The organism is Enterobacter sp. HG048, assembly GCF_024702055.1.
GTDB classification, from domain to species: domain Bacteria; phylum Pseudomonadota; class Gammaproteobacteria; order Enterobacterales; family Enterobacteriaceae; genus Enterobacter; species Enterobacter dykesii.
On record NZ_JANLIZ010000011.1, the window covers coordinates 56,590 to 167,824 of the forward strand.

General features: G+C 57.4%; 97 protein-coding genes and 1 rRNA gene (1 of these 98 cut by a window edge). 50 read left to right on the plus strand and 48 right to left on the minus strand.

Features of this window, described 5'->3' with window-relative positions; genetic code table 11:
* Both feoB and feoC read left to right on the plus strand, forming a co-directional pair.
* Nucleotides 1-519, plus strand: partial view of a Fe(2+) transporter permease subunit FeoB gene (feoB, locus tag NUX24_RS13990; RefSeq protein ID WP_257832258.1) — the 3' end only. The gene continues 1,800 nt to the left of window position 1, outside the view; only the last 519 of its 2,319 coding nucleotides appear in the window; its start codon lies off the left edge, out of view; its stop codon occupies nucleotides 517-519.
* A gap of 10 nt (nucleotides 520-529) precedes the next feature.
* Complete coding sequence (feoC, locus tag NUX24_RS13995) at nucleotides 530-766, plus strand: [Fe-S]-dependent transcriptional repressor FeoC (protein WP_214577436.1); 237 nt, start codon at nucleotides 530-532, stop codon at nucleotides 764-766.
* 33 nt (nucleotides 767-799) lie between these two features.
* Here the strand turns inward: feoC and NUX24_RS14000 are convergent, their stop codons facing one another.
* Both NUX24_RS14000 and bioH read right to left on the minus strand, forming a co-directional pair.
* Nucleotides 800-1,069 (minus strand): YdgH/BhsA/McbA-like domain containing protein, encoded by a 270-nt coding sequence (locus NUX24_RS14000; protein ID WP_023309499.1) that lies wholly within the window; start codon nucleotides 1,067-1,069, stop codon nucleotides 800-802.
* A 111-nt stretch (nucleotides 1,070-1,180) separates the two neighbouring features.
* Nucleotides 1,181-1,954, minus strand: a complete 774-nt coding sequence (gene bioH, locus NUX24_RS14005) for a pimeloyl-ACP methyl ester esterase BioH (RefSeq protein WP_193805237.1) — start codon at nucleotides 1,952-1,954, stop codon at nucleotides 1,181-1,183.
* A 36-nt stretch (nucleotides 1,955-1,990) separates the two neighbouring features.
* Between bioH and gntX the strand changes: the two genes are divergently transcribed.
* From gntX to gntT, 3 genes are all read left to right on the plus strand, one after another.
* On the plus strand, nucleotides 1,991-2,674 hold the full coding sequence (gntX, locus tag NUX24_RS14010) for a DNA utilization protein GntX (protein WP_257832262.1): 684 nt from the start codon (nucleotides 1,991-1,993) through the stop codon (nucleotides 2,672-2,674).
* A gap of 61 nt (nucleotides 2,675-2,735) precedes the next feature.
* A complete protein-coding gene (gene nfuA / locus NUX24_RS14015) occupies nucleotides 2,736-3,311 on the plus strand; it encodes a Fe-S biogenesis protein NfuA (RefSeq protein WP_008503055.1) in 576 nt (191 codons plus the stop codon).
* Nucleotides 3,312-3,638: 327 nt separating this feature from the next.
* The gene (gene gntT, locus NUX24_RS14020) at nucleotides 3,639-4,955 is read left to right on the plus strand and encodes a gluconate transporter (protein WP_024907902.1); all 1,317 of its coding nucleotides are present in this window, start codon (nucleotides 3,639-3,641) and stop codon (nucleotides 4,953-4,955) included.
* 48 nt (nucleotides 4,956-5,003) lie between these two features.
* On the opposite strand, the gene malQ is transcribed toward gntT, so the two are convergent.
* Nucleotides 5,004-7,079, minus strand: a complete 2,076-nt coding sequence (gene malQ / locus NUX24_RS14025) for a 4-alpha-glucanotransferase (RefSeq protein WP_257832264.1) — start codon at nucleotides 7,077-7,079, stop codon at nucleotides 5,004-5,006.
* A 9-nt stretch (nucleotides 7,080-7,088) separates the two neighbouring features.
* Nucleotides 7,089-9,482, minus strand: a complete 2,394-nt coding sequence (gene malP / locus NUX24_RS14030; RefSeq protein ID WP_257832267.1) for a maltodextrin phosphorylase — start codon at nucleotides 9,480-9,482, stop codon at nucleotides 7,089-7,091.
* Nucleotides 9,483-10,068: 586 nt separating this feature from the next.
* On the opposite strand from malP, the gene malT reads away from it, so the two are divergent.
* Nucleotides 10,069-12,774: an HTH-type transcriptional regulator MalT gene (gene malT, locus NUX24_RS14035; protein WP_047652895.1), complete on the plus strand. Its 2,706-nt coding sequence runs from the start codon at nucleotides 10,069-10,071 to the stop codon at nucleotides 12,772-12,774.
* A gap of 50 nt (nucleotides 12,775-12,824) precedes the next feature.
* Here the strand turns inward: malT and NUX24_RS14040 are convergent, their stop codons facing one another.
* From NUX24_RS14040 to glpE, 3 genes are read right to left on the minus strand one after another with little or no spacing between them, the layout of a single operon-like run.
* Nucleotides 12,825-13,583, minus strand: coding sequence for a DeoR/GlpR family transcriptional regulator (locus NUX24_RS14040; RefSeq protein WP_214577441.1), 759 nt, complete (start codon nucleotides 13,581-13,583; stop codon nucleotides 12,825-12,827).
* Nucleotides 13,584-13,599: 16 nt separating this feature from the next.
* Nucleotides 13,600-14,430 (minus strand): rhomboid family intramembrane serine protease GlpG, encoded by an 831-nt coding sequence (gene glpG / locus NUX24_RS14045; protein WP_257832270.1) that lies wholly within the window; start codon nucleotides 14,428-14,430, stop codon nucleotides 13,600-13,602.
* Between the two features lie 47 nt (nucleotides 14,431-14,477).
* The gene (gene glpE, locus NUX24_RS14050; RefSeq protein ID WP_257832272.1) at nucleotides 14,478-14,810 is read right to left on the minus strand and encodes a thiosulfate sulfurtransferase GlpE; all 333 of its coding nucleotides are present in this window, start codon (nucleotides 14,808-14,810) and stop codon (nucleotides 14,478-14,480) included.
* 188 nt (nucleotides 14,811-14,998) lie between these two features.
* Here glpE and glpD point away from each other — a divergent pair, with 188 nt between their 5' ends.
* Nucleotides 14,999-16,507: a glycerol-3-phosphate dehydrogenase gene (gene glpD, locus NUX24_RS14055; RefSeq protein WP_257832274.1), complete on the plus strand. Its 1,509-nt coding sequence runs from the start codon at nucleotides 14,999-15,001 to the stop codon at nucleotides 16,505-16,507.
* A 95-nt stretch (nucleotides 16,508-16,602) separates the two neighbouring features.
* Here glpD and glgP read toward each other — a convergent pair whose 3' ends face one another.
* The 6 genes from glgP to asd all read right to left on the minus strand — a co-directional run bounded on the left by glgP (nucleotide 16,603) and on the right by asd (nucleotide 27,325).
* Nucleotides 16,603-19,050, minus strand: coding sequence for a glycogen phosphorylase (gene glgP, locus NUX24_RS14060; RefSeq protein WP_047652897.1), 2,448 nt, complete (start codon nucleotides 19,048-19,050; stop codon nucleotides 16,603-16,605).
* Nucleotides 19,051-19,068: 18 nt separating this feature from the next.
* Complete coding sequence (gene glgA, locus NUX24_RS14065) at nucleotides 19,069-20,502, minus strand: glycogen synthase GlgA (RefSeq protein ID WP_023309509.1); 1,434 nt, start codon at nucleotides 20,500-20,502, stop codon at nucleotides 19,069-19,071.
* Nucleotides 20,502-21,797 carry a glucose-1-phosphate adenylyltransferase gene (gene glgC / locus NUX24_RS14070; protein WP_023333724.1) on the minus strand — a complete coding sequence of 432 codons (1,296 nt, stop codon included), beginning with the start codon at nucleotides 21,795-21,797 and terminating at the stop codon, nucleotides 20,502-20,504. The genes glgA and glgC overlap by 1 nt, the downstream gene beginning before the upstream one ends.
* Nucleotides 21,798-21,814: 17 nt before the next feature.
* Nucleotides 21,815-23,788 (minus strand): glycogen debranching protein GlgX, encoded by a 1,974-nt coding sequence (gene glgX, locus NUX24_RS14075; RefSeq protein ID WP_257832277.1) that lies wholly within the window; start codon nucleotides 23,786-23,788, stop codon nucleotides 21,815-21,817.
* On the minus strand, nucleotides 23,785-25,971 hold the full coding sequence (glgB, locus tag NUX24_RS14080; protein ID WP_257832279.1) for a 1,4-alpha-glucan branching enzyme: 2,187 nt from the start codon (nucleotides 25,969-25,971) through the stop codon (nucleotides 23,785-23,787). The genes glgX and glgB overlap by 4 nt, the downstream gene beginning before the upstream one ends.
* A gap of 250 nt (nucleotides 25,972-26,221) precedes the next feature.
* Complete coding sequence (asd, locus tag NUX24_RS14085) at nucleotides 26,222-27,325, minus strand: aspartate-semialdehyde dehydrogenase (RefSeq protein WP_023333727.1); 1,104 nt, start codon at nucleotides 27,323-27,325, stop codon at nucleotides 26,222-26,224.
* 177 nt (nucleotides 27,326-27,502) lie between these two features.
* Between asd and yhgN the strand changes: the two genes are divergently transcribed.
* Nucleotides 27,503-28,096: an NAAT family transporter YhgN gene (gene yhgN, locus NUX24_RS14090; RefSeq protein WP_003861574.1), complete on the plus strand. Its 594-nt coding sequence runs from the start codon at nucleotides 27,503-27,505 to the stop codon at nucleotides 28,094-28,096.
* A gap of 63 nt (nucleotides 28,097-28,159) precedes the next feature.
* On the opposite strand, the gene tusA is transcribed toward yhgN, so the two are convergent.
* Nucleotides 28,160-28,402, minus strand: coding sequence for a sulfurtransferase TusA (gene tusA / locus NUX24_RS14095; RefSeq protein ID WP_126330616.1), 243 nt, complete (start codon nucleotides 28,400-28,402; stop codon nucleotides 28,160-28,162).
* 167 nt (nucleotides 28,403-28,569) lie between these two features.
* Here tusA and NUX24_RS14100 point away from each other — a divergent pair, with 167 nt between their 5' ends.
* Together NUX24_RS14100 and NUX24_RS14105 are read left to right on the plus strand one after the other, a co-directional pair.
* Nucleotides 28,570-29,235, plus strand: a complete 666-nt coding sequence (locus NUX24_RS14100) for a 7-cyano-7-deazaguanine/7-aminomethyl-7-deazaguanine transporter (protein WP_023309514.1) — start codon at nucleotides 28,570-28,572, stop codon at nucleotides 29,233-29,235.
* A 72-nt stretch (nucleotides 29,236-29,307) separates the two neighbouring features.
* The gene (locus NUX24_RS14105; RefSeq protein ID WP_023309515.1) at nucleotides 29,308-29,865 is read left to right on the plus strand and encodes a DcrB family lipoprotein; all 558 of its coding nucleotides are present in this window, start codon (nucleotides 29,308-29,310) and stop codon (nucleotides 29,863-29,865) included.
* 4 nt (nucleotides 29,866-29,869) lie between these two features.
* Here NUX24_RS14105 and NUX24_RS14110 read toward each other — a convergent pair whose 3' ends face one another.
* Nucleotides 29,870-31,087, minus strand: coding sequence for an MFS transporter (locus NUX24_RS14110; protein WP_257832284.1), 1,218 nt, complete (start codon nucleotides 31,085-31,087; stop codon nucleotides 29,870-29,872).
* Nucleotides 31,088-31,232: 145 nt separating this feature from the next.
* Here NUX24_RS14110 and NUX24_RS14115 point away from each other — a divergent pair, with 145 nt between their 5' ends.
* The 20 genes from NUX24_RS14115 to acpT all read left to right on the plus strand — a co-directional run bounded on the left by NUX24_RS14115 (nucleotide 31,233) and on the right by acpT (nucleotide 48,320).
* The gene (locus tag NUX24_RS14115; RefSeq protein ID WP_045909021.1) at nucleotides 31,233-32,282 is read left to right on the plus strand and encodes an AI-2E family transporter; all 1,050 of its coding nucleotides are present in this window, start codon (nucleotides 31,233-31,235) and stop codon (nucleotides 32,280-32,282) included.
* 335 nt (nucleotides 32,283-32,617) lie between these two features.
* The gene (locus tag NUX24_RS14120; RefSeq protein WP_047652902.1) at nucleotides 32,618-33,007 is read left to right on the plus strand and encodes a lipoprotein; all 390 of its coding nucleotides are present in this window, start codon (nucleotides 32,618-32,620) and stop codon (nucleotides 33,005-33,007) included.
* A gap of 66 nt (nucleotides 33,008-33,073) precedes the next feature.
* Nucleotides 33,074-34,138, plus strand: a complete 1,065-nt coding sequence (locus NUX24_RS14125) for a methyltransferase (RefSeq protein WP_214577445.1) — start codon at nucleotides 33,074-33,076, stop codon at nucleotides 34,136-34,138.
* Between the two features lie 66 nt (nucleotides 34,139-34,204).
* Nucleotides 34,205-34,927: a beta-ketoacyl synthase chain length factor gene (locus tag NUX24_RS14130; RefSeq protein WP_214577446.1), complete on the plus strand. Its 723-nt coding sequence runs from the start codon at nucleotides 34,205-34,207 to the stop codon at nucleotides 34,925-34,927.
* The gene (locus NUX24_RS14135) at nucleotides 34,924-35,739 is read left to right on the plus strand and encodes a 1-acyl-sn-glycerol-3-phosphate acyltransferase (protein WP_047652905.1); all 816 of its coding nucleotides are present in this window, start codon (nucleotides 34,924-34,926) and stop codon (nucleotides 35,737-35,739) included. The genes NUX24_RS14130 and NUX24_RS14135 overlap by 4 nt, the downstream gene beginning before the upstream one ends.
* Nucleotides 35,720-35,977 (plus strand): phosphopantetheine-binding protein, encoded by a 258-nt coding sequence (locus NUX24_RS14140; protein ID WP_008503081.1) that lies wholly within the window; start codon nucleotides 35,720-35,722, stop codon nucleotides 35,975-35,977. The genes NUX24_RS14135 and NUX24_RS14140 overlap by 20 nt, the downstream gene beginning before the upstream one ends.
* Nucleotides 35,978-35,987: 10 nt before the next feature.
* The gene (locus tag NUX24_RS14145) at nucleotides 35,988-36,239 is read left to right on the plus strand and encodes an acyl carrier protein (RefSeq protein ID WP_008503082.1); all 252 of its coding nucleotides are present in this window, start codon (nucleotides 35,988-35,990) and stop codon (nucleotides 36,237-36,239) included.
* Nucleotides 36,240-36,245: 6 nt separating this feature from the next.
* Nucleotides 36,246-36,833, plus strand: a complete 588-nt coding sequence (locus tag NUX24_RS14150; RefSeq protein WP_257832291.1) for a hypothetical protein — start codon at nucleotides 36,246-36,248, stop codon at nucleotides 36,831-36,833.
* Nucleotides 36,826-38,187, plus strand: coding sequence for an AMP-binding protein (locus NUX24_RS14155; protein WP_257832293.1), 1,362 nt, complete (start codon nucleotides 36,826-36,828; stop codon nucleotides 38,185-38,187). Before NUX24_RS14150 ends, NUX24_RS14155 begins: the two co-directional genes overlap by 8 nt.
* Nucleotides 38,174-38,527 (plus strand): hydroxymyristoyl-ACP dehydratase, encoded by a 354-nt coding sequence (locus tag NUX24_RS14160; protein ID WP_126330604.1) that lies wholly within the window; start codon nucleotides 38,174-38,176, stop codon nucleotides 38,525-38,527. The genes NUX24_RS14155 and NUX24_RS14160 overlap by 14 nt, the downstream gene beginning before the upstream one ends.
* Nucleotides 38,518-40,209, plus strand: a complete 1,692-nt coding sequence (locus tag NUX24_RS14165) for a glycosyltransferase (protein ID WP_257832295.1) — start codon at nucleotides 38,518-38,520, stop codon at nucleotides 40,207-40,209. The genes NUX24_RS14160 and NUX24_RS14165 overlap by 10 nt, the downstream gene beginning before the upstream one ends.
* Nucleotides 40,210-40,212: 3 nt before the next feature.
* Entirely contained in the window at nucleotides 40,213-40,635 is a 423-nt protein-coding gene (locus tag NUX24_RS14170; protein ID WP_023309526.1) for a thioesterase family protein, read from the plus strand.
* The gene (locus NUX24_RS14175; protein WP_033146843.1) at nucleotides 40,632-41,237 is read left to right on the plus strand and encodes an outer membrane lipoprotein carrier protein LolA; all 606 of its coding nucleotides are present in this window, start codon (nucleotides 40,632-40,634) and stop codon (nucleotides 41,235-41,237) included. Before NUX24_RS14170 ends, NUX24_RS14175 begins: the two co-directional genes overlap by 4 nt.
* A complete protein-coding gene (locus tag NUX24_RS14180; RefSeq protein ID WP_257832299.1) occupies nucleotides 41,206-43,530 on the plus strand; it encodes an MMPL family transporter in 2,325 nt (774 codons plus the stop codon). The genes NUX24_RS14175 and NUX24_RS14180 overlap by 32 nt, the downstream gene beginning before the upstream one ends.
* Nucleotides 43,527-44,105, plus strand: coding sequence for a DUF3261 domain-containing protein (locus NUX24_RS14185; RefSeq protein ID WP_047652912.1), 579 nt, complete (start codon nucleotides 43,527-43,529; stop codon nucleotides 44,103-44,105). Before NUX24_RS14180 ends, NUX24_RS14185 begins: the two co-directional genes overlap by 4 nt.
* Nucleotide 44,106: 1 nt before the next feature.
* A complete protein-coding gene (locus NUX24_RS14190; RefSeq protein ID WP_257832301.1) occupies nucleotides 44,107-45,276 on the plus strand; it encodes a beta-ketoacyl-[acyl-carrier-protein] synthase family protein in 1,170 nt (389 codons plus the stop codon).
* Nucleotides 45,273-45,746, plus strand: coding sequence for a 3-hydroxy-fatty acyl-ACP dehydratase (locus NUX24_RS14195; RefSeq protein WP_126330596.1), 474 nt, complete (start codon nucleotides 45,273-45,275; stop codon nucleotides 45,744-45,746). Before NUX24_RS14190 ends, NUX24_RS14195 begins: the two co-directional genes overlap by 4 nt.
* Nucleotides 45,743-46,474 (plus strand): 3-ketoacyl-ACP reductase FabG2, encoded by a 732-nt coding sequence (locus NUX24_RS14200; protein ID WP_257832304.1) that lies wholly within the window; start codon nucleotides 45,743-45,745, stop codon nucleotides 46,472-46,474. Before NUX24_RS14195 ends, NUX24_RS14200 begins: the two co-directional genes overlap by 4 nt.
* The gene (locus tag NUX24_RS14205) at nucleotides 46,471-47,700 is read left to right on the plus strand and encodes a beta-ketoacyl-ACP synthase (RefSeq protein ID WP_214577454.1); all 1,230 of its coding nucleotides are present in this window, start codon (nucleotides 46,471-46,473) and stop codon (nucleotides 47,698-47,700) included. Before NUX24_RS14200 ends, NUX24_RS14205 begins: the two co-directional genes overlap by 4 nt.
* Nucleotides 47,701-47,702: 2 nt before the next feature.
* Nucleotides 47,703-48,320: a 4'-phosphopantetheinyl transferase AcpT gene (gene acpT, locus NUX24_RS14210; RefSeq protein WP_257832306.1), complete on the plus strand. Its 618-nt coding sequence runs from the start codon at nucleotides 47,703-47,705 to the stop codon at nucleotides 48,318-48,320.
* Here the strand turns inward: acpT and arnF are convergent.
* From arnF to NUX24_RS14250, 8 genes are all read right to left on the minus strand, one after another.
* Nucleotides 48,268-48,657 carry a 4-amino-4-deoxy-L-arabinose-phosphoundecaprenol flippase subunit ArnF gene (gene arnF / locus NUX24_RS14215; RefSeq protein WP_048977507.1) on the minus strand — a complete coding sequence of 130 codons (390 nt, stop codon included), beginning with the start codon at nucleotides 48,655-48,657 and terminating at the stop codon, nucleotides 48,268-48,270. The two genes, acpT and arnF, sit on opposite strands and share 53 nt — an antisense overlap.
* A complete protein-coding gene (gene arnE / locus NUX24_RS14220) occupies nucleotides 48,654-48,992 on the minus strand; it encodes a 4-amino-4-deoxy-L-arabinose-phosphoundecaprenol flippase subunit ArnE (protein ID WP_257832310.1) in 339 nt (112 codons plus the stop codon). Before arnE ends, arnF begins: the two co-directional genes overlap by 4 nt.
* Nucleotides 48,989-50,644, minus strand: coding sequence for a lipid IV(A) 4-amino-4-deoxy-L-arabinosyltransferase (arnT, locus tag NUX24_RS14225; RefSeq protein ID WP_257832312.1), 1,656 nt, complete (start codon nucleotides 50,642-50,644; stop codon nucleotides 48,989-48,991). The genes arnE and arnT overlap by 4 nt, the downstream gene beginning before the upstream one ends.
* Entirely contained in the window at nucleotides 50,641-51,543 is a 903-nt protein-coding gene (gene arnD, locus NUX24_RS14230) for a 4-deoxy-4-formamido-L-arabinose-phosphoundecaprenol deformylase (protein WP_257832314.1), read from the minus strand. The genes arnT and arnD overlap by 4 nt, the downstream gene beginning before the upstream one ends.
* Nucleotides 51,540-53,522 carry a bifunctional UDP-4-amino-4-deoxy-L-arabinose formyltransferase/UDP-glucuronic acid oxidase ArnA gene (arnA, locus tag NUX24_RS14235; protein WP_257832316.1) on the minus strand — a complete coding sequence of 661 codons (1,983 nt, stop codon included), beginning with the start codon at nucleotides 53,520-53,522 and terminating at the stop codon, nucleotides 51,540-51,542. Before arnA ends, arnD begins: the two co-directional genes overlap by 4 nt.
* Nucleotides 53,519-54,502: an undecaprenyl-phosphate 4-deoxy-4-formamido-L-arabinose transferase gene (gene arnC, locus NUX24_RS14240; RefSeq protein WP_214577481.1), complete on the minus strand. Its 984-nt coding sequence runs from the start codon at nucleotides 54,500-54,502 to the stop codon at nucleotides 53,519-53,521. Before arnC ends, arnA begins: the two co-directional genes overlap by 4 nt.
* Before the next feature lies 1 nt (nucleotide 54,503).
* Nucleotides 54,504-55,643, minus strand: a complete 1,140-nt coding sequence (gene arnB, locus NUX24_RS14245; RefSeq protein WP_257832390.1) for a UDP-4-amino-4-deoxy-L-arabinose aminotransferase — start codon at nucleotides 55,641-55,643, stop codon at nucleotides 54,504-54,506.
* A gap of 324 nt (nucleotides 55,644-55,967) precedes the next feature.
* A complete protein-coding gene (locus NUX24_RS14250) occupies nucleotides 55,968-56,474 on the minus strand; it encodes a phenolic acid decarboxylase (protein WP_126330594.1) in 507 nt (168 codons plus the stop codon).
* 99 nt (nucleotides 56,475-56,573) lie between these two features.
* Between NUX24_RS14250 and NUX24_RS14255 the strand changes: the two genes are divergently transcribed.
* Both NUX24_RS14255 and NUX24_RS14260 read left to right on the plus strand, forming a co-directional pair.
* Nucleotides 56,574-57,455 carry a LysR family transcriptional regulator gene (locus NUX24_RS14255; RefSeq protein WP_257832318.1) on the plus strand — a complete coding sequence of 294 codons (882 nt, stop codon included), beginning with the start codon at nucleotides 56,574-56,576 and terminating at the stop codon, nucleotides 57,453-57,455.
* A gap of 32 nt (nucleotides 57,456-57,487) precedes the next feature.
* Nucleotides 57,488-58,282, plus strand: coding sequence for an SDR family NAD(P)-dependent oxidoreductase (locus NUX24_RS14260; protein WP_047646797.1), 795 nt, complete (start codon nucleotides 57,488-57,490; stop codon nucleotides 58,280-58,282).
* 5 nt (nucleotides 58,283-58,287) lie between these two features.
* On the opposite strand, the gene NUX24_RS14265 is transcribed toward NUX24_RS14260, so the two are convergent.
* Nucleotides 58,288-58,815: an NlpC/P60 family protein gene (locus tag NUX24_RS14265; protein ID WP_047652927.1), complete on the minus strand. Its 528-nt coding sequence runs from the start codon at nucleotides 58,813-58,815 to the stop codon at nucleotides 58,288-58,290.
* A gap of 239 nt (nucleotides 58,816-59,054) precedes the next feature.
* Between NUX24_RS14265 and NUX24_RS14270 the strand changes: the two genes are divergently transcribed.
* Complete coding sequence (locus NUX24_RS14270; protein WP_014885577.1) at nucleotides 59,055-59,717, plus strand: HAD family hydrolase; 663 nt, start codon at nucleotides 59,055-59,057, stop codon at nucleotides 59,715-59,717.
* A gap of 60 nt (nucleotides 59,718-59,777) precedes the next feature.
* Here NUX24_RS14270 and NUX24_RS14275 read toward each other — a convergent pair whose 3' ends face one another.
* The gene (locus tag NUX24_RS14275) at nucleotides 59,778-60,803 is read right to left on the minus strand and encodes a TerC/Alx family metal homeostasis membrane protein (protein ID WP_257832322.1); all 1,026 of its coding nucleotides are present in this window, start codon (nucleotides 60,801-60,803) and stop codon (nucleotides 59,778-59,780) included.
* A 68-nt stretch (nucleotides 60,804-60,871) separates the two neighbouring features.
* Nucleotides 60,872-61,270, minus strand: coding sequence for a potassium channel family protein (locus tag NUX24_RS14280; RefSeq protein WP_047652928.1), 399 nt, complete (start codon nucleotides 61,268-61,270; stop codon nucleotides 60,872-60,874).
* 316 nt (nucleotides 61,271-61,586) lie between these two features.
* Between NUX24_RS14280 and NUX24_RS14285 the strand changes: the two genes are divergently transcribed.
* Nucleotides 61,587-62,921: an MFS transporter gene (locus NUX24_RS14285; protein ID WP_047652929.1), complete on the plus strand. Its 1,335-nt coding sequence runs from the start codon at nucleotides 61,587-61,589 to the stop codon at nucleotides 62,919-62,921.
* Nucleotides 62,922-62,958: 37 nt separating this feature from the next.
* On the opposite strand, the gene NUX24_RS14290 is transcribed toward NUX24_RS14285, so the two are convergent.
* Complete coding sequence (locus NUX24_RS14290) at nucleotides 62,959-63,696, minus strand: IclR family transcriptional regulator (protein WP_257832394.1); 738 nt, start codon at nucleotides 63,694-63,696, stop codon at nucleotides 62,959-62,961.
* Between the two features lie 169 nt (nucleotides 63,697-63,865).
* On the opposite strand from NUX24_RS14290, the gene NUX24_RS14295 reads away from it, so the two are divergent.
* Both NUX24_RS14295 and NUX24_RS14300 read left to right on the plus strand, forming a co-directional pair.
* On the plus strand, nucleotides 63,866-64,558 hold the full coding sequence (locus tag NUX24_RS14295; protein ID WP_257832326.1) for an RraA family protein: 693 nt from the start codon (nucleotides 63,866-63,868) through the stop codon (nucleotides 64,556-64,558).
* Nucleotides 64,558-65,496, plus strand: a complete 939-nt coding sequence (locus NUX24_RS14300) for an NAD(P)-dependent oxidoreductase (protein WP_047652933.1) — start codon at nucleotides 64,558-64,560, stop codon at nucleotides 65,494-65,496. Before NUX24_RS14295 ends, NUX24_RS14300 begins: the two co-directional genes overlap by 1 nt.
* A 32-nt stretch (nucleotides 65,497-65,528) precedes the next feature.
* Here NUX24_RS14300 and NUX24_RS14305 read toward each other — a convergent pair whose 3' ends face one another.
* On the minus strand, nucleotides 65,529-66,725 hold the full coding sequence (locus NUX24_RS14305) for an NAD(P)/FAD-dependent oxidoreductase (RefSeq protein ID WP_257832328.1): 1,197 nt from the start codon (nucleotides 66,723-66,725) through the stop codon (nucleotides 65,529-65,531).
* A gap of 228 nt (nucleotides 66,726-66,953) precedes the next feature.
* Here NUX24_RS14305 and pitA point away from each other — a divergent pair, with 228 nt between their 5' ends.
* Together pitA and NUX24_RS14315 are read left to right on the plus strand one after the other, a co-directional pair.
* Nucleotides 66,954-68,453 carry an inorganic phosphate transporter PitA gene (pitA, locus tag NUX24_RS14310; RefSeq protein WP_023309552.1) on the plus strand — a complete coding sequence of 500 codons (1,500 nt, stop codon included), beginning with the start codon at nucleotides 66,954-66,956 and terminating at the stop codon, nucleotides 68,451-68,453.
* 186 nt (nucleotides 68,454-68,639) lie between these two features.
* Nucleotides 68,640-69,047: a hypothetical protein gene (locus tag NUX24_RS14315; RefSeq protein WP_257832330.1), complete on the plus strand. Its 408-nt coding sequence runs from the start codon at nucleotides 68,640-68,642 to the stop codon at nucleotides 69,045-69,047.
* A gap of 43 nt (nucleotides 69,048-69,090) precedes the next feature.
* On the opposite strand, the gene uspB is transcribed toward NUX24_RS14315, so the two are convergent.
* A complete protein-coding gene (gene uspB, locus NUX24_RS14320; RefSeq protein ID WP_003861224.1) occupies nucleotides 69,091-69,426 on the minus strand; it encodes a universal stress protein UspB in 336 nt (111 codons plus the stop codon).
* 283 nt (nucleotides 69,427-69,709) lie between these two features.
* On the opposite strand from uspB, the gene uspA reads away from it, so the two are divergent.
* Nucleotides 69,710-70,147 carry a universal stress protein UspA gene (uspA, locus tag NUX24_RS14325; RefSeq protein ID WP_213388572.1) on the plus strand — a complete coding sequence of 146 codons (438 nt, stop codon included), beginning with the start codon at nucleotides 69,710-69,712 and terminating at the stop codon, nucleotides 70,145-70,147.
* A 97-nt stretch (nucleotides 70,148-70,244) separates the two neighbouring features.
* On the opposite strand, the gene rsmJ is transcribed toward uspA, so the two are convergent.
* Nucleotides 70,245-70,997, minus strand: a complete 753-nt coding sequence (gene rsmJ / locus NUX24_RS14330) for a 16S rRNA (guanine(1516)-N(2))-methyltransferase RsmJ (RefSeq protein WP_126330584.1) — start codon at nucleotides 70,995-70,997, stop codon at nucleotides 70,245-70,247.
* 7 nt (nucleotides 70,998-71,004) lie between these two features.
* On the minus strand, nucleotides 71,005-73,047 hold the full coding sequence (gene prlC / locus NUX24_RS14335; protein ID WP_064673676.1) for an oligopeptidase A: 2,043 nt from the start codon (nucleotides 73,045-73,047) through the stop codon (nucleotides 71,005-71,007).
* 214 nt (nucleotides 73,048-73,261) lie between these two features.
* Here prlC and NUX24_RS14340 point away from each other — a divergent pair, with 214 nt between their 5' ends.
* The 3 genes from NUX24_RS14340 (at nucleotide 73,262) to NUX24_RS14350 (ending at nucleotide 77,359) form a co-directional block, all read left to right on the plus strand.
* Nucleotides 73,262-74,104 carry a 23S rRNA (adenine(2030)-N(6))-methyltransferase RlmJ gene (locus NUX24_RS14340; RefSeq protein ID WP_032640380.1) on the plus strand — a complete coding sequence of 281 codons (843 nt, stop codon included), beginning with the start codon at nucleotides 73,262-73,264 and terminating at the stop codon, nucleotides 74,102-74,104.
* A gap of 71 nt (nucleotides 74,105-74,175) precedes the next feature.
* On the plus strand, nucleotides 74,176-75,528 hold the full coding sequence (gorA, locus tag NUX24_RS14345) for a glutathione-disulfide reductase (RefSeq protein ID WP_047652938.1): 1,353 nt from the start codon (nucleotides 74,176-74,178) through the stop codon (nucleotides 75,526-75,528).
* A 181-nt stretch (nucleotides 75,529-75,709) separates the two neighbouring features.
* Nucleotides 75,710-77,359: an alpha,alpha-trehalase gene (locus NUX24_RS14350; RefSeq protein WP_111963711.1), complete on the plus strand. Its 1,650-nt coding sequence runs from the start codon at nucleotides 75,710-75,712 to the stop codon at nucleotides 77,357-77,359.
* A 58-nt stretch (nucleotides 77,360-77,417) separates the two neighbouring features.
* Here the strand turns inward: NUX24_RS14350 and NUX24_RS14355 are convergent, their stop codons facing one another.
* Nucleotides 77,418-79,007 carry an STY4199 family HEPN domain-containing protein gene (locus NUX24_RS14355; RefSeq protein ID WP_257832340.1) on the minus strand — a complete coding sequence of 530 codons (1,590 nt, stop codon included), beginning with the start codon at nucleotides 79,005-79,007 and terminating at the stop codon, nucleotides 77,418-77,420.
* A gap of 148 nt (nucleotides 79,008-79,155) precedes the next feature.
* Between NUX24_RS14355 and NUX24_RS14360 the strand changes: the two genes are divergently transcribed.
* The gene (locus NUX24_RS14360; protein ID WP_257832342.1) at nucleotides 79,156-79,695 is read left to right on the plus strand and encodes a GNAT family N-acetyltransferase; all 540 of its coding nucleotides are present in this window, start codon (nucleotides 79,156-79,158) and stop codon (nucleotides 79,693-79,695) included.
* Between the two features lie 200 nt (nucleotides 79,696-79,895).
* Here NUX24_RS14360 and NUX24_RS14365 read toward each other — a convergent pair whose 3' ends face one another.
* Nucleotides 79,896-80,654 carry an SDR family NAD(P)-dependent oxidoreductase gene (locus NUX24_RS14365; RefSeq protein ID WP_047652944.1) on the minus strand — a complete coding sequence of 253 codons (759 nt, stop codon included), beginning with the start codon at nucleotides 80,652-80,654 and terminating at the stop codon, nucleotides 79,896-79,898.
* Between the two features lie 119 nt (nucleotides 80,655-80,773).
* Here NUX24_RS14365 and NUX24_RS14370 point away from each other — a divergent pair, with 119 nt between their 5' ends.
* From NUX24_RS14370 to NUX24_RS14380, 3 genes are all read left to right on the plus strand, one after another.
* Nucleotides 80,774-81,673 (plus strand): LysR family transcriptional regulator, encoded by a 900-nt coding sequence (locus tag NUX24_RS14370; protein ID WP_047652945.1) that lies wholly within the window; start codon nucleotides 80,774-80,776, stop codon nucleotides 81,671-81,673.
* Between the two features lie 50 nt (nucleotides 81,674-81,723).
* The gene (gene yhjD / locus NUX24_RS14375) at nucleotides 81,724-82,749 is read left to right on the plus strand and encodes an inner membrane protein YhjD (RefSeq protein WP_047652969.1); all 1,026 of its coding nucleotides are present in this window, start codon (nucleotides 81,724-81,726) and stop codon (nucleotides 82,747-82,749) included.
* A gap of 260 nt (nucleotides 82,750-83,009) precedes the next feature.
* On the plus strand, nucleotides 83,010-84,332 hold the full coding sequence (locus NUX24_RS14380; protein ID WP_023309582.1) for an MFS transporter: 1,323 nt from the start codon (nucleotides 83,010-83,012) through the stop codon (nucleotides 84,330-84,332).
* A gap of 41 nt (nucleotides 84,333-84,373) precedes the next feature.
* On the opposite strand, the gene NUX24_RS14385 is transcribed toward NUX24_RS14380, so the two are convergent.
* Both NUX24_RS14385 and pdeH read right to left on the minus strand, forming a co-directional pair.
* Nucleotides 84,374-86,416 carry an AsmA family protein gene (locus NUX24_RS14385; RefSeq protein ID WP_257832347.1) on the minus strand — a complete coding sequence of 681 codons (2,043 nt, stop codon included), beginning with the start codon at nucleotides 86,414-86,416 and terminating at the stop codon, nucleotides 84,374-84,376.
* 65 nt (nucleotides 86,417-86,481) lie between these two features.
* Nucleotides 86,482-87,255 (minus strand): cyclic-guanylate-specific phosphodiesterase, encoded by a 774-nt coding sequence (gene pdeH, locus NUX24_RS14390; RefSeq protein WP_257832349.1) that lies wholly within the window; start codon nucleotides 87,253-87,255, stop codon nucleotides 86,482-86,484.
* Between the two features lie 229 nt (nucleotides 87,256-87,484).
* Between pdeH and NUX24_RS14395 the strand changes: the two genes are divergently transcribed.
* Complete coding sequence (locus tag NUX24_RS14395) at nucleotides 87,485-88,414, plus strand: sugar kinase (RefSeq protein WP_257832351.1); 930 nt, start codon at nucleotides 87,485-87,487, stop codon at nucleotides 88,412-88,414.
* A gap of 63 nt (nucleotides 88,415-88,477) precedes the next feature.
* On the opposite strand, the gene NUX24_RS14400 is transcribed toward NUX24_RS14395, so the two are convergent.
* From NUX24_RS14400 to bcsR, 9 genes are all read right to left on the minus strand, one after another.
* The gene (locus NUX24_RS14400) at nucleotides 88,478-89,971 is read right to left on the minus strand and encodes a pitrilysin family protein (protein ID WP_047173984.1); all 1,494 of its coding nucleotides are present in this window, start codon (nucleotides 89,969-89,971) and stop codon (nucleotides 88,478-88,480) included.
* 226 nt (nucleotides 89,972-90,197) lie between these two features.
* A complete protein-coding gene (locus tag NUX24_RS14405; RefSeq protein WP_126330567.1) occupies nucleotides 90,198-91,484 on the minus strand; it encodes a dicarboxylate/amino acid:cation symporter in 1,287 nt (428 codons plus the stop codon).
* A 159-nt stretch (nucleotides 91,485-91,643) separates the two neighbouring features.
* On the minus strand, nucleotides 91,644-93,650 hold the full coding sequence (gene hmsP / locus NUX24_RS14410) for a biofilm formation regulator HmsP (protein ID WP_214577475.1): 2,007 nt from the start codon (nucleotides 93,648-93,650) through the stop codon (nucleotides 91,644-91,646).
* Between the two features lie 119 nt (nucleotides 93,651-93,769).
* Nucleotides 93,770-97,252, minus strand: a complete 3,483-nt coding sequence (bcsC, locus tag NUX24_RS14415; RefSeq protein ID WP_257832355.1) for a cellulose synthase complex outer membrane protein BcsC — start codon at nucleotides 97,250-97,252, stop codon at nucleotides 93,770-93,772.
* Complete coding sequence (gene bcsZ, locus NUX24_RS14420; protein WP_257832398.1) at nucleotides 97,234-98,340, minus strand: cellulose synthase complex periplasmic endoglucanase BcsZ; 1,107 nt, start codon at nucleotides 98,338-98,340, stop codon at nucleotides 97,234-97,236. Before bcsZ ends, bcsC begins: the two co-directional genes overlap by 19 nt.
* A 6-nt stretch (nucleotides 98,341-98,346) precedes the next feature.
* Nucleotides 98,347-100,767, minus strand: coding sequence for a cellulose biosynthesis cyclic di-GMP-binding regulatory protein BcsB (gene bcsB / locus NUX24_RS14425; protein WP_045143092.1), 2,421 nt, complete (start codon nucleotides 100,765-100,767; stop codon nucleotides 98,347-98,349).
* A gap of 10 nt (nucleotides 100,768-100,777) precedes the next feature.
* Entirely contained in the window at nucleotides 100,778-103,393 is a 2,616-nt protein-coding gene (gene bcsA, locus NUX24_RS14430; RefSeq protein WP_029740462.1) for a UDP-forming cellulose synthase catalytic subunit, read from the minus strand.
* The gene (bcsQ, locus tag NUX24_RS14435; RefSeq protein WP_047652955.1) at nucleotides 103,390-104,142 is read right to left on the minus strand and encodes a cellulose biosynthesis protein BcsQ; all 753 of its coding nucleotides are present in this window, start codon (nucleotides 104,140-104,142) and stop codon (nucleotides 103,390-103,392) included. Before bcsQ ends, bcsA begins: the two co-directional genes overlap by 4 nt.
* An 11-nt stretch (nucleotides 104,143-104,153) precedes the next feature.
* Complete coding sequence (gene bcsR / locus NUX24_RS14440; protein WP_008503237.1) at nucleotides 104,154-104,342, minus strand: cellulose biosynthesis protein BcsR; 189 nt, start codon at nucleotides 104,340-104,342, stop codon at nucleotides 104,154-104,156.
* 176 nt (nucleotides 104,343-104,518) lie between these two features.
* On the opposite strand from bcsR, the gene bcsE reads away from it, so the two are divergent.
* The 3 genes from bcsE to bcsG are packed head-to-tail and all read left to right on the plus strand — an operon-like array spanning nucleotide 104,519 to nucleotide 107,944.
* Entirely contained in the window at nucleotides 104,519-106,081 is a 1,563-nt protein-coding gene (gene bcsE / locus NUX24_RS14445; RefSeq protein WP_126330559.1) for a cellulose biosynthesis c-di-GMP-binding protein BcsE, read from the plus strand.
* Nucleotides 106,075-106,272 carry a cellulose biosynthesis protein BcsF gene (gene bcsF, locus NUX24_RS14450; protein WP_024908822.1) on the plus strand — a complete coding sequence of 66 codons (198 nt, stop codon included), beginning with the start codon at nucleotides 106,075-106,077 and terminating at the stop codon, nucleotides 106,270-106,272. Before bcsE ends, bcsF begins: the two co-directional genes overlap by 7 nt.
* The gene (gene bcsG / locus NUX24_RS14455) at nucleotides 106,265-107,944 is read left to right on the plus strand and encodes a cellulose biosynthesis protein BcsG (protein ID WP_257832360.1); all 1,680 of its coding nucleotides are present in this window, start codon (nucleotides 106,265-106,267) and stop codon (nucleotides 107,942-107,944) included. Before bcsF ends, bcsG begins: the two co-directional genes overlap by 8 nt.
* Nucleotides 107,945-107,992: 48 nt before the next feature.
* Here bcsG and NUX24_RS14460 read toward each other — a convergent pair whose 3' ends face one another.
* From NUX24_RS14460 to rrf, 4 genes are all read right to left on the minus strand, one after another.
* The gene (locus NUX24_RS14460) at nucleotides 107,993-108,985 is read right to left on the minus strand and encodes a glycosyl hydrolase family 8 (RefSeq protein WP_257832362.1); all 993 of its coding nucleotides are present in this window, start codon (nucleotides 108,983-108,985) and stop codon (nucleotides 107,993-107,995) included.
* 16 nt (nucleotides 108,986-109,001) lie between these two features.
* Nucleotides 109,002-109,964 carry a bifunctional biotin--[acetyl-CoA-carboxylase] ligase/biotin operon repressor BirA gene (gene birA, locus NUX24_RS14465; RefSeq protein ID WP_047652961.1) on the minus strand — a complete coding sequence of 321 codons (963 nt, stop codon included), beginning with the start codon at nucleotides 109,962-109,964 and terminating at the stop codon, nucleotides 109,002-109,004.
* Nucleotides 109,961-110,989, minus strand: a complete 1,029-nt coding sequence (gene murB, locus NUX24_RS14470) for a UDP-N-acetylmuramate dehydrogenase (RefSeq protein WP_257832364.1) — start codon at nucleotides 110,987-110,989, stop codon at nucleotides 109,961-109,963. Before murB ends, birA begins: the two co-directional genes overlap by 4 nt.
* A 124-nt stretch (nucleotides 110,990-111,113) precedes the next feature.
* A 5S ribosomal RNA gene (rrf, locus tag NUX24_RS14475) occupies nucleotides 111,114-111,229 on the minus strand.
* Between the last annotated feature and the right edge of the window lie 6 nt (nucleotides 111,230-111,235).

Consider the following 111,235-nt stretch of genomic DNA (forward strand, 5'->3'; position numbering starts at 1 on the left):
GAATTTAATCCGGCAGAGTTTCATCTCGGCCATGAGCTGCTGGGTGCCGTAGAGGAGACCTGGCAGAGCCTGAAAGATACCTTCAGCCTGAGCGTGCTGGCGAACCCGATTGAAGCGAGCAAAGGCGACGGCGAAATGGCGACGGGTGCCATGGGCGTGATGGGCGAGAAATTTGGCAGCGCGTCCGCGGCCTACAGCTACCTCATCTTTGTTCTGCTCTACATTCCGTGCATCTCCGTGATGGGGGCGATTGCCCGCGAGTCCAGCCGCGGCTGGATGGGCTTCTCTGTCCTGTGGGGGCTGAATATCGCTTACTCGCTGGCGACGCTGTTTTATCAAACCGTCAATTTCAGCCAGCACCCGCGCTACAGCCTGGTCTGTATTCTCGCGGTTGTGCTGTTTAACGCGATCGTGCTCGGTCTGCTGCGGCGGGCGCGCAGCCGCGTCGACATCGACCTGCTGGCAAACCGTAAAACCGCCGCGACCTGCTGCAACAGCCCGGCGGGCGACTGTCACTAAGGAGCAAACCATGGCATCGTTGATTCAGGTTCGTGACCTGCTGGCACTGCAAGGGCGAATGGAGGCGAAACAGCTGAGCTTCAGCCTGCATACGCCGCAGCCGATGATCGATGCCATGCTGGAAAGACTGGAAGCCATGGGGAAAGCCGTGCGGATTCAGGAAGAAGCGGAGGGTTGTCTCTCCGGCAGTTGTAAAAGCTGTCCGGAAGGAAAGGCCTGCCTCAGGGAGTGGTGGGCGCTGCGTTAACAAAGCCGGGCATCGCTGCCCGGCTTTATCGTATTACTTGTAGACGTCCGCCGTAGCGCGTACGTTTTTGGTCTGTTTTTCTGCGCTGGTGACGACGTAGTACGTTCCGCCCAGCTCATCCGCTTTCTTCGACAGCTCTTTGCGAGCGTCCATCGGCGCGGTGGTGTCAGACGTAGAAATCTCACCAATTTTCGTCAGATTCATGCCGGCAACTTTATCTTTTTCCAGCTCTTTTGCCGCAAAGACGCCAAATGACAGTGACCCAATAACCAGAGAAGTGACAATACCTGTAACAAGTTTCATAGCCTGACTCTCCATAGGATTGTTGTTTTGATTATCGTAGGCAGAACAACCGCAACGACATCAGGAGTATGGTTGCGGTGTGTTATTTTTTCCAGGCAGGATAGAAAATAATCAGTCGAAACGTTGACTTAACGCAATCAGCGCTGAACAAAATTCCGTCGGATGAGAGATAAACGGGGCATGTGCGGCTTTGGCAATGATCTGCGATTCACTCTCCGGCCAGAGTGAATCCAGCAGCGGAACCACTTTGCGCGGCACAATCCCGTCGAGGTAGCCATAGATACGCAGGTGCGGCATCGTCAGGGCGGCCAGCGGCTCGCGCAGGTCAACCGTTTTCAGGAGTTCCAGTCCGCCGTTTAGCACCTCAACCTCCGGCATCGGCAGAGAAAGCACGGTCTGCTTCAGCGTTCGGGCATCCTTACGCGCGGTGTCAGTGCCCATTGTCTGCAATGCCAGGAAACGCTCTACGGTCCGCTGGAAATCGTCGCTCAGCTGCTGCTGGAAGCCCGCCAGCACGTCAGGCTTGATCCCCGGCCACTCTTCCTGCGCGCTAAAACAGGGCGATGACGCCACCGTTACCAGCGCTTTTACGCGGTCAGGCTGCGACAGCGCAATCTGGCTCGCCACCAGCCCGCCCAGGCTCCAGCCCAGCCAGACCGCGTTTTGCGGCGCAGCGTCCAGAACCTGCTGCGCCATCTCATCAAGCGACAACGCGCCATACCCGCGGCTGCGGCCAAAGCCGGGTAAATCCACCAGATGCAGGGTGAAATGCGAGGCAAGTTCCTCACGTATGCAATGCCATATCTCCGCATTCAGGCCCCATCCGTGCAGCAGCACAAGATGGCAATTTCCTGTCCCTACGGTCTGCCACCACAGCGTCTTCATCAGTTACTGTTCTCTTTTTTCACATGGAGGTTGCACATGCTAACAGTACCCGGCTTGTGCTGGCTATGCCAAATGCCGCTGGCGCTCAGCCGGTGGGGCGTCTGCTCCGTCTGCACGCGATCGCTGCAATGGCGTATCGGGATCTGTCCACAATGTGGTTTACCGGCCACAAACCCCTCGCTGCCCTGTGGCCGCTGCCTGAAAAAATCCCCGCCGTGGAGCGCGCTGGTGGCGGTGGATGATTATGTCCCCCCGCTGAGCAGGCTGATTCACGCGCTGAAGTTTTCCGGGCAGAGTTCGCTGGCACAGCCCCTTGCCCGCCTGCTGTTGCTGGCGGTTTTGCAGGCGCGACGTCAGCGGGCACTGCCGAGAATCGATATGGTGGTGAGTGTCCCCCTATACCGACGTCGTCACTGGCGGCGCGGCTATAACCAGAGTGACCTGATCTGCCGTCCCCTCGCGCGGTGGCTCGGCTGCCGGTATGAGGCCCGCGCGCTTACACGTGTTCATGCCACCGCCATCCAGCATCAGCTCAGCGCCCGGCTTCGCAAAAGAAACCTCAAAAACGCCTTTCGCCTTGAATTGCCGGTCGACGGTCTCCATATCGCGATTGTGGATGATGTCGTCACCACGGGCAGTACCGTTGCTGAACTTTCCCGACTGCTTTTGCGAAGCGGCGCCGCGTCGGTTCAGGTATGGTGTCTGTGCCGTACCTTGTAGCCCTTCTTCAATGGGCGTATGATTATACCCAGGTAATTTAGTCAACTATTAGGCCAAAGCTATGATCCGTATTTCCGATTCTGCACAAGCGCACTTTGCCAAACTGCTGGCAAATCAGGAAGAAGGGACGCAGATCCGCGTGTTTGTGATTAATCCAGGCACTCCGAATGCAGAATGTGGTGTTTCTTATTGTCCTCCGGACGCTGTGGAAGCAACTGACACTGCCCTTAAATTTGAACAGCTCACTGCCTACGTTGATGAGCTGAGCGCACCGTATCTTGAAGATGCGGAGATCGACTTCGTCACCGACCAGCTGGGTTCTCAGCTGACCCTGAAAGCGCCGAACGCGAAAATGCGTAAAGTGTCTGACGATGCCCCGCTGATGGAGCGCGTTGAGTATCTGCTGCAATCCCAGATCAACCCACAGCTGGCGGGCCACGGCGGTCGTGTTTCCCTGATGGAAATCACCGACGAAGGTTTTGCCATTCTGCAGTTTGGCGGCGGCTGTAACGGCTGTTCAATGGTCGATGTGACGCTGAAAGAAGGGATCGAGAAGCAGCTGCTGAACGAATTCCCGGAACTGAAAGGCGTGCGTGACCTGACCGAGCACCAGCGCGGCGAGCACTCTTACTACTAATTCAGCATCCGTCGCTATGCCCTCTTCCACGGGAGAGGATGAAAACATCAAAAACGGTAACCTCATGGTTACCGTTTTGCGTTTACCTGCCATATGTTGACCTGCGTCTCATAATTCAAATTTACCCTCCCAGGGTGATTCTCAATCGCGCCATGTTACCCGTATCATTCTCGTGGGCACTCAGCACCCTTATAACAGCCGACTAAACTTAATGGTTTCGCAGGCATCAGTATGAGTGCCGTTACTTCTCTGTTCCCAGTTGGGACAACCGGAATTTGTCGTTGAAACAATGACGTTACCCATAACAATTCAAAGGCCAGGTCAATCATGCCATTAGTCATCGTTGCTATCGGTGTTGTGTTATTACTGCTCTTGATGATCCGCTTCAAAATGAACGGATTTATCGCTCTGGTTCTGGTGGCACTTGCAGTCGGTCTGATGCAGGGTATGCCGCTGGTTAAAGTTATCAGTTCCATCAAAGCCGGCGTCGGCGGCACGCTCGGCAGCCTGGCATTGATCATGGGCTTCGGCGCCATGCTCGGCAAAATGCTGGCGGACTGCGGTGGCGCCCAGCGTATTGCCACCACGCTTATCGACAAATTCGGTAAGAAGAACATTCAGTGGGCGGTGGTGTTAACCGGCTTTACCGTCGGCTTCGCGCTGTTCTATGAAGTGGGCTTCGTGCTGATGCTGCCGCTGGTGTTCACCATCGCAGCTGCGGCAAGCATCCCGCTGCTGTATGTCGGTGTGCCGATGGCTGCGGCGCTGTCCGTGACTCACGGCTTCCTGCCGCCACACCCGGGTCCAACCGCTATCGCGACCATCTTCCACGCGGATATGGGTAAAACCCTGCTGTTCGGTACGATTCTGGCGATCCCGACGGTGATTCTGGCCGGCCCGGTTTATGCCCGCTTCCTGAAAGGCATTGATAAGCCGATTCCGGAAGGTCTGTACAGCGCCAAAACCTTCACCGAAGAAGAGATGCCGGGCTTTGGCGTCAGCGTCTGGACCTCTCTGGTGCCGGTGATCCTGATGGCGATGCGCGCCGTGGCGGAGATGATCCTGCCGAAAGGTCATGCGTTCCTGTCCGTGGCGGAATTCCTGGGGGACCCGGTGATGGCAACGCTGATTGCCGTACTGATCGCGATGTTCACCTTCGGTTTGAACCGTGGCCGCTCCATGGATCAGATCAACGACACGCTGACCTCTTCCATCAAAATCATTGCCATGATGCTCCTGATCATCGGCGGTGGCGGTGCATTCAAGCAGGTTCTGGTCGACAGCGGCGTGGACAAATACATCGCTGCCATGATGCATGAAACCAACGTATCGCCGCTCCTGATGGCCTGGTCTATTGCCGCGGTTCTGCGTATTGCGCTGGGTTCTGCGACCGTTGCGGCGATCACCGCGGGCGGTATCGTTGCCCCGCTGATTGCAACCACGGGCGTAAGCCCTGAACTGATGGTTATCGCCGTCGGTTCCGGTAGCGTGATTTTCTCTCACGTTAACGACCCTGGCTTCTGGCTGTTCAAGGAGTACTTCAACCTGACTATCGGTGAAACCATCAAGTCCTGGTCCGCGCTGGAAACCATTATTTCGGTGTGTGGTCTGGTCGGGGTGCTGCTGTTGAATATGGTGGTTTGACGCCACCAGGCAATAAAAAAACCCGCCTCCTGGCGGGTTTTTTTATTACTACTTCCCGGCAGCTTTTCGCCGCTTGTCCAGATCCTTAATCAGCTTGTTCACCCCATCATCGGCAAACATCTTCTCAAGCGATGTGGATAGCTTGCGACGCCAGTTCTTGTACTGATAGCTGGTGCCCGGGATGTTCACCGGCTCCGCCATATCAATCCAGTCTTCCGGCTGCAGGCCCAGCAGAGCGCTGTTGCTGTCGGCAATATAGCGCTGCAAACCACGATTGAGGGTCGCGGTCATCGACATCAATGACGCCTTATGTCCGGCACGTTTCGGCAGACACCCCTGCTTGTGCAGTGCATCCAGCAGCCCCTGTTTGGAGAGCTCGCGATCCTGATACAGGCCGCGTAACACCTCTTCATCAGGATACAGACCCAGCGTTTTGCCGAGCGTCAGATCGCCGCTTTCCCAATAGCCACGAAGCGTAGGAAGGTCATGCGTCGTCGCGACTGCCATTGACTGTTCAGGGTACGCTTTCGGCGCGCGGAAGGTTTTCTCATGGTCGTTTTCAAAATAGAGCACTTTGTAGGAGTAGACGCCGCTGTCGCGGAGCTTGCTGACAATTTCCACCGGCACGGTACCGAGATCTTCACCGATCACCATGCACTGATGACGCTTGCTTTCCAGGGCCAGGATCGACAGCAGATCGTCAACCGGATACTGCACGTACGCCCCGCGATCGGCCGTTTCACCGTACGGGATCCACCACAGACGCAGCACGGACATCACGTGGTCGATACGCAGCGCACCGCAGTTCTGCATGTTAGCGCGCAGCAGGTCGATGAACGGCTCGTAGGCGCGCGCCGCCATGACGTGCGGATCCATCGGCGGCAGTCCCCAGTTCTGACCGAGCGGCCCAAGAATATCCGGCGGCGCGCCGACGGAGGCTTTCAGGCAGTAAAGCTCACGGTCGCACCATGTTTCCGCGCCGCCTTCCGCCACGCCGACGGCCAGATCGCGATACAGGCCGATCGGCATCTTATAGCCCTGGCTCACCTGCCAGCAGGCGGCAAACTGGCTGTACGCCAGCCACTGCAGCCACAGGTAGAAGTCCACTTCATCGGCATATTTTTTACAGAACGCTTTTACTTCAGGCGTGTCGACGGACTGATACGCTTCAGGCCAGACCGGCCAGCCCCAGCGCATTTCGTCCTCCTTCACCTGATACGCGTGCAGTGCATCAAACGCCGCCTGCCAGTACAGGCTCTCACCCTCCTGCGTAACAAACTGGCGGAACGCGGCCATCTGCTCGTCATCGCGCTGCGAAAAGCCTTTCCACGCCAGGCGCAGCGCGGCCATTTTAAGCGCCGTGACGGTGGAATAATCCACCCACTCTGCGTCGCGCGCCTGCTTCAGCGCCTGCTGCGTAGTGCTGAGTTTCCACCACGCCTGCGCCTCTGTGCTGTTTTTGAAGTCATCTAACGCGTTAACGTCGATATAAATCACGTTCAGCCACCGGCGGGACGACGGGCTGTACGGGCTGGCGCTCTCCGGGTTGGCCGGATAGAGCGCGTGGATCGGGTTGAGGCCGATAAACGCGCCGCCGCGCTCGCCCACATCCACGAGCATCTTTTTCAGATCGCCAAAATCACCGATGCCCCAGTTGCTGTCGGAACGCAGCGTGTAGAGCTGCACGCAGGCGCCCCACAGCTTTTTACCTTCGAGCAACGCCTGCGGCTCGTAGCAGCGCTTTGGCGCGACGATCAACCGGCAGTGGAAACGCCGATCGTCCTGGGTGAGCGTTAGGGTGTGATACCCCTCCGGCAGCTTCGCCGGAAGATTAAGGGTTTTGCCGCCGGTGGCGTGGCCTTTGTGCTGATGCCCCTCTTCGGTGGTAAGTAGCCAGCTAAACTCGCCGCGCCCCTCCACTGCCAGCGGCATCTTTTTGCCTGCGGTGAATACCTTCACGTTCGGCACCGGCGCAACCGACGCTTTCGCGTCGGCTTTGTGCATGGCGTCCAGCAAACGTCTTTTGGTGTCGGCGCCAATAGACTGCGGTTTGCCGTGAGCATTAATGTAACTGAGGCTGATCCCCGCCGCCTGCGCGGCGCTGTCCAGACGTTTACTCTCCATCGCGCTTCCTTAGCGTTTTGCCTGCCAGATACGGGCCTGATAATCACGGATTGAACGGTCAGAGCTGAACATACCGCAGCGGGCGGTATTCAGAATGCACGCGCGGGTCCACGCTTCCTGGTCGCGATACAGCACGTCGACCTGCTTTTGCGCTTCTACATAGGCCGTGAAGTCCGCCATCACCAGATACGGGTCACCACCGTGTTTGTCCATGCTGTGCAGCATCTGGTCAAACGCGTGCTTGTCGCCGTCGCTGTATTTACCGCTTTCCAGCTCCTTCAGCACCGCGTCGAGCACCTTGTCTTTCTTACGCCATTTCACCGGGTCATAGCCTTTGGCCTTGATGGCCTTCACCTCTTCGACGGTATGGCCGAAAATAAAGATGTTCTCTTCGCCCACCTTCTCGGCGATTTCGACGTTGGCCCCGTCGAGCGTACCGACGGTCAGCGCGCCGTTCAGCGCCAGCTTCATGTTGCCGGTACCGGACGCTTCTTTACCTGCAGTCGAGATCTGCTCGGAGATATCCGCCGCCGGGATCAGCATTTCGGCCGCCGAGACGCAGTAATCCGGCAGGAACACCACCTTCAGCTTGTCGCCCACTTTCGGATCGCTGTTGATCGCCGCCGCCACTTTATTGATGGCGAGGATAATGTTTTTCGCCAGGTAGTAGCCCGGAGCCGCTTTCGCACCAAACAGGAACACGCGCGGCACGCGGTCGGCCTGCGGGTTCTCGCGGATCTCTTTGTACAGCGCCAGAATGTGCAGCAGGTTCAGGTGCTGACGTTTGTACTCGTGCAGGCGTTTGATCTGGATATCGAAAATGGCGTTCGGGTTGATCTCAATCCCGGTACGCACTTTCACGAACTCCGCCAGACGAACCTTGTTCTCCAGCTTGATCGCGCGGTACTGCTCGCGGAATTTCGGGTCGTCAGCCTGTTTTTCCAGGTTGATGAGCTGGTCCAGATCGTTGGCCCACTCTTTCTTCAGGGTCTTGTCCAGCAGGCCCGCCAGCAGCGGGTTGCACTGCTTGATCCAGCGACGCGGCGTGATGCCGTTGGTCACGTTGTGGAATTTGGTCGGCCACAGCTGGTGGTATTCCGGGAACAGATCTTTCACCACCAGATCCGAGTGCAGCGCCGCCACGCCGTTCACCGCAAAGCCGCTGACCACGCACATGTTCGCCATGCGCACCTGCTTATCGTGAACCACCGCCAGCTTCGCCCAGACCGCTTTGTTGCCTGGCCAGGTTTTATCCACCAGGGTTTTAAACTGGTCGTTAATCTTGTTGATGATCTGCATGTGGCGCGGCAGCAGCGTTTTCACCAGCTTCTCATCCCAGCACTCGAGCGCCTCTGGCATCAGAGTGTGGTTGGTGTAGGCAAAGGTACGGCTGGTGATGGCCCAGGCGTCATCCCAGCTCAGCTGATGCTCGTCGATCAGCACGCGCAGCAGTTCCGGGATCGCAATCGTCGGGTGCGTATCGTTGAGCTGAATCACTTCGAAGTCCGGCAGCTGCGCCAGCTTGCGGCCCGCCAGGTGATGGCGGCGCAGAATGTCCGCCACGGAGCAGGCGCACTGGAAGTACTGCTGCATCAGGCGCAGCTTTTTACCGGCCAGGTGGTTGTCGTTCGGGTAGAGGACTTTGGTCAGCTTCTCGGCGTCGATGCCCTGCTGCTCGGCGCGCAGGAAATCGCCATCGTTGAATTTGGTCAGGTTAAACGGGTGGGCGTGCTTCGCCTGCCACAGACGCAGCGGCTGCGCCACGCCGTTACGATAGCCGAGCACCGGCAGATCCCAGGCTTCACCGGTAATGGTGAACGCCGGTTCCCAGAGCCCCTGCTTTGTCACTTTCCCGCCAATGCCAACCTGGACATCCAGCTGCGCGTTGTGGCGGAACCACGGATAGGTATTGCGATGCCAGTCATCCGGCGCTTCCATCTGATGGCCATCGGCAAACGACTGACGGAACAGGCCATACTGATAGTTCAGGCCATAGCCAATCGCCGACTGGCCGACAGTCGCCATGGAGTCGAGGAAACAGGCCGCCAGACGTCCCAGGCCGCCGTTGCCCAGCGCCGGGTCAATCTCTTCTTCCAGCAGGTCGGTCAGGTTAATGTCGTGTTCTTTAAGGACGTCACCAACGTCCTGATACCAGCCAAGGTTCAACAGGTTGTTGCCCGTCAGACGGCCAATCAGGAATTCCATCGAGATATAGTTCACGTGACGCTGGCCATTAACAGGCTTTGCCACCGGTTGAGCATCCAGCTGCTCTGCGAGCGCACCGCTCACGGCCTGCCACCACTGGTGAGGCGTCATTTCGTTTGCAGCATGAAGGCCAAAACGCTGCCACTGACGCGTCAGGGCAGCCTGGAATTGAGCTTTGTTGAAGGTAGGCTGTGACATAGGGGATCGGCATCCTTTAGAAAGAAAACACAAGTTGGCGCTAGTGTGCCTGGCTCATTTCACCTCTTCCTCCTCCCGTGGGGGATTAGACAGGGAGGAGTAGCGGGGATGAGCAGAAAAGTGTGATCAAGGCCACTCTCAGAGCATAGTTCGAGTGTGCCCGGAAGATAAAAAACTAACCGGGGAGAATGTCAAAAAAATGAAATGCAGTTTCGGGTGAAATTAATCCGTTCTGAAATGATTACTTACGTAGAATAATAATTTAGCCATCGGGTTACATCTCAGGAGACTATTACTCTCACTCAACTTTACCCGCACTTTATTAAATTTGACGTCACTATACCTTTATGAAACCAGTTTCAGCGCAGCGGCAATGTATACAGACAAGCCAGCAGTGACGCGGCGTTACGGCCCTTTCGAGAAAGTTCCAACATTTGCCTGAATGTTTTGTGACAGAGTGCAAATTCAGAACCACAAAACCCAGACATAACTTGCAATAGTTCTCTTTCTGTTCGACCTTATATCGTATTAATTACGAAGCCCAAAAAAAATAAAATCTCTCGTTCCCCACAGTGAAGTGAAACCTATGTTGATTCCGTCTAAATTAAGTCGCCCGGTTCGTCTTGACCATACGGTGGTCCGCGAGCGTCTGTTGGCTAAACTTTCCGGCGCGCATAATTTCCGACTGGCGCTGGTTACGAGCCCTGCAGGTTATGGAAAGACAACGCTCATTTCGCAATGGGCCGCAGGTAAGAGCGATCTTGGCTGGTACTCCCTCGACGAGGGCGATAACCAGCAAGAGCGTTTTGCCAGCTATCTGATTGCCGCCATACAGCAAGCCACCCATGGACACTGCGTCGCCAGTGAGGTGATGGTGCAAAAGCGCCAGTACGCAAGCCTGTCCTCCCTTTTCTCTCAGCTGTTTATCGAACTGGCCGAATGGCATCGCCCGCTTTACGTGGTGATTGATGATTACCATCTCATCACTAACCCGGTAATTCATGAATCGATGCGTTTCTTCCTGCGCCATCAGCCGGAAAACCTGACTTTAGTGGTGCTGTCACGCAACCTGCCGCAGCTGGGTATCGCCAACCTGCGCGTGCGCGATCAGCTCCTGGAAGTGGGCAGCCAGCAGCTGGCCTTTACCCACCAGGAAGCGAAACAGTTCTTTGACTGCCGCCTGAACTCACCGATTGAGGCCGCCGAGAGCAGCCGCCTGTGTGATGACGTCGCCGGCTGGGCCACGGCGCTGCAGCTTATCGCGCTCTCTGCCCGACAAAACAACAGTCCGGCGCATCAGTCTGCCCGGCGTCTGGCGGGCATCAACGCCAGCCACCTTTCTGACTATCTGGTGGATGAGGTGCTGGACAGCGTCGATCCCTCGACGCGTAATTTCCTGCTGAAAAGCTCTCTGCTGCGTTCCATGAACGATGCGCTCATCGTGCGCGTGACGGGCTGTGAAAACGGTCAGCTGCAGCTCGAAGAGATTGAACGTCAGGGCCTTTTCCTGACGCGCATGGACGATCCCGGCGAGTGGTTTAGCTATCACCCGCTGTTTGGCAGCTTCCTGCGCCAGCGCTGTCAGTGGGAGCTGGCGGTTGAACTGCCGGAGATCCACCGCGCCGCTGCCGAAAGCTGGATGGCACAAGGCTTCCCGAGCGAGGCCATTCACCACGCGCTGGCCGCCGGCGATGCCAGCATGCTGCGCGATATCCTCCTCAACCATGCGTGGGGCCTGTTTAACCACAGCGAACTGACGCTGCTGGAAGAGTCTCTCAAAGCCCTGCCTTGGGAAAGCCTGCTGGAGAACCCGCGTCTGGTGCTGCTGCAGGCCTGGCTGATGCAGAGCCAGCACCGCTACAGCGAAGTGAACACCCTGCTGGCGCGCGCCGAGCAGGAGATGGAAAGCGAGATGGATACCACCCTGCACGGCGAATTTAACGCGCTGCGCGCTCAGGTGGCCATTAACGACGGCGACCCGGAGGAAGCCGAACGTCTGGCGATGGTCGCGCTGGATGAACTGCCGCTGGCTAATTTCTACAGCCGCATCGTTGCGACCTCGGTGCACGGCGAAGTGCTGCACTGCAAAGGCGACCTCACGCGTTCGCTCTCACTGATGCAGCAAACCGAACAGATGGCGCGTCGTCATGATGTCTGGCATTACGCGCTGTGGAGCCTTATCCAACAGAGCGAGATTTTATTCGCACAGGGGTTCCTGCAGGCCGCCTGGGAGAACCAGGAAAAAGCGTTCCAGCTGATTCGTGAACAGCACCTGGAACAGCTGCCGATGCACGAGTTCCTGCTGCGTATTCGCGCTCAGCTGCTGTGGGCATGGTCGCGTCTGGATGAAGCAGAAAGCTGCGCCCGCCAGGGTGTGGATGTCCTTTCCAGCTTCCAGCCTCAGCAGCAGCTGCAGTGCCTGGCGCTGCTGGTGCAGTGCTCGCTGGCGCGCGGCGATCTCGATAACGCCCGCAACCATCTGAACCGCCTGGAGAACCTGCTCGGCAACGGTCAGTATCACAGCGACTGGGTTTCAAACGCCGATAAGGTCCGGGTGATTTACTGGCAGATGACCGGCGATAAAAAATCCGCCGCCAACTGGCTGCGTCAGACGCCAAAACCGGAATTTGCTAACAACCACTTCCTGCAGAGCCAGTGGCGCAACATTGCCCGCGCGCAGATCCTGCTCGGTGAAGTAGAGCCCGCAGAGATTGTGCTGGAAGAGCTGAACGAGAACGCGCGCAGCCTGCGTCTGATGAGCGACCTGAACCGCAACCTGCTGCTGCAAAACCAGCTCTACTGGCAGGCGGGTCGTAAAAACGATGCCCAGCGCGTGCTGCTGGAAGCGCTGCAGCTGGCTAACCGCACCGGGTTTATCAGCCACTTTGTGATTGAAGGTGAAGTGATGGCGCAGCAGCTGCGCCAGCTTATTCAGCTCAACACGCTGCCGGAGCTGGACCAGCATCGCGCCCAGCGCATTCTGCGCGAGATAAACCAGCATCATCGGCACAAGTTCGCGCATTTTGATGAGAACTTCGTTGAGCGTCTGCTGAACCACCCTGAAGTGCCGGAGCTTATCCGCACCAGCCCGCTCACTCAGCGCGAGTGGCAGGTTCTGGGGCTGATTTATTCAGGCTACAGCAACGAGCAGATTGCCGGCGAGCTGGCGGTGGCGGCGACCACCATCAAAACGCATATCCGCAACCTGTATCAGAAGCTGGGCGTGGCGCATCGTCAGGATGCGGTGCAGCATGCGCAGCAGCTGTTGAAGATGATGGGGTACGGGGTTTAGGTTTTATGCGGCCTGATGCCCTCTCCCACAGGGAGAGGGGGAACGGCTTTTCAACACAGCTCTAACTGCAAATTATTATCTTTAATCACCTGCATCACGCCCGCCGGCGGCATCACGTCGGTGTAGACCGCGTCCACCATGCTGATGCTGCCCATGTTCACCATCGCGTTACGACCAAACTTCGAATGGTCTACCACCAGCATCACGTGGCGTGAGTTTTCAATAATCGCGCGCTTGGTGCGCACCTCGTGATAATCAAACTCCAGCAGCGAGCCGTCGCTGTCGATACCGCTGATCCCGAGAATGCCAAAGTCGAGGCGGAACTGAGAGATAAAATCGAGGGTCGCTTCGCCGATAATCCCGCCGTCGCGGCTGCGCAGTTCGCCGCCAGCGAGGATGACGCGGAAGTCGTCTTTCTGCATCAGGGTATTGGCCACGTTCAGGTTGTTGGTGACCACGCGCAGGTTCTCGTGATCCAGCAGCGCATGAGCGACCGCTTCCGGCGTGGTGCCGATATCAATAAACAGCGTCGCCCCGTTCGGGATCTGGCTGGCGACCTTGCGGGCAATGCGCTCTTTCTCTGCCGTCTGCGTCGCCTTACGGTCATGCCAGGAGGTATTGACCGAACTGGACGGCAGCGCCGCCCCGCCGTGGTGGCGAAGAATACGGTTCTGATCGGCCAGATCGTTCAGGTCACGACGGATGGTCTGTGGGCTGACGGCAAACTGCTCCACCAGCTCTTCGGTGCTGACGTATCCCTGTTTTTTTACCAGTTCGATAATAGCGTCATGACGTTGTGTTTGTTTCATCAATTATCCCTGAGAATTATGTTCGTTTTCGCGCATGGAGCGTGTCGGCAAAGGCCATTGCCAGCCCCACGGCCAGCCCGGCGACGTGCGCACCGTTGGCGATAGACATACCAAACAGATCAAACCATCCGGCAATTAGCCATATTAACGCAAAGGTTATTAATCCGCGCTGCAGATAGATGCCGCTTTCCGGATCGCGCTCCCCGCGAAGCCAGACGTAGCCCATCAGGGCATACACGACGCCCGACAGCCCGCCGAACCACGGCCCGCTAAACTTGTGCTGCACATAGCCGCTCAGCAGGGCGCTGATAAGGGTGATAACGATCAGCTTGCCGCTGCCCAGGCGCTTTTCAACGGCGCCGCCGAGATACCACCACCAGAGCAGGTTAAAGAGAATATGCATCACCGAGAAGTGCATCAGCGCGTGGCTAAAGTAGCGCCAGACGTCAAACTCAAGAGACGGGTCATAGGGCCAGGCCAGGGCAATCATCACCCTCTGGTCGCCCACCACGTTCATAATAATGAAGACGATAATGCAGGCCGCCATCAGTAGCAGCGTAAACGGGCCGGCGCGTTCGCGGATGGTGGCGAGGAAGGGAAAACGGCTGTAATGCAATCCGCTGTCGGTCTGCCCGGACTGCCAGCTGGCCGCCAGATAGCGCGGGTCGCCAGGGTTCTCAAGAAAACGCGCCAGTTCTTCATTTACGCGCGCGGCCTGGCTCTCATCGGCCAGCCAGACGTCGGTCTGGTTATGTTGCTGAATGGTCAGAATAACGCCCTGCGTCGCCATATAGTCGACAAACGCCTGGGCGACGCGCGGGTTGGTAAAAGAGGTGATCATCAACATGGGCAGCGGTCGCTTATTTCCACACAAAAGAGGACAGTATAGCGGGATCAGCGCTCAAAAGCGTATTCCACTTCTGCCGGGAAGTGACGATGCCAGGCATCGAAGCCGCCGTCGACGCTGTATACCGCGTCGTAGCCCTGCTGAAGCAGATACTGCGCCGCGCCTTTGCTGCTGTTGCCGTGGTAGCACATGACCATGACCGGCGTCTCCAAGTCGTTATCGCGCATAAACGCGCCCAGCGTGTCGTTGGTGAGATGGAACGCGCCCGGCGTGTGGCCCATCGCAAAACTCTGCGGATCGCGGATGTCCACCAGCACCGCTTTTCCCTGGTGCATCTTCTGGTGGGCTTCTTCTACGTTAATACATTCAAACTGATCCATGGTGTTCTCTTTACAGTGGTCAACGACAAGATTTTACCCCTTAGTGTACGTCCTGGCGGCGGGTAAACGCCATTATGTTATCCATATCACTCTAAATTGTTTTTTTGATGTTACCAAAAGCGCGTTCCTTTGCTATTATGAGCGATATCGAACATTTCTGAGCTTTAACGAAAGTGCATGAGGGTGTTATGGAAACCAAAGATCTGATTGTGATAGGCGGTGGCATCAACGGTGCCGGTATTGCGGTCGACGCCGCAGGACGCGGTTTATCCGTACTGATGCTGGAAGCTAACGATCTCGCCTGCGCGACGTCGTCCGCCAGCTCCAAACTGATTCACGGTGGCCTGCGCTACCTGGAACACTACGAATTCCGCCTGGTCAGTGAAGCACTGGCCGAACGTGAAGTGCTGCTGAAAATGGCGCCGCATCTGGCTATTCCGATGCGCTTCCGCCTGCCCCATCGCCCGCATCTGCGTCCGGCGTGGATGATTCGAATCGGTCTGTTTATGTACGATCATCTGGGTAAACGCACCAGCCTCCCGGGTTCGAAAGGTTTGCGTTTTGGCTCAGAATCGGTCCTTAAGCCTGAAATCGTGCGCGGTTTCGAATATTCCGACTGCTGGGTGGACGATGCGCGTCTGGTGCTGGCGAATGCCCAGATGGTTGAGAAGAAAGGCGGCGAGGTGAAAACCCGCACCCGCGCGACCTCTGCCCGTCGTGAAAACGGCCTGTGGATTGTGGAAGCGGAAGACATCGATACCGGCGAGAAATTCAGCTGGAAAGCGCGCGGACTGGTGAACGCTACCGGTCCGTGGGTGAAGCAGTTCTTCGACGACGGCATGCATCTGCCTTCGCCGTACGGCATTCGCCTGATCAAGGGCAGCCACATTGTGGTGCCGCGCGTGCATACCCAGAAGCAGGCCTACATTCTGCAGAACGAAGACAAGCGCATCGTGTTTGTGATCCCGTGGATGGACGAATTCTCGATCATCGGCACCACCGACGTAGAGTACAAAGGCGATCCGAAGAGCGTCGAGATCGACGAGAGCGAAGTGAACTACCTGCTCAACGTGTATAACGCGCACTTTAAGAAACAGCTTTCGCGCGACGACGTTGTCTGGACCTACTCCGGCGTGCGTCCGCTGTGCGATGACGAGTCTGACTCACCGCAGGCCATCACCCGCGACTATACGCTCGATATTCACGACGTAGACGGCCAGGCGCCGCTGCTTTCCGTGTTTGGCGGCAAGCTGACCACCTACCGCAAGCTGGCCGAGCACGCGCTGGAAAAACTGGCGCCGTACTACAAAGGCATCGGCCCGGCGTGGACCAAAGGCGCGGTACTGCCCGGCGGTGATATCGGCGATAACCGCGATGATTACGCCGCGAAGCTGCGCCGTCGCTTCCCGTTCATCACCGAAGGGATGGCGCGCCACTATGCCCGCACCTACGGCAGCAATACCGAACTGTTCCTGGCCGACGCGAAGGACATTGCGGATCTGGGCGAGCATTTCGGCCACGAGCTGTACGAAGCCGAGCTGCGCTACCTGGTTGAGCACGAGTGGGTTCGTCGTCTGGATGATGCTATCTGGCGTCGTACCAAAGAAGGGATGTGGCTCAACGCCGAGCAGCAGTCTCGCGTGGCGCAGTGGTTACTGCAAAATGCGGGGAAGCGTGAGCTGTCGCTGGCGTCGTAATACGATCGGTGCGGGCTGATGCCCTCACCCTGCCCCTCTCCCACAGCAAGAGGGAACAAACGCTAAAAACGGCAACCGGGGTTGCCGTTTTGCTTTTACAACCTCACCGGATCAATATGCCAGATCGTCTCGGCATACTCCTTGATGGTCCTGTCAGACGAGAAATACCCCATATTGGCGATGTTATGCATCGCGACACTGGTCCACTTCTCCTGCTGACGATACAGTTCGTCCACCCTGTCCTGACAGTCCACGTAGCTGCGATAATCCGCCAGCACCTGGTAGTGATCGCCAAAGTTAATCAGCGAATCCACCAGATCGCGATAGCGGCTCGGTTCATCCGGGCTAAACACGCCGGTCGCGATCTGCGTCAACACCTGACGTAACTCTTCATCCTCTTCATAATATTGACGCGGCGAGTAGCCTTTCCTGCGCAGCGCCTCCACCTCTTCCGTCGTGTTACCGAAGATGAAGATATTTTCTTCGCCCACGTGCTCCAGCATCTCGACGTTCGCCCCGTCCAGCGTGCCGATGGTCAGCGCGCCGTTAAGGGCAAACTTCATGTTACTGGTGCCGGAGGCTTCCGTACCCGCCGTGGAAATCTGCTCAGAGAGATCCGCCGCCGGGATGATCATCTGCGCCAGGCTCACGCTGTAGTTCGGAATGAACACCACTTTCAGCTTGTCGCCAATGTCCGGATCCTGGTTGACTACCTTCGCCACGTCGTTGATGAGATGAATGATGTGCTTCGCCATGTAGTAGGCAGAAGCCGCCTTACCGGCGAAGATCTTCACGCGCGGCACCCATTCGGCCGTTGGATCGGCCTTAATGCGGTTGTAATGGGTGATCACGTGCAGCACGTTCATCAGCTGACGCTTGTATTCGTGGATGCGTTTGATCTGAACGTCGAACAGCGCTTTCGGGTTTGCCACCACGTTGAGGTGCATCGCCAGCCAGACCGCCAGACGCTTTTTGTTTAGCAGCTTGGCTTCACGCACGGCTTTGTTCACCGTCGGGAAATCAATATGCTGTTCCAGCTCGCTCAGCTGGCTCAAGTCGGTACGCCAGGTACGGCCGATATTCTCGTCCAGCACCTCAGAGAGCGGCTGGTTGGCCAGAGCCAGCCAGCGGCGCGGCGTGACGCCGTTGGTCACGTTGCAGAACCGCGTCGGGAAGATTTTCGCGAAGTCCGCAAAAAGCGACTGCACCATCAGGTTCGAGTGGAGCTCGGATACGCCGTTGACCTTGTGGCTGATGACGACCGCCAGCCAGGCCATGCGCACGCGGCGCCCGTTCGATTCATCAATGATGGACGCGCGGCTCAGCAGCCCGGTATCGTTCGGATACTGCTCCTGCAGGGTCTTAAGGAAGTAGTCGTTAATCTCAAAGATAATCTGCAGATGGCGCGGCAGGATTTTACCGAGCATGTCCACCGGCCACGTTTCCAGCGCTTCGCTCATCAGCGTGTGGTTGGTGTAGGAGAACACCTGACAGGTCACTTCAAACGCGTCATCCCAGCTGAACTTATGCTCGTCGATCAGCAGGCGCATTAGCTCCGGAATAGAGAGCACCGGGTGGGTGTCGTTAAGGTGGATCGCGGTTTTCTCCGCCAGGTTGGCGTAGGTTTTGTGCAGCTGATGGTGGCGGCTGAGGATATCCTGAATCGTCGAGGAGACGAGGAAATACTCCTGACGCAGGCGCAGCTCGCGGCCGGAGTAGGTCGAGTCATCCGGGTACAGCACGCGGGACACGTTCTCGGAGTGGTTTTTGTCTTCCACCGCCGCAAAGTAGTCACCCTGGTTAAATTTACCGAGGTTAATTTCGCTACTGGCCTGGGCGCTCCACAGGCGCAGCGTGTTGGTGGCATCGGTGTCATAGCCGGGGATAATCTGGTCGTAGGCCACGGCCAGGATCTCTTCCGTTTCTACCCAGCGGGATTTTTTGCCTTCCTGCTGGATACGTCCGCCAAATCGCACCTTGTAGCGCGTATTGTGGCGTTTGAACTCCCATGGGTTACCGTACTCCAGCCAGTAGTCCGGGGACTCTTTCTGACGCCCGTCGACGATGTTCTGTTTGAACATACCGTAGTCGTAGCGAATACCGTAGCCGCGGCCCGGCAGCGCCAGCGTCGCCAGCGAGTCGAGGAAGCAGGCGGCGAGACGCCCCAGACCGCCGTTGCCGAGGCCCGGGTCGTTCTCTTCGTCTATCAGCTCTTCTAAATCTAACCCCATCTCTTCCAGGGCGGTTTTGACGTCGTCATAAATACCGAGCGACAACAGCGCGTTGGACAGCGTGCGGCCAATCAAAAATTCCATCGACAGGTAGTAAACCTGACGCGTTTCCTGCGAGAGCTGGGCGCGGTTTGAGCGCAGCCAGCGTTCAACTAAGCGGTCACGCACCGCAAACAGGGTGGCGTTCAGCCACTCGTGCTTGTTGGCGATAACCGGATCTTTCCCGATGGTGAACATCAGCTTGTAGGCGATGGAGTGCTTTAACGCCTCAACGCTGAGCGTGGGTGAAGAGTAGCTAAATGGAGCGTTCATATCAGTAACTTCGCCTCGTTACATCAAGCGTTGATAGAGATCGCGGTATGACTGCGCCGCGACGTGCCAGCTAAAGTCCATGGACATCGCCTGACGCTGAACGTAACGCCAGAGTGATGGACGGGACCACAAGACGAAAGCACGCCGAATCGCCCGAAGCAGCGACCAGGCATTACTGTCCTCAAAGACAAACCCGCTGGCGATACCGTCCGCCAGGTTTTCCAGAGAGCTATCGGATACGGTATCCGCCAGTCCGCCCGTCCGGCGCACCAGCGGCAGCGTGCCGTATTTCAGGCCGTAAAGCTGCGTCAGGCCGCAGGGTTCAAAACGGCTCGGCACCAGGATGACGTCCGCGCCGCCCATGATGCGGTGCGAGAACGCTTCGTGGTAGCCAATCTGCACGCCCACCTGTCCCGGATGTTCCGCGGCGGCGGCAAGGAAACCTTCCTGCAGCACCGGGTCGCCCGCGCCGAGCAGCGCCAGCTGCCCGCCCTGCTCCAGTAAACCGGGCAGCGCCTCCAGCACCAGATCCAGCCCTTTCTGGCTGGTCAGGCGGCTGACCACCGCGAAGAGCGGCACTTTATCGTTAACCTTCAGGCCCATCGCAATCTGCAGCTGGCGTTTGTTTTCCGCTTTATCTTCCACGGAATCACGGCCGTAGCGCGCCGCCAGCAGGAGATCGGTTTCCGGGCTCCAGATCTGTTCATCCACGCCGTTCAGAATGCCCGACAGGCGACCTTCGCGGTGGCGCTGTTGCAGCAACCCTTCCATGCCGTAGCCAAACTCCGGCTGGGTGATCTCACGCGCGTAGGTTGGGCTCACGGCGGTAATATGATCGGCGTAATAGAGCCCGGCTTTCAGGAACGAGATCTGCCCGTTAAATTCCAGTCCGTGCATGTTATAGAACGATAATGGCAGATCGATTTCACTCATGTGATGGGCATAGTACATCCCCTGATACGCCAGGTTATGCACGGTAAAGACCGATTTCGCCGGGTGGCCGCGCGCGGCGAGATACGCCGGGGCAAGCCCGGCGTGCCAGTCGTGCGCATGCACCACATCCGGACGCCAGAACGGATCCAGCCCCGTCGCCATTTCTGCTCCAACCCAGCCGAGGAGCGCAAAGCGCAGCACGTTGTCGGTATAGGCGAACAGGTTCGTATCGTGATACGGGCTGCCCGGTCGATCGTATAAGTGCGGCGCGTCGATCAGGTAAATCCCTACGCCATTGTAATGTCCAAACAGCAGGGTAATGCGTCCGGCAAACGTTTCACGGCGGGTCACCACTTTTGCATCAGGTATACCGCGCCGGATATCCGGAAAGGCGGGCAGCAGGACTCGGGTATCCACGCCTCCGGCGATTTGCGCCGCCGGTAATGCGCCAAGCACATCTGCCAGACCGCCCGTTTTTAATAACGGGAACATCTCAGAACATACATGTAAAACCTGCATCATCGCTCCTGTTTGATCTGCAGCTTCCGCAACATTTCCCGTGTGACTAACACGATCCCCTCTTCCGAACGATAGAAACGACGCGCGTCTTCTTCCGCGTTTTCACCAATCACCATCCCTTCTGGAATGACGCAGGCACGATCGATAACGCAGCGGCGCAGACGGCACGAGCGCCCTACCCAGACATCAGGCAGTAAGACTGCCGAATCGATATTACAGAATGAATTTATCCGCACGCGGGGGAACAGCACCGACTGCACCACCACCGAGCCTGAAATAATGCACCCGCCGGAGACCAGCGAGTTCAGCGTCATGCCGTGGCTGCCGGAGCGGTCCTGCACGAATTTGGCCGGCGGCAGCGATTCCATATGGGTACGAATCGGCCAGTTCTGGTCGTACATATCCAGCTCAGGCGTGACCGATGCCAGGTCGAGGTTCGCTTTCCAGTACGCTTCCAGGGTTCCCACATCGCGCCAGTAGGGTTCCGCATTCGGGTCGGACTGCACGCAGGACAGCGGGAAAGGATGTGCATACGCCATGCCAGCTTTCGTGATTTTCGGAATGATGTCTTTACCGAAGTCGTGGCTGGAGTTTTCGTCTTTGTCATCTTCTTCCAGCAGCTCATAAAGATAATCTGCGTCAAAGACATAAATCCCCATGCTGGCGAGCGATTTGGTGTCATCGCCGGGCATAGTTGGCGGGTTCGCCGGTTTTTCAACAAAGTCGATAATTTTGTCGTCCGCATCCACGTGCATGACGCCAAAGGCCGTCGCTTCAGCAACGGGCACAGGCAGACACGCCACGGTGCAGCGCGCCCCTTTTTCGACGTGGTCGATGAGCATGTGGGAGTAATCTTGCTTGTAGATATGGTCCCCGGCGAGGATCACGATGTATTCGGCGCTGTAGCGACGAATGATGTCGAGGTTCTGCGTCACCGCATCCGCCGTGCCGCGGTACCAGTTCTCGCCGTGGACGCGCTGCTGAGCAGGAAGGAGATCGACAAACTCGTTCATCTCTTCGCTGAAGAATGACCAGCCGCGCTGGATATGCTGAACCAGCGTGTGCGACTGATACTGCGTGATGACGCCGATACGGCGAATGCCCGAGTTCAGGCAGTTGGAGAGCGCAAAGTCGATGATACGGAACTTACCACCAAAGTGAACAGCTGGTTTCGCGCGCTTGATGGTCAAATCTTTCAGACGGGTACCACGCCCACCCGCAAGTATCAGGGCAACCGTTTTTAATGGTAGCTGGCGTGCCAACATTAAGGGATCGTTCTTCTCTAATCTAACCATGACTAACTCCTTTTTTATCATCTTTGGAATACGCACACTCCGTGCGCAGGCCCGTGCCAGACAGCCATTACTACCGGATTATCCGCTCCGGCAAAGGGGGGAACAGCTCGCCATTCCCCTTCAGGTAAAACAATCTCTGCGACGTCATCCGTCGCGTTCAGCGTGACCAGCCATTTATCCGACAGCAGGATTTGCAGGCGTGGTACGCCGTGTTGCCACTCTTGCGCGCTTAACGGTTGCGCGTCTTTATTCAGCCAGCGAACGTTGCCGTCACCCTCTTCCCACCAGCGGCCAGCGGTCAGCGCGGGGATCTGCTGGCGAAGATGGATCAGCGCAGCGGTAAAATGAATCAGCCCGCTGTTGGCTTCACCCCAGTCGAGCCAGGTTAAGGTGTTGTCCTGGCAATACGCATTGTTGTTACCGTGCTGGCTATGGCCGTGTTCATCGCCTGCCAGCAGCATCGGCGTGCCCTGCGACAATAAAAGCGTTGTCAGCAGCGCGTGAACGCTGGCGCGTCGCCGCTCGATGACGTCCAGGCTTCCGCCTAACCCTTCTATACCATGATTAAAGCTATGGTTATTGTTAGTACCATCGCGATTCTCTTCGCCGTTTGCCTCATTGTGTTTCTGATTGAAACAAACGCAGTCCCTGAGCGTAAAACCGTCATGCGCCGTCAAAAGATTGACGGTGGCCGACGGGCGTTTGCCGTCGCGCTTAAAGAGATCGCTCGACGCGGCAAAGCGTCCGGCGAACTCCCCCAGCGACAGATTGCGTTCCAGCCAGAATCGGCGTACGGCGTCGCGGTAGTGATCGTTCCACTCGGCAAACAGCGGCGGGAAATTCCCGACCTGATAACCGCCTTCGCCGATGTCCCACGGCTCGGCAATCAGCTTCACCAGCGAGAGCACCGGACAGTTTTTTATCGCCTCAAACAGCGGAGCCTGCTGGCTGAACGCTGGCGTACGCCCCATCACGGGCGCCAGGTCGAAACGAAAACCGTCGACGTGGAACGTTTCCACCCAGTATTTCAGGCATTCATACGCAAAATGCGTGACCGCCGGATGGCTGAGGTTGAGCGTGTTACCGCAGCCGGTCCAGTTCTCATAATCGCCATCCTGCCTGATCCAATAATAGCTACGGTTATCAATTCCGCGCATGGAGAGCGTCGGACCGTCGAGATCGCTTTCGGCACTGTGGTTGAGCACCACGTCCAGAATGACCTCAATGCCCGCCGCGTGGAGCGCCTTCACCGCATCGCGGAACTCGTCCCGCGCCTTTTCCGGATGGACGGCATAGCGCGGTTCGAGCGCGAACATCGCCAGCGGGTTGTAGCCCCAATAGTTGCTCAGCCCCAGCCGCTGCAGACGCGGCTCGCTGGCGAAATGGGCGACGGGTAACAGCTCCAGAGCGGTGATGCCGAGGTGTTTCAGGTAGGCGATCATGGTGGGATGCCCGAGCGCCTTATAGGTGCCGCGCATCTCTTTGGGGATCGACGGGTGCAGGTAGGTCAGCCCTTTGACGTGGGCTTCATAAATAACGGTATTGCCCCACGGCGTCTGCGGCGGGGCATCGTCTTCCCAGTCATAAAGATCGTTTACCACCACGCTTTTTGGCGCGACGGGCGCGCTGTCGCGGTGGTCGGGCTCGCCGTAGCCCACGTGGAACAGCGGGTCGTCTTTAAATTCGCCGTCCACGCGGTGCGCGCACGGGTCAATTAACAGCTTCGCCGGGTTAAACCAGTGCCCCTGCGCGGGCTCCCACGGGCCATGAACGCGAAAGCCGTAGTGCATGCCGGGCCGTCCTCCGGCCAGGTAGCCGTGCCAGGTATCCCCCGTGCGCGCGGGTAAATCGTAACGGTGCTCGTTACCTTCCCCGTCAAACACGCACAGTTCTACCCGCTCAGCGTGAGCGGAAAAGAGGGTGAAATTGACACCCTTTCCGTCAAAACGCGCGCCGAGCGGTTCGGGTTTACCTGCCGTAAGCTGCGTCATTCGCCCTCCCGCATCAGCCAGATGGTGCCAAGCGGCGGCAGCGTCAGGCTCAGGGAATTGGGTCGCCCGTGGCTTTCGATGGCGTCGCTCTGTACCAGCCCGCCGTTACCGGCGTTGCTGCCGTGGTAGTGCATGGAGTCGGTATTCAGGATCTCGCGCCATTTGCCCGGCTGGTTAATGCCGAAGCGGTAGTGTTCGCGCGGCACCGGCGTGAAGTTGCTGGCGACGATGATTTCGTTACCCGCCTTGTCACGACGCACAAAGACAAACACCGAGCGCTCGTGGTCGTCCACCACCAGCCACTCAAAGCCGTACGGATCGAAGTCGAGCTCGTGCAGCGCTTTGTGGTGGCGGTAGGTCAGGTTCAGGTCGCGCACCAGACGCTGCACCCCGTGGTGCCAGTTGTCGCCGCCTTCCAGTAGGTGCCAGTCGAGGCTGGCGTCGTGGTTCCACTCGCGGCCCTGGGCGAACTCATTGCCCATAAACAGCAGTTTCTTGCCAGGGAAGGCAAACATCCAGCCGTAGTAGGCGCGCAGGTTGGCAAACTTCTGCCACGCGTCGCCCGGCATGCGGTCGAGAATCGATTTTTTGCCGTGCACCACTTCATCGTGCGACAGCGGCAGCATAAAGTTTTCCGTGTAGTTGTAGAGCATCCCGAACGTCAGCTTATCGTGATGATACTTGCGGTGAACCGGATCCAGCTTCATGTAGTCGAGCGTGTCGTGCATCCAGCCCAGGTTCCACTTATACCAGAACCCCAGGCCGCCTGATGACGGCGGACGGGAGACGCCCGCAAAGTCGGTCGACTCTTCCGCCATGGTCACGGCACCGTCCACCTGTTCGCCGATAATGCGGTTGGTATTGCGCAGGAATTCAATCGCTTCCAGGTTTTCACGCCCGCCAAACTCGTTCGGGATCCACTCGCCCTCTTTGCGGCTGTAGTCGCGGTAGATCATCGACGCCACCGCATCGACGCGCAGGGCATCAATGCCAAACCGCTCGATCCAGTACAGGGCATTCCCGACCAGATAGTTTGCGACCTCACGGCGACCGTAGTTGTAGATCAGCGTGTTCCAGTCCTGGTGATAGCCTTCGCGCGGGTCGCTGTGCTCGTACAGCTTCGTGCCGTCAAACTCTGCCAGCGCAAAGTCATCCGACGGGAAATGGCCCGGCACCCAGTCGAGGATCACGTTCAGCCCGGCGGCGTGCGCGGCATCAATGAAATAGCGGAAGTCATCGCGCGTGCCGAAGCGGCGCGTTGGCGCATACAGCCCGGTAGGCTGATAGCCCCAGCTGCCGTCGAACGGGTGCTCGTTGACCGGCAGCAGCTCAAGGTGGGTAAAGCCCATCCATTTGGCGTACGGCACCAGCTGGTCGGCAAGCTCCCGGTAGCTGAGCCAGAAGTTGTTATCGGTGTGGCGACGCCAGGAGCCAAGGTGTACCTCATAGACGGAGATCGGCGCATCAAAGCGGTTGGCCTGTTTACGCTCCTCCGTCTGGACGACCTTCTCCGGCAGGCCGCAAATCAGCGACGCGGTATCCGGGCGCATCTGCGCTTCGAAGGCATACGGGTCAGCTTTAATGCGCAGCTTGCCGTGGGCGTCGATCATCTCGAATTTATAAAGCTGCCCGGGGTGCGCCCCGGGGATAAACAGCTCCCAGATACCGGTTTCCCGGCGCAGGCGCATCGGATGACGGCGACCGTCCCAGTAGTTGAACTGGCCGACAACGGAGACGCGCTGGGCGTTAGGCGCCCACACCGAGAACCGCGTGCCGGTAATGCCGTCCATAGTATCGGCATGAGCACCCAGGGTTTCATAAGGCCGAAGATGCGTTCCTTCGGAGAGCAGCCAGGCATCCATCTCTTTAAGCAGAGGGCCAAAGCTGTAAGGATCGTCAATCAGGTTTTGCTGACCGTGCCAGAGAACGGCGAGCTGATAGCGAAAAGGGTTTTTACGGCGGGGCATCACGCCCGAGAAGAAGCCACGGGAATCGAGGCATTCAAGATTACCGACCTTGCGGCCGGTTTTGGGTTCAATCACCCAGACTTCTGTGGCATCCGGTAACAGTGCCCGAACTTCAAGGCCATCCTCAGTTTGATGCATCCCAAGCACAGAAAAGGGGTCAGCAAAATGACCCGCAATAAGCGCATTAATCACGTCTCTATCCACACGATCGGACATGGTATTCATCCTGTTTTTTATGTCGTCCTTTTTAAGCGCTCCGGGACGACTTTTAATGTGACCTGAACGGGACAGCACAAAAATGTGCATCCATTCTGCTCCGTTCGAACCTCAGGTAAGAAATGACTCTTCCTTAAAGCATAGCCAACGCTCTAGATGACTCCTGATAAAAAATAAGACATACGCGTGTTACTCCATGTAGTACGCAAAAAAAGGGGGTGAAAATCACCCCCCGGTAGTTAACAAATTATTACGCCAGCTGGCGCAGCATGCGGCGCAGCGGCTCGGCGGCGCCCCACAGGAGCTGGTCGCCGACGGTGAACGCGGAGAGATACTCCGGCCCCATGTTCAGCTTGCGAAGACGGCCAACCGGCGTGGTCAGCGTGCCGGTAACGGCAGCCGGGGTCAGCTCGCGCATGGTGATATCGCGATCGTTTGGCACCACTTTCGCCCACGGGTTGTGCGCGGCCAGCAGCTCTTCCACGGTCGGAATAGACACATCTTTTTTCAGTTTAATGGTGAAGGCCTGGCTGTGGCAGCGCAGCGCGCCGATACGCACGCACAGACCGTCAACCGGAATGGTGTTCGCGGTATTGAGGATTTTGTTGGTCTCGGCCTGGCCCTTCCACTCTTCGCGGGTCTGGCCGTTATCCAGCTGTTTGTCGATCCACGGGATCAGACCACCGGCCAGCGGTACGCCGAAGTTGTCCACCGGCAGCTCGCCGCTGCGGGTCAGCTGAGTCACTTTACGCTCGATATCCAGAATAGCGGACGCCGGGTTTGCCAGCTCGGTCGCAACGCTGTGGTGCAGCTGGCCCATCTGGGTCAGCAGCTCGCGCATATGACGCGCGCCGCCGCCGGACGCCGCCTGGTAGGTCGCCACGGAGACCCACTCAACCAGATCCTGCGCGAACAGGCCGCCGAGGGACATCAGCATCAGGCTGACGGTGCAGTTACCGCCAACAAAGGTTTTCACGCCGTTGTTCAGGCCGTCGGTGATGACGCCCTGGTTCACCGGGTCGAGAATGATGATGGCATCGTCTTTCATGCGCAGCGAAGAAGCCGCGTCAATCCAGTAGCCCTGCCAGCCGCTTTCACGCAGCTTTGGATAGATTTCGTTGGTATAATCGCCGCCCTGGCACGTCACAATAATGTCGAGTGCCTTCAGCGCTTCCAGATCGTAAGCATCCTGCAACGTGCCTGTGGTACCACCAAAGGACGGAGCAGCCTGGCCGAGCTGGGAAGTGGAGAAGAAGACCGGGCGGATAGCGTCGAAATCGCGCTCTTCAACCATGCGTTGCATGAGTACAGAGCCGACCATACCGCGCCAGCCGATAAAACCAACGTTTTTCATAGCATTTTTTTCCTGCTGAGGGTGTGTGCTGATTGTGCAAGCCAGTATTGAACTGGGATATGCTTCACATTACAAAATGCTGCCAAAGTCGCAAGCGAAATTAATCGATGATTGCCCGGCAATCAGAAATACAGCTAATTATCATAATAACCTTAGAGAACTTCAGGGATAAGTTACATGAGTGAAATCATTTCCGCAGCGGTTTTATTGATTCTGATAATGGATCCACTGGGTAACCTGCCGATCTTCATGTCGGTGCTGAAGCACACCGAGCCGAAGCGCCGCCGGGCGATCATGATCCGCGAGCTGCTCATCGCCCTGCTGGTGATGTTTATCTTCCTGTTTGCGGGTGAAAAAATTCTCGCGTTCCTGAACCTCCGCGCCGAAACCGTGTCGATTTCCGGCGGGATTATTCTGTTCCTGATTGCCATTAAGATGATTTTCCCGAGCGCGGAAGGCAGCAGCAGCGGCCTGCCTGCGGGTGAAGAGCCGTTTATCGTGCCGCTGGCGATCCCCCTCGTCGCAGGGCCGACCATTCTGGCCACGCTGATGCTGCTGTCGCATCAGTATCCGAACCAGATGAGCCATCTGGTCATTGCCCTGCTGATCGCCTGGGGCGGGACGTTTATCATCCTGCTGCAGTCGTCGCTGTTCCTGCGCCTGCTGGGTGAGAAAGGGGTGAACGCGCTGGAGCGCCTGATGGGGCTGATTCTGGTGATGATGGCAACCCAGATGTTCCTGGACGGGATCAGGGCGTGGATGAAGGGATGACTTTCTCCCTCTCCCCGTGGGAGAGGGCCGGGGTGAGGGCATCAGGCCGCAGAGGCAGCACGCCTACCCCTTACGAATCAGATACCGGTACGGCAGCGCTTGCGTCTGCTGTGCCACCAGCTCATGTTCCATGAAGGTACAAAAGCCGGGAATATCGCGGGTGGTGGCCGGGTCGTCGGCAATAATCAGCAGCGTTTCACCGGTCTGCATGTTGCGCACGGTTTTACGTACCATCATTACCGGTTCCGGGCAGCGAAGGCCCTGGGCATCAAGAGTGTGGTCTGGGCTGGAAAACAGGTCGGTCATGGTCTTCTCGGTCTGGTAAAAACGGCTGTAGTTTACGCCCGGTTGCGATCAATGCAAACCAGGTTAACGATTGCGTAAAAACTAACCATTGCAATGTCCTGACAAAGCAGTATCATGCTGCGGTTTTTATTGGGTTCCCTCACCCCAACGTATAAAAAGGTCACAATATGACGTCGTTTTCTGAATCACAGCGCGTAAAAGCGTTGTTCTGGCTTTCGCTTTTCCATTTGCTGGTGATCACCTCCAGCAACTATCTGGTGCAGCTCCCAATCTCCATCTTTGGTTTTCACACCACCTGGGGCGCATTCAGCTTCCCGTTTATTTTCCTCGCGACGGATTTGACCGTGCGTATCTTTGGCGCACCGCTGGCTCGCCGTATTATTTTTTCGGTCATGCTCCCGGCGCTGTTCATCTCGTACGTGGTTTCGTCTCTGTTTTATATGGGAAGCTGGCAGGGCTTTGAGGCGTTAACCCACTTCAACCTGTTTGTTGCCCGTATCGCTGCCGCAAGCTTTATGGCCTACGCGCTGGGGCAGATCCTCGACGTGCACGTGTTTAACCGCCTGCGTCAGAACCATCGCTGGTGGATGGCGCCAACCGCCTCCACGCTGTTCGGTAACGTGAGCGATACGCTGGCCTTCTTCTTTATCGCCTTCTGGCGCAGCCCGGATGCGTTCATGGCCGAGCACTGGATGGAAATCGCGCTGGTGGACTACTGCTTCAAGGTCCTCATCAGCATTGTTTTCTTCCTGCCGATGTACGGCGTGCTGCTCAATATGCTGCTGAAAAGGCTGGCAGATAAATCTGAAATCACGGCATTGCAGGCTGGTTAAGGGTTCGCTTTATCAGTTGTGATAAGATGAGCGAATGAGCCGTTATGGCCGTTTATCGAAAGGAAGAAGTCAATGCGCAATCTGGTTAAATATGTCGGGATTGGCCTGCTGGTTGTGGGTCTTGCAGCCTGTGATAACAGCGACACGAAAACGCCTGCTCAGGGCGCATCCGCAGAGAGCAACGCGACCGGCCAGCCGGTGAATCTGATGGATGGCAAACTCAGCTTCTCTCTGCCAGCCGATATGACCGATCAGAGCGGCAAGCTGGGCACCCAGGCGAACAACATGCACGTTTACTCCGACGCAACCGGGCAGAAAGCGGTCATTGTGATTGTGGGCGACGACACCAGCGAAGATCTGGCCGTCCTGTCCAAACGTCTGGAAGATCAGCAGCGCGGCCGCGATCCGCAGCTACAGGTCGTGACCAATAAATCCATCGAGCTGAAAGGCCACACGCTGCAACAGCTCGACAGCATCATCTCCGCAAAAGGCCAGACCGCATACTCTTCTGTGGTGCTGGGCAAGGTTGATAATAAGCTGCTGACCCTGCAGATCACCCTGCCAGCCGAAGATCAGCAGAAAGCGCAGACGGCTGCTGAAAACATCATTAACACCATCGTGATCCAGTAACGCTTCACGACGATGACGTGGCCTCCGGTGCCTGCACCGGGGGCCATTTTTTTAGCCGCCACGTCAGCAGCAGCGCAATCACCACCAGGCCCGCCGCGGCAAGATAGATCACCGGCACGCCTGCCCAGGCCATCACCAGCCCCGCCAGCGGGCCGGTAATCCCTAAAGACATATCCATAAATACCGTATAGGTCGCCAGCGCCGCCCCCTGATTCTGCTGCGGCACGGCTTTTACCGCCACCACGCCCAGCGCCGGGAAGACCAGGGAAAAGCCAGCCCCCGCGAGGAACACGCCCACTTTCGCGACCCAGGGCACCATCGCAATTCCGGTCAGCAGCAGCCCGACTATCTCTATCGCAAAGCAGATCGTCGCCACATTCAGCCCGCCAAGACGGTTGATGCCGTTAGGGAAAAGCAGGCGGGCGCCAACAAACGCACAGCTAAACAGAGTTAACGCAAAGGCCGCGCCGTCCCAGCCTTTGGCGTCGTAGAACAGGGTAATGAAGGTCGCAATCACGCCGAAGCCGGTGGTCGCCAGCGCCAGGGCCATGCCGTACGGCCAGACGCGCCCCAGCACCGCCCGAAACGGCAGCGGCTTGCCTTTGCTGGCCTTCACTTTCGGGCGCGGCAGCGCAAAGAGGATTGCCAGCAGCGCGACCGCCATAATGGTGATGGCCAGCCCATATAGCCCGCCCAGCGCATAGCAGGCCACGCCGAGCGGCGCCCCGAGCGCCATCGCACCGTAGGTGACAATCCCGTTCCAGGAGATCACCCGGCCAATGTGCGGCGCGCCTACCACACCCACGCCCCACAGCGTCGAGCCGGTTCCCGCCAGACTTTGCCCGATGCCAAGAATAACGCGGCCCAGGCAGAGCAGCGCCAGGCTGACCAGCGGCCAGTGGCCGGTGGTGGCAGCCAGCAGGTAGCTCAGGCCACTGAGGAAACAGCCGCACAGTCCCACCACCACGATGCTTTTTGGACCGAACGTATCCGCGTAGCGCCCGGCATGCGGGCGGCTGAGGAGCGTGGCGAAATATTGCAGGCTAATCACCAGCCCCGCCCAGAAGGCGCTGAAGCCCATTACGTCATGGACATAGCCCGGCAGGACCGCCAGCGGCAGGCCAATGGTCAAATAGCTGGCAAAGTTGAAAATTACAACGGAAACGATGCGCAGATTGAGGCGCAGTCCGCTCAGTGCCGGTTCAGCGGCAGGTTCGGGCATGGGGTTCTACCTGGATTTTTTACAACAGTGTTTCACTATTACCACGGCGCAATCAGAAAATCAGCCCCGACTTTCAGATTAACGGTGCCAGACGAAGCGAAGCCCGGGCACTACACTTATCGGGTCATCATATTAAGGAACACGCATGATCGCTAACCCGTCCGACAAAGCTGGACTCCACATCTTATTAAAACTCGCCTGTCTGGTGGTTATCCTTGCGGGTATCCATGCTGCCGCCGACATTATTGTTCAGCTCCTGCTGGCGCTCTTTTTTGCCATTGTGCTAAATCCGCTGGTCACCTGGTTTTTACGCCGGGGCGTCAGCCGTCCGGTAGCCATCACCATCGTCGTCATCGTGATGCTGATTGCCCTGACGGCGCTTTTCGGCGTGCTGGCGGCATCGCTGAGCGAATTCTCCACCATGCTGCCGCAGTACAACAAAGAGCTGACGCGTAAAATTGTCGCGCTGCAGGAGATGGTCCCCTTCCTTAACCTGCATATTTCACCCGAACGGATGCTGCGCAGGATGGACTCCGAGAAGGTCATGACCTACGCCACCACCTTGATGACGGGGCTTTCCGGCGCGATGGCCAGCATTCTGCTGCTGGTCATGACGGTGGTGTTTATGCTGTTCGAAGTTCGCCACGTCCCCTATAAGCTGCGCTTTGCGCTGAACAATCCACAAATTCACATTGCCGGCTTACACCGGGCACTGAAGGGCGTCTCCAAATATCTGGCACTGAAAACGCTCCTGAGCGTCTGGACCGGGGTGATTGTCTGGCTGGGGCTGATGCTGATGGACGTGCAGTTCGCCCTGATGTGGGGCGTGCTGGCCTTTCTGCTGAACTACGTACCCAATATTGGCGCGGTGCTTTCCGCCGTGCCGCCGATGATTCAGGCGTTTCTGTTTAACGGCTTCTATGAATGCATGCTGGTCGGCGCACTGTTCCTCGTCGTGCATATGGTGCTGGGCAATATTCTTGAACCTCGCATGATGGGGCACCGGCTGGGCATGTCGACGCTGGTGGTATTTTTATCCTTACTGATTTGGGGATGGCTGCTGGGCCCGGTCGGTATGCTGCTGTCGGTTCCCCTGACTAGCGTATGTAAAATCTGGATGGAAACCACCAAAGGCGGCAGCAAGCTGGCGATCCTGCTCGGACCGGGGAGGCCGAAAAGCCGATTACCCGGATAACCGACCTACCTGTACAGGTAGGTTTAAACCGTCAGTAATACACCGTAAATTACCGCGTCCTTAATCCGTCGCGGTATTTTATTTGCGTTAAGGCGATATTCATCCTGATTTTATTTACGTCGTGCGCATTACGCTCAATCGCAATTGATGATTTAACGCAAATTATAAAAATTGAAATGGTTATTTATTTTCCATGTTATTATTCCCGTCTTCGCTTCAACGTAATGCAAACATTAATATTGATTAAAAATACGCCTGGCGCCAATGGAAAGCCGGACGGATATTATTTGTAAAAAACACTACCCTTAATTGTTAATATTGATATGGAGTTGTTGATGAAAAAGATCGTTAAATGGTGTGCTGCTGCCGTATTCATTGGTGCACTGGCAGGCTGTGCGCGTACCGCCCCAATCGCTCAGGTTCACTCTATTGTCAGCGCGGGCCATACTGCCGATCAGGTAAAAACGGCAATTTTGAAAGCAGGCCAAAAACGTGACTGGATCATGACGGAAGCGGGCCCGGGAATGATTAAGGGGCGTCTGCAGTCACGCGATCATTCGGTCCAGGTGAGTATTCCGTACACGGCAACAAGCTATTCAATTAACTATGAAAACAGCCTTAACCTGAAAGCGGCAGACGGTAAAATTCACAAAAATTATAACCGCTGGGTGAATAACCTCGACCACGATATTCAGCTGAACCTCTCCGCGGGCGCCGCGCTGTAATATTTTTCTAAAGTCGGGCCCTATATGGCCCGATAACCTTTTTTTAGCCTCAAAGGTTACGCAGGAATGTACGAAAAGGACACACTCAGCGCACTGGATGCCATTACCGAAGCGCAACGCATCGCCTTTGCCCCGATGTTATTCCAGACAGCGCTTTGTCTGCGTAACTCAGGCGTTCTCGCCTGGCTCGATAAACAAGGTAAAGCGGGGGCCAGCCTCGAGGAAATAACGGAACACAGCACGCTCGGCAGCTATGGCGTCAGCGTACTGCTGGATATGGGATTAAGCGGTCGAATCGTTACCCAACAGAATGGACGTTATTTTCTGGCGAAAGTGGGCCATTTTTTACTGCACGACGAAATGACCCGTGTAAATATGGATTTCACCCAGGACGTTTGTTACCAGGGGCTATTTCACCTGGCGGATGCCCTGCAGGAGGAAAAACCGGCCGGATTAGCCGTGTTTGGCAACTGGCCAACCATCTACCCGGCGTTATCCCAATTACCTGCTCCGGCGAAAGAGAGCTGGTTCGCCTTCGATCATTACTATTCTGACGCCGCTTTTGACGCTGCGTTGCCATATATATTCGCAAGCTCGCCGACAAAATTGTACGATGTGGGCGGAAATACGGGTAAATGGTCGTTACGCTGCTGCCGCTATGACGAAAATGTTGCCGTGACGATCCTCGATCTGCCGCAGCAGATAGCGCTGGCGCAGGAAAACATCGCAAAAGCAGGTTTTTCTCATCGTATTGCATTCCATGCTGTCGATATGCTTAGCCCAGCAACATTGCCGGGTGACGCCGACGTCTGGTGGATGAGCCAGTTCCTGGATTGTTTCTCTCCGGATCAGATTGTCGCCATGCTGACGCGCGTCGCACAGGCCATGAAGCCAGGCGCACGTTTGTGCATCATGGAGCTTTTCTGGGATGCTCAGAAATTTGAAGCAGCCTCTTTCAGCCTGAATGCCACCTCGCTCTATTTCACCTGTATGGCGAATGGCAATAGCCGGTTTTACAGCGTAGAGAAGTTCTATCGCTACCTGGAGAGCGCAGGTTTCAGCGTTGAACAGCGGCTGGACAACCTTGGGGTCGGTCATACCCTGCTGATATGCACCAAACGTGAACAATAGAGCAGCGTAGCTGCCGGGTGGCCCAGCCTGCCCTTTGAATACGGTTTTTTTCGCGGACGCGCGTAGATGAAATTTTCACTGAACATTATCGACTGGCAGGCAAGAGCGCCAGGACTCAGCGATGCCACAGAGTGGCAGGCGTGGTCGCGCCTGCAATTGGCCGTTGACCCAGCTGCCCCGCTTCCCCGGCTGACCGCTTTACCCATGATGACCGCGCGCCGCCTCAACTCAGGCAGTAAGCTGGCGGTGGATATTGGTCTTGCCATGCTGCAAAACCACGCCGTTGATGCCGTCGTCTATTCCAGCCGCCACGGCGAGCTGGAGCGCAACTACCGTATTCTGCATGCTCTGGCGACCGGGCAGTCCGTTTCGCCGACCGACTTCGCGATGTCCGTGCACAATTCCGCGGTGGGTAATCTCACGATCACCGCACGCCAGGCCATCGTCTCGTCATCCATTTCTGCCGGGCTGGACACCTTCCAGCAGGCCTTATGTGAAGTGCTGAGCCTGCTGCAGGCGGGCTATTCCCGCGTCCTGCTGGTCGATTTTGACGGCGCGCTGCCGGAATTCTACCATCCGGCGTTACCGCCGCAGATGCCTACCTGGCCCTACGCGCTGGCGCTGGTGATTGAATCCGGCCAGGAATTGCAGTGTGAAACCCGCAGCGGCAGCACGGGTGAAGAACCCGCCCTGCCGCAAAGCCTGATGTTCCTGCAGCGCTATCTCGGCGAGGAACGTCAGTTTGTGGTGCCCGGCGAACGGTTGCTGTGGCAATGGACGCGCGCATGAACCGCCTGGCTGCCCGAATTAACTGGCTATGGCGCCTGGTGATGACCGGCTTCTGCTTCGCGCTGTTTGGCGTGGGCGGGCTGCTGCTGTCGCTGGTCTGGTTCAACCTGCTGCTGATCGTCCAGCGCGACCGCGCTAACCGTCGCCGTCTGGCGCGTCGCAGCATTGCGGCCAGCTTCCGTTTCTTCCTGACCGTTGCGCGCGGCCTCGGGGTACTGGACTATCGCATTCACAATCTTGACGCGCTGCGCAGCGATCGGGGTTGTCTGGTGGTGGCTAACCACCCCACGTTAATTGACTACGTGATTCTGGCGTCGGTGATGCCCGAAACCGACTGCCTGGTGAAAAGCGCACTGCTGCGCAATCCCTTTGTCAGCGGCGTTATCCGCGCGGCGGATTACCTGATTAACAGCGAAGCCGAGCCCCTGCTCGCGGCCAGCCAGCAGCGTCTGGCTCAGGGCGACACGCTGTTAATCTTCCCGGAAGGCACGCGTACCCGGTTTGGCGAGGCTATCTCCCTCCAGCGCGGCGCGGCAAATATCGCCGTGCGCTGTAACAGCGATCTGCGGGTGGTGCTGATCCACTGTAGCGAACACCTGCTGGATAAAAAAAGCCGCTGGTATGATGTACCCCCAGAAAAACCTGTTTTCACCGTGGATGTCCGCGACCGCGTGAACATCGACGAATTTTACGATGCAAATGAACAAGAACCGGCGCTGGCGGCAAGGCAGTTAAACCGGCATCTGCAGCATCGATTAACATCAGGCCTTCAATCTTTGTCAGGAATTAATGATGCAAGCGCTTTATCTTGAAATTAAGAATCTCATTATCACCACGCTGAATCTGGACGAGCTTACCGCAGAGGATATTGATACCGATGCCGCGCTGTTTGGCGATGGGCTGGGTCTGGACTCCATTGACGCGCTGGAACTGGGTCTGGCCGTGAAAAACCAGTATGGCGTGGTGCTTTCTGCCGAAAGCGAAGAGATGCGCCAGCACTTCTTTTCCGTCGCCACGCTGGCGTCCTTTATCAACGCTCAACGCGCCTGAGATGTGAACGATGACTGAACAAGAAACCATTTATCAGGAAGTCTGCGGCCTTCTGACCAGGCTCTTTGAAATCGACCCGCAGGACATTACGCCCGAAGCCCGTCTTTATGAAGACCTGGAGCTGGACAGCATTGATGCGGTGGACATGATCGTTCATCTGCAGAAGAAAACCGGTAAGAAAATCAAGCCGGAAACCTTCAAATCGGTTCGTACCGTTCAGGATGTGGTAGACGCCGTCGAACAGCTTCTGCGCGAAGAGTAAAACGTCGTGCGTGGTGGACGGACGTTCCCGGTCATCCCACTGCTGACGGGGCTGATGCTGCTGGCGTGGCCCTTCCTGATTGGATTTGGGCTAACGCACAACAGCCTGCAGTGGCTGTTGCCGGTGATGGCGCTGGTATTGCTGCTGCGCCTGCGCCAGGCGCGGCGGAACGCTGGCCCGATGCGGTATGTGGTGCAGTGCGTGGCGCTCGCGGGCATTGCGCTCTGCGCGGCAAGCTACCTGCTGAAAACCCACCAGTGGCTGCTGTTCTACCCGGTGGTCGTCAACCTTGTGATGCTGGCCGTGTTCGGCGGTTCACTATGGACCGCGATGCCGCTGGTCGAACGGCTGGCGCGCCTGCGCGAGCCAGATTTGCCCCCGGAGGGCGTGCGCTATACCCGCAAGGTGACCTTCGTCTGGTGCGGCTTTTTCATCGGAAACGGCGCGATGGCGCTGTTCACCGTGCTCCACGGCGACATGCATCTGTGGACGCTGTGGAACGGTATGGTGGCCTACATCCTGATGGGAACGCTGATGGCAACCGAGTGGCTGGTGCGCCAGCGGGTGATAAAAAAAGAGATGCACAATGACTAACCCCCTTCCGCTGGGCCAGTGGTTAAACGCGCCCCGCCCTGACGACATGCCCGTTGCCTGGCTTGACGATCGTACCTGGACGCTGGGCCAGCTGCGCCACGACGTGACCTTACTGGTCGACACTCTGCGTCAGCAGGATGGCGAGCGCTGGGCGCTGTGCTTTGAAAACAGCTACCTGTTTATCGTTGCGCTTCTGGCCTCGCTGCATGCCGGTAAAACGCCGGTCATTCCCGGCCATAGCCGCGTTTCGCAGCTTGAAGAACAGCAGTCGTTGTTTAGCGGCGTCCTGAGCGACAGGACTCTCGATTTCCATGGCAAGCTGATTGTGGTGGCCTCCAGCCATCAGACTGCTCGCCGCTGGGCGCCCCTGCCGGCCATTGACGAAAGCCGCTTCGTTGAACTGTTCACCTCCGGCTCCACGGGTACCCCGCGCCGGGTGATGAAGCACATCGTCAGCCTGGATCGTGAAGCCCGTCTGCTGGCTGACCGCTTCGGCGAGCGTCTGACCGGCTGTAGCGTTGTCGCTTCGGTCGTACCGCAACATCTGTATGGCCTGACCTTCCGCATCGTCTTGCCGATGGCGCTGGGCCTGCCGCTGCATGCCGCGATGCTCTACTACGCAGAGCAGCTGGCCGCCCTTCCTCATGACAGGCATTACCTGTTCATCAGCAGCCCGGCGTTTCTGAAGCGCCTGGATACGGAGCTGCCCGCGCCGCCCGTCAGAATGCTGATTTCAGCAGGCGGAATGCTGCCCTGGTGCGACGTCTCAACCACCGCTGGCTGGCTTAACATCTGGCCGGATGAAATTTATGGCAGTACCGAAACCGGGATCCTCGCCTGGCGCCATCGCCAGCAGGATAACGTGCCGTGGCAACCCTTCCCCGGCGTTATTTTCCATCAGGAAGATGACGCCTGTCGCGTCACGTCGCCGCTGATCCACGAGGCTGAAGGACTCCAGCTGGACGATATCCTGCACTTCGACAGCGAGGGGCTGTTCAGCATCGCCGGTCGCCGCGGGCGGGTGGTCAAAATTGAAGAAAAGCGCATCTCGCTTAACGAGATTGAACGTCGCCTGCTGGAACTCGACGGCATTTGCGAAGCGGCTGCACTGCCGGTCACGCGCGGGGGCCGTCAGGGGATTGGCGTCCTGCTGGTTCTGGACGAAGCGGTTCGCCAGCGCGGGTATATGCAGGATAAAAAAGCGCAGGAGTTCGCCTGGCGTCGCGCCCTGCTGCCGTGGCTTGAGCCGGTCGCCGTTCCGCGATACTGGCGCATTGTAGATGAAATGCCGGTAAACAGTATGAACAAGCGTGTCTATGCGCAGTTAGAGGAGTTATTTCATGAAAATTCCTGAAATTGAGCGCCACCAGACACAGCCGGAGAAGCTGGAAATTATTTTGCATCTCGACGCGGCGCTGTTCTGGTTTCAGGGCCATTTTGCCGTACAGCCGCTGCTGCCCGGCGTTGCGCAGCTTGACTGGGTGATGCACTACGCAACGACCTTACTGGCACCGGGCTACCGCTTTCATAGCATTCAAAACGTGAAGTTCCAGGCGCCTCTGCTGCCGGAAAGCACAGTGACGCTGGTGCTTGAGTGGCATGCCGAACGTCAGATGCTGACCTTCAGCTACCAGCGTCACGCCGGGGCGGAGCGCCATACCGCCAGCAGCGGGAAAATTCGGCTATGTCAGTGATCTTTCGCCCCTGCGTGCTGATCCCGTGCTACAACCACGGCGCCATGATCGCCCGCGTGCTGTCGCGTCTCGCGCCGTTCGGCCTGCCGTGCCTGGTGGTGGATGACGGCAGCGAAGCGAGCACCCGTCAGGAGCTCGAACGCCTGGCGGCGGAGCAGCCGCAGATGACGCTGGTCCGTCTGACACAAAACGCCGGGAAAGGTGCCGCGGTCATCAGGGGGCTGGAGGAGTGCGCGCGCGCGGGCTATACCCACGCCGTGCAGGTGGACGCGGACGGTCAACACGCCATCGAAGATATCCCCAAACTGCTGGCGCTGGCGGAGCGCCACCCGGACGCGCTGATTTCCGGCCAGCCCATTTACGATGATTCCATTCCGCGCTCGCGGCTCTACGGGCGCTGGGTAACCCACGTCTGGGTGTGGATTGAGACCTTATCCCTGCAGCTTAAAGACAGCATGTGCGGCTTTCGGGTCTATCCGGTCTCGCCCACGCTGCGGCTGGCGGCGCGTGAAACGCTCGGCAAACGGATGGACTTTGACACCGAAGTGATGGTCCGTCTCTACTGGCAGGGCAACACCAGCATCTTTCTGCCCACCCGCGTCACCTACCCGCAGGACGGGTTGTCCCACTTCGACGCGTTAAAAGATAACGTGCGGATCTCCCTGATGCATACCCGGCTGTTCTTCGGCATGCTGCCCCGCATGCCCGGACTGCTTTTCCGTCGACGCCGCCAGCACTGGGCACAGCAGGACGAGGTCAAAGGCCTGTGGGGCATGCGCCTGATGCTGCGCGTCTGGAAGCTGATGGGTCGGCGGGCTTTTACCGTGCTGCTGTGGCCGGTGATCGGCGTGTACTGGCTTATTGCGCGTCCGGCGCGGCAGGCCTCGCGGCAGTGGATTGAGAGAGTGAAGCAAGAACTGCGTCAGCGAAACATGCCCGTTCCCCCGCGGCTCAACAGCTTTTTCCATTTCATGCGCTTCGGCAACGCGATGCTGGATAAAGTCGCCAGCTGGCGCGGTGAGCTGAAGTTTGATCGCGACGTGGTCTTTGCCCCCGGCGCGAGCGAAACGCTTAATATCGCGGCGCCGCAGGGCAAGCTGCTGCTGGCCTCGCATCTTGGCGACGTTGAGGCCTGCCGGGCGCTGGCCCAGCTGGACGGCAGCAAAATTATCACCGCTCTGGTCTTCAGCGAAAACGCCCGGCGCTTTAAGCAAATCATGAGCGAAATGGCGCCCGAGGCCAGCGTGAACTTGATGTCAGTTACCGACATCGGCCCGGACACCGCGATTGCCATCAAAGAGAAGCTTGAGCGGGGAGAATGGGTCGCGATTGTGGGCGACCGCATCGCGGTGAATCCGCAGCGTGGCGGCGAGTGGCGCGTGATCTGGAGTCCGTTCATGGGCCAGCCAGCGCCGTTCCCACAGGGGCCGTTTATTCTGGCCTCCATCCTGCGCTGCCCGGTGGTGCTGATTTTTGCCCTGCGCCAGCAGGGTAAGCTCGTCCTGCACAGCGAACCGTTTGCCGACCCGCTGCGCCTCCCGCGCAGTGAACGCCAGCAGGCGCTGCAGGAGACCGTCGATCGCTACGCGCAGCGGCTGGAGCATTACGCCCTCCTGTCGCCGCTCGACTGGTTTAATTTTTTCGATTTCTGGCATCTGCCAGAGTCCAGAGAGAAGGAGTAAAGGGTGCTGACCGATCCCCGCTTTACGACTGAAGTTGAGATCACCGTTCCGTTCCACGACGTCGATATGATGGGCGTGGTCTGGCACGGTAACTATTTCCGCTACTTTGAGATCGCCCGCGAGGCGCTGCTCAATCAGTTTGACTATGGCTATCGCCAGATGAAGGCCTCCGGCTACGTCTGGCCCGTCGTCGATACCCGGGTGAAATACCGCGATGCGGTGACCTTTGAGCAGCGTATTCGCGTCCGCGCGCACGTTGAAGAGTATGAAAACCGCCTGCGCATTGCCTATCAAATTTTCGATGCGCAGACCGGCAAACGCACCACGACCGGTTACACCATCCAGGTGGCGGTGGAAGAAGCCACCCGCGAAATGTGCTTTGTGAGCCCGGCAATACTGTTTGAACGAATGGGAGTGACGCCATGAAATGGTGGCCTTTGCTGGCGCTGATCGTCAGCCCGCTGGTCAGCGCCGTGACGCTGGATGAACTGCAGCAGCGTTTCACCGGGCAGCCCGTCGTGCGCGCGCACTTCGAACAGGTTCGCACCATAAAAGATATGCCGCAGCCGCTGCGCTCGCAGGGCGAGATGCTGATCGCCCGCGACAGCGGCCTGCTGTGGGATCAAAAAGCGCCGTTCCCGATGACGCTCCTGCTGGACGACAAGCGGATGGTTCAGGCCATTAACGGCCAGCCGCCGCAGACCGTCACCGCCGACAATAATCCGCAGATGTTCCAGTTCAACCATCTTCTGCGGGCCCTGTTCCAGGCCGACCGCAGGGTGCTTGAAGAGAACTTCCGCATCGATTTTAAAGACCTGGGCGCGGGCCGCTGGTCGCTGGTGCTTACGCCAAAAACGACGCCGCTGGACAAAATCTTCGCCACCCTCGATCTGGGCGGCGCGACCTATCTGGAGACGATTCGTCTCAACGACAAACAGGGCGACCGTACCGATATCGCCCTTTCACGCCACCAACTGACGCCCGCCAGCCTGACCGATGACGAACGCCAACGCTTTGCCGCACCGTAAATCCCTGCGCCCGGCGCTGCTGTGGGCCACGCTATGCCTGATTCTGCTGGGCGTGCTGCTGTCGCTGCTGCCCGGCGCGCGTCTGAATAGCAGCGTGCTGGCCATGCTGCCGAAGCAGACGCTGGGGGCGATCCCGCCGGCGCTCAACGACGGTTTTATGCAGCGTCTCGACCGCCAGCTGGTCTGGCTGGTCAGCCCCGGCAAAGAGCCCGATCCGCGCGTGGCGCAGCAGTGGCTGGCGCTGCTGCAAAGCAGCGATTCGCTCAGCGAGGTTAAAGGCCCGATGGACGCCGCCGGGCAAAAGGCCTGGGGAGAGTTCTTCTGGCAGCACCGAAATGGCCTGATCGATCCCTCCACCCGCGCCCGCCTGCAAAACGGCGGAGAAGCGCAGGCGCAGTGGATTTTATCTCAGCTCTATTCGGCCTTTTCCGGCGTCAGCGGCAAAGAGCTGCAAAACGATCCCCTGATGCTGATGCGCGGCTCCCAGCTAGCTCTGGCGCAAAACGGCCAGAAGCTCCGGCTGATGGACGGCTGGCTGGTCACAAAAGATGAGGCGGGAAACTACTGGTATCTGCTGCACGGCGAGCTGGCGGGCTCGTCATTCGATATGCAGCAGACCCACCGGCTCGTGACGACGCTTAACGCGCTGCAGGAGAGGCTAAAAGCGCGTTACCCACAGGCGCAGCTGCTTTCGCGCGGTACCGTGTTCTACAGCGATTACGCCAGCCAGCAGGCCAAACGCGATATTTCGACGCTGGGCATCGCCACCCTGCTTGGCGTGTTCCTGCTCATCGTGGCGGTGTTCCGCTCTCTGCGTCCGCTGCTGCTGAGCGTGCTCTCGATTGCCATCGGCGCGCTGGCGGGCACGGTGGTGACGCTGCTGCTCTTTGGCGAACTGCACCTGATGACGCTGGTGATGAGCATGAGCATCATCGGTATTTCAGCCGACTACACGCTCTACTACCTGACCGAACGGATGGTGCACGGCGCGGAATATTCCCCCTGGCAAAGCCTGGCCAAAGTACGCAATGCGCTGCTGCTGGCGCTGCTGACGACCGTCGCCGCCTACCTGATTATGATGCTGGCCCCCTTCCCCGGGATCCGCCAGATGGCGGTATTCGCCGCCGTGGGGCTGAGCGCCTCCTGCCTGACGGTGATTTTCTGGCATCCGTGGCTGTGCCGGGGCTTACCGGTGCGCCCGGTTCCGCTGATGGTTATCATGCTGCGCTGGCTGGCCGCGTGGCGGCGCAGTAAAAAACTGTCCGTTGGTTTGCCCGTCGCGCTGGCGCTGCTCTCCGCCGTGGGGATGAGCACCCTGAGGGTGGACGATGACATCGCCCAGCTGCAGGCCCTGCCGAAAGATATTCTGGCGCAGGAGAAGGCCATTACCGCCCTGACCGGACAGAGCGTCGATCAGAAATGGTTTGTGGTTCATGGCGCCTCGCCTCAGCAAACGCTGGAGCGGCTGGAAGCCTTTACCCCGGCGCTGGCGCAGGCGCAGAAAGCCGGAGAGATCGCCCGCTGGCGTACGCTGCCGCTGAACTCGCTGGCCCGCCAGAAAAGCGATCTTACGCTGCTGCGCGAGGCTGCTCCTGCGGTAACGAACGTGCTGAAAAGCGCCGGGCTTAACGCCGTATCCCCAAATCTCGACGCCATGCCGGTCAGCGTGGACGCGTGGCTTGAAAGCCCGGCCAGCGAAGGCTGGCGCCTGCTCTGGCTGACCCTGCCCGACGGGGAAAGCGGCGTGCTCGTGCCGGTGGACGGCGCGAAAAACAGCGCTCACCTCAGTGAACTGGCCGCGCGCCATGACGGCGTCGTCTGGGTCGATCGCAAAGCCAGCTTTGACAGCCTGTTTGCTCTCTACCGCACGCTGCTGACGGGGCTACTGTTTGCCGCGCTGGCAGTGATTGCCTGCGGGGCGATGCTGCGCCTCGGCTGGCGTAAAGGGCTGATAAGCCTGGTGCCGTCTGTGCTGTCGCTGAGCTGCGGGCTGGCGGTACTGGCCGCAACGGGCCACCCGGTGAATCTGTTCTCACTGCTGGCGCTGGTGCTGGTGCTCGGCATTGGCATTAACTACACGCTGTTTTTCAGCAACCCGCGCGGTACGCCGCTGACCTCAATGCTGGCGATTACGCTGGCCATGATGACCACGCTGCTCACGCTGGGCATGCTCGTCTTCAGCGCCACCCAGGCCATCAGCAGCTTTGGTATCGTGCTGGTAAGCGGTATTTTTACCGCCTTCCTGCTGGCGCCGCTGGCGATGCCGGATAAGAAAGAGAGAAAACGTAAATGAACGCTTTTTACCGAGCCGTCGCGCTAACCGCGGCGCTGTTGCTGGCAGGCTGCAGCCATTCGACCGATACCAAAGAGACGCGGCCTCAGGCCTGGCTCCAGCCGGGCACCAAAGTGACGCTGCCGCCGCCCGGCATCAGCCCGGCGGTAAGCTCCCAGCAGCTGCTGACCGGCAGCTTTAACGGACAAACGCAGTCTCTGCTGGTGATGCTCAACGCGGATGCGCATAAGGTCACGCTGGCCGGGCTCTCTTCCGTGGGCATTCGTCTGTTCCTGGCAACGTACGATGAGACCGGTATTCATACCGAACAGTCGATCGTTGTGCCGCAGCTGCCGCCCGCCAGCCAGGTGCTGGCCGACGTGATGCTCAGCCACTGGCCGATAAGCGCCTGGCAGCCGCAGTTGCCGAAGGGCTGGACGCTAACGGACAATGGCGATCGACGCGAGCTGCGCAACGCCAGCGGCAAGCTGGTGACGGAGATTGTCTACCTGCAGCGCAAAGGCAAGCGCGAGCCGATCAGCATCGAGCAACACGTATTCAAATACCACATCACCATTCAATATCTGGGTGACTGAGATGATCTATATTTCCGCTGTTGGCATGGTCAACGCGCTGGGCAACTCGCCCGATGAGATTGCCGCGAACCTGGTGGCAGGCGTCGCGCCGGGTATGCACGCCCGGACCGGCTGGCTGCAGAATTTGCTCGAAGCCGTTCTGGGCGGCGTGGAAGGCGAGCTGCCGCCCGTCCCGGACGCCTTCTCCGCACACCGCACCCGCAATAACCAGCTGCTGCTGGCCGCGCTGGCGCAGATTCAGCCCGCCGTTGACGAGGCCATCGCCCGCGTCGGTCGTGACCGCGTGGCCGTGGTGCTGGGGACCAGCACCTCCGGGCTGGATGAGGGCGATGAGCACGTCAGGCGTATGACAGACGGCGAGGCCAGCACGCGCTGGCAGTATCCGCAGCAGGAGCTTGGCGATCCGTCCCGCTTCCTCGCCAACTGGCTTCAGCTCGAAGGCCCGGCCTACACGATCTCCACGGCCTGCTCCTCCAGCGCGCGGGCGATGATCGGCGGCAAACGTCTGATTGAAGCCGGGCTGGTGGACATCGCCATTGTCGGCGGGGCCGATACCCTGAGCCGGATGCCCGTCAACGGTTTTAACAGCCTTGAATCCTTCTCCCCCACGCTCTGCGAGCCGTTTGGTCGCGACCGCCGGGGGATCACCATCGGTGAAGCCGCCGCGCTGATGGTATTGAGCCGTGAGCCCGCCGACGTGGCACTGCTCGGGACGGGCGAATCCAGCGATGCGTACCATATTTCCGCTCCGCATCCGCAGGGCGAAGGGGCGATAAGGGCTATTACTCAGGCGCTTAACGAAGCGGGCATGCGGCCGCAAGATATCGGCTACATCAACCTGCACGGCACGGCCACGCCGCTCAACGATCAGATTGAATCGCAGGTAGTTCACGATCTCTTCGGGGAAAGCGTGCCGTGTAGCTCAACCAAACACCTTACCGGCCATACGCTGGGCGCCGCCGGTATTACCGAAGCGGCCCTGAGCTGGCTGATGCTGACGCGCGATCTGCCGTTGCCGCCGCAGGACTTCGCCCGCTACGCGCCGGACGACACGCTGGCGCCGTGCGGCCTGCTGCACCAGCGCACCGCTCTGAGAAAGCCGGTCATTTTGTCTAACTCGTTCGCGTTTGGCGGTAACAACGCCAGCATCCTGCTGGGGAGAGCCTCATGAGCTACTTATCACCCGAAGCCTATTTGCCGCACGAGGCGCCGATGATGCTGCTGGGGTCCGTTGAGAACGTTTCGGACGACACGGCGGTCTGCCGCGTGGCCGTCAACGGGCAAAGCGTGCTGGCGCCGTTTCTCAATGCCGATGGCGACCTGCCGGGCTGGTACGCGCTCGAGCTGATGGCGCAAACCGTCGGCGTCTGGTCGGGCTGGCATCGCCAGCAGCAGGGGCAGGATCATATCGCGCTGGGCATGGTGCTCGGCGCGCGCGAGCTGATCTGTGCCAGCGGGCGTTTCGCCGCGGGCCTGACGCTGGATATTACCGTTAAGCTGCTGATGCAGGACGAACGCTTCGGCAGCTTTGAATGCGCGATTTCCGCTAATGAAGAGACGCTGGCCACGGGCCGGGTCAATACCTTCCAGCCGAGCGCAGAAGAATTAACATCGCTTTTTAATCAGGGATCTAACGCATGAGTCGTTCCGTACTGGTCACAGGGGCCAGCAAAGGCATAGGGCGCGCCATCGCCCGCCAGCTTGCCGCCGACGGGTTTACCGTAGGCGTGCATTACCATCGTGATGCCGCAGGCGCGCAGGAGACGCTGGACGCCATCACGCAGGCGGGTGGCAACGGTCGTTTACTCTCCTTTGATGTGGGCAACCGCGAACAGTGCCGCGAGGTGCTGGAGCAGGAGATTGAAGCCCATGGCGCATGGTATGGCGTGGTCAGCAACGCCGGAATTACCCGCGACGGCGCCTTTCCGGCGCTGAGCGAAGACGACTGGGACAGCGTGATCCACACCAATCTCGACAGTTTTTATAACGTCATTCACCCCTGCATTATGCCGATGATTGGCACCCGTAAAGGGGGGCGCATTATCACCTTATCGTCCGTGTCCGGCGTGATGGGCAACCGCGGACAGGTTAACTACAGCGCGGCCAAAGCGGGCATTATCGGCGCCACCAAAGCGCTGGCGATTGAGCTGGCAAAACGCAAAATCACCGTCAACTGCATTGCCCCGGGGCTGATTGATACCGGCATGATTGAGATGGAAGAGGCCGCGCTGAAGGAAGCCATGTCCATCATCCCAATGAAACGTATGGGCCAGGCTGAAGAGGTCGCCGGGCTGGCAAGCTATCTGATGTCGGATATTGCGGGCTACGTTACCCGCCAGGTCATTTCCATTAACGGAGGAATGCTATGACGCGTCGCGTGGTGATTACGGGCATGGGCGGCGTGACCGCCTTTGGCGAAAGCTGGCAATCCGTTTCCAGCAGGCTGCTGGCGTATGAAAACGCGGTGCGTAAAATGCCGGAATGGCAGGTGTATGATGGCCTGCATACCCTTCTTGGCGCGCCGATCGACGATTTCACGCTGCCGGAACACTATACCCGCAAGCGTATTCGCGCCATGGGCCGGGTGTCGCTGATGTCGACCCGCGCCACCGAGCTGGCGCTGGAGCAGGCGGGGCTGATTGGCGAAGCGGTGCTCACTAACGGCCAAACCGGTATCGCCTACGGTTCTTCGACAGGCAGCACCGGTCCGGTCAGCGAATTCGCGACCATGCTCACCGAAAAGCACACCAATAACATCACCGGGACAACCTACGTCCAGATGATGCCACACACCACGGCGGTGAATACCGGGCTGTTCTTTGGACTACGTGGCCGCGTCATCCCGACATCAAGCGCCTGTACCTCCGGCAGCCAGGCGATTGGCTACGCCTGGGAGGCGATTCGCCACGGCTATCAGACCGTGATGGTCGCGGGGGGCGCGGAAGAATTATGTCCGTCTGAAGCGGCGGTGTTTGACACGCTGTTCGCCACCAGCCAGCGTAACGACGAACCCAAAACCACCCCTTCTCCGTTCGATACGCAGCGCGATGGTCTGGTGATTGGAGAAGGCGCAGGCACCCTGATTCTGGAAGAGCTGGAGCACGCCAGAGCGCGTGGGGCGACAATCTACGGTGAGATCGTGGGCTTTGCCACCAACTGTGACGCGGCCCATATCACCCAGCCTCAGCGTGACACCATGCAGATTTGCATGGAGCAGTCGCTGGCCATGGCGGGATTAAGCGCCCGGGATATGGGGTATATCTCCGCGCACGGTACCGCCACCGATCGCGGTGATATCGCCGAAAGCCTGGCCACCGCCGCTATCTACGGTGACAGCGTGCCGGTTTCCTCGCTGAAGAGCTATTTTGGCCATACGTTGGGGGCCTGCGGCGCGCTGGAAGCGTGGATGAGCCTGCAGATGATGCGTGAAGGCTGGTTTGCCCCGACGCTCAATTTAACGCAGCCGGATGAGCAATGCGGTGCTTTGGATTATATTATGGGAGAAGCCCGCCAGATTGACTGCGAGTATTTGCAGAGCAACAACTTCGCGTTTGGCGGCATCAACACCTCGATCATCATTAAACGCTGGGCGTAACTATGTACCAGTTTGTACTGGGAGAAATCTCCACCCTTTGCGCGGACCCGCTGGCGTCAGCGCTCGCAGACAGGGCGCCTCAGGGTGCCCGACAGGCCTCCTGGCTGGCCGGGAGGACGCTGCTCGCCAGAGCGTTATCCCCTCACCCGCTCCCCGACATCATTTACGGCGAGCAGGGGAAACCGGCCTTTGCGAAGGGTCATCCGCTGTGGTTCAACCTGAGCCACAGCGGTGACGATATCGCCCTGCTGATGAGCGATGAAGGTGAAGTCGGCTGCGATATCGAGGTGATTCGCCCGAGGAAGAACTGGCAGGCGCTGGCTAATGCGGTATTCAGCATGACGGAGCATGACGAGCTGGAGCGAGAAGCGCCCGAGGAACGGCTTTCCGCCTTCTGGCGTATCTGGACGCGGAAAGAAGCGATTGTAAAACAGCGTGGCGGCAGCGCCTGGCAGATTGTCAGCATCGACAGCACGGCGCGGACGCACGCGGTCAGCCAGCTACAGGTCGGCTCGCTGAGCCTTGCCGTCTGCACAGCAACCCCTTACACCCTGACCCACGAGTCGATTATTCACGTTGGGACGTGCGGGGCAGAAAAATCACCAGCACACCCAGAATAATAAACCCGACGCCCACCAGCCCGTGCCAGGAGAAGCGTTCTCCCCAGCCGGGCAGCAGGATCGCCGCGCCCCACACCAGAATATAGCTGAGGCTCAGCAGAGCATACGCTTTGCTGAGCGCCATACGGTGCAGCGCCAGATACCAGCAGCCCATGGACGCCACATACCCCATCAACCCCAGCAGCAGCGCGCCCGTGCCGGACGAGAAGTGCCACAGCGCGGAAATCAGCGCCAGAACATCACTGACCGGTGGCAATGCCTGCATGGCATTACGCAGCAACAGCTGCGCGGCGCTGACTAACAGCACGCTGCATAAGGCCCAGAATGCACCTTTCACAGGCTCCCTCCCAGGATAACAATCCCAATGATGATGAACCCCACTCCCAGCCAGTGATGCGCAGCAACGTGCTCACGCCAGAACGCCTTCGCCGCCAGCGTCACCCAGACAAAATTGAGGCTCAGCATAGGGTACGCGACGCCGACAGGCAGGCGTTGCAGCACCACCAGCCAGACCAGCATCCCGCAGCCCAGCGCCAGCAGTGCCAGGCCAAGCCACAGCGCGATGTGCGTCCCGCGCCGCCCGGCTTTCGCCGGGCGGGTAGCCTGTTTCTGACACAGCTGCCCCGCGCAGCTGAGCAGGCTTGCCAGTATTAGCCAGATCCAGGTCATCACTTCGGCAGATACTCCAGCAGGGCCAGACGCCCCTGGATATAGAGATTGTCCGGCTGCGGTAAATTCGCCCGTGAAATATCGTCGCGTTTTGAGAGCAGCATGACCAGCGACACGCGTCCCTGCTGACGATGCGTTGCCAGCCACTGCGAGAAGTCGTCCTCACTGACAAAACGATCTTTCACATCGGGATAATCCAGCCCGTAGCGCAACTCACCGCTCTGACCAAACAGCGTGATGTCATTGCGCTTCAGCTCCCACGCCAGGCCAGCCGCCACGCCCACGTTATTGGCCAGCACGAATCGGCTTTCCTGAAGCGGCTCGCGCACGGTATCAACCAGCGACTGCGGCTGTTTGGAATCCACCACCAGGTTAGGAATGGCAAAACCAATCAGCAGCGCCAGCCCTGCGGGGCACAGTGCCGCCAGCCACCAGCGCTGCTGGCTCTGTCGGAACGTAAACCAGCCTACCGCGGCCCAGATGAGGAACGCCACCACCGCGCAGAACACTTTATACAGTTCGACCGACGTCCAGACCGGATGTTTAGACAGCCCCCACGGCGAGACCACCAGCGCCGCCGCCACGCCGATAACGCCAAACGCCAGGTTAATCCCGCCGTTAATGCGTAACGCTCTGGCACCTTTTTCCGCCGCGAGGCAGGCATAGCGCGCCATCAGGATCGCCAGCGGGGCAAAGCACGGCAGGATATAGGTCGGCAGCTTGCCTTTGGCGATGCTGAAGAACAGCAGCGGCATCACCACCCACCCCAGCAGATAGAACCCGCCACCCGCGTTTTGTCTGTCATTCCAGCCGAGACGAAACGCGCCGGGCAAAAGCGCCAGCCACGGCAGGCTGCCCGCAATCAGGAACGGTATGTAGTACCAGAACGGGGCTTTGTGCTGCGCGTCGCTCTGGGCAAAACGCTGAATATGTTCCACCCAGAAGAAATAACGCCAGAAGTCAGGCTCACGGTGCGCAATGGCCAGCCCCCACGGCAGAACAATCAGCACGCAGCTCAGGATCGCGAGCCAGCCAAAAATCAGCACCTCTTTCCAGCGCTTCTGTGCGATCACCCACGGCAGCACGCCAATCACCGGTACCGCCAGCGCCAGGAAGCCTTTGGTCATCACCCCCATTCCGCAGGCCAGCCCAAGCAGCACATAGCCGCCCGCTTTTCCGGCAACGGTTTGAGCCTGTGAGGCCAGCCAGAAGCTGCACATCGCCGCCACCAGCCACAGGGTGATGATAGGATCCAGCACCGCATACGTGCCGATGCCATACACCAGGAACAGGGTCAGGAAGATCAGGCCGGAGAACAAGGCAACACGTTTATCCTGCCAAAGACGCCAGGCCATCCAGATGACCAGCAGCGCGGCTAAGCCAGTAGAGAAGATAGACCCGGCACGCACGGCAAGGTTCGTGTGCCCGAACAGCATCTGCCCGATGCTGTTGATCCAGTAGCCGGCAATCGGCTTTTCAAAGTAACGCAGCCCCAGAAAATGCGGGACTACCCAGTCTCCGGAGGCCAGCATTTCACGGCTGATTTCCGCATAGCGCGTTTCATCAGGCTGCCAGAGCAGGCGGATATCGACCGGAATGAGGTAGTAAACGATAAACAGTGCGAAAAGCGCTAAGCCATAACGGGCTGTTTTCATGGGACCGGACTCACGGTTTGTTGATAGCCAAGCCAGCCCTCCCGGCCAGCCATTTCATTGCGTACGACTTTACCTACGGGCAAGGTGCTGAGGTCGTCCGGCAGCAGCTCGCTCAGCGGGCAGAATTCAATGCCCTCCTGAGCGGCCATGGTCAGCAGTTCATCGAAATCATGCTGATACGCAATCCCTTCCACTTCGGCATGGATGGTATACACCGGCGTGCCGACGTCACGATGGATGCGGTCCAGAATGTAGCGATTGAACTCATCAGCCTTCACCTCGCGCCCGACCACTTCATCCCAGGTGGGAAGCGTAACCGGAATTTGCACCGTACCGTAGCGATTTTCGCCTAACAGCGGCAAAAAGGGCCCGGTTCCGCGACAGTCGCTGTTGTAGCGAAACGCAAAGGCTTCTTTGGCCTTCACGACGCGCTGATCCGCACGCCATCCCGCCACGGCGGAGCAGCGCACGGGCTGGCCGGTAATGGCCTCCAGCTCCAGCATCCCACGCTCGACCTCACGGGACAGGCGCGGGATATCCCAGACGCCCGCCCAGGCTTGCCAGGCATGGTGATCCCAGGCGTGCAGACCCACCTCATGATGCTGCGCCGCCTCACGGATAACGGCTTCATTACCCGCGCCGATGCGTCTGCCGGGCCAGGCGGTGCCGGCCAGCAAAATATCCCAGCCGTAGAGGGATGCTGCGCGCGAGCGCAGCATTTTGAACAGAAATGCCGGTTTAATCAGACGCCATAAATGGCGTCCCATGTTGTCAGGCCCCACGCTGAAGAAAATGCTGGAACGCACATCGTGTTTGCTCAGCAGTTCCAGCAGTTTGGGTACGCCGTCACGCGTTCCCCTGAAGGTGTCGACATCAATACGTAAACCGACTTTTTTCATGAGACCTGTTCCGACAGCTCCACGGTGCGCAGGAAGAAATCGAGCGTTTCATCAATGGTCTGCTCCATCTTGACCGTCGGCGTCCAGTTCAGGCAGCGCTTCGCGTTGCGAATGCTTGGCTTACGGTGCTCAACGTCCTGGTAGCCCTTACCATAGTAGCTGCTGCTTTCCACTTCGCGGAAGCCGGCAAACGGCGGGAACTTGTCGCGCAGCGGATGGCGCTCAAAGCTGGCCAGCAGCATCTCGGCCAGCTCGCGAATGCTCGCTTCGTTTTCCGGGTTACCGATGTTGATGATTTCGCCGTTGCAGCGGTTATCTTTGTTTTCGATGATGCGGAACAGCGCTTCAATACCGTCGCTGATGTCCGTAAAGCAGCGTTTCTGTTTCCCGCCTTCGATAAGCTTAATGGGCGAGCCTTCCACCAGGTTGAGGATCAGCTGGGTGATCGCACGGGAGCTGCCGATACGCGCCGCGTTCAGGTTATCCAGACGCGGGCCCATCCAGTTGAACGGACGGAACAGAGTGAAGCGCAGGCCTTCTTTCTCACCGTAGGCCCAAATCACGCGGTCCAGCAGCTGTTTGGAGACGGAGTAAATCCAGCGCTGTTTGTTGATCGGCCCGACCACCAGGTTGGAGGTGTCTTCATCGAAGTTCTTATCGGTACACATGCCGTACACTTCAGACGTGGACGGGAAGATGATGCGCTTGTCGTATTTCACGCAGTCGCGGATGATCTTCAGGTTCTCTTCGAAGTCCAGCTCGAACACGCGCAGCGGGTTACGGGTGTACTCGATCGGCGTGGCAATGGCGACCAGCGGCAGCACCACGTCGCATTTTTTAATGTGGTATTCAATCCACTCGGAATGGATGCTGATATCCCCTTCCACGAAGTGGAAACGCGGGTTATCGAGGAAGCGGCTGATGGCATCCGCGCCGATATCCAGACCGTAGATTTCGTAGTTATCGTCTTTGAGCAGACGTTCCGTCAGGTGGTTACCGATAAAGCCGTTCACGCCGAGGATCAGCACGCGGGTACGGCGCTTGATGGCAACAACCGGTGCGCTGGTGATCAGCGCCCCGGCCACCAGACCCAGAGACTGTGCCAGCTGGGTGCCCTGAACGTACAGGCCGTTGTCGGTTTGTCCGGTGACGATCTCCAGCGCCTGCTCGCCGCAGCTTACAATCAGCGGAGAGACAGAGACGACGGTGCCCGGTTTGGCAGCCGGAATATCGTCACGCACGCGGGATTTCCAGACGATGAATTTGCTTACGCCCGCAAAGCTGTACGCGCCCGGCCACGGGTCGGTCACGGCACGCACCAGGTTGTGCAGCTGGCGGGCAGGCTTGTTCCAGTCGAGACGACCATCTTCCGGCGCGCGGCGGCCAAAGCTGCTTGCCTTGCTCTCGTCCTGCGCGGTCTCGCTGAAGGTGCCGTTGAGGATGACTGGAAGCGCATCACGCAGCAGCGTCTGTGCCGACGCATTCAGCTTTTGATGCAGCTGTAGCGCCGTTTCGTCCGCATCAATAGCGACCTTCTGCTGCGCCACGATAGCGCCCGCGTCAGCACGGCGCACCATGCGGTGCAGCGTCACGCCCGTTTCCGTTTCACCGTTCACCAGCACCCAGTTCAGCGGGGCGCGGCCACGGTAGGCAGGCAGCAGGGAACCGTGAAGATTAAAGGCGCCTTTTGCGGCCAGACCTAAGATCTCGTCGGAAAGCAGGTTGCGGTAGTAGAACGAGAAGATGACATCAGGCGCCAGCGCGCGGATGCGCTCCACCCACAGCGGGTGGTTGACGTCGTCCGGTGCATAAACCGGGATCCCGCGCTCGGCGGCGATACGCGCCACGGAGCCAAAAAAGTTATTCTCTCCGGCCGCGTCCGGATGGGTAAAGATTGCCGCAATGTCATAGCCCGCTTCCAGCAGGGCCAGCGTGCCCGTGCACCCCATATCGTGATAGGCAAATACAACAGCTTTCATGGGTGAATTTCCTCTTGAGATGCTTTGTGTTCCTGACGGACAACACGTTGAATAAAGTAGCGCGGACGCGCGCGAACATCGTTATAGATACGGCCAATGTATTCACCGAGAAGGCCCATCCCGACAAACTGGGCGCCGATGAACATAAACAGCACGGCAAAGAGCATGAAGACCCCTTCCGCCGCCCACTGCGGGCCAAAGACCAGGCGCAACACCACCAGCAGAACGGACAGCGCAAACCCGGCCACGGCGATGATGCTGCCGAACACGCTCAGCAGGCGCAGCGGCGTGGTGGTCAGGCAGGTGATGAGGTCGTACATCAGGTTGATGAGACGCATAAAGCTGTACTTCGACTCCCCGTGCTCGCGCTCGGCGTGCAGAACCGGAATTTCCGTTGCCTTGCGGGCAAAGGTGTTGGCGAGGATCGGAATAAAGGTGCTGCGCTCATGGCAGTGCAGCATTGCATCGACAATATGGCGGCGGTAGGCGCGCAGCATGCAGCCGTAATCGCCCATCGCTTTACCGGTCGTGCGCTGGATTAGACGATTGATGGTGCGCGAGGCCAGCTTGCGGAACAGGCTGTCCTGACGGTTCTGACGTACCGTGCCGACCACGTCATAGCCTTCATCGGCTTTGGCGACCAGCCGCGGGATCTCTTCCGGCGGGTTTTGCAGGTCAGCGTCCAGGGTGATGACCAGATCGCCCGTGACGTGGCTAAACCCCGCCATAATCGCCGAGTGCTGGCCGTAGTTGCGGTTGAGCAGCACAGCCACAATGTGGCTGCCTTCGGCCTGTGCGGCCTGGGTCAGCATCAGCGCGGAATTATCGCTACTGCCATCATCCACCAGCAGAATTTCATAAGCCTTGCCCATCGTGTCGCAGGCGGCGGTTGTGCGGCGGATCAGTTCGGGCAGGCTCTCCTGCTCGTTATAAACCGGGATTACCACGGAAACTATTTGTACAGGCGGTGCACTGAACATATCAATGTCCTGCAAGCTGATGGAGTGCGGTAATGACGCGGGTCGTGTCGTCATGAGTCATGTCCGGGAAAAGAGGGAGAGAACAAATACGCGCGCTATTCCATTCAGAATTCGGAAGCGATACATCAGGAAAACGCTCGCGGTAGTATTTTTGGGTGTGCGCCGCGCGGAAGTGGAGGCCGGTACCGATGCCTTTCTCTTTTAGCGCCGCCATCAGGCTGTCGCGTGAGATCCCGCAGCGCGCTTCGTCAACGCGAATAATGAACAGGTGCCAGGCGTGCACGTGCGGCCATGACGGAACGGTGAGCGGCTGGAACGGCGTATCGGCAAGCTCCCGCAGGTAGCGTTCGGCGATTTCCTTGCGGCGCCTGTTGGCCTCTTTCAGCTTGCCCAACTGCACCAGCGCCAGCGCGGCGTTGATGTCCGCCAGGTTGTATTTATACCCAGGCGCGATCACTTCCGCCTGCGGCGCGCGGCCGTGCGTCTGGCGGTCATAGGCGTCTACGCCGAGGCCATGGAATTTCAGACTGCGGATCCGCTGTGCCAGCCGGGCATTATCCGTGACGACTAAGCCGCCTTCCGCGCAGGTCATATTTTTAATGGCGTGGAAGGAAAAAATCGCCGTTCCTTTCCAGCCCACATGACGGTTCTTGTAATACGTTCCGGCGGCATGGGCAGCATCTTCAATAACCGGAATACCGTGACGTTCACCGATGGCATGGATAGCGTCGATTTCACACGGCGCACCGGCATAGTGAACGGGAATAATGGCTTTAGTGCGCGGGGTAATGGCGGCTTCAACGGCTTCTGGCGTCACCATTAGTGTATCTTTGTCCACATCAATCATGACCGGCGTGGCGCCCAGCAATACGATCATATTCAGCGTGGATACCCAGGTCTGGGAAGGGGTAATAACTTCATCACCCGGGCCAATCTCCAGCGCCATCAGCGTGACGTGCATGCCCGCGGTAGCTGAACAGACGGCAATCGCATGCTGATTCCCGGTAAGTTGACAAAATGCCTCTTCAAGTTCCTGATTCTTAGGCCCAGTGGTGATCCAGCCGGAGGTTAAAACCTCCTGCAACGCCGCTAATTCCTCATGACCCATCGACGGGCGGGAAAAAGGCAAAAAATCACTCATCATTAATTTCCTTGCAATAAGAATGGCACGCGCTTGATATTACCCAATTACTTTTTCGTTTATTTCAACGAACCATAAACTCATATCAAGGTATCGTTCATTTCTTAGGGAAAAATTAAGATGTGTATTGCAGATGTAACAAAAGCAATTACATTTCATTTATAAACAATGATTTAGATAATTATGAATTATTTATTTCGTGACCCAACTCAATTTTTACAAGATGTAATTTTTAAACCAAGCATAAACAAACAAAAAAAATCCCGGTTATTTCTGTCAAAGAAGAAACAACCGGGAACTTTTCTTTTTAGTTAATTGTCGCGCTTATTTTAAGTTATCTGGAAAGTTTTCCGGTAACTCGCTGGCCGCGCAGGCAATCACGCTTTCATCATTGGCGCCGCAGTCGCGAACAAAGGTGATCGTAGCAAATTCATCAATCACTTCCGTTGGATACGCCGGCCCTGCATCGCGATAGCTGTTCATCAGCGGAATGTGATCGTTCTGGAAGCAGACGGTTTTTTCCGGGTTATTCATAACCCAGCGCGGGAAGAAGATGGTGCCATGGAACAGTTTGTCGCCCAGGTTGACGATCAGGCTAACGTCGGTACCGGTTGGCTCAGTCCAGGAAATTTTGTAGATGCTCTCCCCTACCCGCACGATATAAGCCTGCTGATCTTTAACCCAACGGTTGCCTACAAGACCGCTGTGAATACGATAGTCGAGGGTGTTTTCATTTTTGACGTAAATCTCGTAGTTCCAGCCGTTGTCGTAGGTATAAACAAGGTGTTTACCAACGAAGCCGCTTAAGTCGTGTTTGTCGAAGGTGTTCATAAAATGTCTCCTTTGTTTTGATGAGAAGATTGTACCCCTTCAAAAAATGAATGAATAACGCTATGTTTTAATCAAATTCATCCAAATATTAGATAAATCATGCATAAGACGACGCTTGAACAATGGTCCTTACTGGAAAAGGTAGTTGAGGCGGGCAGCTTTGCCAGAGCGGCGGAAGAAACGCACCGCAGCCAGTCTTCGGTGAGCTATAACCTGTCGCTGCTGCAGGAGCGGCTGGGCGTGGCGCTTCTGGTGCCGGAGGGACGACGGGCGGTGTTAACGCCGGCAGGAGAGCTTCTTCTCAACCAGGTTAAACCGCTGCTGAAAGCGTTTTCGTACGTCGAGACGCGCGCAGCGACCCTTCGAAACGGGATGCGCACGCGGTTAGATCTGGTAGTGGACTCCATTTTCCCGCGCCGCCGCCTGTTCGCTATTCTTCGTCAGTTCCAGCAGCAGTATCCGCAAACCCGGGTCCGTCTGACCGAGGTGCTGGAAAATACCCGCGCCGATGCCATTAACGACGAAGCCGATGTGATGGTCTTAACCCGCCGCCAGGACATTACCGGGCTCGGCGAATGGCTGATGAATATCGATTTTGTTGCCGTGGCCCATCATCAGCATCCCCTGTTTCGCCTCGATGCGCCGCTAAATGATGAGATGCTGCGCCCGTGGCCGCTCATCCAGATTGCGGACAGCCAGCCCGCCGCGCGTGCTGCCGGCGAGTCGTGGACCTTCTCCACCATCGATGCCGCCATAGAGGCCGTTGTCTCTCAGGTCGGATACGGCTGGCTGCCAGAGGAACGCATCCAGACCCAGCTGGATCAGGGCGTACTGAAACGCCTGCCGCTGAGCCATGGCGCGCGCAGGGCAACGCCGCTACACCTGATAGTTAAGCGCTCCCTCGCCCCGCTTGATGAACAGGTTGAGACGCTATTGCGCCTTTTTAGCCAGGAGCCGTCATCCCCACCTGCTACGCTTTAAGGTCCGAACGTTAAAACGAGAAGGAGCAGATGATGAAAATCGACTTTGCGGGGAAAGTGGCGCTGGTGACCGCCTCAACCGGCGGGATCGGGTTCGCCATTGCCAGAGGTCTGGCAGAAAGCGGTGCAGAAGTGATCGTCAATGGCCGGAGCACGGAATCGGTGAATAAAGGCATTCAGCAGCTCCAGCAGGTGGTGCCGGGCGTACAGGTGCGCGCCGCGATTGCCGATCTCAGCACGGCGGAAGGGGTCGAGTCGCTTCTGAAGGTAGCGAATAACGTTGATATTCTGGTCAACAACGCCGGGATTTACGGTCCGCAGGATTTCTATGCCACCGACGATGAGACCTGGGAGCGTTACTGGCAGACCAACGTGATGTCCGGCGTGCGTCTGTCCCGCGCCCTACTGCCGGGCATGGTGCAGAAAGGCTGGGGACGCGTGGTGTTTATCTCCTCCGAGTCGGCCTGCAATATTCCGGCGGATATGATCCACTACGGCGTGACCAAAACGGCGCAGCTCTCGCTGGCGCGCGGTCTGGCGAAGTTTGTGGCGGGGAGCGGCGTGACGGTTAACAGCGTCCTGCCAGGCCCGACGATGTCTGACGGTTTCGCAGAGATGATGAAAGATGAAATCGAAAAAACCGGCAAATCGCTGGAACAGCTGGCGAAAGAGTTTGTGATGGCCAACCGCCCCAGCTCGGTTATCCAGCGTGCCGCCACGGTTGAAGAGGTGGCCAACATGGTGATTTATGTCTGTTCGCCCCAGGCCTCCGCCACATCGGGCGCGGCGCTACGCGTCGACGGTGGCGTCGTGGATGACATCATCTGATGCTGTCAGGCCGCGCTGCCTGCGACCCGACGGGCGGTAATGTAGTGTGCCTGCCAGTAATCATCCGTCAGGGTTGAAACCGTTACGCCCTGACTGGTTGAGGCATGAATAAACTGGTTTTCGCCAATATAAACGCCAACGTGCTTCCGGTTCGGACCCGTCTGGAAGAAGACCAGATCGCCAGCTTTCAGGCGGTATTGCGCCACCTGCACGCCGCGATGGATCTGTTCACTCGTCGTGCGCGGCAAATTAAGATGCGCCGCATCGGTGAACAGGTGCTGCATCAGCGCGGAACAATCCACCCCGCGATGCGTGGTTCCGCCCCACCGGTACTGGGTGCCTTTCCACTTCTGGTATTGATCGAGAATACGCGAGCGCAGCGGGCCCGTTTCCTGATGCACCAGCGCAGATTTCGCCGGTGATGCTCCCAGTTCGCTGTTCATCGATAACATCGACGCTGGCAGTTGAAAGCTGAACGCAGAAAACGAAGCAAAACTTAACGTGAGGATTGAAATAAGCGATCTAAGTGTCATATCAAGAAAGAAGTAGTGAGTGAGTTTTTCCTTACCTGTGGGGGCCAATGGTTCCCCTAAATATCTTGCGATGTGGCGATAATATAGACAGCTCGTTTTTTCACCAATTGTTATCGAGGCCAAAAATGGACTCACCTTGAGATCGCAAGATCGAGAAAAAAAGAGTGGTGGTATAAGGACTGTCCAGCTAAAGCAGGTAAACTGATCCGCAGAATGTGTATTTCAGCTAAGACGTATTTATGACCAATATGATTGCCGATGAGACGGTGGCTAAATCCAGCGTGCTCTCTGTCTTTGACTTTGACGGGACATTAACGCACCACGATAGCTTTATTCCTTTCCTGCGTTTTGCCTTCGGTAAACGCTACTTCGCGGGCCGCCTGGTGCGCATGGCGCTGCCCACGCTCCACTGCGTGCGTCGCAAGCTGACGCGCGATGAGCTGAAGGAAGTGCTGATTAAAACCTTCCTGACGGGCGTGGATGAACACTGGCTGCGCCAGCAGGCGGAAGCCTTTTGTGAAAAATACTGGAACAAGCTGATGCGCCCTGAAGGGGTTCTGGCGGTGGCGGCTGAGGTAAATTCCGGTGCGGAGGTGACCATCTGTTCCGCGTCCCCGGCGCTGGTGCTCCAGCCGTGGGCTGATAAGCTCGGCATTAAGCTGATTGGCACACAGCTGGAAGTGAAAGACGGCAAGCTGACGGGGCGCATCACGGGCAATAACTGCCGCTGCGCCCAGAAGGTGGCAAGGCTGGAAAAAGTGTATGGCGATCTGAACGCCTATCACCTGCGCGCCTGGGGAGACACCCGCGGTGACCACGAGTTGCTGGCGGCGGCGCAGGATCCACACTGGCGGCACTTCCATCACCCGCGCAAGCGTCGGAATTCACCGATTAAGGGTTAGGTGCGGTCTGGTGCCCTCATCCCGTCCCTCTCCCACAGGGAGAGGGAGAAAGGCGGCACATCAGGCCTCACGTTTTCCCGGGAACATCACGCTCGCAATAATCCCCAGGGCCAGCACGCCGAGTACCACAAACAGACTGGCCGTGGCACCAATGCTGTAACCGTGGTGCCAGAAGTGATCGGTGGCATTTAAACCGAGCTTGAACGCCACGAAAAACAGCAGCAGAACCACGGCTTTCTCGAGGTGCACCAGATACTGCTTCAGCGCTTCCAGCACGAAGTAAAGCGTACGCAGGCCGAGAATGGCGAACATCATTGCGCTGTAGATAATCAGCGGCTCGCGGCTCACGGCAATAATGGCCGGCACGGAGTCAAACGCGAACATGACGTCAGAAAGCTCGACGACGGCTACGCAAAGCAGCAGCGGCGTCGCATAGCGCTTCGCCTTCTTCACGCGTCCGACCATCACGTCCTGGTTTTCCGGTTTCTCCAGCTCCGCATCCACCTCTTTCTGGGTCAGAATAAAGGCGTTGCTGCTGATTTTCGGCCAGACCGGATAGAAGCGCTTCACCAGGCGATAGGCGAGATGGCCCGAGTAATCCTCCACTTCGTCGCTCTCTTCATTGCGCCTGAGCATCATCACCGCCGTCCAGCCGACGACCAGCGCGAAGATCACCTCAACGTACGGCCCCAGACTCAGCAGGCTGGTGCCAATAGCCACAAAGATGCCGCGGAAGACAATCGCCCCCAGCACGCCCCAGTAGAGCACGCGGTGACGGTACTTATCCGGCACGCCGAACCAGGCGAAGATCGCCATCATCACGAACAGGTTATCGACGGAGAGCATCTCTTCCAGCGCATAGCCGGTAAGAAACAGGCTCGCCATCTCGGCGCCGTGGTGAACGTACAGAAATCCGGCGAAGGCCATCGCCATCATGACCCAGAAAACGGACCACATCGCCGCGCTTTTCAGCGAGATCGGTTTATCGTGACGGTGCATAAAGAGGTCGATAAACATCGCCCCAACGGCCATCACCACGAAGACAACAACGGTTTCCGTCGGGAAACCGAGATGAGCAGCAGACATACACAACACCATACAAACTGACAAAAGCCAGTAACAGAAAAAGATCGTTACTTTAGCACACCCGTCGTCTAGCCGCTCATACCGCGCAAACGCTGCAGCACCGCGACCAGAACGGCCACAGACCAGCCTACCATCAACGCGCCCACCAGCCCTTCCACCCCACCGATGAGCCGCCAGTGCTGGGGTAACGTGACGTCGCCGTATCCCACGGTGGCGTAGCTGACCAGTGAAAAATAGAAGCTGGTGTTCCAGTCATTAAACGCGTCGATGACAAAATAAAACCCAGCAAACAGCCCGGCCTCAAGGAGATGGGCGAAGATCATGGAGATCACGATACCGACATTGCGTAAAACAATGCGTACCGCAGAATCGACTTCTAATTTGATGAATTTTAAAACGCCAAACATCCACAGCGAATGGATCACCACGGTTAGGGTAAGCAAAATAATAATACTGAGTAGCTGCATGATGCGTGCTCGACCAAAAGGAGTATGGCCCCGCTAACGCGGCGGGGCACCTGGTCGAAGCTTAGTTGAATGGAAAGCAAAAGTTGGTGCAATAATTGCGCTGCGTGACTATTTCTCTGCCAGCGCGTCCTGCTTGCGGCTGGTTAGCAGCTAAAAGCGATGTATCCGCAGCGCGCTATCTGTGAGTCACCTCTTATTTACATCATTTAAACCTTCCATTAACTGGATAAAAATAACGCATCGTCGCTATAGTGGTTTTGTTTAATAAAACTGAGTTGTACCTAATAAAACAAAGAACAAACCCTGCGAGGACACAATGACAGAACATTTACGTAACGGCGCTACCGCCACCGAGGACATAGAAAGAGAGACGATGCGGAAGGTGATCTGGCGTATTCTCCCGTTTCTGATTGTCAGTTACCTGGTCTCCATTATCGATCGCGGGAATATCGGCATGGCTTCGCTGCAGATGAATGAGGACCTTGGCCTCAGCAAAGCCGCGTTTGGCTTTGCCAGCAGCCTTTACTTCGTGGCCTATTTTTTGTTTGAGGTACCCAGCAACCTGGCCATGCAGAAAGTCGGCGCCCGGCTGTGGATCCCGCGCATTATGATCAGCTGGGGCATCGTTTCCATGTGTATGTCCCTGGTGCAGAACACCACGTCGCTCTATATCGTCCGTTTTCTTCTCGGTGCTGCAGAGGCGGGCTTCTTCCCGGGCGTCGTGCTGTATCTGACCTGGTGGATCCCGTCCCGCTACCGCGCACGCATTATTGCGTCCTTTATGGTCGCCATCCCGCTCGCTAACTTCATCGGTTCCCCGCTTTCCGGATTGATACTGTCACTGGATGGCTGGCTGGGTCTTCGCGGCTGGCACCTGCTGTTCATTATTGAAGGCTTGCCGGCGGTGCTGCTGGGTATTGCGGCCTGGTTTATTCTCCGGGATCGCCCTCATCAGGCGAACTGGCTTAGCAGCGAACAGAAACAATGGCTGGAAACCACGCTGGAAACCGAGCGCAATCAGCAAAAGAATATCGGACATCAGACCACGTGGCAGTTGCTGAAGCATCGCCAAATCTGGCTGATGGCGCTGATTTACGCCGGAGCATCGTCCGCGGGCACCACCATCAGCGTCTGGTCTCCTCAACTGCTGAAATCCTTCCATCTCGATAATCTTGAGACAGGTCTGCTTAACGCCATTCCTTACGGTCTGGCATCGGTTCTCATGATTGTATGGGGACGGAACTCCGATCGTACCAACGAACGCCGCTGGCATACCGCGCTGACGCTGTTCATGATTGCCGCCGGCGTGTTTGCCGCCTTTGCGAGCGTCTCGCTGTCTGCCACGATCGTCATCCTCAGCATTATGCTGATAGGCGCTTATTCAATGAAAGGGCCTTTCTGGGCGCTGGCGTCCGGTTGGATGAGCAGTACCTCAGCGGCGGCGGGACTGGCCGCGATCGGTGCCATCGCAAACCTGATAGGCGGGGCAGTGATGGTAAACGCGTACGGCATTATCAATGAGCGGACGGGTAGCTACACGCTGGCTATGCTTCCGCTGGCCGTGCTGTGCGTGGCCGGGGGTATCGCGGTACTCATCATAGGACGGCAGGCTCGCAACGCTCAGCTACACGAAAAACAGGTCACGCATTAGTGATGACAGAAGCGGGACAAATGTCCCGCTTCTGCGTTTAAAGATTTTCTTCCGTCGCGTCGCTCGTTTCACCAAAGAACTGCTGACAGAAGGGCTTACTGGCACCCATTTTCTGCGACAGACGGCTTGCAGCCGCCTTCATCAACTGGCCTATCTCCTGCTCACGACGATCTTCCGTCAGCCGTGAGATGGGGCCGGTCAGGGCTAACGCCGCTACCAGCTTGTCGTGAACGCCGAAGACAGGCATCGCAAACGCGGCGGTGTGGGGATCGCGTGCGCCTGACGTGTAGAAAGGAAGTTCAGCGTCTTCCTCCGGCAGGCTTTCATTGAGCCCCCAATGGCGTAATACCTTACTGATGGCTGAATTATCGAGCGGGAACTGGCTGCCGGGAAGATTGCTGTGCCGCAGGCCGTGCGACGCTTCAGCGCGAAACAGGCAAAGGCGTTGCCCTCCCTCCAGCACATACCAGCTGGCACTCTCCTGAGACGCCAGAGATAAGGCCTGAAGCTCTGGCTGAACCACCCGGGAAAGATGGAAAGATTGTTCATACAGCTTGCCGAGGTAAAGCAGACGTGGGCCAAGCGCATAATTGCCGTCTTCATGCCTGACGACGTAATTCATCCGTTCAAGAGAATTCATCAAGCGGTAAACCGTGGTTTTGTGATAACCCGACAGCTGTGCCAGCGCGGTCAGCGTCAGGCTCTCATCCCCAGGACGGAAGCAATCCAGTAAAGCCAGCGCTTTTTCAACCGCTACAACGCCTTCATTCCCCATCATTATCTCCTTGTTAGCCCGGCAGTGAGTGTACCTCAAATTTTGTGAGTCACTTCGTGTTTACATCACAAACGCCACCTCGGGTCTGGCTAAAAGGAAAGCAACACCGCTATAGTTGTTTTGTTCTGTACACCTGCATTGTACTCAGTAAAACAATATGGAGGCATTTATGTCCGTTACTGAAAAAAAACCGATTAATCGCCAGTTCGAGCGCGTTTCTCCCGAGGACGTTCGTCGGGCTGCCGAGTATCAGGCAGCTATTCTGGCCGACGTGGCCGGTCGCCGCGGTACGCTTCATGGCCGCATCAAACCGCTGGCCCCACACATGTCCGTTGCGGGTCCGGCCATCACCGTGGAAGTCCGTCCGGGTGATAATCTGGCGATTCATGCCGCGATGGCGGTGGCGCAGCCCGGCGATGTCCTGGTCGTCGATGGCAAAGGCGACCTGAGCTGCGCGCTGCTTGGCGAAATCATGGCCACTCAGGCTCAGGCGAGCGGTATTGCGGGCATCATTATTGACGGCGCTGTACGTGACGCCGATACCCTGAGCAAAGGTCACTACCCTGTCTTTTCTGCCGGTCTGAACCCCTGCGGCCCGACAAAGTTAATTTCTGGCCGGGTTAATCATCCCATTTCAGTCGCCGGGGCGACGGTTCAGGCCGGGGATCTGGTTGTCGCGGATATCGACGGCGTGGTCGTTATCCCGCGCGATGAGGTTCAGGAGGTTATCTCGCTGGCAAAAGGAAAGCTGGAGATGGAGACCCGACGTCTTGCCGCCATCCGTGAAGGCGATTTACGTCCACACTGGCTTGATGACGCGCTTCGTAAGGCAGGTATGTTAGCTGACGGGGAGACGCTGTGATGGGGGGCAAAGACGTAGTTCTGGTTACCGGAAGCGACCTGGCGGAGCAGGCCATGGTGATGTTGCAGGGCTTTGAGGTAGTGTTTGCTGGCCGCCAGCCCACAGAAGATGACCTGATCGCGCTGTGTGAACGACACAATCCTGTGGCGATTCTGGTTCGTTACGGCCGGATCACCGCAAAAGTCATGGATGCCGCCCCGGCACTGCAGGTTATTTCCAAGCACGGAAGCGGGATCGATGTGATAGACCAGACGGCAGCGGCCGAGCGCAACATCGCCGTTCGCGCTGCGCCAGGCGCAAACGCGGCGGCAGTGGCTGAACATACCTGGGCGCTGATCCTCGCCTGCGCAAAGTCAGTGGTGCCTCTGGACAAGCGGCTGCGGGACGGGCACTGGGATAAGGCGACGCATAAATCCATTGAACTCGAGGGCTTAACGCTGGGGTTAATTGGGTTGGGTGCTATCGGCTCGCGCGTGGCGACTATTGGTCACGCTTTCGGCATGAAGGTGCTGGCTTACGATCCCTATGCTAAGACTATGCCTGTCCTGTGCGAACGCGCAGAAACGCTGAACGGACTTCTTTCCCGTTCCGATGTCATCTCTTTGCACTGTCCGCTGACCGATGAGAATCGGGGGATGATCAATAGCGAAACGCTCGCACACTGCAAGCGGAACGCCATTCTGGTCAATACGGCACGCGGTGGACTGATCCACGATGAGTCGTTACTGGCGGCGCTCAGGGATGGCACGCTGCACAGCGCCGCGCTGGACAGCTTTCCCCACGAGCCGCTGACCGCGCCGCACCTCTGGCAGTCCGTAGAAAACGTGGTTATTTCACCGCATATTGGCGGCGTTACCGCAGCGTCATATATCAGGATGGGGACCGTGGCCGCGAGCAATATTCTGGCCGTGACGGACGCAACCACCGTCAGCTCGTAAAGCCAACCGCGACGAGTGGCAGCGCGCCTATGTCACTTGTCTTCTGCCAGCGCCTGAGCACATGCCCAGGCACTTGCCCATGCCCACTGGAAGTTGTAGCCGCCGAGCCAGCCGGTCACATCCATCACTTCGCCAATAAAGTAGAGCCCCGGCACGTTACGCGCTTCCATGGTGCGGGACGAGAGCTCATTCGTGTCAACCCCGCCCAGCGTGACTTCCGCGGTTCGGTAGCCTTCCGTGCCGTTTGGCTGCACGCGCCAGTTTGTCAGGGTTTCCACCAGCATCTCCTGCTCGCGGCTGTTCAGCTGCTTGAGAGACACATCCGGGATCTGCCCCAGCGCCTGCAAACATTCCACCAGACGTTTTGGCAGCTGCATTGCCAGGGTGTTTTTCAGGCTTTGATTCGGGTGCGCGGTACGCTGCTCGTTAAGGAACGCGTCGAGATCGCAATCGGGGAGCAGATTCACCGTGACAAACTCCCCCGGCTGCCAGTAGCTGGAGATTTGCAGTACCGCCGGGCCGGAAAGACCGCGATGGGTAAAGAGCAGATTTTCGCGGAACACCGTCCCGTCTTCGGCGGTAATGACCGAGGGAACAGACACGCCGGACAGCGTCTGAAGCTGTTCGAGAAGCGGTTTATGCAGCGTAAAAGGCACCAGCCCGGAGCGCGTGGGCAAAACTTTCAGGCCAAACTGTTCGGCAATCTTATAGCCGAACGGGGAGGCGCCCAGTCCCGGCATCGACAGACCGCCGCTGGCGATCACCAGGCTGTCAGCGCTGACGGTTTCACCATTCAACTGCAGCGTATAGCCCTGGTCGTCGCGGGCGACCTCCAGCACTTCCGTTCGCAGGCGCATGACGACGCCGCCCTTCTCGCACTCGGCCACCAGCATATCGACAATCTGCTGTGCGGAGTCGTCGCAGAACAGCTGTCCCAGCGTCTTTTCATGCCACGCGATGCCGTGCTTGCCCACGAGATCGATAAAATCCCATTGGGTGTAGCGCGCCAGCGCAGATTTACAAAAATGACGGTTTTGGCTCAAATAGGCCGCGGGTTCAACATACAGATTAGTAAAGTTGCAGCGCCCGCCGCCGGACATCAGGATCTTACGGCCGGGCTTTTTACCGTTATCCAGCAGCAGCACGCGACGACCCGCCTGTCCGGCCATTGCCGCACAAAACATACCCGCCGCACCGGCGCCAATTACCACGGCATCAAACCTTTCCACGTCAAAACCCTCTTTGTTAACTGCCGCGGATTGTAAAGTTTCCTCTGTGGTCACACCAGCGTAAAAAGATATTACAAAGGCATTCCATTGAAATTTAAAGAATATCCTTTATGAGGCATTTCTCAAATCAGGTGGTATGTCAAAAAAAGTCTATATTTCACTTTGCCCGCCGCGCATTTGTCCTGGATAATGCGCCGCGTTCATGTCCTCAAAATGGCGTAACGTCCTATGCTACATTTGTTTGCCGGCCTGGATTTACATACCGGGCTTTTATTATTGCTTGCTCTGGTTTTTGTACTGTTTTACGAAGCAATCAACGGCTTCCACGACACTGCAAACGCAGTAGCGACGGTTATCTACACTCGCGCAATGCGATCGCAGCTTGCGGTTGTTATGGCGGCGGTATTTAACTTCTTTGGTGTCCTCCTGGGCGGGCTGAGCGTTGCGTATGCCATTGTGCATATGCTGCCAACGGATCTGCTGCTTAACGTTAGTTCTGGCCATGGCCTCGCTATGGTGTTCTCAATGCTGCTTGCTGCAATTATCTGGAACCTCGGTACCTGGTATTTTGGCCTGCCTGCATCCAGTTCTCACACCCTCATCGGCGCGATTATCGGCATCGGGTTAACCAACGCCCTGATGACCGGAACCTCCGTCGTTGATGCGCTGAACCTGCCTAAAGTATTGGGCATTTTCGGCTCTCTGATCATCTCCCCTATCGTGGGCCTGGTAGTCGCGGGTGGATTGATTTTTATCCTGCGTCGCTACTGGAGCAACACGAAAAAACGTGCGCGTATCCACCTGACGCCAGCAGAGCGTGAGAAGAAAGACGGCAAGAAAAAGCCGCCGTTCTGGACGCGTATCGCCCTGATCATTTCCGCTATCGGCGTGGCCTTCTCTCACGGCGCGAACGACGGGCAGAAAGGCATTGGTCTGGTGATGCTGGTTCTGATCGGCGTCGCACCGGCAGGCTTCGTGGTGAACATGAACGCCTCGGGTTACGAAATCACCCGTACCCGCGATGCGGTCAACAACGTTGAAACCTATTTCCAGCAGCATCCCGATCTGCTGAAAAAAGCGACCGGCGTTGATCAGTTGATCCCTTCTCCGGAAGCAGGTGCAACCACCGCGCCTGGCGAGTTCCACTGCCATCCGGCAAACGCGATTAACGCGCTGGAACGTGCGAAAGGCATGCTGGGCGATATCGAAAGCTACGACAAACTGGCTGTAGAACAGCGTGGTCAGCTGCGTCGTATCATGCTCTGCATCTCTGACGTGACCGATAAAGTCGCGAAGCTGCCAGAGGTGAATGGTGACGACAAACGTCTGCTGAAGAAACTGAAAAGCGATATGCTCAACACCATTGAGTACGCGCCAATCTGGATCATCATGGCCGTCGCGCTGGCACTGGGTATCGGTACGATGATTGGCTGGCGTCGTGTGGCGACCACCATCGGCGAGAAGATCGGTAAGAAAGGCATGACCTATGCTCAGGGTATGTCCGCGCAGATGACGGCGGCGGTTTCTATCGGTCTGGCGAGCTACACCGGTATGCCGGTATCCACCACCCACGTACTCTCCTCGTCCGTGGCAGGTACCATGATTGTTGACGGCGGCGGTCTGCAGCGCAAAACCGTGACCAACATTCTGATGGCCTGGGTATTCACCCTTCCGGCCTCTATCCTGCTGTCTGGCGGTTTGTACTGGATTTCGCTGAAGCTGATTTAATCGGTTGAAGACGACAAAAAAGCGGGTCAGTAAACTGACCCGCTTTTTTTATGGCTGTTGTTTTTACTAAACCCATTGCTGTAATCAGGACAATCTGAACACTATCTGTTCAGATTTTTACTACACAAATAACTATTATCCTCGCGAATGTTCTCAGTCCAAACAACACCCATGACGGAATAGACTATGCCATTCAAAACGGCTACTAAATGGATTCACTCCCTTGTGACGCTTTCGCTTCTGATTCTGGTCATTGGATTTGTATGGCTAAACCATCAGCCTAATCAGCGAAACAACGATGAACTTCAGCGCGTTTATAAATTATCGGACAGCGTCTGGCTCTATATGACCGTTAACAAACAGGGTGGCGCAACCGTACCCACAATCTACCGTTACTATCTTTCTGGAGAGATAGCAGGAAAAGATACCGACATTATCCATCAATTGGCCATGAAGCATCCGGACATTGAAGGTACAGGTACGATTACCGCGGCCAGCCTTGATACAAACGGAGAAGTCAAAATCACCTATAGCGGGAAAGTTATTTCGATTGAGAGCAATATCTCCGATCTCCGGTTCTCGGTTAAGCCGTGAGCCAGAGGAAAGAAGGCGGGGCTGACCCCGCCTGCTGTGGCGCTCAGTGCCAAATCATCAATGCAATCATACTGACCACGACCAGCCCGCACAGGGCGCTGGTCAAAATGAACTGACGACGCAGGCGCTCGCAGCGACGAATAAACTCTTCATCGTGATGATCGCGGTAGCGCTGGTAGTAGATGTACCCCACCAGACGCATCTGCTTGCTGGGCTGTCCATGCGAGGTGAAGAACCCTCCACCGTCCACATACTGATAAAGCAACGGATCGCAACCACGAAGTACCACTAACAGCGCACGTAACGATGAGAAGTAGCGCGCCATATTCACTATGCAAACCACGCATAACGCCCAAAACAATGCGACGGTGCTAATCATACATCCTCCCCGGCGTCCGCCCACGAAGCAAGGCTCCTGAGCTACCGCACCCCAATGCCCTGACAGACAGTTCAGTGAAAGAATGACCAGAAGTCGATCCGGTTCGCGTTTTAATATCCGAACGGCTCATTTAATAGTGTAGGAGATCCGTTAATTTTTTTGCCACAAGGTTAATCGTTATCAACACCAAAGCTTGAAAAATATGTTTAACTGGGCCGTAATGAAAGCATCAGACGACGGCATTCTCACTTAGTCATCGATAACTTAAGGAAGGAGTAACACTATGGCTTACAAACACATTCTCATCGCGGTTGACCTCTCTCCGGAGAGCAAAGTGCTGGTTGATAAAGCGGTTTCCATGGCACGTCCCTACAATGCGAAAGTTTCGCTGATTCACGTTGACGTGAATTACTCCGACCTCTACACCGGTCTGATCGACGTGAATCTTGGCGATATGCAGAAACGCATTTCCGAAGAGACTCACCATGCCCTGAGCGAACTCTCCACCAACGCGGGCTATCTGATTACCGAAACCCTGAGCGGCAGCGGCGACCTGGGCCAGGTGCTGGTTGATGCGATTAAGAAATACGATATGGACCTGGTGGTTTGCGGTCACCATCAGGACTTCTGGAGCAAGCTGATGTCTTCAGCGCGCCAGCTGATTAACACCGTTCACGTGGATATGCTGATTGTTCCACTGCGTGACGAAGAAGACGAGTAAGTGCGTTAAACGCCCCTCACCCTAACCCTCTCCCAAAGGGAGAGGGGATAGATCGAGGACACAGGCCGGGTAAGGCGAAGCCGCCACCCGGCTTTTTTTATTCCGGCGTACCCGGATAAATATCAAACCGGTGCCCTTTCGTGACCACTGCGTTAGCGGTCGCAACGTCCGCCAGCGGCGGCGCATAGTCCGGGCGCTTTACCACCACCCGCTTCGTGGCAAGCTGACGAGCCGGCTCCAGCAGGCCATCGGCATCCAAATCCGGCCCCACCAGCGACTGAAACACCCGCATCTCTTTCTTCACCAGCGCGCTTTTCTGCTTATGCGGGAACATCGGGTCGAGATAGACCACCTGCGGGCGCGGGGTGATATCCGTCAATGCCGTCAGGCTGGAGGCGTGGATCAGCTGCAATCTTTCCTGTAACCACGGGCCGATTTCCGGGTCCGCATAGCCTCGCGCCAGCCCGTCGTCGAGCAGCGCAGCGACAACCGGATTACGCTCCAGCATCCGCACGCGACAGCCGACTGACGCCAGCACAAACGCATCGCGCCCCAGCCCCGCCGTGGCATCGACCACGTCCGGGAGGTAGCTCCCTTTGATGCCGACCGCCTTGGCCACCGCTTCGCCGCGACCGCCGCCGAACTTGCGCCGGTGCGCCATCGCGCCGCCGACAAAGTCGACGAAAATCCCGCCGAGCTTCGGTTCGTCGCGCTTACGCAACTCCAGATGTTCCGGCGTCATCACCAGCGCCATCAGGTTTTCGTCATCATGCTCCAGCCCCCAGCGGGCGGCCAGAACAGATAAGGCGCCGTCTCCGGCGCCTGTTTCATCTACTAAGCAGATCTTCACGTAACAATCAGCCTTTGATCCCGTAATGCTCAAGCATCGCGTCCAGCTGCGGCTCGCGGCCGCGGAAGCGTTTGAACAGCACCATTGGCTCTTCAGACCCGCCTCGGGTCAGAATGTTATCGAGGAACGACTGGCCGGTTTCGCGGTTGAAGATCCCCTCTTCTTCGAAGCGAGAGAAGGCATCCGCGGCCAGCACGTCGGCCCACAGGTAGCTGTAGTAGCCCGCCGCGTAGCCGCCAGCGAAGATGTGGCTGAACGCGTGCGGGAAGCGGCCCCAGGTTGGCCCAGGAATAACGGCAACCTGCTTTTTAATCTCGGCCAGGGTCTCAAGGATTTTCGCGCCCTGCTCCGGGCTAAACTCGGCGTGCAGGCGGAAATCGAACAGGCCGAACTCCAGCTGGCGCAGGATGAACATCGCCGCCTGGTAGTTTTTCGCCGCCAGCATTTTATCCAGCAGCTCTTTCGGCAGCGGTTCGCCGGTCTCGTAGTGACCGGAGATAAACGCCAGCGCGTCCGGCTCCCAGCACCAGTTTTCCATAAACTGGCTCGGCAGCTCGACCGCATCCCACGGCACGCCGCTGATGCCTGCCACGCCTGCGGTTTCGATGCGGGTCAGCATATGGTGCAGACCATGACCGAACTCGTGGAACAGGGTAATCACTTCGTCGTGGGTGAACAGCGCCGGCTTGCCGCTTACCGGACGGTTGAAGTTACAGGTCAGGTAGGCGACCGGCTTCTGCAGAGAGCCGTCGGCTTTACGCATCTGGCCCACGCAGTCGTCCATCCACGCCCCGCCGCGCTTGTTCTCACGCGCGTAGAGATCGAGATAGAAGCTGCCGCGCAGCTCATTTTTCTCGTCATACAGCTCGAAGAAGCGCACGTCCGGATGCCAGACGTCGATATCGGTACGCTCTTTGGCGGTGATGCCGTAGATGCGCTTCACCACTTCAAACAGGCCGTTAACGGCTTTGTTTTCCGGGAAGTACGGGCGCAGCTGCTCGTCGCTGATGCTGTAGAGGTGCTGCTTCTGTTTTTCGCTGTAGTACGCGATATCCCACGGCTGCAGCTCGTCCACGCCGAACTCCGCTTTCGCGAAGGCGCGCAGCTGGGCCAGCTCTTTCTCACCCTGAGGACGGGCGCGTTTCGCGAGATCCGTCAGGAAGTCGAGCACCTGCTGCGGGTTTTCCGCCATTTTGGTGGCGAGGGATTTGTCGGCGTAGTTTTCAAAGCCCAGCAGCTGGGCCAGCTCGTGACGCAGAGCGAGGATTTCCGCCATGACCGGGCTGTTGTCCCACTTACCGGCATTCGGCCCCTGATCGGAGGCGCGGGTGCTGTACGCGCGGTACATCTCTTCGCGCAGGGCCTGGTTGTCGCAGTAGGTCATCACCGGCAGATAGCTCGGGATATCCAGCGTTAACAGGAAACCTTCCTGCTCTTTCGCTTCAGCCTGGGCTTTTGCCGCCGCCAGCGCGCTTTCCGGCATACCGGCCAGCTCAGCTTCGTCGGTAATCAGCTTCGTCCAGCCCATGGTGGCGTCGAGCACGTTGTTGCTGTACTGGTTGCCCAGCTCGGACAGACGCGCGGCAATTTCACCGTAGCGGGTCTGCTTCTCTTTTGGCAGGCCAATCCCGGACAGCTCAAAATCACGCAGGGCGTTATCGACCGATTTTTTCTGCGCCGTGTTCAGTTCGGCATAGTGGTCGCCATCGCGCAGGTCGCGGTAGGCTTTGTACAGCCCTTCGTGCTGACCGACCCAGGTGCTGTACTCAGAGAGCAGCGGCAGGGTCTGCTCGTAGGCTTCGCGCAGTTCCGGGCTGTTTTTTACCGAGTTCAGGTGGCTTACCGGGGAGAAGATACGCCCCAGCACGTCGTCCACTTCGGCCAGCGGCTGACACAGATTTTCCCAGGTGTACGGCGCGCCCTGCGCTACCACGCTTTCTACCGCCGCGCGGCAGTTGTCCAGCGATTGCGTAACGGCTGGAACCACATGCTCAGGGAGGATTTTAGAAAACGGCGGCAACGAAAAAGGCGTCAGTAATGGATTGGTCATAAACGCTGTCCTGTTGAAATAGGTGAATGAAGCGCGCATCCGGCGCTGTGCATATGGGATCTAGAATGGGGTTAAGTGTAGAGGATTTCAATGCCGGACGTTGCGCTTTCGCGGCCGTGGAAACTTTTCTGTATACTGTGGCGATACGGTCTATTTTTGCCCGATGGCGCTACGCTTATCGGGCCTACGTTTACTACCTGGAACACATTCATCCATGCTCAGTTATCGCCACAGCTTTCACGCAGGCAACCACGCCGACGTCCTTAAACACACCGTTCAGAGCCTGATCATTGAATCGCTCAAAGAGAAAGAGAAGCCGTTTCTCTATCTGGACACACACGCGGGCGCGGGCCGTTATCAGCTGAGCGGCGAGCATGCCGAGCGTACCGGTGAATATCTGGAAGGGATTGCCCGCATCTGGCAGCAGGACGACCTGCCTGCCGAGCTGGAGCCTTACATCGGCGTGGTGAACCACTTCAACCGCAACGGCCAGCTGCGCTACTACCCTGGCTCACCGCTAATTGCACGCCAGCTGCTGCGCGAGCAGGACAGCCTCCAGTTGACCGAGCTGCACCCGAGCGATTTCCCGCTGCTGCGTTCTGAATTCCAGAAAGACAGCCGCGCCCGCGTGGAAAAAGCCGACGGTTACCAGCAGCTGAAGGCCAAACTGCCGCCGGTTTCTCGTCGCGGCCTGGTGCTGATCGACCCGCCGTACGAAATCAAAACCGACTATCAGGCGGTGGTGACCGGCATCCACGAAGGCTACAAACGCTTCGCCACCGGGACATACGCCCTGTGGTATCCGGTGGTTCTGCGCGCGCAAATCAAGCGCATGATCAAAGATCTGGAAGCGACCGGCATCCGCAAAATCCTGCAGATCGAGCTGGCGGTACGCCCTGACAGCGATCAGCGCGGCATGACCGCCTCCGGCATGATTGTGATCAACCCGCCGTGGAAGCTGGAAGCGCAGATGAACAACGTGCTGCCGTGGCTGCATAAAACGCTGGTGCCCGCCGGGACAGGCCACGCCACCGTCAGTTGGATCGTGCCGGAGTAATCGCAGTCATCGGTGGAAACTATTGATTTCAGGTATACAATCGCGGCAATTCACGATTAAGGACAAAAGCAATGACTAAGCATTATGACTACATCGCAATCGGCGGCGGCAGCGGCGGCATCGCCTCCATCAACCGTGCGGCCATGTACGGCCAGAAGTGCGCGCTGATTGAAGCCAAAGCGCTGGGCGGCACCTGCGTGAACGTGGGTTGTGTACCGAAGAAAGTGATGTGGCATGCGGCGCAGATCCGTGAAGCTATCCATATGTATGGACCGGACTACGGCTTTGACACCACCATCAACCGCTTCGACTGGGACAAACTGATCGCCAGCCGTACCGCCTACATCGACCGTATTCACACCTCGTACGACAACGTTCTGGGTAAAAATAACGTCGATGTTATCCACGGTTTCGCCCGCTTTGTGGACGAGAAAACGATCGAAGTGAACGGCGAGACGATCACCGCCGATCACATCCTGATCGCCACCGGCGGTCGTCCGAGCCACCCGAACATCCCGGGCGTGGAATACGGCATTGATTCCGACGGCTTCTTCGAGCTGCCTGCCCTGCCAAAACGCGTTGCCGTTGTTGGCGCGGGCTATATCGCGGTGGAACTGGCTGGCGTGATTAACGGCCTGGGCGCAGAAGCGCACCTGTTCGTACGTAAACACGCGCCGCTGCGCAGCTTTGACCCGCTGATTGTCGATACGCTGGTTGAAGTGATGAACACCGAAGGCCCCACCCTGCACACCAACGCCGTGCCAAAAGCGGTGGTGAAAAACGCGGACGGTAGCCTGACGCTTGAGCTGGAAGATGGCCGCAGCCAGACCGTCGATTGCCTGATCTGGGCGATTGGCCGTGAGCCGGCGAACGATAACTTCAACTTGGGCGTCACCGGCGTGAAAACCGACGAAAAAGGCTATATCGTCGTCGATAAATTCCAGAACACCAGCGTACCGGGCATTTATGCGGTTGGCGACAACACCGGCGCGGTTGAGCTGACGCCGGTCGCCGTTGCGGCGGGCCGTCGTCTCTCCGAGCGCCTGTTCAACAACAAGCCGGACGAGCATCTGGACTACAGCAACATCCCGACCGTGGTCTTCAGCCATCCGCCAATCGGCACCGTCGGCTTGACCGAGCCGCAGGCGCGCGAGCAGTATGGCGACGACCAGGTGAAAGTGTATAAATCGGCGTTTACCGCGATGTACACCGCCGTCACCTCGCACCGTCAGCCGTGCCGCATGAAGCTGGTCTGCGTGGGCCCGGAAGAGAAGATTGTCGGCATCCACGGCATCGGCTTCGGCATGGACGAGATCCTGCAGGGCTTCGCCGTGGCGCTGAAGATGGGCGCAACCAAGAAAGACTTCGATAACACGGTGGCAATCCACCCGACGGCCGCGGAAGAGTTTGTGACCATGCGTTAATCCTGATGCCCCTCCCCGGAGGGGCATTTTTTTAACATTCATAAATCGTTGCAAAACGAATGCTCCGAAAATAGTGATCTACCGCACATTTCCCTCCCCATCTACCGAAGCGAATGTCTACGCTTATAAGACGCCCGGATAAACCTGTCTTTTGAACACACAACCGGAGGTCCCTATCACCATGTTCAACCAGAAACTACAGGCTACCGAGAACATCGAGTTCGAGATTGCAGAAGAGCTGCGCTACGAGACCGATCCCTGCGAGTTGAAACTGGATGAAATGATTGAGGCGGAGCCGGAACCCGAAATGATCGAGGGGCTACCCGCCTCCGATGCGTTGACGCCCGCAGACCGCTATCTTGAACTGTTCGAGCACGTGCAGTCGACGCGGCTGTTTGCGGACAGTAAAACCTTCCCAGACTGCGCACCGAAGATGGATCCGCTGGATATCCTGATCCGCTACCGCAAGGTCAGACGCCACCGGGATTTCGACCTGCGCCAGTTTGTGGAGAACCACTTCTGGATGCCGGAAACGTACGGCACAGAATATGTCTCCGACCCGGGACTCTCCCTGAAAGAGCACATTGATAACCTGTGGCCGGTGCTGACGCGCGAGCCGCAGGATCACATTCCCTGGTCTTCCCTGCTGGCACTGCCGCAGGCCTATATCGTCCCCGGCGGGCGATTCAGCGAGACCTACTACTGGGATTCCTATTTCTCCATGCTGGGGCTGGCAGAGAGTGGCCGTAACGATCTGCTCAAGTGTATGGCGGACAACTTCGCCTGGCTGATTGAACGCTACGGGCATATCCCCAACGGCAATCGCACCTATTATCTCAGCCGCTCGCAGCCGCCGGTCTTTGCCCTGATGGTGGAGCTGTTCGAGGAGGACGGCGTGCGCGGGGCGAAACGCTATCTGGACCACCTCAAAATGGAGTACGCCTTCTGGATGGACGGCGCGGAGTCGCTGCTGCTTAATCAGGCTTACCGCAGCGCCGTGCGCATGCCGGACGGTTCACTGCTCAACCGCTACTGGGACGACCGTGATACCCCGCGCGACGAATCGTGGATTGAGGACGTGGAAACGGCCCGCCACTCGGGTCGTCCGCCCAATGAGGTGTACCGCGACCTGCGCGCGGGTGCGGCGTCCGGCTGGGATTACTCGTCCCGCTGGCTGCGCGATCCGTCGCGGCTCGCCAGCATCCGCACGACGCAGTTTATTCCCATCGATCTGAACGCCTTCCTGTTCAAGCTGGAAAGCGCTATTGCCAACATCTCGGCGTCGAAAGGGGATAAAGAGACGGCAGAGGAATTCCGCCAGAAAGCCAACGATCGCCGCGCGGCGGTGAACCGCTATCTGTGGGATGAGGAGAGCGGCTGTTACCGCGATTACGACTGGCGACGCGAAGAGCTGGCGCTGTTTTCTGCCGCCAGCATTGTGCCGCTGTATGTTGGAATGGCGACGCACGAGCAGGCAGAACGTTTGTCGGATGCGGTCAAGGCGCGTCTGCTGACGCCGGGCGGAATTCTGGCGACCGAGTACGAAACCAGCGAGCAGTGGGATAAACCCAACGGCTGGGCACCGCTGCAGTGGATGGCGATTCAGGGGTTCAAGCAGTACGGCAACGACTCGCTGGGCGATGAGATCGCCTGGAGCTGGCTGCATACGGTGAACCATTTTTATAAGACGCATCACAAGCTGATTGAGAAGTACCACATCGCCAGCAGTACACCGCGCGAAGGTGGCGGAGGTGAGTATCCGCTGCAGGACGGTTTCGGCTGGACGAACGGCGTGGTGCGGCGGCTGATTGGGCTATATGGGGAACCTTAAGCGGGGTGCGGTCTGGTGCCCTCACCCCGGCCTCTCCCACAGGGAGAGGGAAAAGAGATCAGCGAATCACCTCATAAATGGCAGTCTGAATGGACTGCCATTTTTTCGTGGTGGCATCCGGCTGCGACTGCGCGCGGCGTGTGGCCATGTCGAGATCGTGCTGCTGGCGTTTCACCACGGCAGGCACGGTGCAGAAAGCTTTGAGATACTCTTTACGAACCGAGGTCAGAGACTCCCCGTTCGACATGGCGTGGCTGAGCGTGTTGATGAAGCGACGACACGGCTTCTCTTCCACCATGTTCTGCCGGTAGCGTAACATCAGCTCCAGCACATCGTCATAGCCTGCCGACATCGCCTCTTCGGTCCAGGAGAGCTTCCAGTCCATACCGCCCTGCAAAAAGAGCTGGGTCACGCGGGTATCGTTGCGGTTAATGGCCGAGCGGAAATTATTCTCGTCCCAGGTCACCCCCATGCGCGTGAGCGTTTCGCGCGAAGAAGGCGTCTCGCGCATTTCCTGCGGAGGAGCCGCTTCAGCCGCGCTGACGGTCGCTGGCTGCGGCTTGCTGCTGGTCACCAGCCAGAAGCCCCCTGCCACAATGGCAATAACCATAACGCCAACCGCCCCCCATAGCGCACCGGAAATGAGCTGCTCGCGTTGTTCGGGCGTACGCGGTGCGCGCTGGGTCGGCTTTTCAATGGTGTCCCGGACTTCAAAAAGATCCCCACCGGTGACCCGATCCATTTTCTGCGCCTTTTCCCAGAAAGTATGCAATTCGCTGGCATCTACCGCCATGAATCCGGCCGGATTGACGCGCGTTCTCCCCTCTTCAAACGCCCGTTGCACGGGCCGCGCGATCTGCGTGTAGTAATTATCCAGCAGCTGGATTTGCGCCGAGCTTAACGTTTTCTGAACGGTGATGTTGTTGCGGATTTGCCGAATGTCATCGAGGAAGGTTTGCAGCGTTTTGCGCGGTTCAACCAGCAGCGTCAGCATCGACGGGTCGCTGAACAGCGAAGCGTAATAGCGGCTGAACTCTTTTTTATCCACCAGCATCTGCGCCAGTTCACTGAACATCATGCCGCTGAGGACATCATTGATCTCGCCAAGCTTCAGCCAGCGCCGCACGCGGTCAGCGTTAAACAGGGTCTTCAGATGGTTGTTCAGCCGCACCTGATCGGGCCAGGCCTGCTGGATGAGCCCTTTAATCATCAGCTCAATCGCGCGTACCTGCTTGTGCGCCTGCTGCTGCTGGAGTTCGTTTCCCGGCGCCAGGTCCGTGCTGTAGGTCAACAGCGGCTGCTGCAGGCGAAGATGTTCCAGCGCGGTCACAAACCGCATCGCCGCAATAAGCTGGTTTTCACTCACATCCTGTCCGCTTTCATACTGCGGAACGCGCTGCTGCAGCAGGCGTAGCTGGAGCGTAAATTCCGACATCTCGGCATCATTAAGGTTGAGTTTTTTCGCAACGGCTCCCCAGCCGCCCTGAGCTAATCGCGCGCTGTCGAGTTGTTCCAGGAACCAGCGTGGATCTTTGCCCTCAGAAGCATGTACATTCAGAAGGAGTAAAATTTCCACCGACGCAAGGCGAATGACCGCCAGACAGTGTTCAAACTGTTCGCGAATATGATGTGATGTGCTGAGAGTCATTGTTTTCCTTAAGCGACAACGAAGACATCCGGAATGGGCACGAAACGCCCTTTATTCTTTTTATTTATACGCGGTTAACCATACCTGACTTTCTGTTGAAATAAAGTGACAACCCTAAAATGATTTAAAATGTTTCAGGAGAATCCGAATGCCGGTTTTAATTACCTCTCGCCTGACCTGTTCGCCCCTGCAGGAACAAGACTGGCCCTTTTTTCTGGCGCTACAGCAGCACCCGGACGTGATGCGCTTTGTGGCGGAAGACCGCCCCGTCGCGGCGATCCGTGAGGCGTTTGATTCGCGCCTGACCCCATGGGTACCGGGCAGCGCGCACTGGCTTTGTCTCGTCGTACGTGACACCGCCTCACAGGGCCCGCTGGGCGTTACCGGCTATATTCATCGGGGGGAGGACTGCGCAGAAGTGGGCTTCCTTTTCGCCCCCGAGGCGCAGGGGAAAGGTTACGGCTTTGAAACCCTGAAAGCGCTTTGCGATTACGCTTTTCATCAGGGCGGTATACGGCGACTCACCGCCACCGTCGCCGCGGGAAATGTCGCTTCAAGACGCCTGCTGGAAAAAGCCCACTTTCGCCTGGAAGGGGAATTACGCGAGAGCTATTATCTTGCGGGGCGCTGGCAAAATGACTGGCTATTTGGTTTATTACAGCAGGAATACCTGAATAATAATTCCTGACCAACCGCTTTTTAGCAGATATTCCCCGGACATCGTTTCCTCTTTAGTGTCGCTATTAAGAGGAAACGAATATCAAACGTCATTCGCTGTAAATATTTTCTGCGGCCATTGCGTTAATAAAAAAACATTAGGGTCTTTCTCTGGCGAAATATTGTGATTAAGGGTCTCCTTAAGAGGATTCTTCCCCTTAAGCCCGTGCATCACAGGAACATACCGCCAGAGACTTCAATACGTTGCGCATTCATCCAGCCCAGCTTATCGCTGAGCAGTGCCGCAATGGCATCGCCGATATCGTCCGGCAAACCCACCCGTCCCAGCGCCGTCTGCGACGCCAGCATCTGATTCAGCTCCGCGTTGTCGCGCACGCGTCCGCCGCCAAAGTCTGTTTCTATCGCGCCAGGCGCAATGATATTGACGGAAATGCCGCGCGCGCCCAGCTCTTTCGCCTGATAACGCGTCAGCACTTCCATCGCCCCCTTCATCGCCGCGTAGGTCCCTGAACCCGGCTGGGTAAAACGGGCCAGCCCGCTGGAGACGTTGAGGATCCGTCCCCCGTCGTTAAGCAGCGGCAGCAGGCGCTGGGTCAGGAAGAAAGGTCCTTTGAAATGAATGTTCAGCGCTTCATCAAACTGGGCTTCCGTCGTGTCGGCATAGGGCGCGTATAAACCCGTTCCGGCATTGTTCAATAAATAGTCAAAGGTTTCGCGCTGCCAGACGGTCTTAAGGGTTTCCTGAAGCTGTCGGGCAAAATGATCAAAACTCGTGATATCCCCGACGTTGAGCTGTAATGCCGCTGCGTTGACGCCTTTTTGCTGAATTTCATGCACAACATCCAGCGCTTCCTGCTGGCTACGGTTGTATGTCAGGACAATTCCCGTGCCGTCTGCCGCCAGCTTTAACGCAGCGTTTTTGCCCAGACCACGGCTACCACCCGTCACTAATGCGATACGTTCACTCATCATAAACCTCGTTTTGGCTGTTAAGGAGATTGAGAAAGAGCTTATTAGGTGATAGAAAATCAATAAAGATGGGTTAAAACGCTTCACTGTTTCAGCAGAAACAACAATGAGCTTCCTCTATGGATAAAATTCACGCAATGCAGTTGTTCGTCCGCGTCGCGGAACTGGAGAGTTTTTCCCGCGCGGCCGAAACGTTAACCCTGCCGAAAGGCAGCGTCTCGCGGCAAATTCAGGCCCTGGAAAACCGGCTTGGCACCCAGCTATTGCACCGCACCACGCGACGCGTCAGCCTGACGCAGGACGGCATGGTCTATTACGAGCGGGCCAAAGATCTGCTGGCAAACCTTGATGAACTCGACGGCATGTTTCAGCACGATCCCTCCAGCATCAGCGGTCGGCTCCGCGTGGATATGCCCGTCGGCGTTGCTCGAAATTTAGTCATCCCCAAACTGCCTGCTTTTCTGCAGCACTATCCGGGCATTGAACTTGAGCTCAGCAGCAGCGATCGTCTTGTGGATGTGATCCGCGAAGGGTTTGATTGCGTGGTGCGCGTCGGCACGCTTAAGGATTCAGGGCTGATTGCCCGTCCGCTGGGCAAGCTATCGGTGATTAACTGCGCCAGCCCGGATTATCTGGCGCGTTTTGGCTATCCGGAAACCCTGGACGATTTAGGCTCGCACGCCGTCATTCATTACACCGCTACGCTGGGAACACGCCCCCAGGGTTTTGAGTTTTATAACGGCAGTGCAACGCAGTGGATAAAAACGGGCGGGGTCTTAACCGTCAACAGCACGGAAACTTACCAGGCTGCCTGTCTCGCCGGGCTGGGCATTATTCAGGTGCCGCGGGTTGGTGTGCGCGATTTACTGCGCGCGAAGAAGCTGATTGAGATCCTCCCGCAATACCGGGCCGAACCGATGCCTGTTTCCCTGATTTACCCCCACCGCCGCAACCTCTCCCGCCGGGTCCATCTGTTCATGGAGTGGCTAACTGAACTCACAAAAGCTTACGTGGACTAGCCGCAAGCTATAATTCAAAAACATCCAGCCAAACGAAAAGGAAAATGCGCGTGACGCCGGAAAACAATCCGCAACGACCGACTCAACATTTAGAGTATGACCCCATCAAAAAGATGGAGACCGGGCCCGAAGAGGCCAAAACGCCAGGCACCGCCAGCAAAGCGCTGGGGACCGTCACCGGTATCGCCGCGAGAATTCAGCAGCTTCCCATGATTGCGCACCTGATACGCGCCACAGAACGGTTTAATGACCGCATGGGGAACCAGTTTGGTGCCGCCATCACCTATTTTTCCTTCCTGTCGATGATACCAATCCTGATGGTGTCGTTTGCGGCAGCCGGTTTTGTGCTCGCGTCGCACCCGACGCTACTGCAGGATATCTTCAATAAGATCCTGAATAACGTCAGTGACCCGACCCTTGCCAGCACGCTCAAGAGCACCATCAATACCGCCGTTCAGCAGCGTACCACCGTGGGCATCGTCGGTTTGCTGATTGCCCTTTACTCCGGCGTTAACTGGATGGGCAACCTGCGCGAGGCCATCCGCGCCCAGTCGCGCGACGTCTGGGAGCGTAAGCCGCAGGACCAGGAGAAAATATGGGTTAAGTATCTCCGCGATTTTGTTTCGCTGATTGGCCTGCTCGTCGCGCTGATCGTGACGCTTTCCATTACCTCCGTGGCGGGCTCGGCGCAGCAGATGATCATCTCCGCGCTTTACCTTGATTACATCGAATGGCTGAAGCCCGCCTGGCGCGGCATTGGGCTGGCCATTTCCATCTTCGCCAACTACCTGCTGTTCTTCTGGATCTTCTGGCGCTTGCCGCGCCATCGTCCGCGCAAGAAGGCGCTGCTCCGCGGCACGTTGATTGCGGCGATCGGCTTTGAGGTGATCAAAATCGTGATGACCTACACGCTACCGTCGCTGGTGAAATCCCCTTCCGGCGCGGCGTTTGGCTCGGTGCTGGGGCTGATGGCCTTCTTCTACTTCTTCGCCCGCCTGACCCTGTTCTGCGCGGCATGGATTGCCACCGCCGAGTACAAAGGCGACACGCGAATGCCGGGCAAAACGCACCGCTAGCCCCGCTCTCGGGCTGAAATTTCAGCCCGATCCTTCATTTCAGCATATAAATCCAGCCCGTAACTTTTATTTAACCGAAAACCAGTTTAATTGACCAATATTTAAAATCTGTGAAGCATTTCATAGATGTGTTTTCGCTGGTCTGAAAATTATCCGCTTTTTGTTGTTTTTATCACCAGCCCGCGGCTTTGTTACAGATTGAAATGTCGCTTTTGCTGTGCGTAATATGGCCTTTCGTTCGACAAAAATAAGAAAATATTATGCAAGCAACCGCCACCACACTCGACTCAGGAACGGAAAACGTTCCGGTAAACTCGCGCAATAAAGTCGTCGTCGCATCGCTGATTGGCACCGCCATTGAGTTCTTCGACTTTTATATTTATGCCACCGCCGCGGTCATCGTCTTCCCGCATATTTTCTTCCCGCAGGGCGATCCGACGGCGGCCACGCTGCAGTCTCTGGCGACTTTTGCTATCGCGTTTGTTGCGCGTCCGATTGGCTCTGCGCTGTTTGGACACTTTGGCGATCGCATTGGCCGAAAAGTCACCCTGGTGGCCTCGCTGCTGACGATGGGCATCTCCACCGTAGCCATCGGTCTGCTGCCGACCTATGAAACCATCGGCATTCTGGCGCCGGTCCTGCTGGCGCTGGCGCGTTTTGGTCAGGGTCTGGGGCTGGGCGGTGAATGGGGCGGCGCGGCGCTGCTGGCCACCGAGAACGCCCCGGCGCGCAAGCGCGCGCTGTACGGTTCATTCCCGCAGCTGGGCGCTCCGATTGGCTTCTTCTTTGCCAACGGGACGTTCCTGCTGCTCTCCTGGCTGCTGACGGATGAACAGTTCATGAGCTGGGGCTGGCGTCTCCCGTTTATCTTCTCAGCCGTGCTGGTGCTGATTGGCCTGTACGTGCGCGTTTCGCTGCATGAGACGCCTGTTTTCGCGAAAGTGGCCGCGGCGAACAAGCAGGTGAAAGTGCCGCTGGGTACGCTGCTGACCAAACACGTCCGCGTGACCGTACTGGGCACGTTCATCATGCTGGCTACCTATACGCTTTTCTACATTATGACCGTCTACTCCATGACGTTCAGTACCGCCGCCGCGCCGGTTGGCCTGGGCCTGCCGCGTAATGAAGTGCTGTGGATGCTGATGATGGCGGTGATCGGGTTTGGTGTGATGGTACCGATTGCGGGCCTGCTGGCGGATAAATTCGGTCGTCGTGCGAGCATGATTACGATCACCACGCTCATCATTCTGTTTGCTCTGTTCGTCTTCCCGCCGCTGCTGGGTTCAGGTAGCCCGGCGCTGGTGATGGCCTATCTGCTGATTGGCCTGAGCCTGATGGGGCTGACCTTCGGCCCGATGGGCGCGCTGCTGCCCGAGCTGTTCCCGACGGAAGTACGTTATACCGGTGCGTCATTCTCCTACAACGTTGCCTCTATTCTGGGCGCGTCCGTTGCGCCGTATATCGCCACCTGGCTGCAGGCGAACTATGGTCTGTTCTATGTGGGGGTCTATCTGGCGGCAATGGCGGCGCTGACGCTGATTGCGCTGCTGCTGACGCACGAAACTAAGCACCAGGCTCTGTAATTCACTGCGGCCTGACGCCCCTCTCCCACAGGGAGAGTGAGCTACTTCTTCATCTGCGACAAAATAGTCCGGCACTGATTGGCCTCGCCTTCTGACGGTGAAATCAACGCCAGTAGGGCTGCGGCTGGGGTGACCAGCGTCGCCAGTGCCGCAGCCACCGCACCGCGCGCAATCAGCGGTCCGGGCTTCACGCCCGCCTGCGGGTTTTTGAAGGTTCCGCGCACGTAAAGCGGCGAGCGCAGGGTGATGATGCGGATCCCCTTACTTTCCGGGTCAATCGTCAGATCAAGCTGCTCCGAGGCCATGCTGGCGGTACCGGTTACGTTAATCACCGCGTTTTCCGTGTCGAAGGCAAATATCTGCGGACGCGCCACGCCGTTAACCAGATCCAGATTGGCCGCCGCGCAGTTCACCCGCACCTCGTCATCACCGAAGATTTGCCCGATGACGTAGTTACCCACGTTCAGCCCCAGGATCTCCATCAGGTTTCGGCTCACCAGCCCGTCGTTCATCAGCAGCTTCAGGTTACCATTGCCGCTGCCCAGCAGCGCCGCCACCGAGTTCCCCACGCCGCGAATGTCGGCATCACCATTCATTTCACCGAGGGTTTTCTGCATCAGCTCTACGTTCGGCATCAGCTCTTTCAGCTTCAATCGACGCGCCTGGATCTCCGCCCGCCCCTGCATCGGCTTCTTATCGCCTTCCAGATGAATGTTCGAAGAAATCGTCCCACCCGCCATGCCGAACTTCAGCGGCTGCAGGCGCAGGTCGGCGTTTTTGAGGAGGATATGGGTCGAAAGATTGCTGATCGGCAGCGTACTGCCATGTTCAATTTTTCCGCCTTTGAAGCGCACATCCGCATCCATCACGTTCCATTTGTCGGTTTCGAAGCGATCGTATGGCAGCACTTTGCCGGCAGGCTGAACATCCTTTTTGACCTCTTTCGACTTTGTGCCTTTGCCTGAGTCCACGCCAATCAGCGGACCCAGATCGGCCAGACGCAGCTGACGGGACTCCACATCCCCTTCCAGTTTCGGGCGCGGTTTTCCGGTGGTGTAGGTCAGCGTGCCGTGGATATCGCTGTCGCCGATCCGGCCGTTGAAATCCCGGTAGTCAAAAACGGACGCTTTTTCAGTATCGATTTTGGCGACCAGATGCCCGTCCGTTTCGAACGGCGGGGTATCCGGCAGCAGCACGCCGGTCAGTTCATACAGCTCGCCCAGCGAATCGCCTGCAAATTTAAGCTGAAGGTCGACGCCCCCCATATTCATCGGGTCGTTGACCGTGCCCACGAACGCCACGCGGGTGTTACCGGAACGGAAGTCCGCCTGCACCGGGAACGGCGTGCCTTCGCTCCGAAGCGCCAGCATCCCGCCGATTTTCCCTTTACCGCTGAGAGGCTGATCGTTATATCGTCCTTTTGCCGTCAGGCCGAAGACATAGTCACCCACGCTTGCCGCGTCACCTTTCGCTTTCGTGCCCGTGACCTCGCTAAACGGCAGCGGTTTGCCCAGCGGATCGACCAGGATCTCCACGTCCGCCTTGCTGACCTTATCGTCGATGGCGATCCGCCCGCGATCGAAAAGAATATTGTCGAGACGGAATGACCAGGAAGAAGGCTGGGCATTCGGATCTTTTTCGCTGTCGCTGGCAAGGTTAAACGTCCAGTTGTTGTTTTTTTCTGAAAGTCGGATCAGACGCGCATCGGGCTGCTGAAGTTTGATCCACGGCAGATAGACCGTTTTGGTGAGGAGCGCTAACGGAGCCAGCGTGGCTTCAACGCGCGGCAGGTGGATCATGGTGACGTCCGGGATATCCGGCGGGTTGCCGAGAATGATGTCGTCGGCATGGACGTGTGGCCAGGGGATCCAGCTTCGCCAGCCTGGCTCCTCTTTCTGACGCTCCCACACCACCCCTAAATCACCGCGTATGGCGAAGGGGCGGTTCAGTTCGGTTGAGACTTTCTGGTTGATGGTCGGCTTGAGACGGTTCCAGTCAAACGTCGCAATAATGATGGCGACGACCACGATCAACAACAAGAAAATCCCTGCTGTCCAGGAGATTACCCTGGTTGTTCTCGTCATTTTTATCCCCTTTCCTGATGACCTGTCCTGTAAAACTATAGTCCAGACAAAGGGAAGCGGGCTTATCAGAGGGTCATTATCACGCTATCGAGGCGATCCATTGGGACTGGGCGCGAGAGATAATAGCCTTGCGCCGCCGCTGCGGGAGAGTTTTGCACATCACGCCACTCTTCCAGTGTTTCCACACCTTCAACAATCACGCCCTGGCAATAGCGGTTCATCAGCTGTAATAACAGCGTAAACAGATTCCGCCCTTCCGGGGTCTGACGCAGCATAATGAACAGGTCGCGGGCCACCTTAATGTAGTCGTAGCGCACTTCACTCAGGGCGGAGAAGTTCGCCATGCCGGTGCCAAAGTCATCCAGCCACAGCGGGCCGTATTCGCATATCGACGCAAACGAGGAATCCTGCGGCAGGCGGACATGCTCCACCAGCTCAAAGCGCATCCACGGAAGAGTGGCGATCAGCTCCTGCAATTTTGCGTTCTGACGCAGCGCCAGCAGGGTTGGACCATCGACGTTCACCGAGGCGAGGATATCGTGCTGTTCGAAAAAGGACTGCTTCGTCGCCAGCATACGAAGCTGCTCTTCCAGCACGTCCAGACGCTGGCGAACGGCAACTTCGGCAAAATAGCGATCCGGCGGGATGCGCTGAGTAGGGTTTGTGGGGTGCGTAACGACGGTTAATATTTCAATTGCCATCAGTCGACCATCTGTTCGGTAAATCGGCTGATAGGTGTACGCACGCTCACATTGCAGCCAGTAGCGATGCTCCTGCAAGTTCTCAATACTTGCCTCAGGCGTAGTGCTCAGCCGCTGGATAACCTGCTCTGACTTCATTTCAGATGTCCTGTTGTTGGGATAGCCTTTCTGGACTCGTCACAGGATTATCGGCGCGACAATTGAGAACTTTATGTTCAATTCACCGGGAAAATGAAATTAAGATGACAGAAATGCGCGGTAACACGCGCTGGCTCAAATAAAATAATGGAACGTTGTTTTAATATAGTTGACCGGTTAATTCACTCAGCGCACACTGCTGATAATTCTTCTGTTCAGGTTAACGATTATGTCCAAAAAAATTGCCGTGATTGGCGAATGCATGATTGAGCTGTCGCAAAAAGGCGCGGAAGTCAGCCGCGGATTTGGTGGCGATACGTTAAACACCTCGGTTTACATTGCCCGTCAGGTTTCACCTGAGGCGCTCACCGTGAACTACGTGACCGCCCTGGGCACGGACAGCTTCAGCCAGCAAATGCTGGAGGCCTGGCAGAGTGAACATGTTGAAACGTCGCTGATTCAGCGTATGGAGAACCGCCTCCCGGGGCTTTATTACATCGAAACCGACAGTACAGGCGAACGCACGTTTTATTACTGGCGTAACGAAGCCGCGGCCAAATTCTGGCTGGAGAGCGACGCGGCCGCGGCCATCTGTGAAGAGCTGGCGACCTTTGACTACCTCTATCTGAGCGGGATTAGCCTGGCGATTTTAAGCCCCAGCAGCCGTGAAAAGCTGCTCTCGCTGCTGCGCGAATGCCGGGCAAACGGCGGCAAGGTTATTTTCGATAACAACTACCGCCCGCGCCTGTGGGCCAGCCGCGAAGAGACGCAGCAGGTCTACCAACAGATGCTGCAATGCACCGACATCGCCTTCCTGACGCTCGACGATGAAGACGCCCTGTGGGGTGAGAAACCGGTAGAGGACGTGATTGCACGCACGCAGGCGGCAGGCGTGAGCGAAGTGGTGATTAAGCGCGGTGCAGATTCGTGCCTGGTCGCGGTGGCGGGCGAAGCGCTGGTTGACGTTCCGGCGGTGAAGCTTGCCAAAGAGAAAGTGATTGATACCACGGCGGCCGGTGATTCATTCAGCGCGGGTTATCTGGCGGTACGTCTGACGGGTGGAACGCCGGAAGCGGCGGCACAGCGTGGGCACCTGACGGCCAGCACGGTGATTCAGTATCGCGGAGCGATTATTCCGCGCGAGGCGATGCCTGTTTAAGGAGGGTGCGGGCTGATGCCCTCACCTTAACCCTCTCCCACAGGGAGAGGGAACGTTTAAGCATTACTGCCCTTGCGGAATATCCGTCGCGTCCGGATGTAAATCATCAGCCGTGGCGGCCTGCGCAGGCTGCGGTGCGGTAGCCATAATGGAATCCCAGGTCTTCTGAAGTTCCTTCATGTCATATTCCGGCTCGCCCTTCGGCTGCAGGAGGATCAACGCCATCTCCTGCGACAGCTGCTGACGGAGGTCCTGATTGAGCATATCGACGGTCAGACCGTTCAGGAAATCCTGACGAAGCTTCTGGTACTGTTCCGGCGCAATGTCCACCACCTGATTCTGCAGGGAACGAATACGCTGGCTGATCAGAATGTCGGTATCGGCGCGAGCGTAGGTCGCAAACAGCTTCTGCAGCTCGAGTTTTTTCTGCGCCACGAGAGCGTTGAATTCCTCTTCGGAAAGCCCTTCTTTACGCACTTTTGCCAGCTCTTTTGCGACCACGCCCAGATTGGCATTCAGCTTATCGCCCGGCGATTCAACGTTGATGGCACACTGCGCACGCTGGAACAGCACGCGGCAGTCAAAGCCAAGACCGATATTCTTCACGTTGTTCTTGCTCAGCGTCTGCTGAACGTGCCAGAACAGCGCTTCACGCGCCAGATCGGCACGCCAGTAGCGCAGCATCGCCGCGGACTCGCGGATGGGCTGCCAGGCGTTATCCCACATGACGGAGAGGCGATCCTGACGCACGGCGTCCGTCATAATGCTGACAGGCTCTGCACGCAGCGGAGAGAGCGTCGGGACAGGGGCTGGCGTTTCACGCTTGCCTTTTAAATCACCAAACGCTTTGTTGATCTGCTCCACCACCGCGCGGCTGTCCACGTTACCCACCACGATCAGCGTCATGGCGTCCGGGGTGTACCACTTCTGATAGAACGATTTTACCTGTTCGGCATCCACCGGCTGTTTCAGCGGTTCGGCCGGGTCATGTCCCAGTAACGTCGAGCCCTTCAGGCGATAACGCCACCAGCCCTCTTTGGTATCCCCGGGCCAGGTCGCCACCATGTCGCTGTTGCTCAGCGCATAGTTGACGGTGTCCGGCGTAATCGCCAGATTGCCAGAGGCATCGGAGAGATACGTAAGCGCTTCTTTTAGCAGATCGTTACGGTTATTTGGCAGGCTCAGGTTAAACATGGTGTAGTCATACGAGACCACAGCCGGAGGGAGCGGGCGTTTCGGATCGATGGCCTGCTGCCAAAGCGAACGCACCTGAACCGCTTGCAGGCTGCCGCTCTGCGTGAGCGCCAGCCGGGGAATAAAATGGCTAAAACCGGTTTGCTGGGTGCTTTCCGTGAGGGAACCGGTATTAATGGACAGACGGATTTCTACACGGTCACTGGGACGTTGCGGCGTGGCTAAAACCTGCCACTGAAAACCGTTCGCTAAGGTCCCTTGTTGCCAGGCCGGGTCTGGCTGGAGCGCATCTGCCTGCACATAACTGGCTGCTGCCATCATCAGCAAACCGCCGGTTAAGAGTCGAATTTTTGTGCCCTGCATGTGAACCCCTGATCAACATTCCTGGTTAAAAAGAGTGTTTCGCGACGCGCTTCACTCTTAAAGATGACGATGAAAACACGTCGATTAGACCGCGCGTTCGGCAAAACGTCACGGTCAGAAGTGAAATATACCCAAAAAAAATCTTGTCGAATTATGACAGGTACGAACAGTTATTATGCGCAGGAGCCCGCATCCCGACAAGGGAATACGGGCATTTGTGACAAGATTAGGAGGTTAAGCCAGGATTTTTGCTGTCAGATGAACGATTATTCAGAGTATCGTCGAGCTTTTTGTGATCCAGCTCTTTCACCCATTTCGCCACCACCACCGTTGCCACGCCGTTACCCACCAGGTTGGTTAACGCACGCGCCTCAGACATAAAGCGGTCAATACCCAGAATCAGCGCCAGACCCGCCACCGGCAGGTGACCCACAGCGGAAATAGTAGCAGCCAGCACGATAAAGCCACTGCCCGTCACGCCTGCCGCGCCTTTAGAGGAGAGCAGGAGCACCACCAGCAGGGTAATCTGGTGGAAAATATCCATATGGCTGTTGGTCGCCTGAGCGATAAACACGGCCGCCATCGTCAGGTATATCGAGGTGCCGTCCAGGTTGAAGGAGTAGCCCGTCGGGATCACCAGCCCGACCACCGATTTACGGCACCCCAGCTTTTCCATCTTGTCGAGCATACGCGGCAGCGCCGATTCTGAAGAGGATGTCCCCAGAACGATCAGCAGCTCTTCGCGGATGTAACGGATAAATTTGAAGATGTTGAAACCCGTCGCGCGGGCGATGGAGCCCAGCACCACCACCACGAAAAGGATACAGGTGATATAGAAGCAGATAATCAGCTGACCCAGCTGCACCAGCGTACCGACGCCATACTTACCGATGGTGAAGGCCATCGCACCGAAAGCACCGATCGGCGCCAGGCGCATGATCATATTGATGATGCCGAAAATCACCTGCGAGAAGCTTTCGATCACATTAAAGATAAGCTGGCCTTTGCTGCCCAGACGGTGCAGAGCAAAGCCAAACATCACGGCGAACAGCAGCACCTGCAGGATGTTACCGCTGGCGAAGGCGCCAATCACGCTGCCCGGTATCACGTCCAGCAGGAAGGCAACCACGCCCTGATCCTTCGCCTGCTCGGCATACACCGCGACCGCTTTGGCATCCAGCGTTGACGGGTCTACGTTCATCCCCGCGCCCGGCTGCACCACGTTGACGATGATCAGACCGATAATCAGTGCAAGGGTACTGACCACTTCAAAATAGAGAAGCGCCACTGCACCGGTACGGCCGACCGCCTTCATGCTTTCCATGCCAGCGATGCCCGTCACGACGGTACAGAAGATCACCGGCGCGATGACCATTTTGATGAGCTTAACGAACGCGTCGCCAAGCGGTTTCATTTGCGCGCCCAGCTCAGGGTAATAGTGACCCAGCAGAATACCGATGGCGATGGCTGTCAGGACCTGGAAATAAAGACTTTTGAAGAGTGAGGTTTTCATAAGGTGTCCTTGGGAAGAAAAACCACAGGCTTTGTAAGGTTATGGTTAACCTGCGGCTTTAAAATAACACCCACATAACAGGACAGAAATAAACTCAGTTCAAATTTGAAACACAAATGTTAAGAACTTTGAGCTGGCTCGCACAAGCCAGCAACAAAATTACACTTTTGCGTTATTGTCAGCACCAGAAAGGTATCGTTCTTCAAAGACATCCGAAGGAACAGCAGGGGCAAAAAGGAAGCCTTGTCCGCTCTCCACGCCCGCCTCTGCCAGCCAGGCGCGTTGCGCTTCGGTTTCAATTCCCTCGGCAATAAGATGCAGGTTGAGGCTGCGCGCCATCTGGATAATCGCCTGCACCATGCTGCTGTCGCCCGGCAGACCGTCGACAAACGCTTTGTCAATTTTGAGCACATCCACCGGAAGGGTTTTCATGTGCTGAAGCTGACGCAGCCCGGCGTATCCCATGCCAAAATCGTCAAGCGCAATGCGGATGCCGGCATTACGCAGCGGTTTCAGAATCGCGACCGCCTGATTGGGGTCGTCGATGCGTCGGCTCTCCGTCACTTCCAGAGTTAACGTATCAGGCTTGATTCGGTAACGATGGATCAGCTCCAGCATCTCTGAAACCATGGTTGGATGCATAAGCTGCAGGGCAGACAAATTGACCGACAGCGGCAGCGTCACGCCGCGCTCCTGCCAGGCGGCAAGCTGACGGCAGGACTCCTCCAGAACCCAGTAGCCGACGGTAACCATCAGGCCACAGGACTCAATGCGCTCAATCAGCCCTTCCGGCAGCTCCCATGAACCATCCGGCTGCTGCACGCGCAGCAGTGCCTCGGCGCTTTTCACTTCTCCCGTCAGCAAATTCACCTGCGGCTGTAGCCAGAGGGCAAACTGGCGGTTATCCAGCGCGGTCAGGATGTCGCTCTCTTCCGTCAGGCGCTGCTGCGCCTTTTCCATCTCTTCCGGCGCGAAGAACTGGATCTGATTTTTGCCTTTGCGCCGGGCGGTGAACGCCGCCGAGAACGCGCGATGATAAAGCTGCTCTGCCGTTAAATCGCCATAGTACATCGCAATACCGATACTGGCGCTTGGACGAAGCTGGATACCCTGAATGGGCAACCGCTCATTAATGACAGTGAGTACTTGCTGACCTAACGTGATCGCATGCCATGGTTCTTTTACGCCGTTAGCAATCACCACCAGGTCATAACCGCTGACCTGAGTCAGCACCATACGCGGGGCAAGGACAGATTTGATCTTTTCCACCAGGGTGAGCAGCAGCATTTCGCGCTGGCTCTCCTTGAGCACGCCAGCCGTGTCCTGCAGGGTTTCGCAGGCGATAACCATCAGCGCCGTGGTTTGCTGGCGCTCAACGGTTTGCTCCAGCATCGCCATCAGGAAGGCTTTATTGGGAAGCTCCGACACCGGGAAGCGCGTGGCGCTGCTGTTTAACTCATCCTGCTGGCGCTGGATGCGCTGCTGGTTGAGATTGTAGCTGCGCACCAGCATACCTATCTCATCGTCATGATGCAGACGCGGTAGCTCAAGCTGATGTCCCATCTGATCCTGCGGCGCAAGCGTATTCAGCTCGCGGGCGATACGGCGCAGCGGATGAACAATCAGCCGGTTAATGCACCAGGTGAGCGCCACGCTGAGAATAAGCGTCATAAGTAAGCAAGTGGTCACTAACGTAACCACCCAACTCATGACGAATTTATACATCCGGTAGGAGTCCGCCTGTAATACCAGATAGGCCAGCGGCTGCGGATTGGCAGGGCGTTCAAGCGAATAAACGGGCAGTGAAATCTGCACCGGCAGTTCAAACAGGCGCATCACCATCATCGGGACGGGACGCTCCGGGATAAAGCTCATCCGCAGCGCCTGAAACTGGTTGGGCAAGACGACGTCGGCGCGGCTAACAACGCCGGCAGGCTGAATACGTTTTAAAATGGTTTCCGCTTCGGGAATATCCCCTTTCAGGATAGAGGCAGAGAGCGGGCCGCGCACCGAGCGCGCGATACTTTCTAACTGCGAAGCCGTGTTATAGCGATTCTGCTGTACGGAATGAAACAGCAAAATTACGCAGAAGAGCAGTACAAACAGCATGGTGACGGCAGAAACCATCGCCATCTGTTTGATTGTTAAGGAACGGCTGACACGCAAAATGACTCTCCACAAAACTCGAGGCGCAGGGCGCGCCAGGGTGTAAACCTGGCGCGCCTGAGTATACCCGATTGCCGCGCTATTAAGAGAGACTTACAAATGGATTAAGGAAAATCCGATTACCAGTCCGCGTAAGGGATGAGCGGCTGCGGCGGTAAGTCCATATCGCCCTGCCAGCCTGCAGCAGAGTAACGCACATAGATCAGCGCATGGCTTGGGGTATAGTCTTTCGCCTCCTGAATATCCACGCCCATGCCCACAAACCAGTTGGACGTTACGCGGCGTTCGATAATGGCTCGCGCGGTATAACCCGTGCCTGAGGAACTGCTGCCGGTTTCCATCGCTCCCCGGTCGGTATAGCGGTCTGGCTCATCGGTCGGGATCAGATTCTGAATCGGGTAGCGCAGCTCGTCTTTGGTTTTGGAGTGAGACCAGGAGACCGAGCCACCCAGCTCCCAGGACCAGTTCTCCGTGCGTTTACGCCAGGTTACCGGCAGTGCGAAGGAGACATACTCCTGCGGACTGTAGTAGCCGCCCTGACCCAGGGTATAACCGCTCAGGTCTTTGTCGTAGTGCCAGAGCATATTGGAGACGCCGACCGTCAGGCGCTCATTGTTTTTATTAATGAGCTTGTAGTAGTAACCCGTCATCCAGCGGACGCGCCAGTTATCTTCCACATTTTTACCCGTCAGCGTTTCCGCGTTCAGGCTTGACCAGACGCCGTTCGCTTGCCCTTTGTCATAGCTCATGCTTACGCCGCCACCGGTGGCACGTACGCCGCCCCAGGTGGTGCCGGTGTTAGTATCTTTTTGCCCGGCGAACGCCAGCAGGGAGCTGGAGATTGGGCGGCGATGGGCGTTAACGGTATAGCCGATGGGGCCCAGATCGCTGCTGTAGCTGATACCGCCCACCACGTCGACGACGTCAAAGCCCATTGGCGTAGTGCCAATATCCATCGCCCAGGTTTTATTCTGCCAGCCGACGGCAACGCTTGCGCCATTGTCGGACTGATGGGTGTTGCCGCTACACGGCGTTTCGTAGCAGGTCCCCCATTTTGGATCGTAAGTCCCGTTATTGTTATCAAATGAACCGGCGTCCATGTTGACCAGATCGCTTCTGAAGAACATGCGCCCGTCAGACAGCGGGGCATCCACCTGCAGCATGGTGGTGTGCGCTTTCAGGTCCGAATAACCGCCCGTGCCGCTGGAGCCCCAGTAATCGTGCTGCAGCGTGACGTTAACATCCTGCTGACGGTACAAGTCACCGGCATCACTGCGCACGCCGCGCTTCAGCCAGTCGTCTTTTTCATCGTTGCGCGTCAGACGAGTGAAGCTGTCGTTGTCGGCCGGACGGGTCGTCGTGACGCCGGACGACACCATCGCGTCTTTATAGGTTTCCAGCGCCTGCTGAGGCTGCCCGTTTTGCGCCTGGAAACGCGCGGCATCACGTAACACCAGCGCGTTTTCCATGGAGCCGGGCTGCGATTTAGCCTGCGGAATGATTTTGTTGAAGGTCTGTTCTGCGGCAGCGGAATCGCCCAGACCTGCCTGCGCCATCGCGATCCGGCGCTGCATGTTGAGCGACAGCGGCTGGCCGTTTTGCGCGGCGGGCAGTTTCGCCAGTTCCGCGCGCGCAGCGTCTTTGTCACCCTGCGCGCTATAAATCTCGGTCAGGCCGAGGATCGCATCTTCGTTCTGCGGCTCACGCTGCAGGACAGCGCTGTACGTCGTTTTCGCCGACGCCAGATCGCCACGCTGCTGCGCCCAATCCGCCAGCGTCAGGTCGATGCGGGTGGAGGTCGGCTGCTGGCGCAGAAGGTTTTCCGCCTCCTGCTCTTTGCCGCTGTCGCGCAGACGGTTGGCGGTTTCCAGCACCTGGTTGCTTTGCAGACGGTCGGCAAGCTCCTGAATATTGCCGTTCCACTGGCTGCGCGGCAGCGTGCCCAGATGCGCCAGCGCGGCGCGGTCCTGATCGTTGCCGGAAAGATAGAGCCCGTTGGCGTACACCTGATCCGGGTCGGACGGTTTCTGGCTGGCAAGCTGACGCATCAGGGTATCCGCCTGGCTGCGCTGACCCGCGCTGTAGAGATCGCGCGAGAGACGATAGGTTATCCACACGTCGCCGGGAGAGAGCGCCAGACGACGACGCTGGATCTCTGCCGCCTGGGCGTATTTCCCCTGATTCTCCAGCTGTTCGGCCTGAGCGGAGAGCTGCTCGTTGGTCAGGCTGCGTTCAATATCATCAATGCTCCGGCGCTGGCTGGCGGAGAGAGACTGGATAAACTGCGAGGCCTTCTCCGGGGACTGCGCGCGATAAATATTGGCCAGGCCGCGGACCGCATTGCTGTTGCCGCTGTCCATACGCAGCGCCTGGCGATAATAACGCTCCGCCGCGTCGTTATCTTTACGCGCCGCGGCGGCATCGCCCAGCCCCAGCACGGCATAACTGTCGGTATTGTCGATACTGCGCGCCTGCTGATAGTAACGCTCCGCCTGCGCAGGATTATTCGCCTTCAGGGCCGCATCGCCCTGCTGGATCAGCAGCCAGTAACGGTTAACCTTCAGCAAACTGTCCCATTTACCCCGGTTATCGCTCTGGGGATCGAGGGCAATCGCCTTTTCAAACTGCGCCACCGCGCGGGCGCGGTCGCCTTTCTGGGAATAAGCCTGGCCGAGGGCACCCACCGCTTCACTGTCGGCATGGTTGGCGCTGACGGCTTTTTGCAGCTCCGCCACCGCCTTACTCCCCTGCCCGGCATCCACCGCCGCCAGCCCTTCCGCTTTCGCGCGGAACGCCGGGTCAGCGAGCTGTTTTTGCTGTTCTTCGAGCTGGGCACGCGCCGCCGCGACGCTATCCCCGTCACTGAATACGCTCAGGTATTTTTGCAGCGCGCTAACGCTGGCGCTGCTGGCAGGCTGGCCTTTGATTTGGTCATACCACATGTCAGACGCCTGGCTGCGCCCGTTGGTCGATTTAGCCATCTCCTGCAATACCGCAAAGCCTTCATCACGGCGTCCGCTCTGGAACAAAAGCTGGGACAGCGTCGCCTGCAGCTGCGTATTTCCGGGGCTGCTGGTATTTATTTTCTTGAGCTGGCTAATGGCTGCATTCCGGCGAGCGGGATCTTTCGCTACGACGTTCCAGTATTCCGTCGCCACGTCGCCGCCCGGCGGGTTGCCGTCAAACAGCTTGTCATAGGCTGCAATTGCCTCCTGCGTGTGTCCCGTGGTGGCGAGCAAACGCGCCTGCTGGAGCTGCTGGCGGCCATCCGGCGTGGACAGCAGCATGGTGTTACGTGATGACTGGTACGCACTTGAGCCCGGCGCGATCCCTTTCAGACGATCCAGCTCTTTTTGCGCACCGGCGTTATCGCCCTGGCGCAGCAGGTAGCGAAAGCGTGCGGCAATGACGTCAGGGTTGTTCGGGTCAATCAGCTCAAGACGATAGAGCGACTGACGAACCAAATCCTCACGCTGTGTCGATTCGCCCAGCCGAACCTGTTCCAGCAGCTGTTTCTGCTGCGGAGAGTTGGCGGCCTGGGCCCACGGCATAAGCGCCAGGCCAAGCGATAAAGTGAGTAGATTTATTGTGAACTTGCGCATTCCTGGCCCCAATCCGGTATTAATTCACCTTTTGCGGTGAAGCGAAAACGATGCTGATCCCATCCTTGCCCAAAGAGAGTCAGCACGTAGCTGTAATAGGCATTATTATCGGGAAAATGGTCCGCAACGCGCTGGCGCTGAACCGCCTGGGCATCACGTTGTTGTAAAAACGGCAGCATGGCGGCAGAGAACCCGACCGGGCCATTCCCGGTGCGTTTACCCGTCGCCACATCCACTTTCTCCGGCGGCACACCCCGTTTCATTGTCTTTGCCGCCATCGGCTGGAAGCGCGTCAGCAGCCGGGCTTTCTGAGGATCTTTATCACTCATCATGCCCACCCAGAGATAAACGCGGATGGCGTCGTAGCCGCCCACCAGCGATTTATCCTGCTGTAACCGCCAGCCTTTGTTTTTCTGATACTGCACCCAGTCCGGCGAAAACCCTTTCGGCGCGCTCTCCAGCAGCAGACGCAGATTGGTTTCACGAAGCTGGGTCCACGGGGGACCAAAGCGTGTGAAATAACTCGCTAGCTGCGGAGGAAGATAGCTGGGGTTAAAACGCCAGACGTTTTCATCGGCAAAGCCGACTTTACCGGGAAGCAGCATTGCGCCGAGCCCCGGCACTTTCACCACTTCCTCGCTGACAATGCGTTTCAGCAGCGCCTTACCCGTGCGGGTATAGTCCGGATTTTTCCACAGTCGACCCGCTTCGAGCAGAGACCAGGCGATCCAGACATCGGCGTCTGAGGCGGAGTTGGTATCAATCACCGCCCACGTCTCTTTATCTTTCTGGCCCCATAGCCAGGCGGGCAGATGGTCGTTGAGATTGCCGCTGGCAAGATTATCGCGCGTCCAGGTCAGCAGCTGGTCAAACGCGCTGCGATCGTTCCCCGCAAGGGCAAAGAACAGGGCGTAGCTTTGCCCCTCCGAGGTCGTAATTTTGCGCGTGTCGCTGGGATCAACGACACGCCCGCCCTCGCTGATGTAATCCTTTTTAAACTGCTCCCAGGCAGGCCAGGTACAGGCGGCGCGAAGAGGAAGCGCCGCCAGCATCACTGCTGCTAATACACACCAGCGAAAGGCTTTCATCACATCTTACTCATCCGGGTTCAGGCGACGACGGCTGATGATTCGCAGCAGACGCCACAGCACCCATGCCAGCAGGACCACGCTGACCGCCGCCAGGATAGCGAGCAGAACCGGATGGTTAGCCAGCGCATACCACAGCCGTTCGAACCACGGCAGATGGCCCACGTAGTACACGTCGCCCACGCGCAGGCTATTGACGCCGGACTCACGGATCACCGACACGGAACCAAACATCGCGGCACGTTTACCGCTGTCGTTCATGGCCGTATTGAGCAGTTCATACCCGCGCGGGCTGTCCGCCAGGAGAGCCACCACGCTACGCTGTTCGTTGTAAGGCGACTGGAAGCCCACCACCGCGGCCATTGCCCCCTGAGACGTTACCGTCGTCTGCGCGCTGGCCTGACGGTCGTTCATATCCGGCATAATGCTCGGGAACTCGGTCTGACGCAGCGGCGTGTTAACCCAGGACTGAGCCGCTTTCACCAGCAGGTCGATACGTTTGTCATCCTTCAGCTTATCCGGAATGGTACCGATCACCATGATGTCAGCATCTTTGTTCTGGATCTGGCTGCCATCGTCCGTCAACGTGACGTTAATCGCCGGTAATCCCGTCTGCCCCCCAACGGTCGCCATGGTATCCAGCAGGGTCGTGACCTGCCCTTCGCTCGGCGCTTTTGGCATCACAACGATGGACTCAGAGAGATCGGCCATGCGGCTGAACGGGAAGCCCGCGTTAGCAAAGGCGCGCAGGTCCGGCATCGCCAGGAAGTGATAGTACTTCGAGAAGTCGATGGTCGACTCATCGCCAATCACGACGTGGTTCTGTACGGGCTGGAAGGTGATGCAGTTTTCCGCCGAACCGCCAGGCGTCGGGTTCATGTACTGGAAGTCAAAGCGCAGCTGGTTTATCGCGCCCAGCTTCAGTGCCGGAATGGAGACATCCGTTTTACCGTCCAGCAGCCCCTGCAACACCGGCAGGCGAAGCATCAGGCGGTTAGTATCCTGCGTGCTTTGCAGGCTGAACGATTGCAGGAACTGGTTGTTCAGGCTGATATCCATGCGCGAGCTGTCTTTGGTCGCCGGCGCGGTATAACGGTAGTTCAGATTGATATCAATGCCGTTGGTACGCAGCAGATACAGATCCGGCGGCAGATTCAGTGACAGGCTAATCGGAGCAGGCTCAAGCCCCGTCGCCTGCAGCTGTTCTTCATAGGTTTTCAGCTCGCCAAATGTCACCGCACGGTCGGTACGCACCCAGTTTGGCGCATCATAAGGTTTACGCGCCAGCAGCGGTTTGACCTCATCCACTACAACGCTGTTGCCGCGGAAAAGAACGTTACCCTGGGCAATGGCTTTTGCTGCCTGCACCAGATCTTTATCATCACGGCCAAAGACCACCAGCAGCTTCACGTACGGGTTTTCCGGGTGGCTAATCATCTCAACGGTCGGCGCTTTAACGTCCGGATGATCGCGCAAGAAGGCCGGGCGTTTCGCGTTGGTCGCAAACACAATCGCATTTCTGTCCGGCAGTTTGTCATACATCGCCGGGAAGCTCTGTCCACGCCAGCCGGCACGTGAACCAAACCAGGACGCCACAATGGTGGCCGCCAGCTGCTCGGTCACGTCCGGGGACGATGCAAACACCATCGGCAGCGTGAGCGGACGGTTATCACGCGGATCGAAGAAAGGAACCGGGAATGCCGAGAGATCGTTTTTCAGCGCCAGCGACTGGTAGGTCATCTGCAGCGAGGAGTTACGCCCGACGTCCATCCACAGCGTGTTGCTGGCCGGGTTTTCGCAGACATCGCGGTAGTGACCGACAAACTCCAGGCGGATGCGGTTAAAGTCGGTGATGAACAGCGGGTTGATCGGCACCTGCGCCTGGGTTTTCTTGCCCAGCTGCTCTTTCGTGACCGGCAGAACGTCCATCAGCTCGTCATTCAGGTAGACCTTCAGCTGAGACTGTGTCGGCAGCAGAGACGGAGACGGCGTGTATTCCAGGTTCAGCACCGCATTAGAGACGACCTCATCGCTGCGCATGCCAAACTCAATGCCGCCGTTAGGGTTGATGCCGCGCAGCACCATGCTGCCCGGAGGCGGTGCAATTTGCGCGAAGGTCAGCTTCACGTCCCGCGACGGCGCGTTGTCCGCGACGACGGGCGCATTCGCCCCCCGGACGCCCGGCATTACCTGCCCTATGACCTGGCCGTCTGCCGGCAGGGTGTTCCCCTCCGTTGGCTGGTTCGGCATGATATTTTCTGTTTGACCAGGTGCCGCGGTGACAACCGGATCGGTTGCTTGCGCGACGACAGGTACCGTTGGCGCAGGCGTTGCCGCTGCGTTACCCGGGGCTGCGTTAGCCATTGTTGCGGGGAGGACATTCATCCCCATTGCCACTGCACATAACCAGGAAAGTTTTGTTTTCATCGCGTTATCATCATTGTTGAGCCATAACCGGGTCCGCCTGCTTCGCCTCATCCCGCTCAGGACGACGAGGAATGAACGACACGACCCAGGAAACCAGCGAAGTAAGTGACCGGAAAATTAATTTCACCGACGACGGGGCAAATTCTGCAAGGTGACGATAGCCACGGAACCCCAGCTTCAGAATATCCAGCAGGCTTTCCAGAGGTTTATCTTCCGGGAAGCTGTCCTGCCAGAGAGCCCACGTGTCCGCGCGGGCAAACGTACACTGCACAAAATCGATATGTTGCTTTTTGGTCAACGGCATCAGCTGCAAACCGACTTCATTGCCCGCCACGCGCACAACCTGCGTCGGGAAGACATACTCCTGCTGGCCGCGCTTAAGCAGCAGGTTAACTTTCTGGCCTTCCAGCACCTTCGCCTGGCCGTTGATTTTGATCCCCAGACCACCGTCAGAGAAGTCGTGCACGGTACAGGAGAAGAGATGGCCATCTTCACGGGCGATCGCCGCAGGCATGCAGATTTCAACGCGATGCGCACGACGAACCTGTTTGCTCTCCACCGACACCGCTACCGCGCCGCCGAGGATAATCAGGTTGTAGAAGACCCAGGCCATACTCACGAAGACGGTCAGGATTTCGTTTTCCGGGCCGTAGAAGTAACGCCAGATACCGGCGATGACGCCAACGATATTCAGCAATACCAGGAAGATATACGGACGGGAGATCACCCAGTCGACGTACTCTTCTTCCACCAGGCCGCCCTTCGCGGTGACGTTGAATTTCCCTTTGTGCGGATTAATCAGCGCCACCATCGTTGGTGGCGCGATGTACCAGGCCAGCACCGTTTCGTAGATTTCACTCCAGAAGGAGTGGCGATATTTACCCTGTATCTTCGAGTTCGTCAGGCTCGCGTGGATCATGTGCGGCAGAACAAACAGCGCAATCATCAGCGCCGGGGCGTAAATGATATAAGCGTGAAGGAGCAGGAACGCCAGCGGCGCGGTCAGGAAGATCAGCCGCGGGATACCGGATAAGAAGTGGAACATGGCGTTGACGTAGCAGAGACGTTGCGCCAGCTTGAGCCCTTTCCCAATCAGTGGGTTATCGAGACGGAAAATCTGCACCATGCCGCGCGCCCAGCGAATACGCTGACCAATGTGTGCCGACAGCGACTCCGTTGCCAGACCGGCAGCCTGCGGAATTCGCATATACGCCGAGGTATAGCCACGACGGTGCAGGCGCAAAGAGGTGTGCGCATCTTCAGTGACCGTTTCGACGGCGATACCGCCAATTTCATCAAGCGGCTTACGGCGGATGACCGCACAGGAACCGCAGAAGAAGGTGGCATCCCACATGTCGTTCCCGTCCTGCACCAGGCCATAGAACAGCGTGCCTTCGTTCGGAGTTTTGCGGAAACGGCCAAGGTTACGTTCAAACGGATCCGGGGAGAAGAAGTGGTGCGGCGTCTGCATCATCGCCAGCTCTTTCTCCTTCAGGAACCAGCCCATGGTCATCTGCAGGAACGAGCGCGTCGGCACGTGGTCGCAGTCAAAGATCGAGACAAACTCCCCGGTAGCATACTTCAACGCGTTGTTGATGTTCCCGGCCTTTGCGTGTTCATGCGTCGGACGGGCGATGTATTCGACGCCGACCTCCTCCGCGAACTGGCGGAACGCCGGACGGTTGCCGTCATCCAGGATCCAGACCTTGAGCTTGTCTTTCGGCCAGTCGATGCCCAGCGCGGCATAAATAGTGTTTTTCACCACGCTCAAATCTTCGTTGTAGGTCGGTACAAAGAGATCAACAGACGGCCACTGCGCGGTGTCTTTTGGCAGCGGAACCGGCTGGCGGTTGAGCGGCCAAATGACCTGGAAATAGCCCAGCACCAGCACGATCCAGGCGTAGGTTTCAGCAAACAGCAGCACCAGACCGCATACCAGGCTGACCGGGTCGTCCCAGTTCAGGGTTGAGGTATAGCGCCACCAGATGTAGCGACAGGAGACGGTCAGCGACAACACGATCAGCATCAGCGCCGAGAAGCGGCCCGGAATACGGCGGACCAGCAGCGCCACGCCCCACAGCAGGATTAGGAAGGTGAACTGCGCCAGAGGGTTGAAAGGTTGCGTAATACAGACCAGCGCCAGAATGAGCGAGAACACGACGATCACGCCGAGGATAAAACGCCGCAGGCCCGGATGGAGATGTCCGAGCTCTTTATGGTTATCCAGATGGCTGGTCTTATCGCTGACGCTGTTGGGCAGTCTGTCCAGCCACTGGTGGTAGCGCTCACGTAACTGCTGGACGCGGGAGAAGCTGCGCCAGTGCGGCGTTATTTTCTCTGAGCGGGATGACGTGACCACCAGCCAGATAGCCTGAATGAGATAACGTGCTGGATCTAAAGGACGCGGCCGGTTGGGATTGATGTGCGGATATAGCTCACTGTGCCGGGCACGTATGCGCTGCCAGCGCGGGTGTTCGAGTGGAATAAACATCCAGGCCAGAATCATCCAGAAACAACCGAGCGCGGCGCTAAATGCCGAAGCACCGTGCCGGCGGAAATGCCGGTAATGTTCGCTCAAACGCGAACTCACCGGCGGGATGAGTAACCAGCTGGCGAGACGACTCATACATCACTCCCTGCATGCTCCGCCCTGTTGGCGAAGTTCAGCAGACACCAGTTAGCCAGCGTCAGAATCTCTTCTGCAGCCAGTGAATCGCTGCGGTATTCGCCGAGCGGTTGCTTAGACGCAAGGCATTCCGCCATTCCCTCATCACGATGAATGACAATAGGAAGCAGACGGCGCTGGCTTTGCAGCCACACCTGATAGAGATCGTCCTGGATCTGGCTGCCAATACGCAAATCGTTTATCAGAAGGTGAGCGTTCTGAGGCAATCCCTGCTGATGCAGGCGGATATGGCAGTTCGCATCGACGTTGACGATGGAAAGTATATGATCGCACTGGGCGATAAGCTGTCGGGTCAGCGTGCCGGCGCCGTGCGGAAGATCCAGCAGGATCCACTTGTAGTGCCCCTTTTCTTTCAGGGTTTGCAGCGCAAGCGTGAACTGCGAAAACAGGCGCTGATACGCGGCTTCATTCTCGCGTTCCGTGGTGGTCAGTTGACCAAACGGCAGCAGATCGAGCTGGGAGGTATAGCGCATCCCTGCATCCTGCCAGTTTTTATCATCAAGCAGCGCGCGGGCCCAGCCCTCTTCGCGAGAAAAGTCGACGTTAAACGACATACGCAACAAATTATCGGCGCAGGCGTCAATAACCAGCACCGATTCACCTAAAAGTTGTAATGACCACGCCAGCGCCGCGGTAACTGATGTGGTACCCACACCGCCACGGACACCCTGTAATCCGAGTATGGCCATCAATGGCTCCCTTATTGTTGATGGGCGAATTCAGCTAATAACGGCCAGCGTTTAATAGCCGCGGCCAACTGTTCCCGCTGGGAAATATCGGTGTAATCTATTTCAGGTAAAGAAAAGGCCTGCGTCAGCGCCAGAAAATCGTTTTGGAATGTGTAACCCAGAGTCGAGTCGACTGGGGTTCCAGGTTCGTTATTATCCATTCTTTTTCCATCCCTTTTAAGGAAAATCGCACGCTAAAGAAGTTGCGGAGCTTCCTGCCCTGACAAATTTCATTTACATGCTAAATCTGATGTTCTTTAATTTCAATGTTAGGTTTATTTCTACGCTTTCGCTAGTAAACTGAGATACAGATAAATTAGACGAAAAGAGGGACACCGTGGACTCCATATTTTCTATTGGCATCCAGTCATTATGGGACGAATTGAGCCACATGCCAGTCGGAGGAGTCTGGTGGATTAATACGGACCGTAATGAAGATGCTATCAGTCTGGTAAACCAGACAATTGCTGCTCAGGATAAGGATTCCCGCGTGGCCGTCATTAGCATGGGCGAAGAGCCGAAGAACATTATCACGCTTGAAAGTGACCGCGGCCCCCAGACGGTGCGATTATTTTCCATGACATCGGAAGCCGATAGTCTATACTTTTTGACCCGCGACGTTCAGTGCTCTATTGACCCGGATCACTATTTAGTGATCCTTAAATGTGCAAATAACGTTCTGCAAAATATACCTGCGGAAAAACTGCTGTCGTGGCTGGAAAAAATCAATAAATGGGCAAAATTTCAAAATTGCACGCTTCTGGTCGTCAATCCCGGCAGTAATAATGACAAGCTGTTCTCACTTTTAATGGCCGAATATCGCTCCCTGTTCGGTTTGGCAAGCGTGCGCGACCAGGTGGGCAGCTATCTCTACGATATTGCATTCTGGTGTAATGAAAAAGGCGTGAGCGCCAGGCAACAGCTTACGCTGAAACATATCGAGGGCGAGTGGCACCTGGCGCAGCAGGAAGAAACCGTGGTGCAGCCGCGCAGTGACGAAAAACGCATTCTTAGCCATATCGCGGTTTTAGAGGGGGCGCCCGCCCTGTCGGAAAACTGGACATTGTTTGATTCTAACGAAGCCCTTTTCCATGAAGCCCGCACAACCCAGGCGGCAACCCTTATTTTCTCGCTGATGCAGAATAACCAGATTGAGACGCTGGCACGACAAATCCACACCTTACGCCGCCAGCGCGGAAGTGCGTTGAAAATCATCGTGCGCGAAAATAATACCAGCCTGCGCGCCACCGATGAGCGCCTGCTTCTGGGCTGCGGCGCCAATATGGTTATTCCCTGGAATGCGCCGTTGTCACGCTGCCTGACGCTTATCGAAAGCGTTCAGGGCCAGCAGTTTAGCCGCCACGTACCGGAAGATATTTCCACGCTGCTCTCCATGACGCAGCCGATGAAGCTGCGTGGGTACCAAAAATGGGATACCTTCTGCGACGCCGTGGGCAACATGATGAACAACACGCTTCTTCCTGCAGACGGAAAAGGGGTCATGGTTGCCCTGCGTCCTGTACCGGGTATTCGCGTTGAACAGGCGCTCACCCTATGTCGCCCGAATCGTACAGGGGACATCATGACCATTGGCGACAATCGCCTGGTGCTGTTTTTGTCCTTCTGCCGGGTAAACGATCTCGATACGGCACTTAACCACATCTTTCCCCTGCCTACCGGGGATATTTTCTCGAACCGTATGATTTGGTTCGAAGATAATACGATTAGCGCGGAGCTGGTGCAGATGCGTGCGCTCCAGCCTGAACAATGGGCCAAACCGCTCGCTATCACGAGCGATGCCAAACCGATCCTCAATGCCAGACATGATGGACACGTCTGGCGTCGAATTCCGGAACCCCTTCGCTTATTAACAGACAACGCGGAGAACGCATCATCATGAATATCAGCGATATCATTCAACTGGTTATATTCTGTGCGCTGATCTTTTTCCCGCTTGGCTACTACGCGCGCCATTCCATACGCCGTATCCGTGATACGGCCAGAGTGCTGTTTATCAAACCTCGCTATGTAAAACCAGCCGGAACACTGACACGGGCATCACACGTCAAGGCAGACCGAAAACATGACTAATTCTACCTATACCGCTTCGTCACCCTCGCCGCTCTGGCAGTACTGGCGCGGCCTTTCCGGCTGGAACTTCTACTTTCTGGTGAAGTTTGGTCTGCTGTGGGCAGGCTATCTGAATTTCCATCCCCTTCTCAACCTCGTGTTTATGGCCTTCCTGCTGATGCCGCTGCCGAATATCAGGCTGCATCGCTTACGCCACTGGGTCGCTGTACCTGCCGGCTTTGCGCTGTTCTGGCATGATACCTGGCTACCGGGGCCGGACAGCATTATGAGCCAGGGGTCGCAGGTGGCGGGCTTCAGTGCAGACTATATGCTTGACCTGACCGAGCGCTTTATTAACTGGCAGATGATTGGCGCGGTATTTGTGCTGCTGGTTGCCTGGCTGTTCCTGTCACAGTGGATCCGCGTTACGGTGTTTGTCGTCGCGATTATGATCTGGCTTAACGTGCTGACGCTGGCTGGGCCCAACTTTTCGCTGTGGCCTGCAGGTCAACCGACCACCACGGTAACCACCACCGGGGGAAGCGCGGCGGCAACCGTCACAACGGCAGGCGATACGCCTGTGGTGGGCGATATCCCAACCCAGACCGCGCCGCCGACCTCTACCAACCTGAACGCCTGGCTCTCCAGTTTCTATACCGCGGAAGACAAGCGACAAACTAAATTCCCGGATGCGCTGCCGGCAGATGCTCAGCCGTTTGAACTGCTGGTGATCAACATCTGCTCTCTCTCCTGGGCCGACGTGGACGCCGCCGGTTTGATGTCTCATCCGCTGTGGTCACACTTCGACATTCAGTTTAAAGATTTCAACTCTGCCACCTCGTACAGCGGCCCGGCGGCGATCCGCCTGCTGCGTGCAAGCTGCGGCCAGACATCGCATAAAAACCTGTATCAACCCGCCGGCAACCAGTGTTATCTGTTCGATAACCTCGCAAAACTGGGCTTTACGCAGCATCTGATGCTGGGGCATAACGGCCAGTTCGGTAACTTCCTGAAAGAGGTGCGCGAACAGGGCGGCATGCAGGCACCGCTGATGGATCAAACCGGTCTTCCCGTCTCTCTGCTGGGCTTCGACGGTTCGCCCGTTTATGACGATACCGCCGTCCTGCAGCGCTGGCTGCAGACCATCGAAAAAGACAGCAATCCACGCAGCGCGACGTTCTTTAACACCCTGCCGCTCCACGACGGTAACCATTTCCCGGGCGTGAGCAAAACGGCTGATTATAAAGTGCGTGCGCAGAAGTTCTTCGACGAGCTGGACGCGTTCTTCACGGAGCTGGAAAAATCAGGCCGTAAAGTGATGGTGGTTGTGGTACCTGAGCACGGCGGCGCGCTGAAAGGCGACAGAATGCAGGTGTCGGGTCTGCGTGATATCCCAAGCCCGTCCATCACTAACGTGCCTGCAGGCATTAAATTCTTTGGGATGAAGGCACCGCATCAGGGCGCACCGATTGAGATTACACAGCCAACCAGCTACCTGGCGATTTCAGAACTGGTTGCCCGCGCCGTTGACGGGAAGCTGTTTGTGGAAGATAGCGTGAACTGGGATCAGCTCACCAGCAAACTGCCGCAAACGGCAGAAGTCTCAGAGAACGCTAACGCGGTCGTCATTCAGTATCAAAACAAACCTTACGTTCGCCTGAACGGCGGGGATTGGGTGCCGTATCCGCAGTAACATGGTATGACGTCCCTCTCCCCATCGGGGAGAGGGACAATCTCGACATTATTGCTGGGCGATCCACACCAGCATTTTCAGACTTGCCGAATAGTAGTCGTCTTTAGAGGTAATTTCGGGTTCACCGGAAGACTGCCCCATCGTAAAATCGCGTACAGCCAGCAGGCCGCCTTCCATCATGTAGGGCGCATATTCGTTGGTCGTGACGTTAACCCAGGCGGGAGTTTGTTCCCGGGAGAACTGTCCAAACCAGGCCTTCCACGGCGTCAGCAGCGGGCTTTGCTTATCAGACCAGGCAACGTACAGCGGAACACGAATCGCGTCATAGCTCATTCGCGGCGGCCAGCCTTTAGCAGGAGCCAGCTTGCCACCTGATGCCAGTGAAACCCAGTCAGTTGGCAGATTCGCTTTACCCGAGCCCATTTTCCCCAGCAGGCGTTTCCCGTCCTTAATCAAATCACGCCAGATCGGCAAATGACTGCGTCTGGAGAAGGCCTGCCAGGCCGGAAACACGAAATAGGAAGGATTAAGGACCACTTCCCCCTCAAGCTTAAATCCCTGGACGCCGGGCAGCATCACGCGGTAACCGGCATAGCGGATCACGCTGTGGTCAATCAGTGCTTTTGTAATTGCATCCGATGCGGCGCCGTAGCGCTTGTCATGCCAGCGGGCGTCGGCTTTCAGTAACGCCCAGGCAATCAGCATATCGCCATCTGCAGCGTTGTTTTTGTCGGCGACCGGGTTGGACTCTGCGGGATTATAGCGCCAGTAAAACAGACCATTTTCTTTGTTCTTCAGCTGACTGTCTGTCCATTGCCAGAGCTTATCGAACGTGGCTTTATCGTCGTTGGCCACCGCCATCAGCATGGCAAAACCCTGACCTTCCGTATGCGATACGCCGCCATTGCCGGTATCAACAATACGGCCTTCCGGTTTGAAAAAGCGGGCCTTGTAACTCTCCCAGGCCCGATCCGCATGAGAGAGAGGCGAGAACAGCAGACTCATCATGACGGCCAGCGTCGCGCACACGGGTTTTCGCATAATTAACTCGATCCGGTTATTCGGCACTTCTCAGTGAAATCTCACCGCCCATCCAGGGTTTGATCACGCCATCCTGCTCCAGGAGCAGCGCGCCCTGTGCGTCAATACCGCGGGAAATTCCGTAGATCTCTTTATCACCAATCAGCAGTTTCACCGGGCGGTTGATAAAGTTATCCAGCTTTTCCCAACGAGACAGGAACGATGCCAGTCCTTCCTGCTCAAAAAGCGTGAGTGAACTGCGCAACTCTTTAATCATACGCACGGCAAGGGTGTTACGATCGATGACGATCCCCGCCTCCTGGAGGTTAGTCCAGGCCTGATTCACCACATCATTTTGTACATTGCGCATCACCATGTTGAGGCCTGCGCCAATGACGATTTGCGCCGCATCGCCCGTTTTTCCCGTCAATTCGACCAGAATGCCGGCAAGTTTACGATCGTTGAGGTACAGGTCATTAGGCCACTTAACACGTACTTTATCCGCCCCCAGATCGTGCAGCACTTCCGCCATGACGATGCCGATGACCAGACTCAGACCAATGGCAGCTGCCGGGCCCTGCTCAAGTCGCCAGTACATGGACAGATAGAGGTTAGCGCCAAATGGCGAAAACCATTTGCGACCGCGACGGCCGCGACCAGCCTGTTGATATTCAGCAACGCAGGCATCGCCGGATGTCAGCTCAGGCAGACGATCCAGAAGATACTGGTTCGTCGAATCAATCACCGGCAGCACCGCTACATTGCCGTGTCCGATCTGGCTGCGGATCGCTTCTTCATTCAGCAATTGAATCGGCTCCGGCAGGCTGTAGCCTTTTCCGGGAACAGTGAACACATCAACACCCCAGTCGCGAAGCGTCTGGATATGTTTATTGATAGCAGCACGGCTCATGCCAAGCTGTTCACCCAGCTGCTCGCCAGAATGAAACTCACCGTCAGCAAGGATGCTAATCAAGGTTAAGGGAATGGTATTGTCCTTCACGCGATAGCCTCCACTGCATTAACTTCACCTGTGCAGCCAATGAAGCGAACTTCTGGCTCCAGCCAGACGTTAAATTTTTCGCCCACACGCTGACGAACATAATGAGCCAGCTGTACAACATCATCGCTGGTCGCATCGCGCTGATTAATCAGCACCAGAGCCTGCTGCTGGTGAACGGCAGCACCGCCTACTGAAGTGCCTTTTAGCTGGCATTGATCGATAAGCCATCCCGCGGCAAGCTTCACGCTGCCATCCGCCTGAGGGTAATGTGGCGCGGCTGGCCATCCTTCAAGAAAGGCTTTTGCATTTTCGCTGCTGATAACCGGGTTTTTGAAGAAACTGCCTGCGTTTCCGTTTACTTTTGGATCGGGAAGTTTGGTCATCCGCATATGGCAAACGGAATCAAAAACGTCGCGGGCGGTTACGGTAGCCGGATCGAGACGCGTTAAATCCCCGTACGTCAACACCGGCTGCCAGTTCTTCGACAGGCGCAGACCCACGGCGACAATCACGTAGCGATCCTGATATTCATGTTTGAAGATACTTTCACGATAGCCAAACCGGCACTGTTCCGCCGTTAAACGCTTTGCCGTTCCGGTCGCCAGTTCGATGCAGTCGACATATTCGCAGACATGTTTCAGTTCGAGGCCGTAGGCACCGATGTTTTGAATAGGTGACGATCCGGCGCAGCCAGGAATAAGCGCAAGGTTTTCCAGGCCCGGCATCCCTTTTTCGAGGGTAAATTGCACCAGCTGATGCCAGTTTTCTCCGGCACCCACGTGCAGGTGCCAGCTATCGGCACGCTCTTCCACATCAATTCCCATGATGCGGTTAACGATCACCGTTCCCGCAAAATCATCGAGAAACAGGACATTACTTCCTTCGCCCAGAATCAGTACGGGTTCGTTATTTTCAGTTGCGCTTTGCCATGCATCCAGCAGTTGCTGTGCAGTATCGGCACGTACAATTTGTTTAGCATTGCGTTGAATGCCAAAGGTATTCCAGGGCTTAAGGGAGTGGTTCATAGACGCTATCCTGATGCAAAAACGCAGGTAGTTTACCGTATAAGCAGGGCGTTGGGGGATTAGTTTGTGCAGCGTATAAACGCAAAAAGGCCATCCTTGCGGATGGCCTCTTCACTTATTTGATGCCTGGCAGTTCCCTACTCTCACATGGGGAGACCCCACACTACCATCGGCGCTACGGCGTTTCACTTCTGAGTTCGGCATGGGGTCAGGTGGGACCACCGCGCTAAAGCCGCCAGGCAAATT

Coding starts and splice junctions, on each gene's coding strand:
- feoC (WP_214577436.1), top strand. CDS start 530: ATGGCATCGTTGATTCAGGTTCGTGACCTGCTGGCACTGCAAGGGCGA.
- NUX24_RS14000 (WP_023309499.1), bottom strand. CDS start 1,069: ATGAAACTTGTTACAGGTATTGTCACTTCTCTGGTTATTGGGTCACTG.
- bioH (WP_193805237.1), bottom strand. CDS start 1,954: ATGAAGACGCTGTGGTGGCAGACCGTAGGGACAGGAAATTGCCATCTT.
- gntX (WP_257832262.1), top strand. CDS start 1,991: ATGCTAACAGTACCCGGCTTGTGCTGGCTATGCCAAATGCCGCTGGCG.
- nfuA (WP_008503055.1), top strand. CDS start 2,736: ATGATCCGTATTTCCGATTCTGCACAAGCGCACTTTGCCAAACTGCTG.
- gntT (WP_024907902.1), top strand. CDS start 3,639: ATGCCATTAGTCATCGTTGCTATCGGTGTTGTGTTATTACTGCTCTTG.
- malQ (WP_257832264.1), bottom strand. CDS start 7,079: ATGGAGAGTAAACGTCTGGACAGCGCCGCGCAGGCGGCGGGGATCAGC.
- malP (WP_257832267.1), bottom strand. CDS start 9,482: ATGTCACAGCCTACCTTCAACAAAGCTCAATTCCAGGCTGCCCTGACG.
- malT (WP_047652895.1), top strand. CDS start 10,069: ATGTTGATTCCGTCTAAATTAAGTCGCCCGGTTCGTCTTGACCATACG.
- NUX24_RS14040 (WP_214577441.1), bottom strand. CDS start 13,583: ATGAAACAAACACAACGTCATGACGCTATTATCGAACTGGTAAAAAAA.
- glpG (WP_257832270.1), bottom strand. CDS start 14,430: ATGTTGATGATCACCTCTTTTACCAACCCGCGCGTCGCCCAGGCGTTT.
- glpE (WP_257832272.1), bottom strand. CDS start 14,810: ATGGATCAGTTTGAATGTATTAACGTAGAAGAAGCCCACCAGAAGATG.
- glpD (WP_257832274.1), top strand. CDS start 14,999: ATGGAAACCAAAGATCTGATTGTGATAGGCGGTGGCATCAACGGTGCC.
- glgP (WP_047652897.1), bottom strand. CDS start 19,050: ATGAACGCTCCATTTAGCTACTCTTCACCCACGCTCAGCGTTGAGGCG.
- glgA (WP_023309509.1), bottom strand. CDS start 20,502: ATGCAGGTTTTACATGTATGTTCTGAGATGTTCCCGTTATTAAAAACG.
- glgC (WP_023333724.1), bottom strand. CDS start 21,797: ATGGTTAGATTAGAGAAGAACGATCCCTTAATGTTGGCACGCCAGCTA.
- glgX (WP_257832277.1), bottom strand. CDS start 23,788: ATGACGCAGCTTACGGCAGGTAAACCCGAACCGCTCGGCGCGCGTTTT.
- glgB (WP_257832279.1), bottom strand. CDS start 25,971: ATGTCCGATCGTGTGGATAGAGACGTGATTAATGCGCTTATTGCGGGT.
- asd (WP_023333727.1), bottom strand. CDS start 27,325: ATGAAAAACGTTGGTTTTATCGGCTGGCGCGGTATGGTCGGCTCTGTA.
- yhgN (WP_003861574.1), top strand. CDS start 27,503: ATGAGTGAAATCATTTCCGCAGCGGTTTTATTGATTCTGATAATGGAT.
- tusA (WP_126330616.1), bottom strand. CDS start 28,402: ATGACCGACCTGTTTTCCAGCCCAGACCACACTCTTGATGCCCAGGGC.
- NUX24_RS14100 (WP_023309514.1), top strand. CDS start 28,570: ATGACGTCGTTTTCTGAATCACAGCGCGTAAAAGCGTTGTTCTGGCTT.
- NUX24_RS14105 (WP_023309515.1), top strand. CDS start 29,308: ATGCGCAATCTGGTTAAATATGTCGGGATTGGCCTGCTGGTTGTGGGT.
- NUX24_RS14110 (WP_257832284.1), bottom strand. CDS start 31,087: ATGCCCGAACCTGCCGCTGAACCGGCACTGAGCGGACTGCGCCTCAAT.
- NUX24_RS14115 (WP_045909021.1), top strand. CDS start 31,233: ATGATCGCTAACCCGTCCGACAAAGCTGGACTCCACATCTTATTAAAA.
- NUX24_RS14120 (WP_047652902.1), top strand. CDS start 32,618: ATGAAAAAGATCGTTAAATGGTGTGCTGCTGCCGTATTCATTGGTGCA.
- NUX24_RS14125 (WP_214577445.1), top strand. CDS start 33,074: ATGTACGAAAAGGACACACTCAGCGCACTGGATGCCATTACCGAAGCG.
- NUX24_RS14130 (WP_214577446.1), top strand. CDS start 34,205: ATGAAATTTTCACTGAACATTATCGACTGGCAGGCAAGAGCGCCAGGA.
- NUX24_RS14135 (WP_047652905.1), top strand. CDS start 34,924: ATGAACCGCCTGGCTGCCCGAATTAACTGGCTATGGCGCCTGGTGATG.
- NUX24_RS14140 (WP_008503081.1), top strand. CDS start 35,720: ATGCAAGCGCTTTATCTTGAAATTAAGAATCTCATTATCACCACGCTG.
- NUX24_RS14145 (WP_008503082.1), top strand. CDS start 35,988: ATGACTGAACAAGAAACCATTTATCAGGAAGTCTGCGGCCTTCTGACC.
- NUX24_RS14155 (WP_257832293.1), top strand. CDS start 36,826: ATGACTAACCCCCTTCCGCTGGGCCAGTGGTTAAACGCGCCCCGCCCT.
- NUX24_RS14160 (WP_126330604.1), top strand. CDS start 38,174: ATGAAAATTCCTGAAATTGAGCGCCACCAGACACAGCCGGAGAAGCTG.
- NUX24_RS14165 (WP_257832295.1), top strand. CDS start 38,518: ATGTCAGTGATCTTTCGCCCCTGCGTGCTGATCCCGTGCTACAACCAC.
- NUX24_RS14175 (WP_033146843.1), top strand. CDS start 40,632: ATGAAATGGTGGCCTTTGCTGGCGCTGATCGTCAGCCCGCTGGTCAGC.
- NUX24_RS14180 (WP_257832299.1), top strand. CDS start 41,206: ATGACGAACGCCAACGCTTTGCCGCACCGTAAATCCCTGCGCCCGGCG.
- NUX24_RS14185 (WP_047652912.1), top strand. CDS start 43,527: ATGAACGCTTTTTACCGAGCCGTCGCGCTAACCGCGGCGCTGTTGCTG.
- NUX24_RS14190 (WP_257832301.1), top strand. CDS start 44,107: ATGATCTATATTTCCGCTGTTGGCATGGTCAACGCGCTGGGCAACTCG.
- NUX24_RS14195 (WP_126330596.1), top strand. CDS start 45,273: ATGAGCTACTTATCACCCGAAGCCTATTTGCCGCACGAGGCGCCGATG.
- NUX24_RS14200 (WP_257832304.1), top strand. CDS start 45,743: ATGAGTCGTTCCGTACTGGTCACAGGGGCCAGCAAAGGCATAGGGCGC.
- NUX24_RS14205 (WP_214577454.1), top strand. CDS start 46,471: ATGACGCGTCGCGTGGTGATTACGGGCATGGGCGGCGTGACCGCCTTT.
- acpT (WP_257832306.1), top strand. CDS start 47,703: ATGTACCAGTTTGTACTGGGAGAAATCTCCACCCTTTGCGCGGACCCG.
- arnT (WP_257832312.1), bottom strand. CDS start 50,644: ATGAAAACAGCCCGTTATGGCTTAGCGCTTTTCGCACTGTTTATCGTT.
- arnD (WP_257832314.1), bottom strand. CDS start 51,543: ATGAAAAAAGTCGGTTTACGTATTGATGTCGACACCTTCAGGGGAACG.
- arnA (WP_257832316.1), bottom strand. CDS start 53,522: ATGAAAGCTGTTGTATTTGCCTATCACGATATGGGGTGCACGGGCACG.
- arnC (WP_214577481.1), bottom strand. CDS start 54,502: ATGTTCAGTGCACCGCCTGTACAAATAGTTTCCGTGGTAATCCCGGTT.
- arnB (WP_257832390.1), bottom strand. CDS start 55,643: ATGAGTGATTTTTTGCCTTTTTCCCGCCCGTCGATGGGTCATGAGGAA.
- NUX24_RS14250 (WP_126330594.1), bottom strand. CDS start 56,474: ATGAACACCTTCGACAAACACGACTTAAGCGGCTTCGTTGGTAAACAC.
- NUX24_RS14255 (WP_257832318.1), top strand. CDS start 56,574: ATGCATAAGACGACGCTTGAACAATGGTCCTTACTGGAAAAGGTAGTT.
- NUX24_RS14260 (WP_047646797.1), top strand. CDS start 57,488: ATGAAAATCGACTTTGCGGGGAAAGTGGCGCTGGTGACCGCCTCAACC.
- NUX24_RS14265 (WP_047652927.1), bottom strand. CDS start 58,815: ATGACACTTAGATCGCTTATTTCAATCCTCACGTTAAGTTTTGCTTCG.
- NUX24_RS14270 (WP_014885577.1), top strand. CDS start 59,055: ATGACCAATATGATTGCCGATGAGACGGTGGCTAAATCCAGCGTGCTC.
- NUX24_RS14275 (WP_257832322.1), bottom strand. CDS start 60,803: ATGTCTGCTGCTCATCTCGGTTTCCCGACGGAAACCGTTGTTGTCTTC.
- NUX24_RS14280 (WP_047652928.1), bottom strand. CDS start 61,270: ATGCAGCTACTCAGTATTATTATTTTGCTTACCCTAACCGTGGTGATC.
- NUX24_RS14285 (WP_047652929.1), top strand. CDS start 61,587: ATGACAGAACATTTACGTAACGGCGCTACCGCCACCGAGGACATAGAA.
- NUX24_RS14290 (WP_257832394.1), bottom strand. CDS start 63,696: ATGGGGAATGAAGGCGTTGTAGCGGTTGAAAAAGCGCTGGCTTTACTG.
- NUX24_RS14295 (WP_257832326.1), top strand. CDS start 63,866: ATGTCCGTTACTGAAAAAAAACCGATTAATCGCCAGTTCGAGCGCGTT.
- NUX24_RS14300 (WP_047652933.1), top strand. CDS start 64,558: ATGGGGGGCAAAGACGTAGTTCTGGTTACCGGAAGCGACCTGGCGGAG.
- pitA (WP_023309552.1), top strand. CDS start 66,954: ATGCTACATTTGTTTGCCGGCCTGGATTTACATACCGGGCTTTTATTA.
- NUX24_RS14315 (WP_257832330.1), top strand. CDS start 68,640: ATGCCATTCAAAACGGCTACTAAATGGATTCACTCCCTTGTGACGCTT.
- uspB (WP_003861224.1), bottom strand. CDS start 69,426: ATGATTAGCACCGTCGCATTGTTTTGGGCGTTATGCGTGGTTTGCATA.
- uspA (WP_213388572.1), top strand. CDS start 69,710: ATGGCTTACAAACACATTCTCATCGCGGTTGACCTCTCTCCGGAGAGC.
- prlC (WP_064673676.1), bottom strand. CDS start 73,047: ATGACCAATCCATTACTGACGCCTTTTTCGTTGCCGCCGTTTTCTAAA.
- NUX24_RS14340 (WP_032640380.1), top strand. CDS start 73,262: ATGCTCAGTTATCGCCACAGCTTTCACGCAGGCAACCACGCCGACGTC.
- gorA (WP_047652938.1), top strand. CDS start 74,176: ATGACTAAGCATTATGACTACATCGCAATCGGCGGCGGCAGCGGCGGC.
- NUX24_RS14350 (WP_111963711.1), top strand. CDS start 75,710: ATGTTCAACCAGAAACTACAGGCTACCGAGAACATCGAGTTCGAGATT.
- NUX24_RS14355 (WP_257832340.1), bottom strand. CDS start 79,007: ATGACTCTCAGCACATCACATCATATTCGCGAACAGTTTGAACACTGT.
- NUX24_RS14360 (WP_257832342.1), top strand. CDS start 79,156: ATGCCGGTTTTAATTACCTCTCGCCTGACCTGTTCGCCCCTGCAGGAA.
- NUX24_RS14365 (WP_047652944.1), bottom strand. CDS start 80,654: ATGAGTGAACGTATCGCATTAGTGACGGGTGGTAGCCGTGGTCTGGGC.
- NUX24_RS14370 (WP_047652945.1), top strand. CDS start 80,774: ATGGATAAAATTCACGCAATGCAGTTGTTCGTCCGCGTCGCGGAACTG.
- NUX24_RS14380 (WP_023309582.1), top strand. CDS start 83,010: ATGCAAGCAACCGCCACCACACTCGACTCAGGAACGGAAAACGTTCCG.
- NUX24_RS14385 (WP_257832347.1), bottom strand. CDS start 86,416: ATGACGAGAACAACCAGGGTAATCTCCTGGACAGCAGGGATTTTCTTG.
- pdeH (WP_257832349.1), bottom strand. CDS start 87,255: ATGAAGTCAGAGCAGGTTATCCAGCGGCTGAGCACTACGCCTGAGGCA.
- NUX24_RS14395 (WP_257832351.1), top strand. CDS start 87,485: ATGTCCAAAAAAATTGCCGTGATTGGCGAATGCATGATTGAGCTGTCG.
- NUX24_RS14400 (WP_047173984.1), bottom strand. CDS start 89,971: ATGCAGGGCACAAAAATTCGACTCTTAACCGGCGGTTTGCTGATGATG.
- NUX24_RS14405 (WP_126330567.1), bottom strand. CDS start 91,484: ATGAAAACCTCACTCTTCAAAAGTCTTTATTTCCAGGTCCTGACAGCC.
- bcsC (WP_257832355.1), bottom strand. CDS start 97,252: ATGCGCAAGTTCACAATAAATCTACTCACTTTATCGCTTGGCCTGGCG.
- bcsZ (WP_257832398.1), bottom strand. CDS start 98,340: ATGAAAGCCTTTCGCTGGTGTGTATTAGCAGCAGTGATGCTGGCGGCG.
- bcsB (WP_045143092.1), bottom strand. CDS start 100,767: ATGAAAACAAAACTTTCCTGGTTATGTGCAGTGGCAATGGGGATGAAT.
- bcsA (WP_029740462.1), bottom strand. CDS start 103,393: ATGAGTCGTCTCGCCAGCTGGTTACTCATCCCGCCGGTGAGTTCGCGT.
- bcsQ (WP_047652955.1), bottom strand. CDS start 104,142: ATGGCCATACTCGGATTACAGGGTGTCCGTGGCGGTGTGGGTACCACA.
- bcsR (WP_008503237.1), bottom strand. CDS start 104,342: ATGGATAATAACGAACCTGGAACCCCAGTCGACTCGACTCTGGGTTAC.
- bcsG (WP_257832360.1), top strand. CDS start 106,265: ATGACTAATTCTACCTATACCGCTTCGTCACCCTCGCCGCTCTGGCAG.
- NUX24_RS14460 (WP_257832362.1), bottom strand. CDS start 108,985: ATGCGAAAACCCGTGTGCGCGACGCTGGCCGTCATGATGAGTCTGCTG.
- murB (WP_257832364.1), bottom strand. CDS start 110,989: ATGAACCACTCCCTTAAGCCCTGGAATACCTTTGGCATTCAACGCAAT.